The sequence below is a fragment of the Pseudomonas sp. CCC4.1 genome (assembly GCF_035019225.1).
Classification (GTDB): domain Bacteria; phylum Pseudomonadota; class Gammaproteobacteria; order Pseudomonadales; family Pseudomonadaceae; genus Aquipseudomonas; species Aquipseudomonas bubulae.
On record NZ_JASJWL010000011.1, the window covers coordinates 1 to 102,998 of the forward strand.

The 102,998-nt window shown below is 58.8% G+C and carries 111 protein-coding genes and 1 pseudogene; 54 read left to right on the forward strand and 58 right to left on the reverse strand.

Annotated features, from left to right (window positions below):
• Positions 1 to 118 precede the first annotated feature (118 nt).
• The 8 genes from pdxJ to lptF all read right to left on the reverse strand — a co-directional run bounded on the left by pdxJ (position 119) and on the right by lptF (position 8,561).
• Positions 119 to 862, reverse strand: a complete 744-nt coding sequence (gene pdxJ / locus QN377_RS06835) for a pyridoxine 5'-phosphate synthase (protein ID WP_095001238.1) — start codon at positions 860 to 862, stop codon at positions 119 to 121.
• Between the two features lie 51 nt (positions 863 to 913).
• Positions 914 to 1,603 carry a DNA repair protein RecO gene (gene recO, locus QN377_RS06840; RefSeq protein ID WP_095001237.1) on the reverse strand — a complete coding sequence of 230 codons (690 nt, stop codon included), beginning with the start codon at positions 1,601 to 1,603 and terminating at the stop codon, positions 914 to 916.
• Positions 1,604 to 1,764: 161 nt separating this feature from the next.
• Entirely contained in the window at positions 1,765 to 2,667 is a 903-nt protein-coding gene (gene era, locus QN377_RS06845) for a GTPase Era (protein WP_095001236.1), read from the reverse strand.
• Positions 2,660 to 3,349: a ribonuclease III gene (rnc, locus tag QN377_RS06850; RefSeq protein WP_095001235.1), complete on the reverse strand. Its 690-nt coding sequence runs from the start codon at positions 3,347 to 3,349 to the stop codon at positions 2,660 to 2,662. The genes era and rnc overlap by 8 nt, the downstream gene beginning before the upstream one ends.
• Before the next feature lie 218 nt (positions 3,350 to 3,567).
• Entirely contained in the window at positions 3,568 to 4,422 is an 855-nt protein-coding gene (lepB, locus tag QN377_RS06855) for a signal peptidase I (protein WP_095001234.1), read from the reverse strand.
• Between the two features lie 5 nt (positions 4,423 to 4,427).
• A complete protein-coding gene (lepA, locus tag QN377_RS06860; protein ID WP_095001233.1) occupies positions 4,428 to 6,227 on the reverse strand; it encodes a translation elongation factor 4 in 1,800 nt (599 codons plus the stop codon).
• A gap of 161 nt (positions 6,228 to 6,388) precedes the next feature.
• Positions 6,389 to 7,450, reverse strand: coding sequence for an LPS export ABC transporter permease LptG (lptG, locus tag QN377_RS06865; RefSeq protein ID WP_095001232.1), 1,062 nt, complete (start codon positions 7,448 to 7,450; stop codon positions 6,389 to 6,391).
• Complete coding sequence (gene lptF, locus QN377_RS06870; RefSeq protein WP_095001231.1) at positions 7,443 to 8,561, reverse strand: LPS export ABC transporter permease LptF; 1,119 nt, start codon at positions 8,559 to 8,561, stop codon at positions 7,443 to 7,445. Before lptF ends, lptG begins: the two co-directional genes overlap by 8 nt.
• Before the next feature lie 310 nt (positions 8,562 to 8,871).
• Between lptF and QN377_RS06875 the strand changes: the two genes are divergently transcribed.
• The 5 genes from QN377_RS06875 (at position 8,872) to rlmF (ending at position 15,402) form a co-directional block, all read left to right on the forward strand.
• Entirely contained in the window at positions 8,872 to 10,362 is a 1,491-nt protein-coding gene (locus QN377_RS06875) for a leucyl aminopeptidase (protein ID WP_095001230.1), read from the forward strand.
• 59 nt (positions 10,363 to 10,421) lie between these two features.
• Positions 10,422 to 10,874 (forward strand): DNA polymerase III subunit chi, encoded by a 453-nt coding sequence (locus QN377_RS06880; RefSeq protein WP_095001229.1) that lies wholly within the window; start codon positions 10,422 to 10,424, stop codon positions 10,872 to 10,874.
• A 7-nt stretch (positions 10,875 to 10,881) separates the two neighbouring features.
• Positions 10,882 to 11,277 carry a DNA polymerase III subunit chi gene (locus tag QN377_RS06885; protein ID WP_095001228.1) on the forward strand — a complete coding sequence of 132 codons (396 nt, stop codon included), beginning with the start codon at positions 10,882 to 10,884 and terminating at the stop codon, positions 11,275 to 11,277.
• A 172-nt stretch (positions 11,278 to 11,449) separates the two neighbouring features.
• Positions 11,450 to 14,296: a valine--tRNA ligase gene (locus tag QN377_RS06890; RefSeq protein ID WP_095001227.1), complete on the forward strand. Its 2,847-nt coding sequence runs from the start codon at positions 11,450 to 11,452 to the stop codon at positions 14,294 to 14,296.
• A gap of 89 nt (positions 14,297 to 14,385) precedes the next feature.
• Positions 14,386 to 15,402, forward strand: a complete 1,017-nt coding sequence (gene rlmF / locus QN377_RS06895) for a 23S rRNA (adenine(1618)-N(6))-methyltransferase RlmF (protein WP_095018207.1) — start codon at positions 14,386 to 14,388, stop codon at positions 15,400 to 15,402.
• Positions 15,403 to 15,535: 133 nt separating this feature from the next.
• Here the strand turns inward: rlmF and QN377_RS06900 are convergent, their stop codons facing one another.
• Positions 15,536 to 15,817, reverse strand: coding sequence for an HU family DNA-binding protein (locus QN377_RS06900; RefSeq protein ID WP_003440137.1), 282 nt, complete (start codon positions 15,815 to 15,817; stop codon positions 15,536 to 15,538).
• A 386-nt stretch (positions 15,818 to 16,203) separates the two neighbouring features.
• On the opposite strand from QN377_RS06900, the gene yejK reads away from it, so the two are divergent.
• On the forward strand, positions 16,204 to 17,208 hold the full coding sequence (yejK, locus tag QN377_RS06905) for a nucleoid-associated protein YejK (protein ID WP_095001225.1): 1,005 nt from the start codon (positions 16,204 to 16,206) through the stop codon (positions 17,206 to 17,208).
• Positions 17,208 to 17,558, forward strand: a complete 351-nt coding sequence (locus QN377_RS06910; RefSeq protein WP_016781886.1) for a glutaredoxin family protein — start codon at positions 17,208 to 17,210, stop codon at positions 17,556 to 17,558. The genes yejK and QN377_RS06910 overlap by 1 nt, the downstream gene beginning before the upstream one ends.
• Positions 17,559 to 17,674: 116 nt before the next feature.
• Here the strand turns inward: QN377_RS06910 and QN377_RS06915 are convergent, their stop codons facing one another.
• The 4 genes from QN377_RS06915 to QN377_RS06930 form a co-directional block, all read right to left on the reverse strand.
• Complete coding sequence (locus tag QN377_RS06915) at positions 17,675 to 17,944, reverse strand: GIY-YIG nuclease family protein (protein WP_095001393.1); 270 nt, start codon at positions 17,942 to 17,944, stop codon at positions 17,675 to 17,677.
• Complete coding sequence (locus tag QN377_RS06920; protein ID WP_095018208.1) at positions 17,941 to 18,411, reverse strand: nuclear transport factor 2 family protein; 471 nt, start codon at positions 18,409 to 18,411, stop codon at positions 17,941 to 17,943. The genes QN377_RS06915 and QN377_RS06920 overlap by 4 nt, the downstream gene beginning before the upstream one ends.
• Positions 18,412 to 18,477: 66 nt before the next feature.
• Complete coding sequence (locus tag QN377_RS06925) at positions 18,478 to 19,797, reverse strand: CynX/NimT family MFS transporter (RefSeq protein WP_095018209.1); 1,320 nt, start codon at positions 19,795 to 19,797, stop codon at positions 18,478 to 18,480.
• A complete protein-coding gene (locus QN377_RS06930; protein ID WP_095001222.1) occupies positions 19,787 to 20,446 on the reverse strand; it encodes a FadR/GntR family transcriptional regulator in 660 nt (219 codons plus the stop codon). Before QN377_RS06930 ends, QN377_RS06925 begins: the two co-directional genes overlap by 11 nt.
• 165 nt (positions 20,447 to 20,611) lie before the next feature.
• On the opposite strand from QN377_RS06930, the gene QN377_RS06935 reads away from it, so the two are divergent.
• Positions 20,612 to 20,923, forward strand: a complete 312-nt coding sequence (locus QN377_RS06935; protein ID WP_095001221.1) for a type II toxin-antitoxin system MqsR family toxin — start codon at positions 20,612 to 20,614, stop codon at positions 20,921 to 20,923.
• Positions 20,920 to 21,390 (forward strand): type II toxin-antitoxin system MqsA family antitoxin, encoded by a 471-nt coding sequence (locus tag QN377_RS06940; RefSeq protein ID WP_095001220.1) that lies wholly within the window; start codon positions 20,920 to 20,922, stop codon positions 21,388 to 21,390. The genes QN377_RS06935 and QN377_RS06940 overlap by 4 nt, the downstream gene beginning before the upstream one ends.
• A gap of 67 nt (positions 21,391 to 21,457) precedes the next feature.
• Here QN377_RS06940 and QN377_RS06945 read toward each other — a convergent pair whose 3' ends face one another.
• From QN377_RS06945 to QN377_RS06960, 4 genes are all read right to left on the reverse strand, one after another.
• Entirely contained in the window at positions 21,458 to 22,222 is a 765-nt protein-coding gene (locus QN377_RS06945; RefSeq protein ID WP_095018210.1) for an amino acid ABC transporter ATP-binding protein, read from the reverse strand.
• Positions 22,223 to 22,234: 12 nt separating this feature from the next.
• Positions 22,235 to 23,332 carry an amino acid ABC transporter permease gene (locus QN377_RS06950; protein ID WP_095018211.1) on the reverse strand — a complete coding sequence of 366 codons (1,098 nt, stop codon included), beginning with the start codon at positions 23,330 to 23,332 and terminating at the stop codon, positions 22,235 to 22,237.
• A 10-nt stretch (positions 23,333 to 23,342) separates the two neighbouring features.
• A complete protein-coding gene (locus QN377_RS06955; protein ID WP_095001217.1) occupies positions 23,343 to 24,524 on the reverse strand; it encodes an amino acid ABC transporter permease in 1,182 nt (393 codons plus the stop codon).
• A 65-nt stretch (positions 24,525 to 24,589) separates the two neighbouring features.
• Positions 24,590 to 25,621, reverse strand: a complete 1,032-nt coding sequence (locus tag QN377_RS06960; protein WP_095001216.1) for an amino acid ABC transporter substrate-binding protein — start codon at positions 25,619 to 25,621, stop codon at positions 24,590 to 24,592.
• 406 nt (positions 25,622 to 26,027) lie between these two features.
• On the opposite strand from QN377_RS06960, the gene QN377_RS06965 reads away from it, so the two are divergent.
• Both QN377_RS06965 and rhlB read left to right on the forward strand, forming a co-directional pair.
• Positions 26,028 to 26,684, forward strand: a complete 657-nt coding sequence (locus QN377_RS06965; protein WP_095001215.1) for an alpha/beta hydrolase — start codon at positions 26,028 to 26,030, stop codon at positions 26,682 to 26,684.
• Positions 26,685 to 26,770: 86 nt separating this feature from the next.
• Positions 26,771 to 28,267 (forward strand): ATP-dependent RNA helicase RhlB, encoded by a 1,497-nt coding sequence (rhlB, locus tag QN377_RS06970; protein WP_095018212.1) that lies wholly within the window; start codon positions 26,771 to 26,773, stop codon positions 28,265 to 28,267.
• Positions 28,268 to 28,394: 127 nt separating this feature from the next.
• Here the strand turns inward: rhlB and moaE are convergent, their stop codons facing one another.
• From moaE to moaC, 3 genes are read right to left on the reverse strand one after another with little or no spacing between them, the layout of a single operon-like run.
• Complete coding sequence (moaE, locus tag QN377_RS06975; protein ID WP_095001213.1) at positions 28,395 to 28,844, reverse strand: molybdopterin synthase catalytic subunit MoaE; 450 nt, start codon at positions 28,842 to 28,844, stop codon at positions 28,395 to 28,397.
• A gap of 2 nt (positions 28,845 to 28,846) precedes the next feature.
• Positions 28,847 to 29,092, reverse strand: coding sequence for a MoaD/ThiS family protein (locus QN377_RS06980; RefSeq protein WP_095001212.1), 246 nt, complete (start codon positions 29,090 to 29,092; stop codon positions 28,847 to 28,849).
• Positions 29,089 to 29,562: a cyclic pyranopterin monophosphate synthase MoaC gene (moaC, locus tag QN377_RS06985; RefSeq protein WP_095001211.1), complete on the reverse strand. Its 474-nt coding sequence runs from the start codon at positions 29,560 to 29,562 to the stop codon at positions 29,089 to 29,091. Before moaC ends, QN377_RS06980 begins: the two co-directional genes overlap by 4 nt.
• A 145-nt stretch (positions 29,563 to 29,707) precedes the next feature.
• Here moaC and QN377_RS06990 point away from each other — a divergent pair, with 145 nt between their 5' ends.
• Positions 29,708 to 30,154 (forward strand): DMT family transporter, encoded by a 447-nt coding sequence (locus tag QN377_RS06990; RefSeq protein ID WP_095001210.1) that lies wholly within the window; start codon positions 29,708 to 29,710, stop codon positions 30,152 to 30,154.
• On the opposite strand, the gene QN377_RS06995 is transcribed toward QN377_RS06990, so the two are convergent.
• Positions 30,143 to 31,054, reverse strand: a complete 912-nt coding sequence (locus tag QN377_RS06995) for a LysR substrate-binding domain-containing protein (RefSeq protein WP_095001209.1) — start codon at positions 31,052 to 31,054, stop codon at positions 30,143 to 30,145. The genes QN377_RS06990 and QN377_RS06995 overlap by 12 nt on opposite strands.
• A 183-nt stretch (positions 31,055 to 31,237) precedes the next feature.
• A complete protein-coding gene (locus QN377_RS07000) occupies positions 31,238 to 32,632 on the reverse strand; it encodes a PhoH family protein (protein ID WP_095001208.1) in 1,395 nt (464 codons plus the stop codon).
• A gap of 565 nt (positions 32,633 to 33,197) precedes the next feature.
• On the opposite strand from QN377_RS07000, the gene QN377_RS07005 reads away from it, so the two are divergent.
• Positions 33,198 to 33,518, forward strand: a complete 321-nt coding sequence (locus QN377_RS07005) for a hypothetical protein (protein WP_095018213.1) — start codon at positions 33,198 to 33,200, stop codon at positions 33,516 to 33,518.
• 47 nt (positions 33,519 to 33,565) lie between these two features.
• On the opposite strand, the gene QN377_RS07010 is transcribed toward QN377_RS07005, so the two are convergent.
• Positions 33,566 to 34,693, reverse strand: coding sequence for a polysaccharide deacetylase family protein (locus tag QN377_RS07010; protein WP_095018214.1), 1,128 nt, complete (start codon positions 34,691 to 34,693; stop codon positions 33,566 to 33,568).
• A gap of 143 nt (positions 34,694 to 34,836) precedes the next feature.
• Between QN377_RS07010 and yaaA the strand changes: the two genes are divergently transcribed.
• Genes yaaA through QN377_RS07025 form a run of 3 tightly spaced genes read left to right on the forward strand, consistent with a single transcriptional unit; the run spans position 34,837 to position 36,972 of the window.
• Entirely contained in the window at positions 34,837 to 35,616 is a 780-nt protein-coding gene (gene yaaA, locus QN377_RS07015; RefSeq protein WP_095001205.1) for a peroxide stress protein YaaA, read from the forward strand.
• Between the two features lie 56 nt (positions 35,617 to 35,672).
• Positions 35,673 to 36,137 carry a multidrug transporter gene (locus QN377_RS07020; protein WP_095001204.1) on the forward strand — a complete coding sequence of 155 codons (465 nt, stop codon included), beginning with the start codon at positions 35,673 to 35,675 and terminating at the stop codon, positions 36,135 to 36,137.
• Positions 36,138 to 36,147: 10 nt separating this feature from the next.
• Complete coding sequence (locus tag QN377_RS07025; RefSeq protein WP_095031475.1) at positions 36,148 to 36,972, forward strand: SDR family oxidoreductase; 825 nt, start codon at positions 36,148 to 36,150, stop codon at positions 36,970 to 36,972.
• Between the two features lie 40 nt (positions 36,973 to 37,012).
• On the opposite strand, the gene QN377_RS07030 is transcribed toward QN377_RS07025, so the two are convergent.
• A complete protein-coding gene (locus QN377_RS07030) occupies positions 37,013 to 37,897 on the reverse strand; it encodes a LysR family transcriptional regulator (RefSeq protein ID WP_315265019.1) in 885 nt (294 codons plus the stop codon).
• A gap of 109 nt (positions 37,898 to 38,006) precedes the next feature.
• On the opposite strand from QN377_RS07030, the gene QN377_RS07035 reads away from it, so the two are divergent.
• Positions 38,007 to 39,230, forward strand: a complete 1,224-nt coding sequence (locus QN377_RS07035) for an MFS transporter (protein ID WP_323567615.1) — start codon at positions 38,007 to 38,009, stop codon at positions 39,228 to 39,230.
• Positions 39,231 to 39,243: 13 nt separating this feature from the next.
• On the forward strand, positions 39,244 to 39,639 hold the full coding sequence (locus QN377_RS07040; RefSeq protein ID WP_095018217.1) for a DUF4440 domain-containing protein: 396 nt from the start codon (positions 39,244 to 39,246) through the stop codon (positions 39,637 to 39,639).
• Between the two features lie 109 nt (positions 39,640 to 39,748).
• Here the strand turns inward: QN377_RS07040 and QN377_RS07045 are convergent, their stop codons facing one another.
• From QN377_RS07045 to QN377_RS07060, 4 genes are read right to left on the reverse strand one after another with little or no spacing between them, the layout of a single operon-like run.
• Complete coding sequence (locus QN377_RS07045) at positions 39,749 to 40,612, reverse strand: HlyD family secretion protein (RefSeq protein WP_016781860.1); 864 nt, start codon at positions 40,610 to 40,612, stop codon at positions 39,749 to 39,751.
• A 10-nt stretch (positions 40,613 to 40,622) separates the two neighbouring features.
• A complete protein-coding gene (locus tag QN377_RS07050) occupies positions 40,623 to 40,823 on the reverse strand; it encodes a DUF1656 domain-containing protein (RefSeq protein WP_016781859.1) in 201 nt (66 codons plus the stop codon).
• Positions 40,813 to 42,999 carry an FUSC family protein gene (locus QN377_RS07055; RefSeq protein WP_095001199.1) on the reverse strand — a complete coding sequence of 729 codons (2,187 nt, stop codon included), beginning with the start codon at positions 42,997 to 42,999 and terminating at the stop codon, positions 40,813 to 40,815. Before QN377_RS07055 ends, QN377_RS07050 begins: the two co-directional genes overlap by 11 nt.
• A 46-nt stretch (positions 43,000 to 43,045) precedes the next feature.
• Complete coding sequence (locus QN377_RS07060; protein WP_095018218.1) at positions 43,046 to 44,557, reverse strand: efflux transporter outer membrane subunit; 1,512 nt, start codon at positions 44,555 to 44,557, stop codon at positions 43,046 to 43,048.
• 223 nt (positions 44,558 to 44,780) lie between these two features.
• Between QN377_RS07060 and QN377_RS07065 the strand changes: the two genes are divergently transcribed.
• Positions 44,781 to 45,713: a LysR family transcriptional regulator gene (locus QN377_RS07065; protein ID WP_095001197.1), complete on the forward strand. Its 933-nt coding sequence runs from the start codon at positions 44,781 to 44,783 to the stop codon at positions 45,711 to 45,713.
• 170 nt (positions 45,714 to 45,883) lie between these two features.
• Positions 45,884 to 46,873, forward strand: coding sequence for a 2-hydroxyacid dehydrogenase (locus QN377_RS07070; RefSeq protein ID WP_138738585.1), 990 nt, complete (start codon positions 45,884 to 45,886; stop codon positions 46,871 to 46,873).
• Between the two features lie 112 nt (positions 46,874 to 46,985).
• On the opposite strand, the gene QN377_RS07075 is transcribed toward QN377_RS07070, so the two are convergent.
• Complete coding sequence (locus tag QN377_RS07075) at positions 46,986 to 47,882, reverse strand: DMT family transporter (RefSeq protein WP_095018257.1); 897 nt, start codon at positions 47,880 to 47,882, stop codon at positions 46,986 to 46,988.
• 118 nt (positions 47,883 to 48,000) lie between these two features.
• On the opposite strand from QN377_RS07075, the gene QN377_RS07080 reads away from it, so the two are divergent.
• On the forward strand, positions 48,001 to 48,873 hold the full coding sequence (locus QN377_RS07080; RefSeq protein WP_095018219.1) for a helix-turn-helix domain-containing protein: 873 nt from the start codon (positions 48,001 to 48,003) through the stop codon (positions 48,871 to 48,873).
• Between the two features lie 11 nt (positions 48,874 to 48,884).
• Here QN377_RS07080 and QN377_RS07085 read toward each other — a convergent pair whose 3' ends face one another.
• From QN377_RS07085 to QN377_RS07095, 3 genes are all read right to left on the reverse strand, one after another.
• A complete protein-coding gene (locus QN377_RS07085) occupies positions 48,885 to 51,302 on the reverse strand; it encodes a TonB-dependent siderophore receptor (RefSeq protein ID WP_095001189.1) in 2,418 nt (805 codons plus the stop codon).
• Between the two features lie 182 nt (positions 51,303 to 51,484).
• On the reverse strand, positions 51,485 to 52,471 hold the full coding sequence (locus QN377_RS07090; protein WP_370688608.1) for a FecR family protein: 987 nt from the start codon (positions 52,469 to 52,471) through the stop codon (positions 51,485 to 51,487).
• Complete coding sequence (locus QN377_RS07095) at positions 52,468 to 53,022, reverse strand: RNA polymerase sigma factor (protein WP_133144304.1); 555 nt, start codon at positions 53,020 to 53,022, stop codon at positions 52,468 to 52,470. The genes QN377_RS07090 and QN377_RS07095 overlap by 4 nt, the downstream gene beginning before the upstream one ends.
• Positions 53,023 to 53,204: 182 nt before the next feature.
• On the opposite strand from QN377_RS07095, the gene QN377_RS07100 reads away from it, so the two are divergent.
• The 4 genes from QN377_RS07100 to QN377_RS07115 all read left to right on the forward strand — a co-directional run bounded on the left by QN377_RS07100 (position 53,205) and on the right by QN377_RS07115 (position 57,849).
• Entirely contained in the window at positions 53,205 to 53,693 is a 489-nt protein-coding gene (locus QN377_RS07100) for a sigma-70 family RNA polymerase sigma factor (protein WP_095023060.1), read from the forward strand.
• Positions 53,690 to 54,655 carry a FecR family protein gene (locus QN377_RS07105; RefSeq protein WP_322214088.1) on the forward strand — a complete coding sequence of 322 codons (966 nt, stop codon included), beginning with the start codon at positions 53,690 to 53,692 and terminating at the stop codon, positions 54,653 to 54,655. Before QN377_RS07100 ends, QN377_RS07105 begins: the two co-directional genes overlap by 4 nt.
• A gap of 226 nt (positions 54,656 to 54,881) precedes the next feature.
• On the forward strand, positions 54,882 to 57,218 hold the full coding sequence (gene fecA, locus QN377_RS07110; protein WP_322212419.1) for a TonB-dependent Fe(3+) dicitrate receptor FecA: 2,337 nt from the start codon (positions 54,882 to 54,884) through the stop codon (positions 57,216 to 57,218).
• Between the two features lie 202 nt (positions 57,219 to 57,420).
• Positions 57,421 to 57,849: an HPF/RaiA family ribosome-associated protein gene (locus QN377_RS07115; protein WP_095001183.1), complete on the forward strand. Its 429-nt coding sequence runs from the start codon at positions 57,421 to 57,423 to the stop codon at positions 57,847 to 57,849.
• Between the two features lie 74 nt (positions 57,850 to 57,923).
• On the opposite strand, the gene QN377_RS07120 is transcribed toward QN377_RS07115, so the two are convergent.
• Positions 57,924 to 58,424: a phosphate-starvation-inducible protein PsiE gene (locus tag QN377_RS07120; protein ID WP_016781843.1), complete on the reverse strand. Its 501-nt coding sequence runs from the start codon at positions 58,422 to 58,424 to the stop codon at positions 57,924 to 57,926.
• Between the two features lie 269 nt (positions 58,425 to 58,693).
• Between QN377_RS07120 and QN377_RS07125 the strand changes: the two genes are divergently transcribed.
• The 3 genes from QN377_RS07125 to QN377_RS07135 all read left to right on the forward strand — a co-directional run bounded on the left by QN377_RS07125 (position 58,694) and on the right by QN377_RS07135 (position 60,028).
• Complete coding sequence (locus QN377_RS07125) at positions 58,694 to 58,951, forward strand: YebG family protein (RefSeq protein ID WP_016781842.1); 258 nt, start codon at positions 58,694 to 58,696, stop codon at positions 58,949 to 58,951.
• 78 nt (positions 58,952 to 59,029) lie between these two features.
• Positions 59,030 to 59,605: an NAD(P)H-dependent oxidoreductase gene (locus QN377_RS07130; protein ID WP_322214086.1), complete on the forward strand. Its 576-nt coding sequence runs from the start codon at positions 59,030 to 59,032 to the stop codon at positions 59,603 to 59,605.
• 30 nt (positions 59,606 to 59,635) lie between these two features.
• Positions 59,636 to 60,028 (forward strand): MerR family transcriptional regulator, encoded by a 393-nt coding sequence (locus tag QN377_RS07135; protein WP_095026605.1) that lies wholly within the window; start codon positions 59,636 to 59,638, stop codon positions 60,026 to 60,028.
• On the opposite strand, the gene QN377_RS07140 is transcribed toward QN377_RS07135, so the two are convergent.
• The 4 genes from QN377_RS07140 to hmgA form a co-directional block, all read right to left on the reverse strand.
• Positions 60,004 to 61,029 (reverse strand): Leu/Phe/Val dehydrogenase, encoded by a 1,026-nt coding sequence (locus tag QN377_RS07140; RefSeq protein ID WP_095018259.1) that lies wholly within the window; start codon positions 61,027 to 61,029, stop codon positions 60,004 to 60,006. The genes QN377_RS07135 and QN377_RS07140 overlap by 25 nt on opposite strands.
• Before the next feature lie 225 nt (positions 61,030 to 61,254).
• Positions 61,255 to 61,893 (reverse strand): maleylacetoacetate isomerase, encoded by a 639-nt coding sequence (gene maiA / locus QN377_RS07145; protein ID WP_095001181.1) that lies wholly within the window; start codon positions 61,891 to 61,893, stop codon positions 61,255 to 61,257.
• Positions 61,894 to 61,905: 12 nt separating this feature from the next.
• On the reverse strand, positions 61,906 to 63,210 hold the full coding sequence (gene fahA / locus QN377_RS07150; RefSeq protein ID WP_130871992.1) for a fumarylacetoacetase: 1,305 nt from the start codon (positions 63,208 to 63,210) through the stop codon (positions 61,906 to 61,908).
• A gap of 3 nt (positions 63,211 to 63,213) precedes the next feature.
• On the reverse strand, positions 63,214 to 64,518 hold the full coding sequence (gene hmgA / locus QN377_RS07155) for a homogentisate 1,2-dioxygenase (protein WP_095031465.1): 1,305 nt from the start codon (positions 64,516 to 64,518) through the stop codon (positions 63,214 to 63,216).
• 164 nt (positions 64,519 to 64,682) lie between these two features.
• Here hmgA and QN377_RS07160 point away from each other — a divergent pair, with 164 nt between their 5' ends.
• A complete protein-coding gene (locus QN377_RS07160; RefSeq protein ID WP_095001178.1) occupies positions 64,683 to 65,477 on the forward strand; it encodes an IclR family transcriptional regulator in 795 nt (264 codons plus the stop codon).
• A gap of 12 nt (positions 65,478 to 65,489) precedes the next feature.
• Here QN377_RS07160 and QN377_RS07165 read toward each other — a convergent pair whose 3' ends face one another.
• From QN377_RS07165 to QN377_RS07175, 3 genes are all read right to left on the reverse strand, one after another.
• Positions 65,490 to 65,864: a hypothetical protein gene (locus QN377_RS07165; RefSeq protein ID WP_095018228.1), complete on the reverse strand. Its 375-nt coding sequence runs from the start codon at positions 65,862 to 65,864 to the stop codon at positions 65,490 to 65,492.
• Positions 65,865 to 66,321: 457 nt separating this feature from the next.
• Complete coding sequence (locus QN377_RS07170; RefSeq protein ID WP_095023067.1) at positions 66,322 to 67,008, reverse strand: LrgB family protein; 687 nt, start codon at positions 67,006 to 67,008, stop codon at positions 66,322 to 66,324.
• Positions 66,998 to 67,384 (reverse strand): CidA/LrgA family protein, encoded by a 387-nt coding sequence (locus QN377_RS07175; RefSeq protein WP_095001174.1) that lies wholly within the window; start codon positions 67,382 to 67,384, stop codon positions 66,998 to 67,000. The genes QN377_RS07170 and QN377_RS07175 overlap by 11 nt, the downstream gene beginning before the upstream one ends.
• Positions 67,385 to 67,483: 99 nt before the next feature.
• On the opposite strand from QN377_RS07175, the gene QN377_RS07180 reads away from it, so the two are divergent.
• Positions 67,484 to 68,380: a LysR family transcriptional regulator gene (locus tag QN377_RS07180; RefSeq protein WP_095001173.1), complete on the forward strand. Its 897-nt coding sequence runs from the start codon at positions 67,484 to 67,486 to the stop codon at positions 68,378 to 68,380.
• Here the strand turns inward: QN377_RS07180 and QN377_RS07185 are convergent.
• Positions 68,361 to 68,816, reverse strand: coding sequence for a flavodoxin (locus QN377_RS07185; RefSeq protein WP_095001172.1), 456 nt, complete (start codon positions 68,814 to 68,816; stop codon positions 68,361 to 68,363). The two genes, QN377_RS07180 and QN377_RS07185, sit on opposite strands and share 20 nt — an antisense overlap.
• Positions 68,817 to 68,917: 101 nt before the next feature.
• Here QN377_RS07185 and QN377_RS07190 point away from each other — a divergent pair, with 101 nt between their 5' ends.
• On the forward strand, positions 68,918 to 69,385 hold the full coding sequence (locus tag QN377_RS07190; protein WP_095001171.1) for a PAS domain-containing protein: 468 nt from the start codon (positions 68,918 to 68,920) through the stop codon (positions 69,383 to 69,385).
• A gap of 58 nt (positions 69,386 to 69,443) precedes the next feature.
• Positions 69,444 to 70,049 carry a hypothetical protein gene (locus QN377_RS07195; RefSeq protein ID WP_095018230.1) on the forward strand — a complete coding sequence of 202 codons (606 nt, stop codon included), beginning with the start codon at positions 69,444 to 69,446 and terminating at the stop codon, positions 70,047 to 70,049.
• On the opposite strand, the gene QN377_RS07200 is transcribed toward QN377_RS07195, so the two are convergent.
• Entirely contained in the window at positions 70,050 to 70,982 is a 933-nt protein-coding gene (locus tag QN377_RS07200) for a MerR family transcriptional regulator (RefSeq protein WP_095020531.1), read from the reverse strand.
• 247 nt (positions 70,983 to 71,229) lie between these two features.
• Between QN377_RS07200 and QN377_RS07205 the strand changes: the two genes are divergently transcribed.
• The 6 genes from QN377_RS07205 (at position 71,230) to QN377_RS07230 (ending at position 74,215) form a co-directional block, all read left to right on the forward strand.
• Entirely contained in the window at positions 71,230 to 71,799 is a 570-nt protein-coding gene (locus QN377_RS07205; protein ID WP_095001168.1) for an antibiotic biosynthesis monooxygenase, read from the forward strand.
• Positions 71,800 to 71,887: 88 nt separating this feature from the next.
• Positions 71,888 to 72,598: a dihydromonapterin reductase gene (gene folM / locus QN377_RS07210; protein ID WP_095023068.1), complete on the forward strand. Its 711-nt coding sequence runs from the start codon at positions 71,888 to 71,890 to the stop codon at positions 72,596 to 72,598.
• A 25-nt stretch (positions 72,599 to 72,623) separates the two neighbouring features.
• Positions 72,624 to 73,184, forward strand: coding sequence for a GTP cyclohydrolase I FolE (folE, locus tag QN377_RS07215; RefSeq protein ID WP_095001166.1), 561 nt, complete (start codon positions 72,624 to 72,626; stop codon positions 73,182 to 73,184).
• On the forward strand, positions 73,184 to 73,570 hold the full coding sequence (gene folX, locus QN377_RS07220; protein ID WP_095001165.1) for a dihydroneopterin triphosphate 2'-epimerase: 387 nt from the start codon (positions 73,184 to 73,186) through the stop codon (positions 73,568 to 73,570). Before folE ends, folX begins: the two co-directional genes overlap by 1 nt.
• Positions 73,571 to 73,584: 14 nt before the next feature.
• Positions 73,585 to 73,881, forward strand: a complete 297-nt coding sequence (locus QN377_RS07225; RefSeq protein ID WP_095023069.1) for a DUF1244 domain-containing protein — start codon at positions 73,585 to 73,587, stop codon at positions 73,879 to 73,881.
• Positions 73,874 to 74,215, forward strand: a complete 342-nt coding sequence (locus QN377_RS07230; RefSeq protein ID WP_095023070.1) for a HopJ type III effector protein — start codon at positions 73,874 to 73,876, stop codon at positions 74,213 to 74,215. The genes QN377_RS07225 and QN377_RS07230 overlap by 8 nt, the downstream gene beginning before the upstream one ends.
• A gap of 152 nt (positions 74,216 to 74,367) precedes the next feature.
• On the opposite strand, the gene trxB is transcribed toward QN377_RS07230, so the two are convergent.
• A complete protein-coding gene (trxB, locus tag QN377_RS07235) occupies positions 74,368 to 75,330 on the reverse strand; it encodes a thioredoxin-disulfide reductase (RefSeq protein ID WP_016781820.1) in 963 nt (320 codons plus the stop codon).
• A 311-nt stretch (positions 75,331 to 75,641) separates the two neighbouring features.
• On the opposite strand from trxB, the gene cysZ reads away from it, so the two are divergent.
• Together cysZ and QN377_RS07245 are read left to right on the forward strand one after the other, a co-directional pair.
• The gene (gene cysZ / locus QN377_RS07240; protein WP_095001162.1) at positions 75,642 to 76,403 is read left to right on the forward strand and encodes a sulfate transporter CysZ; all 762 of its coding nucleotides are present in this window, start codon (positions 75,642 to 75,644) and stop codon (positions 76,401 to 76,403) included.
• Positions 76,404 to 76,464: 61 nt separating this feature from the next.
• Positions 76,465 to 77,655, forward strand: a complete 1,191-nt coding sequence (locus tag QN377_RS07245; RefSeq protein ID WP_322212413.1) for a glycosyltransferase family 1 protein — start codon at positions 76,465 to 76,467, stop codon at positions 77,653 to 77,655.
• On the opposite strand, the gene QN377_RS07250 is transcribed toward QN377_RS07245, so the two are convergent.
• On the reverse strand, positions 77,652 to 78,134 hold the full coding sequence (locus QN377_RS07250) for a glutathione peroxidase (RefSeq protein WP_095001160.1): 483 nt from the start codon (positions 78,132 to 78,134) through the stop codon (positions 77,652 to 77,654). The genes QN377_RS07245 and QN377_RS07250 overlap by 4 nt on opposite strands.
• A 135-nt stretch (positions 78,135 to 78,269) precedes the next feature.
• Positions 78,270 to 78,755, reverse strand: coding sequence for an FKBP-type peptidyl-prolyl cis-trans isomerase (locus QN377_RS07255; RefSeq protein WP_095001159.1), 486 nt, complete (start codon positions 78,753 to 78,755; stop codon positions 78,270 to 78,272).
• Here QN377_RS07255 and QN377_RS07260 point away from each other — a divergent pair.
• From QN377_RS07260 to QN377_RS07270, 3 genes and pseudogenes are all read left to right on the forward strand, one after another.
• Positions 78,754 to 79,061 (forward strand): annotated as a pseudogene (locus tag QN377_RS07260) (DUF3565 domain-containing protein). The gene QN377_RS07255 and the pseudogene QN377_RS07260 overlap by 2 nt on opposite strands.
• Positions 79,062 to 79,121: 60 nt before the next feature.
• Positions 79,122 to 81,221 (forward strand): phosphate acetyltransferase, encoded by a 2,100-nt coding sequence (pta, locus tag QN377_RS07265; RefSeq protein WP_133144311.1) that lies wholly within the window; start codon positions 79,122 to 79,124, stop codon positions 81,219 to 81,221.
• On the forward strand, positions 81,222 to 82,127 hold the full coding sequence (locus tag QN377_RS07270) for an acyltransferase (RefSeq protein ID WP_095018235.1): 906 nt from the start codon (positions 81,222 to 81,224) through the stop codon (positions 82,125 to 82,127).
• A 180-nt stretch (positions 82,128 to 82,307) separates the two neighbouring features.
• Here QN377_RS07270 and cysN read toward each other — a convergent pair whose 3' ends face one another.
• From cysN to QN377_RS07285, 3 genes are all read right to left on the reverse strand, one after another.
• Complete coding sequence (cysN, locus tag QN377_RS07275; protein WP_095018236.1) at positions 82,308 to 84,206, reverse strand: sulfate adenylyltransferase subunit CysN; 1,899 nt, start codon at positions 84,204 to 84,206, stop codon at positions 82,308 to 82,310.
• A gap of 9 nt (positions 84,207 to 84,215) precedes the next feature.
• Entirely contained in the window at positions 84,216 to 85,133 is a 918-nt protein-coding gene (cysD, locus tag QN377_RS07280) for a sulfate adenylyltransferase subunit CysD (protein ID WP_095001155.1), read from the reverse strand.
• Between the two features lie 247 nt (positions 85,134 to 85,380).
• The gene (locus tag QN377_RS07285) at positions 85,381 to 86,139 is read right to left on the reverse strand and encodes a Nif3-like dinuclear metal center hexameric protein (RefSeq protein WP_095001154.1); all 759 of its coding nucleotides are present in this window, start codon (positions 86,137 to 86,139) and stop codon (positions 85,381 to 85,383) included.
• A gap of 100 nt (positions 86,140 to 86,239) precedes the next feature.
• Between QN377_RS07285 and algW the strand changes: the two genes are divergently transcribed.
• Entirely contained in the window at positions 86,240 to 87,394 is a 1,155-nt protein-coding gene (algW, locus tag QN377_RS07290) for a Do family serine endopeptidase AlgW (protein WP_095001153.1), read from the forward strand.
• Between the two features lie 106 nt (positions 87,395 to 87,500).
• Here the strand turns inward: algW and hisC are convergent, their stop codons facing one another.
• The 10 genes from hisC to QN377_RS07340 form a co-directional block, all read right to left on the reverse strand.
• Positions 87,501 to 88,553, reverse strand: coding sequence for a histidinol-phosphate transaminase (gene hisC, locus QN377_RS07295; RefSeq protein ID WP_095024927.1), 1,053 nt, complete (start codon positions 88,551 to 88,553; stop codon positions 87,501 to 87,503).
• A gap of 5 nt (positions 88,554 to 88,558) precedes the next feature.
• Positions 88,559 to 89,881, reverse strand: a complete 1,323-nt coding sequence (gene hisD / locus QN377_RS07300) for a histidinol dehydrogenase (RefSeq protein WP_095001151.1) — start codon at positions 89,879 to 89,881, stop codon at positions 88,559 to 88,561.
• A gap of 148 nt (positions 89,882 to 90,029) precedes the next feature.
• Positions 90,030 to 90,665, reverse strand: a complete 636-nt coding sequence (gene hisG, locus QN377_RS07305; protein ID WP_016781809.1) for an ATP phosphoribosyltransferase — start codon at positions 90,663 to 90,665, stop codon at positions 90,030 to 90,032.
• Between the two features lie 181 nt (positions 90,666 to 90,846).
• Complete coding sequence (gene murA, locus QN377_RS07310; RefSeq protein WP_095001150.1) at positions 90,847 to 92,112, reverse strand: UDP-N-acetylglucosamine 1-carboxyvinyltransferase; 1,266 nt, start codon at positions 92,110 to 92,112, stop codon at positions 90,847 to 90,849.
• A gap of 31 nt (positions 92,113 to 92,143) precedes the next feature.
• A complete protein-coding gene (locus QN377_RS07315) occupies positions 92,144 to 92,383 on the reverse strand; it encodes a BolA family protein (protein WP_003439919.1) in 240 nt (79 codons plus the stop codon).
• A gap of 115 nt (positions 92,384 to 92,498) precedes the next feature.
• Positions 92,499 to 92,804 carry an STAS domain-containing protein gene (locus QN377_RS07320; RefSeq protein WP_095001149.1) on the reverse strand — a complete coding sequence of 102 codons (306 nt, stop codon included), beginning with the start codon at positions 92,802 to 92,804 and terminating at the stop codon, positions 92,499 to 92,501.
• Positions 92,801 to 93,460 carry an MlaC/ttg2D family ABC transporter substrate-binding protein gene (locus QN377_RS07325; protein WP_095001148.1) on the reverse strand — a complete coding sequence of 220 codons (660 nt, stop codon included), beginning with the start codon at positions 93,458 to 93,460 and terminating at the stop codon, positions 92,801 to 92,803. Before QN377_RS07325 ends, QN377_RS07320 begins: the two co-directional genes overlap by 4 nt.
• Positions 93,461 to 93,471: 11 nt before the next feature.
• Positions 93,472 to 93,939 (reverse strand): outer membrane lipid asymmetry maintenance protein MlaD, encoded by a 468-nt coding sequence (gene mlaD, locus QN377_RS07330; protein ID WP_095018238.1) that lies wholly within the window; start codon positions 93,937 to 93,939, stop codon positions 93,472 to 93,474.
• Positions 93,939 to 94,736, reverse strand: a complete 798-nt coding sequence (gene mlaE / locus QN377_RS07335; protein WP_095001146.1) for a lipid asymmetry maintenance ABC transporter permease subunit MlaE — start codon at positions 94,734 to 94,736, stop codon at positions 93,939 to 93,941. Before mlaE ends, mlaD begins: the two co-directional genes overlap by 1 nt.
• Positions 94,736 to 95,545 (reverse strand): ATP-binding cassette domain-containing protein, encoded by an 810-nt coding sequence (locus QN377_RS07340; RefSeq protein WP_095001145.1) that lies wholly within the window; start codon positions 95,543 to 95,545, stop codon positions 94,736 to 94,738. Before QN377_RS07340 ends, mlaE begins: the two co-directional genes overlap by 1 nt.
• 292 nt (positions 95,546 to 95,837) lie before the next feature.
• Here QN377_RS07340 and QN377_RS07345 point away from each other — a divergent pair, with 292 nt between their 5' ends.
• The 10 genes from QN377_RS07345 (at position 95,838) to QN377_RS07390 (ending at position 102,912) form a co-directional block, all read left to right on the forward strand.
• Positions 95,838 to 96,812: a KpsF/GutQ family sugar-phosphate isomerase gene (locus QN377_RS07345; protein WP_095001144.1), complete on the forward strand. Its 975-nt coding sequence runs from the start codon at positions 95,838 to 95,840 to the stop codon at positions 96,810 to 96,812.
• Entirely contained in the window at positions 96,812 to 97,336 is a 525-nt protein-coding gene (locus QN377_RS07350) for a KdsC family phosphatase (RefSeq protein ID WP_095001143.1), read from the forward strand. Before QN377_RS07345 ends, QN377_RS07350 begins: the two co-directional genes overlap by 1 nt.
• 8 nt (positions 97,337 to 97,344) lie before the next feature.
• Positions 97,345 to 97,917, forward strand: coding sequence for an LPS export ABC transporter periplasmic protein LptC (gene lptC, locus QN377_RS07355; RefSeq protein ID WP_095001142.1), 573 nt, complete (start codon positions 97,345 to 97,347; stop codon positions 97,915 to 97,917).
• Positions 97,904 to 98,449, forward strand: a complete 546-nt coding sequence (gene lptA / locus QN377_RS07360; protein WP_095001141.1) for a lipopolysaccharide transport periplasmic protein LptA — start codon at positions 97,904 to 97,906, stop codon at positions 98,447 to 98,449. The genes lptC and lptA overlap by 14 nt, the downstream gene beginning before the upstream one ends.
• A complete protein-coding gene (lptB, locus tag QN377_RS07365; RefSeq protein ID WP_095001140.1) occupies positions 98,449 to 99,174 on the forward strand; it encodes an LPS export ABC transporter ATP-binding protein in 726 nt (241 codons plus the stop codon). Before lptA ends, lptB begins: the two co-directional genes overlap by 1 nt.
• A gap of 235 nt (positions 99,175 to 99,409) precedes the next feature.
• A complete protein-coding gene (locus tag QN377_RS07370) occupies positions 99,410 to 100,903 on the forward strand; it encodes an RNA polymerase factor sigma-54 (RefSeq protein WP_095001139.1) in 1,494 nt (497 codons plus the stop codon).
• Between the two features lie 75 nt (positions 100,904 to 100,978).
• Positions 100,979 to 101,287 (forward strand): ribosome hibernation-promoting factor, HPF/YfiA family, encoded by a 309-nt coding sequence (gene hpf / locus QN377_RS07375; protein WP_016781796.1) that lies wholly within the window; start codon positions 100,979 to 100,981, stop codon positions 101,285 to 101,287.
• Positions 101,288 to 101,299: 12 nt separating this feature from the next.
• The gene (gene ptsN, locus QN377_RS07380) at positions 101,300 to 101,764 is read left to right on the forward strand and encodes a PTS IIA-like nitrogen regulatory protein PtsN (RefSeq protein ID WP_095001138.1); all 465 of its coding nucleotides are present in this window, start codon (positions 101,300 to 101,302) and stop codon (positions 101,762 to 101,764) included.
• Positions 101,765 to 101,766: 2 nt separating this feature from the next.
• Positions 101,767 to 102,624, forward strand: a complete 858-nt coding sequence (gene rapZ / locus QN377_RS07385; RefSeq protein ID WP_019825031.1) for an RNase adapter RapZ — start codon at positions 101,767 to 101,769, stop codon at positions 102,622 to 102,624.
• A 15-nt stretch (positions 102,625 to 102,639) separates the two neighbouring features.
• Positions 102,640 to 102,912: an HPr family phosphocarrier protein gene (locus QN377_RS07390; RefSeq protein ID WP_095001137.1), complete on the forward strand. Its 273-nt coding sequence runs from the start codon at positions 102,640 to 102,642 to the stop codon at positions 102,910 to 102,912.
• Positions 102,913 to 102,998 lie beyond the last annotated feature (86 nt).

Sequence of the window (102,998 nt, forward strand, 5' to 3'; positions counted from 1 at the left end):
CCCCCCCCCCCCCCCCCCCCCCCCCCCCTATTTTTTTTTACATCCACAAGCGGCAATCCGCCGATGTGTATAAGAGACAGGGCTCGCTCCCACAATTGAATGATCCCCGTAGCCGTTTTTAAACCTTGGCCGCAGCCACAATCAGCGCTTTCATTTCAGCCACTGCCGACTTGAAGCCCACGAACAATGCATGCGCCACCAGCGCATGGCCAATGTTCAATTCATTGATGCCCTTGATCGCGGCTACCGCTTCCACGTTGTGGTAATGCAGACCGTGGCCAGCATTGACGATCAGCCCTTGAGCCAGGCCAAACGCAACGCCATCGGCGACACGCTGCAACTCTTCGGCGACTTCGGTCGGGGTCTGGGCATCGGCATAGCGTCCGGTGTGCAGTTCGATTGCCGGTGCGCCTACGCGCCTGGACGCTTCGATCTGACGCTCATCGGCGTCAATAAACAGCGACACTTCACAGCCAATCTTGCTCAGCCGCTCGACAGCTGCCTTGATCCGCGCTTCCTGCCCGGCAACATCCAGACCGCCTTCGGTGGTCAGTTCCTGACGGGTTTCAGGCACCAGGCAGATATGCGCCGGGCGAATGCGCTCGGCAAACAGCATCATCTCTTCGGTAACGCCCATTTCGAAGTTCATGCGCGTTTGCAGGACATCCTTGAGCAGCAACACATCGCGTTCCTGGATATGTCGACGATCTTCGCGCAAGTGCACGGTAATGCCGTCGGCGCCCGCCTCTTCTGCATCCAGCGCTGCCTTGACCGGATCAGGGTAACGGGTGCCGCGAGCCTGACGCAGCGTGGCTACGTGGTCGATGTTCACGCCGAGAAGAATGCGATTGCTTTGGGTCACGGGGGGCTCTCCTGAAGAGTTGACGATTCGGCGCACAGCATACCGGTCTATTCAGGGCTTGCGAAACAACTCACGACTGGCCAGCGGTTTACCAGCCAAATGCACGGCCAATGCCTGACGCATCAGGCGCTTGGCGGCGGACAAGGCTCCGGGCACGGTCCAGTCAGCCTCGGCCATTGCGTGCAGTTCAGTGCCATGAAACAGACCGGGCTGCACCAGATAAATCCGTTCAAGCCCGGCATCTACCTGCAAACGGTACATGCCATCGCTGGCCACCGGTTCGCCTTGAATGTCCCGGGTCAACGAAAAGCCATAGCCCAGATCGTCCAGCAGGCGCCATTCGAACGCTCGCAGCAGAGGTTCGAGCGCGCGTCCTTGCGCAAGCGCCACCAGCGTCGCGGCATAGTGGTCGAAGACCGCGGGATGCGGGTCTTCGGCTGGCAACAGCCTGATCAGCAGCTCATTGAGATAGAGGCCGCTGAACAGCGCTTCGCCATTGAGCCAGGTGGCAATCCCGGCACTCTCCATGCGTCCGACGTTTTTCAGCTCGCCACGGCCGCGAAATTCGATTTCCAGCGGCACAAAAGGCCGGGCCAGCGTCCCCGCCTTGCCCCGCGCACTGCGCAGCACGGCCCGCAGGCGCCCTTGAGGCGTGATGAAATCCACCAGGGCACTGGTTTCACGATAGGGGCGACTGTGCAGGACGTAGGCGAGTTGGGGGGCCGGGGGTTTACTGGACATGGAAGTCAGCTATCTCAAAAGGCAAACACTGCCAGGAAGAACAGCATAAAACTAATGTGGGAGCGGGCTTGCTCGCGATAGCAGCAACTCGGCCTGTCTGAAGTTCCGAGTTGATGCTATCGCGAGCAAGCCCGCTCCCACAGGGGGGGGTAATGCTGTGCTTACAGGTCGCCGTAGCCCAGCGAACGCAGGGCGCGCTCGTCGTCGGACCAGCCACCTTTCACTTTAACCCAAAGGTTAAGCATGATCTTGGAGTCGAACAGCAGCTCCATATCCTTGCGCGCTTCGGTACCGATACGCTTGATACGCTCGCCCTTGTCGCCAATGATGATTTTTTTCTGACCATCACGCTCAACCAGAATCAAGGCATGGATATGCAGGGTTTTGCCCTGCTGCTTGAACTCTTCGATCTCGACGGTGATCTGGTACGGCAGCTCGGCACCCATCTGGCGCATGATCTTTTCACGTACCAGTTCGGCGGCCAGGAAGCGGCTGCTGCGATCGGTGATCTGGTCTTCCGGGAAGAAGTGCTCGTTTTCCGGCAGGTGATCGGCAATCACGCGCTCAAGGGCTTCAAGGTTGTGCCCGTGCTGAGCCGAGATCGGGATGATCTGGGCGTTCGGCAGTTGCTCCTGAAGCCAGCTCAGGTGCGGCATCAGCTCGGCTTTGTCTTCGATACGATCGGTCTTGTTCAACGCCACGATCAGCGGGCCGGTTACGTACTGCACGCGCTCCAGCACCATCTGGTCTTCGTCGGTCCACTTGGTGCGGTCAACAACGAAGATCACCACATCGACGTCTTTCAACGCAGCCGAAGCGGTTTTGTTCATGTAGCGGTTCAGGGCCTTTTCGCCGCCCTTGTGCATGCCCGGGGTATCCACGTAGACCGCTTGCACGTTGCCTTCGGTCTTGATGCCCAGCATGTTGTGGCGGGTGGTCTGAGGCTTGCGCGAGGTGATCGCCAGCTTTTGACCCAGGATATGGTTCAGCAGTGTGGATTTACCCACGTTTGGACGACCAACAATGGCAACGTAGCCACAGCGAGTTGCGGTTGAATCAGTCATGACCATTCTCCACGCCAAGGGCAATCAGTGCTGCGGCGGCCGCTACCTGTTCGGCAATACGACGGCTCACGCCCTGTCCCCGGCTTTTTTCATTCAATAAGGCAATCTCGCACTCGACAAAGAAGGTGCGGCAATGCGGTTCGCCCTGGATATCCACCACTTCGTAACGTGGCAGGTCGCAGGCACGCGACTGCAAGAACTCTTGCAGGCGGGTCTTTGGATCTTTGTTGGTGTCGACCAGGGTCAGCGTCTCGAACTCGCTGGCCAGCCAGGCCAGTACGCGATCGCGAGCGACATCCATGCCGGCGTCCAGGTAAATGGCGCCGATCAGCGCCTCAAGGGCATCGGCCAGGATCGATTCACGGCGAAATCCGCCGCTTTTCAGTTCACCGGAACCCAGGCGCAGGTACTCGCCCAGCTCAAAGCCGCGGGCCAGTACTGCCAGGGTCTCACCCTTTACCAGCCGCGCACGCAAGCGTGATAACTGGCCTTCACGCGCCAGCGGGAAACGGTCAAACAAGGCTTCGCCGGCAACAAAATTGAGAATGGCATCCCCCAGGAACTCAAGGCGCTCGTTATTGCGCCCCGCGAAACTGCGGTGTGTCAGGGCCAGAACCATCAGTTCCTGGTCTTTGAAGGTGTAGCCGAGCTGACGCTCTAAACGTTCTAAAGAAAAACTCACGATTTACCCACGCTGAGTTCGTGGCCGAATGTCACCACCGGACCGATATTAGGGATCAGTGATGCTCGTTTATCGCATAGCAAATGGACAGGGAACAGGCTGTTCGCCGCCGTCACACTTAACGCTTTGTTCAAATCCACATCCTGAATACTCAGGCGCGCGACTTGTTTCGCACACCTGAAAAGCAATCGGCGCTGTTATAAACAGCGCCGTTCTGGCTACTTGATCAGACCAACCCGCGAGAAGTTCGGCAGGTTGCTCGCCTTGGGTTCCGGCCAGCTCATCCAAACAGCGAAGGCCTTGCCGACAATATTCTTGTCGGGAACCATGCCCAGCTCGTCTTTGGGAATGTTCGGATCATCCCAGTAACGGCTGTCGTTCGAATTATCACGGTTGTCACCCATCATGAAGTAATGCCCGGCCGGAACCGTCCACTCCTTGTCAGGCGGCGCACGATAGCGGCTCATTTCCTTGCGGATCATGTGCTCGACTTCGCCCAGCTTCTCTTTGTACAACTCGGCACTGCCCAGGGTTCCAGGCTCGGCCTTGACCAGTTGCTCGGCAACCAGTTGGTCGTTGACATAAAGATGCTTGTCGCTGGTATAGCGGATCTTGTCGCCCGGCAGGCCAACTACACGCTTGATGTAGTTGACTGTCGGATCGCTTGGGTAGCGAAACACCATCACATCGCCCCGCTTCGGATCACCCACTTCGATGATTTTCGTGTCGAGTACCGGCAAGCGGATCCCGTACGAAAACTTGTTCACCAAAATGAAATCGCCCACATCCAGGGTCGGTTTCATCGAGCCGGACGGAATCTGGAACGGCTCAACCAGAAACGAACGCAACACCAGCACGATAAACAACACGGGAAAGAACGACTTGCCGTATTCAACCAGCAGCGGCTCCTTGTTGAGCTTTTCGACTACCTGCATATCAACCGGCGTAACGCTGGCTTGATAGTTGGCAATGGCCTTGCGCCGGCGCGGAGCCAGGAAGACCAAATCGAGCAGCGCCAGCAAACCGCACACGGCAACAGCAATGACCAGCAACAGCGGGAAATTTAGTGACATAGGACCTAGCTATCCAAACGGAGCACTGCAAGGAAGGCTTCTTGTGGAATTTCCACGTTGCCCACTTGCTTCATGCGTTTTTTACCGGCCTTTTGCTTTTCCAACAGCTTGCGCTTGCGGCTAACGTCACCACCGTAGCATTTGGCCAGTACGTTCTTTCTGAGTGCCTTGACGGAGGTCCGTGCAATGATCTGCCCGCCAATGGCGGCCTGGATCGCGACGTCGAACATCTGGCGCGGAATCAGTTCTTTCATCTTCTCGGTCAACTGGCGACCTTTGTAGTGCGCGTTTTCCTTGTGCACGATCAGGGCCAGCGCATCTACCTTGTCACCGTTGATCAGCACATCGAGCTTGACCAGATTAGCTGACTGGTAACGATCGAAGTGGTAATCAAGCGAAGCATAGCCGCGACTGGTGGATTTGAGACGGTCGAAGAAGTCCAGAACCACTTCGTTCATCGGCAAATCGTAGGTCACTTGTACCTGGGTACCCAGGAACAACATGTCGTGCTGCACGCCACGTTTTTCAATGCACAGGGTAATGACGTTACCCAGGTGCTCCTGAGGCACAAGAATGTTGGCACGCACGATTGGCTCGCGCATGTCTTCAATCATTGAAAGATCTGGCAGCTTGGACGGGTTATCGACGTAAATCGTTTCACCGGTCTTGAGCAGCAGTTCGAAAATTACGGTTGGCGCAGTGGTGATCAGGTCCAGGTTGTACTCGCGCTCCAGGCGCTCCTGAATGATCTCCATGTGCAGCATGCCCAGGAAGCCGCAACGGAAGCCGAAGCCCAGTGCGTCAGAGCTTTCTGGCGTGTATTGCAGCGAAGAGTCGTTCAGCGTCAGTTTTTGCAACGCATCACGGAAGTCTTCGAAGTCATCGGAGCTAACCGGGAACAGGCCCGCGTATACCTGAGGCTGAATACGCTTGAAACCGGGCAGTACATCAACATCCGGAGTCGTGCTCAAGGTCAGGGTATCGCCCACTGGCGCACCGTGAATGTCCTTGATACCGGCGATGATGAAACCTACTTCACCGGCTTTCAGGTCTGCAGTGGCGGTGTGTTTCGGGTTGAATACACCAACGCTGTCCACCAGGTGGATCTTGCCGGTGGATTTGACCAGAATCTTGTCGCCCTTTTTCACGCGGCCGTGGCGCACGCGAACCAGGGACACAACGCCCAGGTAGTTATCGAACCAGGAGTCGATGATCAACGCTTGCAGCGGATCTTCGATATTGCCGGTCGGCGCAGGAATGGTGTGTACCAGGCGCTCAAGCACCTCGTCCACGCCCAGGCCGGTCTTGGCACTGCAGGTCACGGCATCAGTGGCGTCGATGCCAATGATTTTTTCGATTTCTTCCTTAACGCGATCAGGATCAGCCTGTGGCAGGTCGATCTTGTTCAGCACCGGCATGACTTCCAGGCCCTGCTCAATCGCGGTGTAGCAGTTGGCTACGGACTGGGCTTCTACACCCTGCCCCGCATCGACCACCAGCAACGCACCTTCACAGGCCGCCAGGGAACGGCTAACTTCGTAGGTGAAGTCAACGTGGCCCGGGGTATCAATGAAGTTCAACTGGTAGGTATTACCGTCTTTGGCCGTGTAATACAAGGTGACGCTGTGGGCCTTGATGGTGATCCCGCGCTCACGCTCGAGGTCCATGGAGTCCAGTACCTGGGCCTCCATTTCGCGGGCAGTCAGGCCACCGCACATCTGGATGAAACGATCGGCCAGCGTCGACTTGCCATGGTCAATGTGGGCGATGATGGAGAAATTGCGGATATGACTCAGATCACTCACGGGTCAACACTCAAAAAAGTCGCAGGCAGACTGCCCGCCGAAAAATAGCCGGGAATTGTACCTGAACATCGCGCCAAGCGTCACGTTCACAGGCCAATGGGCACCTACAAAAAAGCCCCTATCGCGAGATAGAGGCTCTTGATTGGCTCAATGAGCGCTACTCAACCCGCCCGACGTAACAGCCAGATACCGGCCACGGCACAAATGGAAGCCGGCAGCAGCACCGCAAACAGCGGCGAGAAGCCGAACACCAGGCTCAAAGGCCCCAGCAGGTCCTGGGCGATCTTGAAGGTAAACCCTACCAGCACCCCGGTAAAAACCCGCTGCCCCAGCGTAACAGAGCGCAACGGGCCGAAGATGAAAGATATGGCCATCAATACCAGCGCGGCAGTCACCAGCGGCTGCAACACCTTGACCCAAAAAGCCAGCCAGTAACGGCCGTTGTTCAGGCCCTGATCCTTGAGGTAGTGGATATAGTTCCACAACCCGGAAATCGACAGCGATTCGGGCGCCATGACCACGGTATTGAGCAGTTGCGGGCTCAACGACACGTCCCATTTTTCTTCAGGCGCCTTGACTACCTCAGTGCTGTCGCCATGAAAAAGAGTGGTGCTCACATCACTCAACTGCCAGTCGCCCTGGTGGTACTGGGCCTTTTTGGCAAAGCTTGCCGACTGCATCTGATGGTCTTTGTCGAAGCGATAACGGGTCACACCGTAAAGCAGGCCATCGGGCTGAACGGCGTTGATATGGATAAACTCATCACCCTGGCGGTGCCACAAGCCATGCTTGGAGCTTTGCGAGTCGCCACCGCCCTGGGCCAGCGCGCGGTTGGCCTGGGCAATGTTTTCCGTGGCAGGCACCACATATTCGCCAATCAGCACCCCTGCAACCATCAGCACCAGCATCGGCTTCATCACGGCCCAGACGATGCGCCCAAGGGACACACCTGCGGCACGCATGATGGTCAGCTCACTGTTGCTGGCCAGGCCGCCCAAACCGATCAGGCAGCCAATCAACGCTGCCATCGGCAACATTTCATACAGGCGTCGGGGCGCAGTCAGCATGACAAAACTGAACACATCCAGAACGGTGTAGGTGCTGCTGAGACTGCGCATCTCGTCGATCACGGCAAACAGCAGGGCCAGCCCGAGGATGATCCCCAACACGGCCAGAATCGCCAACAACACACTGCTACCAATGTAGCGGTCGAGCTTAACCACGGGCCATCTCCTCGGCACTACGGCGACTTGCCAGTTTCAAGCGCAGCGGCTCCCAGTACATCAACCCCAGGCCAATGATCAGGAACAGCCCATGCACCCACCACAGGCCCAGCGCCATCGGGGTCTTGCCATCCTGAAGAAGCCCCTTGCCCCAGGTCAGCATGCTCAGGTAGCTCATATAAAGAAGAATCGCCGGCAACAACTTGAGGAAGCGCCCCTGACGCGGATTGACCCGCGATAACGGCACTGCGATCAAGGTCACGATAAAGACCAGCACGGGGAAGGCAATCCGCCAATGCAGCTCGGCAACCACGCGAGGATCCGTGCTGCCGAGAAGGCTTGCGGTAGGGATCGCATCGCGGTCTGTCACTTCATTGCTGACTTCCGGCTTGGGCAGCAGCACACCATAGGTGTCGTACTTGATTGCCCGATAATCGGCCTGTCCAGGATTGCCGTCATAGCGATAGCCATTGTTCAGCACCAGCCAGCGACTGCCGTCAGGACGCACTTCCTGATGCCCCTTCTCGGCCAGCAGCACGGAAATACTGCGATCCTTGGCCTCTTCTCCGAGTTTCTTCTGCGAAATGAATACGCCGGACAAGAGGCTGCGGTCATTGCTCAATTCTTCGGTGTAGGTCACCCGCGTACCGTCACTCAGCGACTGGAAGCGCCCGGCCTCCAGGGTGTCGAATTCGGTCAGGGCATCCTGCTTGTTGAGCAGCAGCTGAAATTCATTGTTGCCCTGCGGGGCCAGGCTCAGACTGAGCCAGGCCACGATCAGCGCGACCAGCGCAGCCGGTGCCATGGTCATGGCCAGCAACCGCTGACGACTCATGCCGGTAGCCGACAGCACGGTCATTTCGCTCTCAAGGTACAAGCGACCATAAGAGAGAAGAATGCCCAGGAACAGCCCCAGAGGCAGGATCAGCTGCATGAAGCCCGGCAGGCGAAAGCCCATGATCAGGAACAACGAACCCGGGTCCAGGGCGCCCGAGGCGGCCTGGGCCAGATATTTGATGAAGCGACCGCTCATGATGATGACCAGCAGCACAGCACTGACAGCGCTCAATGTAAGCAGGACTTCGCGGGACAGATAACGGAAGACGATCAAACCAGACACTCCAGGGTCGTCAGGCTAAGGCGGCCAAACAAACAGCATAACGAGTCGGCACATACCTCATCATAGATGAGATGGGCCGTCTAAAAAGATGGCGCATTATCCTGTGAATGCCCTCCCCTGTCACTGCACAGTCTTGAAAGTGGCAACTTGGCCCTAAACCGGGGTTGTCAGGCTCCTCCGACGGGGTTCAAACTGCCCGCCTTGACGCCAGCCTTGATCACAGGTGAAGCGCTTCTTCTATATAAGCAAACAAACAGAACTGTTTGTGCGCATGTTGACCATTTGACTCAGGGACCCGGACATGGAACTGGTTGTAAAAAGCGTTAGCCCAGAAACGTTGAAAACGGCCACTCTGGTGGTCGCCATCGGCGAAGGCCGCAAGCTCGGCCCAACCGCCAAAGCCCTCGACGAACTCACCGGTGGCGCCATCAGCGCAGTCCTCAAGCGCGGCGACCTGGCCGGCAAAACCGGTCAAAGCCTGCTGTTGCACAGCTTGCCCAACCTCAAAGCCGAGCGCGTGCTGCTGCTGGGTACCGGCAAGGATGAAGAACTGGGCGATCGCCCGTTCCGCAAAATCATCAGCGGCGCACTGGGTGTACTCAAAGGCCTGGGCGGTAGCGATGCGGTGTTCGCACTGGACGAATTGGTGGTCAAGGGCCGCGACAGCTACAGCAAGACCCGCTTGCTGGCCGAAACCCTCGTAGACGGCGAATACACCTTCGACCGTTTCAAAAGCCAGAAGGCCGAACCCCGCGCCCTGAAAAAAATCACCCTGCTGACCATCAAGGCCGCGCAGGCTGAAGTGCAGCGCGCCGTGACCCACGCCCAGGCAATTGCCGCCGGCATGGCGTTCACCCGCGACCTGGGCAACCTGCCGCCGAACATCTGTCACCCGAGCTTCCTTGCCGAGCAGGCCAAGGATCTGGGCAAAGAGTTCAAAGGCCTGAAAGTCGAAATCCTTGACGAGAAAAAGATCAAGGATCTGGGCATGGGCGCGTTCTACGCTGTAGGCCAGGGCAGCGACCAGCCGCCTCGTCTGATCGTGATGAACTACGCCGGTGGCAAAAAATCCGAAAAACCGTACGTACTGGTAGGTAAAGGCATCACCTTCGACACCGGCGGCATCAGCCTCAAGCCGGGCGCCGGCATGGATGAAATGAAGTACGACATGGGTGGTGCTGCCAGCGTGTTCGGCACCCTGCGCGCCGTACTCGAGCTGAAACTGCCGATCAACCTGGTGTGCATTCTGGCCTGTGCTGAAAACATGCCTAGCGGCGGCGCGGCACGCCCGGGCGACATCGTGACGACCATGAGCGGGCAGACGGTCGAAATCCTCAACACCGACGCCGAAGGCCGTCTGGTGCTGTGTGACGCCCTGACCTACGCCGAGCGCTTCAAGCCACAGGCCGTGATCGACATCGCCACCCTGACCGGCGCCTGCATGGTTGCATTGGGCGCTCACACCTCGGGCCTGATGGGCAACAACGACGACCTGATCAACCAGTTGCTGGAAGCCGGCAAGCAAGCCGACGACCGTGCATGGCAACTGCCGCTGTTCGACGAGTACCAGGAACAACTGGACAGCCCGTTCGCCGACATGGCCAACATTGGCGGGCCTAAAGGCGGCGCCATCACTGCTGGCTGCTTCCTGTCGCGTTTTGCCAAGGCCTATAACTGGGCGCACCTGGACATCGCCGGCACGGCATGGGTCAGCGGCGGCAAGGACAAGGGCGCAAGTGGCCGCCCAGTGCCCCTGCTGACCCAGTACCTGCTGGATCGCGCCAACGCTTGAAGCTGACAATCGAAGACTGCGCCGCTTGAGGGCGGCGCAGTCCCGATTCAGGAATCGCAATGACCCCCGAAGCAAACCAAGAACTCACCAAGATCGACTTTTATATCCTGCCCAGCGCCGAACCCTCTGCGCGGCTGGATTTTGCCTGCAAACTCACCGAGAAGGCCTGGCGCCTGGGCCATCGCGTGTATCTGCATTGCTCTGACAGTGCCCAGCGCCAGGACCTGGATGAACGCCTGTGGCGCTTCAAGGGCGAAAGCTTCGTGCCCCACAGCAACACTGAAGACCAACCCGATGGCGTCGTGGTCATGGGCTGTACGGATGCACCCGCAAGCCACCAAGACTTACTGATCAACCTGGACCTCAAAGTCCCCGACTTTTTCAAGCGCTTCGCCCGCGTGGCCGAAGTGGTAGTCGAAGACCCCGCCGTGCGACAGGCTGCACGGGAGAGTTTCCGTTTCTACCGAGAACAGGGCTATCCTCTGCAGGACCACAAGTTACAACGACTCTGAGTACACGATGGACACCTCCAATTCGCCGCAAAAAGCTGCACACCTGCTTGATGATCTTGAGTCCATTCGCAAGCTGCTCGGCGATGAGGGGCTGCAACCGCCGCTGCTGACAGAGATGGTAGGTCGGCCCGACGAACAGATCCCGTTGCTCGACGAAGTTATCAGCGATGAACCAGAGCCGGAGCCGGTGCCCACGCAAATACCGCTGGTCGGCATCACCCCGGCGCCCGCGACGGAGAAAGCCCCTGACGCACTGCTTGCGCACCTGGACCGAGAACTGCGCACTGCTGCCCAGGCCATCATGCAGGACGTGATCAACGACTTCGCCCCGCACATCGAAACCGAGATCAAGCGCCGCCTTGATGCCCACATGGAGCGTCTGCTCGCCCAACATCAAAGCTGACCCTGTGGGAGCGGGCTTGCTCGCGATTGCAGCACCTTAATGAAGCCGATGCACCGGGTTGCCCGTATCGCGAGCAAGCCCGCTCCCACAACAGCAATAGGTTCCCCGCGCAGTCCCACCCCGCTATACTTGCCGGCTTTCCTGAATTAATGCCAATAGGGTCCCGCCGCGCATGGATAAGACCTACCAGCCGCACGCCATTGAAACTTCCTGGTACAAAACCTGGGAAGAAGAGAATTATTTTGCCCCGCAAGGCGCGGGCGACCCGTACACCATCATGATTCCGCCGCCGAACGTCACCGGCAGCCTGCACATGGGGCACGGCTTCAACAACGCGATCATGGATGCCCTGATCCGTTTCCGTCGCATGCAGGGCCGCAACACCCTGTGGCAGCCGGGTACCGACCACGCCGGTATCGCCACCCAGATGCTGGTCGAGCGTCAGATCGAAGCACAAGGCCTGAACCGCCACGATTTGGGTCGTGAAAAATTCCTCGACAAGATCTGGGAATGGAAAGATCAGTCCGGCGGCAACATCAGCCGTCAGATCCGCCGCCTGGGTTCGTCCGTAGACTGGAGCCGCGAGCGCTTCACCATGGATGACGGCCTGTCTGAAGCCGTGAAGGAAGCCTTCGTGCGCCTCCACGAAGACGGCCTGATCTATCGTGGCAAGCGCCTGGTCAACTGGGACACCAAGCTGCACACGGCCATCTCCGACCTTGAAGTGGAAAACCACGACGAGAAAGGTTTCCTGTGGAACCTGCGCTACCCGCTGGCTGACGGCGCCAAGACCGCCGAAGGCCTGGACTACCTGGTGGTTGCTACCACCCGTCCGGAAACCATGCTGGGCGACGCAGCTGTTGCGGTAAACCCGGAAGACGAGCGCTACAAGGCCCTGATCGGCAAGTTTGTCGAACTGCCGCTGGTTGGCCGCCGCATTCCGATCATCGCGGACGATTATTGCGATCCTGAATTCGGTACCGGTTGTGTGAAAATCACCCCGGCCCACGATTTCAACGACTACGAAGTCGGCAAGCGTCACAACCTGCCGCTGCTCAACATCTTCGATAAAAACGCCGCCGTGCTGCCTGCTGCCCAGGTGTTCAACCTCGATGGCACGCTGAACGAGTCCATCGACGGTACCCTGCCGGCCAAGTATGCAGGCCTGGACCGCTTCGAAGCGCGGAAGCAAATTGTCGCTGATTTCGACGAAGCCGGCCTGTTGGTCAGCGTCGATGATCACGCCCTGAAAGTGCCGAAAGGCGACCGTTCGGGCACCGTGATCGAACCGTGGCTGACTGACCAGTGGTACGTGTCGACCAAGCCTCTGGCAGAGCCTGCCATTGCTGCCGTGGAAGACGGGCGCATCGCGTTCGTGCCTAAACAGTACGAAAACATGTACTTCTCGTGGATGCGCGACATCCAGGACTGGTGCATCAGCCGTCAGCTGTGGTGGGGCCACCGCATTCCGGCCTGGTACGACGAGTCGGGCAAAGTCTATGTAGGCCGCGACGAGGCCGAAGTACGCGCCAAGAACAACCTGGGCCCGGACGTTGCCTTGCAACAGGACAACGACGTGCTCGACACCTGGTTCAGTTCGGGTCTGTGGACGTTCTCCACCCTCGGCTGGCCGGAAAAAACCGAAGCACTGAAAACCTTCCACTCCACTGACGTGCTGGTTACCGGTTTCGACATCATTTTCTTCTGGGTTGCCCGGATGATCATGCTCACCATGCATTTGGTGAAAAACGAAGACGGCACCCCGCAAGTTCCGTTCAAGACCGTGTATGTCCACGGCCTGGTCCGTGACGGTCAAGGCCAGAAGATGTCTAAGTCCAAGGGCAACGTCCTGGACCCGCTGGACATCATCGACGGCATCGAGCTCGAAGACCTGGTGGCCAAACGCACCACCGGCCTGATGCAGCCAAAACTGCTGAAGAAAATCGAGAAGCAGACCCGCGACGAATTCGCCGACGGCATCGCCAGCTACGGTACCGACGCCCTGCGCTTCACGTTCTGCTCGCTGGCGTCCACCGGCCGTGACATCAAGTTCGACATGGGCCGCGTCGAAGGCTATCGCAACTTCTGCAACAAGATCTGGAACGCCGCACGCTACGTGCTGGACAAGGGCGAAGACTGCGGCCAGAACGGCGAAGCCTACGAACTGTCGCTGGCTGACCGCTGGATCATCTCGCAGCTGCAGCGCACCGAAGCAGAAGTGACCCGTCACCTCGACCAGTTCCGTTTCGACCTCGCGGCGCAAGCGCTGTACGAGTTCATCTGGAACCAGTACTGCGACTGGTACCTGGAACTGTCCAAGCCTGTGCTGTGGGACGAAAACGCCCCGGTAGAACGTCAGCGCGGCACTCGCCGTACGCTGGTTCGGGTGCTGGAAGTGGCGTTGCGCCTGGCGCATCCGTTCATGCCATTCATCACCGAAGAAATCTGGCAGCGCATCGCGCCGCTGGCCGGTGCTGAAGGCAAGACCATCATGCTGCAACCGTGGCCGGTACCGAACGAAGCGCGCATCGACCAGGCCGCCGAAGACGATATCGAATGGCTCAAGGGCCTGATGCTGGGTATTCGCAACATCCGTGGCGAAATGAACATCGGCCCGGGCAAGCCTTTGCAGATCTACCTGAAAAACGTCAGCAGCGAAGATCAACGCCGTCTGGCCGAGAACGATGCCTTGCTCAAAAAGCTGGCTAAACTCGAAGCGATCACCGTGCTGCAAGAGGGCGCCGAAGCACCGCTGTCGGCTACCGCACTGGTAGGCGAGATGGAAGTGCTGGTGCCCATGGCCGGCCTGATCGACAAAGATGCAGAGTTGGCGCGTCTGGACAAGGAAATCCAGCGTCTGAACGGCGAAGTGGCCCGCGTAGGTGGAAAACTCTCTAACGCCGCGTTCGTTGACAAAGCTCCGGCCGAAGTCATCGAAAAAGAACGAACCAAGTTAGCCGAAGCCGAACAAGCCTTGAGCAAATTGGCCGAACAGCACGCGCGGATTTCCAGCCTGTAATAAAGCTGCGCACCTGATCGCGGGCAAGCCCTTAGCTCTGAAAGGAACTAAGGGCTTGCCCGCGATTGCTTTTGTGGAATGAATTGAACATGACAACCCCACGCACTTCCAAAGCCACACGCCACAAGCCCAAGGCTGTCAGCGACGCCAAGCCGGCTGAGCCACGGGTCAAGCCAAGCCTGCACCCACGTAACCGCCATCAGGGCCGCTACGACTTCCCGCAGCTGATTTCGGTCTGCCCTGAGCTGGCAGAGTTCGTGATCATCAACCCGTACGGCAAAGAAAGCATCGACTTCGCCAACCCGGATGCCGTGCGCGTATTCAACCGTGCGCTGCTCAAGGCGTTCTACGGTATCGCCCACTGGGACATCCCGACTGACTACCTGTGCCCGCCTGTGCCCGGTCGCGCTGACTACGTGCACTTTCTGGCCGACCTGCTGGCCACCATGAACGATGGCGTCATCCCGCGTGGCCCGAGCGTGCGCGTGCTGGACATCGGTATGGGCGCAAACTGCGTTTACCCGCTGATTGGTCACAGCGAATACCGCTGGCAGTTCCTGGGCACCGAAGTTGACCCTACAGCCGTTAAAGCGGCCAAGGCGATCGTGCAGTCCAACGGCCTGAACAAAGCCATCAGCCTGCGCCTGCAACCCGATCAGAAGAAGATCTTGCTGGACGTCCTGGACAGCGCCGAGCGTTTTGACCTGAGCATGTGCAACCCGCCCTTTCATGCGTCGATCGATGAAGCAACGCGCGGCAGCGAGCGTAAATGGCGGGCACTGGGCAAGGCTGATCCCAAGCGCAAACTGCCTGTTCTGAACTTTGGCGGTCAAGCGGCCGAATTGTGGTGTGAAGGGGGCGAGCAGCGCTTTGTGACCCAGCTGATTCGCGAAAGCGTGCAAGTGGGCCGTCAGGTGCTGTGGTTCAGCGTACTGGTGTCCAAGGCGTCCAACTTGCCGGCGATCCAGACCGCACTGAAAAAAGCCGGTGTGCGTGAAAGCCAGGTGGTCGACATGTCACAGGGCAACAAGCAAAGCCGCTTTGTCGCCTGGACATTCCATGACAAAGAACAGCAACAGCTGTGGCGCGAGAAGAACTGGAAGTAATCTTGTAAATATGCAAAACCTCGTAGCAGCTGCCGAGCTGCGCGAGGCTGCGTTCGGCAGCTGCTACAAGATTTGCAGGCATAAAAAAGCCGCGCTTCGGAGTAATCCGAAGCGCGGCTTTTTTACAGCAGTCTTACTTGTTAACAGCGTCAGTCAGGCCTTTGGCCACAACGAGCTTGATAACTTTTTTGGCTGCGATTTCGATGGCTGCGCCAGTCGAAGGGTTACGGCCAGTACGGGCAGGACGCTCGGTCACTTTCAGTTTGCCAATACCTGGCAGAGTGATTTCGCCGCCATTTTCCAATTGATCAGCAACGATCTGGGCCAGTTGGTCCAGAGCGTTACGCGCGGTAGTTTTCGGCGCGTCGATAGCTTCAGCGATATCAGCGATCAGTTGGTCTTTAGTAATAGCCATTGAGATGTTCCTTCCCTATCAAATTCATTTGGTTTGCAGAGTGCAATGTCAGCCATCGAGCCAGATCTCAAGGGTCTGGCACACCCGCCAGCTTTCACGACGAATCGCGGATGTAGATAGCTAAAACGGGGTTTGGTTCGACCTGACACATGCTGAATGCACGCTTTACGCCGTTTCCGAGCGCAAGACCGGGCAAAACTAGCACAGAGACAGTTAAATATCCGCCTCTACCTGGGCTTTTGGTCAGCTTTATGGCCTTAAAACGGTAAAAAAACCGTCCAGGGCGCCCTCAAGCCCCCCAAACCCCGACCCGAGGCTCAGGTGCGGTACACTTGGCGCCTTTGCGGGGTGTGCACCCTGCCCTCTCATTACACACCGAGAAGCCCATGCCGATCCGTCATTGCATCGTCCACTTGATTGACAAAAAACCCGACGGTACGCCCGCAGTTCTCCACGCCCGTGACTCTGAACTGGCCGGGTCTCAAGCCATCGAGAACATGCTCGCTGACCTCAACGAAAGCTATAACGCCAAGCAAGGTAAAGCCTGGGGGTTTTTCCATGCCGAGTCCGGCGCGCATCCGTTCAGCGGCTGGCTCAAGGAATACCTCGATGGCGGTAAAGACTTCACGGCGTTCAGCCGCGTCGCCGTCGAGCATCTGCAAAAACTGATGGAAGAGTCCAACCTTTCCGTTGGCGGCCACGTGCTGTTCGCCCATTACCAGCAAGGCATGACCGACTACCTGGCCATCGCCCTGCTGCACCACAGCGACGGCGTTGCCGTGACCTCGGAGCTGGACGTGACGCCTTCGCGCCATCTGGACCTTGGCCAGCTGCACCTGGCCGCACGGATCAACATTTCCGAGTGGCAGAACAACAAGCAGTCCAAGCAATACATTTCGTTTATCAAAGGTAAAAACGGCAAGAAGGTTTCGGAGTACTTCCGCGACTTTATCGGCTGCCAGGAAGGTGTCGATGGCCCGGGCGAAACCCGTACCCTGCTCAAGGCCTTCAGTGACTTCGTAGAAAGCGAAGACTTGCCGGAAGAGTCCGCCCGGGAAAAAACCAAGACCCTGGTCGATTACGCCAGCAGTCAGGCAAAAATCGGCGAACCAATGGGCCTGGAAGAGTTGTCCGAGTTGATCGACGAAGAACGCCCCAAGGCTTTCTACGATCATATCCGTAACAAGGATTACGGCCTGTCCCCCGAAATTCCTGCTGACAAGCGCACCCTGAACCAGTTCCGTCGCTTCACCGGGCGCGCTGAGGGGCTCTCTATCAGCTTTGAGGCACACCTGCTGGGTTCCAAGGTCGAGTTCGACGAAGAAGCCGGTACGCTGGTGATCAAGGGCTTGCCGACCCAACTGCTCGATCAGCTCAAGCGCAGCAAGTAATGCTCAACGGTATCTTGAAGAAAGTCCTGTTTGTTCTGGTGGTAGTGGTCATCTTTCAGAACTGGGGCAAGATCGAGCGCGTGCTCAACCCTTCGGGTGTCGTCAGTGAGCAAACCCGGGCCAGCGCCCGGGTGGTGTTGTACTCCACCGAGTGGTGCGGCTACTGCAAGGCCACTCGGCGGTTCCTGGATGAGAAAGGCATACCGTTCAAGGAATTCGATATCGACAAGGATGCCAGTGCCCGCCAGGCTTACGAGGCGCTGGGCGGGCGCGGCATTCCGATACTGGATGTAAACGGCACGCTGATTCGCGACTTCAAGCCCGATGCGATATTGGCGGCACTGAAATAAGCCGGGAACAACTGTTCAATTTCTGTGGGAGCGGGCTTGCTCGCGATGCAGGCGCTGCGGTCAGCCAGACAAACCGCAGAGATACCATCGCGGGCAAGCCCGCTCCCACAGGAAAATCACTCCAGCTTCTGACTTTGCACCAGACACTCCTTGGCACTCTTCCTGAGCTTCTTGATCAATCGCTCCTGGCGCAATGCCTCACCCTTGTCCGGCCAGGATTCGACATACACCAGCGCCACTGCCGGGCTTGAAGCGAAAAAACGCGCGCCCTTGCCCGTTTGATGCTTGGCAAAACGGCGCACCGGGTCATCGCTGATACCGCAATACAAAGAGCCATTAGCGGCCCGCACAAGGTACACAAACCAGGGTTTCTCGACCACTTTCAGCGGCTGCCCTGAAAGGCCTTGAGCCCTTTTTGCGCCTGCGCCCGAATGGCGTTTTGTACCAGCGGTGTCCACCCCAGCAACAGGCCCTTGGTGCCCAGTGCCTGACGCGACCAGCGCCACAGATCGAAATGGTCGTGATGCTCGCAAATCTTGCCATCACGAAACACAAACCGTGCCTGGATATCATTGACCACCGTGGCGCCGGTCTGGCCAAACACATAGGTCGCCACCCAGTGCGCGCTGCCATGCTGGCCGTCAGCCTGAACCTGATCGAAGGTGAGGCTGAAATCCTTGGCCCGCAAGGTCAGCATGCGCCACATGTCAGCGGCGTTGTGGCCACGCAGCTCGCCAAACACAGGGTCGCTGAACACCACGTCAGTGGTGTAACAGTCAGCCATTGCCTCGGCATCAAGCCGCTGGAAGGCCTGGTAAAAACGAGTGATCAATGCTTGGTGGTCTTGGCTCATGGCAGGGTCCGTACAGGTCTGGAATCAGAGCACGATAATCTGCCATGAACAGAAACACTATGGGCCTCAGACTTTCTCGCTTTGTACATTCACATACAGTGAACGGCCGGCGCCAAGCCCGGCGACGATGGCCCCCAGACCGATGACTGCAAATATCCAGCCCACGGCACTCCAGCCACCCGTCACTTCATGCACCACGCCCACCGCCAGCGGCCCCATCGATGCCACGGTGTAACCAATGCCCTGGGCCATGCCCGACAGATTGGCGGCGACATGGGCATCGCGCGAGCGCAGCACGATCATGGTCAAGGCCAGGCTGAATGTGCCGCCCTGCCCCAGGCCCAGCACAATCGCCCAGCCCCACAAGCCCTCGATAGGCGCATAAAGGCAACCAAACAGCCCGGCCAGGGTCATGCCCATAACCAGCACGATTGCCAGCCGCTGGTCTTTACCCCGCGTGGCCAGCCACGGTGCCGTCAGCGCCGTGATCAATTGCACGATAACCGAGCCGGACATCACCAGCCCCGCCTGGGTAGGCGTCAGGCCGCGACCAATCAGGATTGACGGCAACCAGCCAAAAACAATGTAGGACAACGAGGATTGCAGCCCCATATAGAGCGTCACTTGCCAGGCCAACGGGTCACGCAACAAGCCACGCACGCGGTAAGCAACGTTGTGCGTGCCCTGACGCTTGCCCACCTGTGGCAGCCAGAAAACAACCGCAAGCAATGCGGGCAAGGCCCAGAAGCCAAGCCCCATTGCCCAGCTCTGCCCCAGTGACTCGCTAAGGGGCACCGTGGCCCCCGCCGCCAGTGCCGCACCCAGGCACAGGGCCATGGTGTAAACACCGGTCATGGTTCCGGCATGCCCGGCGAAATCACGCTTGATGATGCCCGGCAACAACACACCGATGACGCCGATACTGGCCCCCGCCAGAATGCTCCCGGCAAACAGCCCCACTTCGCCCAGGCAACTGCGCAGAACGATCCCGCCACCCAGCGTCAGCAAAATCCCCAGCACTACCCGCTCGGTACCAAAACGCCGCGCCAGGATTGGCGCCAGGGGCGCGAACAGCCCCAGGCACAGCACGGGCAACGTGGTCAACAGGCCAGCCTGCGCCGCAGACAAGCCCAGTCTGTCAGACACCTCACCCAGTAACGGCGCCATGCTCGACAGCGCGGGGCGCAGGTTCAAGGCCACCAGCACCAGCCCCAGAAGCAATAACCACGGACGCAAGACAACAGGCGCAGTGTGCTGAACCTGCTCGTCGTCAATTTCAGCGTCGATCAGCAATTCTTCCAGTTCATCGAGATGACGAACGGGCTCGACGCTGGCATTGGAAATTGACGAAGGGTGGCTCATGGCGTGCTCCGGCTCAAGGTTCATTGATCAACGTCCGGCACAGCGCCATGGCCCGTTGCGGGTTTTGTTGTTCTACGGCTTCCAGTAAATCAACGTGCAGGTCGAACACCACTTGACGACGCGGATGGACGTCCATGGTCTTGCGCAAATGATTGGTCAAGACGCTTGAGGTAAAGCGGTAGAGCTCGCTCAGGGCCGGGTTGTGGGCGGCATCAATCAGTCGTTGGTGAAACACCAGGTCACAGCAAATATAGGTATCGAGTTCACCGTGATAGTGCTGGCCACTGGCGTCCAGCGCCTGATGCAGCAGGCGCAAGTCCTCGTCCGTGCGGCGCAGGGCGGCCAGGCCAGCGGCTTCAACCTCAATGATGTGACGCATCTCCCGGCCCTGCTCCAGAGAGCAGGATGACAGCGCGCGCAGCGTGTCCATCGGGTCGACACGGCTGCGCAAGTAGCTGCCATCGCCCTGGCGAATCTCTATCAGCCCGGCAAATGCCAGCACGCGCATGGCTTCACGCACAGTGTTACGACTGATGTTCAATTGCGTAGCCAGCTCGGGCTCGGTTGGCAAACGCTGACCCACCTCCCAGGTACCGTTGTTTATTCGCGCACGCAGTTGCTCCAGAGCCTGGTCGACCAGCGAGCGTTTGATGATGGGAGAAGCGTCTGTCATTTAATTCGCCTTTTCATCCAATCATAGGATGAATTTTCCGACATGTTACTCAGACACCTCCATACGAGCAATCAACTACAGATTAAAAGCCCCCTAAAAAACCTTGTTCACCCTTGAACAAAAAACCCTTTAAGGGTAATTTTGATTGCATCGAGGCTGCCTCTTATGGAAAAGAAAACACCTCACTACAACCTCCAGTGCATTCAAGCCGATGTACAACGGCTTGGCGCTGTCGCCTTTACCAAAAGCGCATTGGATGGTGGACGAAGCATGGGCCTGGTCCTCGCACAAATGCAGAGGGTCATTACCTCGTTGGAGCGCAGTGCGCTGTACAAATCGATGTCGACCCACGCCGACCACAAGGTCTGGCAGGACGTATATCACGCACAGGCCTACGGTTTGGCCATCTCTATCAAGGTGACGTATCGCCCCTGCGGAGGGCCGCCGGTCATCGCTTTCAAGGAGAAAACATCATGAGCAAAAATGACTGCTGCACCTGCGGCGCCGCCAATGCCATGCAAGCGTTCAAGGGCCGCAGCTTCAATGTGAACTTCAAGCAATTGAACCGGGTGGTGCACGGCCTGGACGGGCACGAATGCACCGAGTGCGCCGAGATCGAATTTGATGCACCCAGCGCAGAGCTATATGCCCAGGCTGGCGACGAACTGGTAGAAGATGCCAAACGGGTTATGGCGGAAGAAATGAAGCGTATCCGCCGCAAGCTTCACTTCACCCAAAAAAATGCCGTGCAGTTGCTGTCGGGGGGTGGCCACAATGCGTTCAGTCGTTATGAACGGGCCGAGGTGGAGCCACCAAAACCCTTGTTTGTGTTGATGCGATTGCTCGATCGCCACCCCGAACTGGTCCGCGAATTACAAGCCATCAACGAGTGTGCAGACATCAATGCGCTGCTGGTGCAAAAACAGCAGCAGCGCGAAAACTGACACCTTTGGTTTTGTAGCCGCTGACGAGCGCAGCGAGGCTGCGATCATCAGCGGCTACAAGTCCCGATCAATGCAAAATCTGATTCAGGAACAGTTTGGTCCGGTCATTTTGCGGGTTGTCGAAGAAGTCATTCGGGGCGGCCTCCTCCACGATTTCGCCCTTGTCCATAAAGATCACCCGGTTGGCCACGGTGCGCGCAAAGCCCATTTCATGGGTTACGCAGAGCATCGTCATGCCGTCTTCCGCCAGGCCGATCATGGTGTCCAGCACCTCTTTAACCATCTCCGGGTCAAGTGCTGAAGTCGGTTCGTCAAACAGCATGATCTTGGGCTTCATGCACAGCGCCCGGGCAATTGCCACACGTTGCTGCTGACCACCCGACAACTGCCCCGGGAACTTGTGCGCCTGCTCCGGAATACGCACCCTTTCCAGATAATGCATGGCAATTTCTTCGGCCTGACGCCGGGGCATCTTGCGCACCCACATCGGCGCCAGCGTGCAGTTCTGCAGAATGGTCAGGTGCGGGAACAGGTTGAAGTGCTGGAACACCATGCCCACTTCACGCCGCACCGTCTCGATTTGCTTGATGTCGTTGGTCAGCTCTACACCGTCGACCACGATGCGTCCCTGCTGGTGCTCTTCGAGGCGATTGAGGCAACGGATGGTGGTTGACTTGCCGGAGCCCGAAGGCCCGCACAAGACGATACGCTCGCCCGGCTGGACGTTGAGGTTGATGTCCTTTAGCACATGGAACTGGCCGTACCACTTGTTGACGCCCAGCATCTGAATAATGCCTTCAGAGCTTGCTGGCTTTTTGATTGCTTCACTCATGTCGCACTACTCCTAACGCTTGTGGCCAGTGTCCAGCTTGTGCTCCAGATGCATGGAGTAGCGGGACATACCAAAACAGAAAATCCAGAACACCAGGGCAGCAAACACATAGCCTTCAGTGGCCATACCCAGCCATTTCGGGTCGGCGGCGGCTTGTTTGACGCTATTGAGCAGGTCGAACAGACCGATGATGATCACCAGGCTGGTGTCCTTGAACAGGGCAATAAAGGTGTTGACGATGCCGGGGATCACCAGCTTCAAGGCTTGCGGCAAAATCACCAGGCCCATGCTGCGCCAGTAGCCCAGGCCCATGGCCGCAGCCGCCTCGTACTGACCCTTGGGGATGGCTTGCAGACCGCCACGCACCACTTCCGCCACATAAGCCGACTGAAACAGGATTACGCCGATCAAGGCCCGCAGTAATTTGTCGAAGTTCATGCCCTCGGGCAGAAACAGCGGCAGCATCACCGAAGACATAAACAGCACGGTAATCAGCGGAACGCCGCGCCAAAACTCGATAAAAGTCACGCACACCACGCGAATGGCCGGCATGTCCGAGCGGCGGCCCAGGGCCAGCAAAATCCCCAGTGGCAAGGCGCCCGCAATACCTACCGTGGCAATCACCAGCGTGAGCATCAGGCCGCCCCACTGGCTGGTAGCCACGTTAGTCAGGCCCAGATAGCCGCCGTGGAGCAAGGTAAACGCTAGGATGGGGTACACCACCAAAAAGCCCAGCCCGTAGATAGCCTTGTGCTTGAAGCGCGAGATAAACAACGGCGCCGCACCCACCACGGCCAGCCATACCGTCAGGTCAACCCGCCAACGCAGCCCGGTCGGGTAATAGCCATACATAAACTGGCCAAAACGCTGCTGGATAAACACCCAGCAGGCGCCCTCTTTGGTGCAATCAGCTTGCGTGCTGCCTACCCAATTGGCATCGAAAACCGTCCAGTTCAGCAGCGGCGGCACGATCAGCCAGACCAGATAAAAGGCAAACAGGGTCAGCAAGGTGTTGAGCCAGCTGGAAAACAGATTGGCCCGCGCCCAGGCGACAATACCGATGCGGTTGCCCGGCGGCGGCATGTCGGGTTTGAAAACATGAGTCGTCATAGTCCAGTCCTCATCGCTCGATCAGCGCAATGCGCGTGTTGTACCAATTCATCAGCAGCGAAATGCTGATGCTGATGGCCAGGTACACGCTCATGGTGATGGCAATGACTTCAATCGCTTGCCCGGTCTGGTTGAGGACCGTGCCGGCAAACAGTGAAACCATTTCCGGATAACCGATGCCCGCCGCCAGCGACGAGTTTTTCACCAGGTTCAGATATTGGCTGGTCAAAGGCGGGATGATCACCCGCAGCGCTTGCGGGATGATTACCTTGCGCAGCGTCGGCCCCGGGCGCAGCCCCAGCGAGCGGGCGGCTTCGGTCTGACCGTGGCTGACGGACTTGATCCCCGACCGTACGATTTCGGCAATAAAGGCCGCGGTGTACACCGTCAACGCAATGGTCAGCGCCAACAGTTCCGGGATCAGCACCCAGCCACCGACAAAGTTGAAGCCCTTGAGCTGTGGCATCTCCCAGTGCACCGGGGTACCGAACAGCAACACGCACAGGCCAGGAATCGCCAGCAGCAAGAACAGCCCGACCCAGAACTTGTGAAATGGCTCGCCGGTGTCTTCAAAGCGCTTGTTGGCCCGACGGACCATCAGCACCACGGCCACGATAGCCAGCACCACACTGGCCACAAACGGCCAGAAGGCATCCGTACCCACTGCGGCCGGCATGTTCAGGCCACGGCTGCTCATATAGAAGGTGTTGGCAAAGTTATGGCTGTTGCGTGGCCCTGGCATGGTCAGGAAGACCGCGAAGTACCAGAACAGGATTTGCAGCAATGGCGGGATATTGCGAAAGATCTCCACATACACCGTTGCCAGCTTGCTGATCATCCAGTTCGACGACAGGCGTGCCACGCCGATGATAAACCCCAGGATCGTCGCCAGGACGATACCGATCACGGACACCAGCAAGGTGTTGAGCAACCCGATCAGAAAGACCCGCGCATAACTGTCGGACTCGGTGTAATCAATCAAATGCTGCGCAATGCCAAACCCGGCACTGCGCTCCAGAAAGTCAAAACCCGAAGTAATGCCGCGATGTTGCAGGTTGGTCTGGGTATTGTTGAACAGATACCAGCCCATAAAGACCACCAGCGCGACGGTGACGATCTGAAATAACCACGCACGCACACGTGGATCGCCGAGGCTGAGCCTGGGCTTGGGTGCGCCGACTTTAATTTGCATGAAGTGCCCCTAACAATGGATCAGACAACATCACCCGGCAGTTGGCCTGCCGGATGAAAGGGCTATCAGCGCACAGGGGGTGCGTATTGAATGCCGCCGTTATTCCACAGAGCGTTCAGCCCGCGGTCGATGGCCAGAGGCGTGTTTTTACCGAGGTTTTTCTCGAAGACTTCACCGTAGTTACCCACCTGGCTGACAATCTGCACCACCCAGTCTTTTGGCAGTTTCAGGTCTTTGCCGTATTCGCCGTCAGCACCCAGCAAGCGGGCGACATCCGGGTTTTTGGTGGATTTGGCTTCAGCCACAACGTTTTTCGAGGTGATGCCGGCTTCTTCAGCATTGAGCATGGCGAACAGGGTCCACTTCACAATGCTGAACCAGTCTTCGTCGCCCTTGCGCACGACAGGCCCCAGAGGCTCCTTGGAGATGGTTTCAGGCAATACGACATAGTCGCTCGGGTTGGCCAGCTTGCTACGCTGTGCGTACAACTGGGACTTGTCGGAGGTCAACACGTCGCAACGGCCGCTTTCCAGAGACTTGGCGCTTTCATCAGAGGTGTCGAAGGTGATCGGGGTGTACTTGAGGTTATTGGCGCGGAAGTAATCCGACACATTCAGCTCGGTAGTCGTGCCGGCCTGGATACAGATGGTTGCACCGTCCAGTTCCTTGGCACTTTTTACCCCCAGCTTGTTGTTGACCAAAAAGCCGACGCCGTCGTAATAGGTCACGCCCGCGAACACCATGCCCATGCCCGCATCACGGGAACTGGTCCAGGTGGTATTGCGCGACAACACATCGACTTCGCCCGATTGCAGCGCGGTGAAACGCTCCTTGGCGTTCAACTGGCTGAACTTGACCTTGGTAGCATCGCCAAACACTGCGGCGGCCACTGCACGACAGACATCCGCATCGATCCCCATGATCTTGCCGTCTTTATCCGGTACCGAAAAGCCCGGTAAACCGTCACTCACGCCACATTGCACAAAACCTTTCTTCTTGACACTGTCCAGGGTCGCGCCTGCGTGGGCAAAACCGCTGGCACTGAGTAACACGATGGCTGCTGTGGCCAAAGCCAGGGTGGATTTCAATTGCTTCATTCAAACCTCCAGTGCTGCTTTTTTGTGTTTGAACAAGGCCCGCCGCCCCCTTGTGAGGCACTGTTGACCCATGTTGGCTTTTTATTGGGTCAAGCGGCATAAGCCTTGAGCGATGGGTGCATCGCACGAACCGTCAAACTGAAGCGCTCACTTGAGCTGTTGAATTCCTTGTCTAACTCCAACCTCGGGATTTTTGCAGCCCCCCCTGTTAGTGTTACCGTCCAAAGGGGGCGCATTCACGCCACTGTCCACATAGCAAGGCGCGTACCACTCTTGGCCCCTAAGTAAGTTCAGTAGGTAATGCAGGAAAAAACGTTCAAGCACGCGACATATTCTGTAATCCTTAGTCGATCAAGCACACTTGTAGCGCACCCGATTTGCGCACATGCACAACGATGGAGCAGCCATGACCCAACCCCTGATCATCCAGCCTCAAAAAACCGCAGACGCCTGTGTTATCTGGCTCCACGGTCTGGGTGCCGACCGTTATGACTTCATGCCGGTGGCTGAGATCCTGCAACAGTCGTTGCTGACCACGCGCTTTGTATTGCCGCAGGCTCCAACCCGCGCCGTGACCATCAATGGCGGCTATGCCATGCCTAGCTGGTACGACATCAAGGCCATGAGTCCTGCCCGCTCGATCAGTGAAGAAGAGCTCGAAGAGTCGGCCGACATGGTCATTGCCTTGATCGAAGCCCAGCGCCAGAGCGGTATCGACGCCAGCCGGATTTTTCTGGCCGGGTTTTCACAAGGTGGCGCCGTGGTTTTCCATACCGCTTATTTGAAATGGCAGGGCCCACTGGGTGGCGTTATTGCCCTTTCAACCTATGCGCCAACCTTCAACGAAGGCCTGCCATTGTCGGCCAGCCAGCAGCGAATCCCGGCTTTGTGCCTGCACGGGCAGTACGATGATGTAGTCCAAAACGCTATGGGTCGTACGGCTTATGAGCATTTGAAAGCCGCAGGTGTGTCCGTTACATGGCAGGAGTACCCAATGGGCCATGAAGTGTTACCAGAGGAAATAAGCGATATCGGTACCTGGCTGACGAAACATCTGAGCTAAAACCGAAACATCCCGTCGTTCACTACACGCCGAGCGCCCGACTTGCATTACACTGCCCGGCGTATACTCCTTAACCAACTGATGAGATGACCGTGCTCAAAGCACTTAAAAAAATATTCGGTAAAAGCGAGGCTGAGCCGCTCGCGCCAGCTTCCGTTACACCTCCAGGCAACGCCAGAGCGCGAACCGACGCGCAACAACCTGGCCGCTCTGCTCCTGTTCCAGCCCCTGAGCCGGTGAACATTCCCGACGCACAATCCGCTGCTGAACAACCGCGTATCGAAAAACCCAAAATTGCCAAGCCACGGCGTGAGGCGGCCCCCAAGCCACCGGTCATTCCCTGGAAACTCGAAGACTTCGCCGTCGAGCCACAAGAAGGCAAAGTCCGCTTTCACGATTTCAAGCTCGCCCCCGAGCTGATGCACGCCATCCAGGACCTTGGTTTCCCCTACTGCACGCCGATCCAGGCAGGCGTACTGGGCTATACCCTGAGCGGGCGTGACGCCATTGGCCGTGCCCAGACCGGTACGGGCAAGACGGCTGCGTTCCTGATCTCGATCATTAGCCAGTTGACCCAGACGCCGCCGCCAAAAGAGCGTTACATGGGCGAACCACGCGCTCTGATCATCGCGCCGACCCGTGAGCTGGTGGTGCAGATCGCCAAGGACGCGGCCGACCTGACCAAGTACACCGACCTCAATGTCATGACATTCGTGGGCGGCATGGACTTCGACAAGCAACTCAAGCAGCTTGAAGCCCGCCATTGCGACATTCTGGTGGCCACACCGGGCCGTCTGCTGGACTTCAACCAGCGCGGCGAAGTGCATCTGGACATGGTCGAAGTGATGGTGCTCGACGAAGCCGATCGCATGCTGGACATGGGCTTCATCCCGCAAGTACGCCAGATCATTCGTCAAACGCCACCAAAAGCCGAACGTCAGACGCTGCTGTTCTCCGCGACCTTTACCGAGGACGTGATGAACCTGGCCAAGCAATGGACCACAGACCCTGCCATCGTCGAGATCGAAGCGGTCAACGTCGCCAGTGACATGGTTGAGCAGCACGTCTATGCCGTCGCCGGTGCCGACAAGTACAAGCTGTTGTTCAACCTGGTCAACGACAATGGCTGGGAACGGGTGATCGTATTTGCCAACCGCAAGGACGAAGTGCGCCGCATCGAAGAGCGCCTGGTACGTGACGGTATCAACGCGGCGCAACTGTCGGGGGATGTACCGCAGCACAAACGTATCAAGACTCTGGAAGGCTTCCGCGAAGGCAAGATCCGCGTGCTGGTAGCTACCGACGTTGCAGGTCGTGGCATCCACATTGATGGCATCAGCCACGTGATCAACTTCACCCTGCCTGAAGTGCCGGACGACTATGTACACCGTATTGGCCGTACCGGCCGTGCTGGCGCCAGCGGTGTATCGATCAGTTTTGCCGGTGAAGACGACTCGTACCAGTTGCCGTCGATCGAAGCCCTGCTAGGTCGTAAAATCAGCTGCGAAACGCCGCCAGCCGAGCTGCTGCGCCCTGTCGTACGCGCTGTGCGCAAGCCGCAGGACCCGACTGCAACGGCCTGATACGCAAATCTGTAGCCGCTGCCGAGGCACGAGGCTGCGATGGGCTGCGATGGGCTGCGAAGCGGCCCCGCTTTTTGAAGGGCCTGCGGCCCTTATCGCAGCCTGCGGCAGCGGCTACAGGGCTTGATTACTTCCAGCGCTGCGCCGCCACTTCATCGCTCACGCGCCCCTCCACCCATCGCGGGCCTGAGGGGGTCTGTTCTTTTTTCCAGAACGGGGCGCGGGTTTTCAGATAATCCATCACAAAACTGCAGGCATCGAAAGCGGCCTGACGGTGAGCACTGGCTACGCCAACAAACACAATCGGCTCTCCCGGCTCCAGCAGGCCAATACGGTGCAGCACTTCAAGCTTGAGCAGCGGCCAGCGCTGCGCAGCTTCATCAATAATTTTGCCCAGGGCTTTCTCGGTCATGCCCGGATAATGCTCCAGGAACATCCCCGCCACGTCACGGCCGTCATTGAAGTCGCGCACATAACCGACAAAACTCACCACTGCGCCCACGCCCAGATTCGCGGCATGCAGTGCATTGACTTCAGCGCCAGGATCAAAGGCCGCCGCTTGCACCCGAATCGCCATGTTCAGCCTCCGGTCACGGGCGGAAAAAATGCCACTTCGTCGCCGTCCGCCAGGGGTTCGGCGAGCTTGCACAGCTCTTCATTGCGCGCACACATCAGGTTGGGCTCGGCCAGCACCTGCCAGGCACCACCGCGTTGCGTCAGGTGCGCGCGCAACTGCTCAATGGAGACGAACCCGCCCTCCACTGCCTCACTATCCAGCCCCAGAACCTCGCGATAGCGGGCAAAGAAAACCACTTTGAGCTTCATGACGCATCCGCCTGAAAGTGCCCGCTCTTGCCGCCGAGCTTTTCCAGTACGCGCACACCTTCGATGGTCATGCCGCGATCGACCGCCTTGCACATGTCGTAAATAGTCAGGGCTGCAACGCTGGCGGCGGTCAGGGCTTCCATTTCGACGCCGGTCTGCCCGGACAGCTTGCAGCGCGCCACGATCAATACCGCGTCGCTGCCTTGGGCACTGAGCTCAACCTTGACGCTGGTGAGCATCAACGGATGGCACAAAGGGATCAGGTCCGAGGTTTTCTTCGCTGCCTGGATCCCGGCAATCCGCGCCACGGCAAACACATCACCCTTGGGGTGACCGCCACTGATGATCATGTCCAGGGTTTCAGGGCGCATGCGCACCACCGCTTGTGCCACAGCCTCACGGGAGGTCACCGCTTTGTCGGTGACATCGACCATGTTGGCGCGGCCTTGGGAATCTAAGTGAGTCAGCACAGGGGGTACTCCAGAGAGGAGTATCGATTGTAAACCCGAGGGTCAGCTTAAGGCCATCGACCCCGCGAATACCGCGCATCAGAACATGGAATTGGCCGCCGGCAGGCAATCGCCGTACAAAGGTCGAAACTTTGGAGTCATACCTATGCCACTTTTTATTGCCATTGCCCTGAGCCTGCTGGCGGGTGCTGCGGTGCCCCTGCAAGCGGGCAGTAACGCTCGATTGGGCGTGGTGCTGGGCCATCCCTTTTGGGCCACCGTGATCTCATTACTGATCAGCGGCCTGGCGATTGCGCTGGTAATGCTGATTGTCAAAGTGCCCCGCCCCAATCTCGCGGCCCTGCTCACCGGCCCCTGGTGGATCTGGCTCGGCGGGCTGGCCGGGGTGTTTTACATCACCGTGGCGCTGATCAGCGTGCCGCGCTTGGGGGCGCTGAACTTCATCATGGCGGTGGTGGTGGGCCAGTTGATCAGTTCACTGCTGATCGATTACTTCGGCTTGCTGGGTTTGCCAAGAAACACCCCCAGCCTGCAAAAACTGCTCGGGGTCAGCGTGGTGCTGGCAGGTTTTGTCATCGCTTCACGCGGCTGAAGGCGCACTCACTTGCCTGACCAGATCCCGCAGCCAGCGATGAGCCGGGTCTTCGTTGAAACGCTGATGCCAGACCTGCACATAGTTGAACGGCGCTATCGTCATGGGAGGCGGCAGTGCCACCAGGTTGTCGCCGAATGACAGATTGTCCAGGGTACGGGTGGCCACAGTAAGAATCAGGTCGGTGTCGGTAATCATCCCCGGTGCCGTGCCCCAGTGCGGCACATTGACCGCAACCCGGCGCTGCAACCCCCGGGCGTGCAACACGTTATCGACCTCACCCTGGGTATTGCCATCCGTCGACACCAGCAGGTGCGGGCGCGCCAGATAGCTGTCCAGATCGAGCACGCCATTGTCCGGGAGCGAACGACGATTGAGCAGGCAGGTAAAGGTTTCTTCAAACAATACATCGCTGCAGATATCTGCTGGCATCGTGGGGAAAACCCCAACGGCCAGATCGATCTTGCCCTGCTCGATCTGCTCCAGCATGCCCAGGCGGCTGTCCTGGATGATCACCAGCGAAGTGTCCGGTGCTTGCTCGCGCAGCAACACCAGCAGTTTTGGCAACACGATGGTCGCGCCGTAATCGGACATGGCCAGGCGAAAGGTGCGCTGTGATTCTGCCGGCACAAAGTCGATGGACTGACCGAGCAGCGTTTCGACCTGTCCCAGGATGGCCTTGAGCGGCGCCTGGAGATTTTGCGCCATCACGCTCAGCACCACCTCGTTGCCCTGACGGATCAGCAACGGGTCATCAAGCAGCACCCTGAGTTTGTTCAGTGAGTGGCTGATGGCGGGCTGGCTCAAATGCAAACGAACACCGGTGCGGGTTACGTGTTTTTCCGTGAGCAGCGCATCGAGCACCACCAGCAGATTCAAATCGATATTACGCAGTAACACCTGACGCTCCTGTCTTGGCCAACTCCAGGGCAACGCTGCATGATCCATGCGCGCAACCGCCGTCAGCTTACATGAAGCCAAAACGCCAGTGGGAGCGGGCTTGCTCGCGATGAAAGTGGCGCGGTGTATCTGGGATACCGCGTCATCTTCATCGCGAGCAAGCCCGCTCCCACCTTCAGGCAGTTACAAATGTGACTCGGCGTATTCCGCCAGAATCGAGCGAGGCACCCCTTGCAGGGCTATATGCACACCGTTGGGGAAGTCTTTGAAACGCTCCGTCAGGTAGGTCAGCCCCGAACTGGTGGCCGACAGGTAGGGGGTATCGATCTGTGCCAGGTTACCCAGGCATACCACTTTGGAACCGGCACCGGCACGGGTAATGATGGTTTTCATCTGGTGCGGTGTCAGGTTCTGGCACTCATCGATCAGGATCAGGCTCTGCTGGAAACTGCGACCGCGGATGTAGTTCAGGGATTTGAACTGCAACGGCACCTTGCTCAGAATGTAGTCGACGCTGCCGTGGGTATTTTCATCATCCATGTGCAGAGCTTCGAGGTTGTCAGTAATTGCACCCAGCCAAGGCTCCATTTTTTCGGCTTCGGTGCCCGGCAAGAAGCCGATTTCCTGGTCCAGGCCCTGCACGCTGCGGGTACAGATAATCCGCCGGTAGCGTTTGCTGACCATGGTTTGTTCAATCGCTGCCGCCAGCGCAAGGATGGTCTTGCCCGATCCCGCCGCACCCGACAGGTTGACCAGGTGAATGTCCGGGTCGAGCAAAGCAAACAGCGCCAGCCCCTGGTAAATATCCCGCGGTTTGAGGCCCCAGGCTTCCTGGTGCAGCAGCGGTTCCTGATGCATGTCGAGGATCAGCAACTGATCCTTGCGCACCTCCTTGATCCAGCCGACAAAGCCCTGCTCATCAATGATGAATTCATTGATATGCACCGCCGGCAGGTTTTCGTTCATTTGCACCTGATGCCAGGTACGGCCATGCCCCTGGCGGGTTTCGACCTTGTTGACGCGGTCCCAGAACGAACCGGTCATGGTGTGATAGCCGCGCGAGAGCATCGACACGTCGTCAACCAGCTGGTCGGTACTGTAATCCTCGGACTCGATCCCGCAAGCCCGGGCCTTCAGGCGCATGTTGATGTCTTTGGTGACCAGCACCACGCGCAATTGCGGCTCACGGGCGTGCAAGTCGATCAACTGGTTGATGATGATGTTGTCGTTGAGGTTTTCGGGCAGCAACGCGTTGGGCTCGCGGCGCTTGCTCATCATGATCGACAGGAAGCCCTTAGGTGCGCCTTTGCCGCGCTGGATCGGCACACCTTTTTCGACGTCATCGGGGGTGGCAACCCCCAGCAACTGGTCAATGAGGCGAATGGCCTGACGGCACTCGGCTGCCACCAGTAATTTGCCGGTTTTGAGCTTGTCGAGCTCTTCGAGCACCGTCATCGGGATCGCGACGTGGTGTTCCTCGAAGTTAAGCATTGCGTTTGGATCGTGAATCAGAACATTGGTATCGAGTACATAAAGGATTGGCTGGTTGGAAGAAGGAGTGCGTCCGTGATCATCCATACTCGGTCACCTTTGTGGGAGCCATTCGACGCAATACCGCAACAGTGCTGCGCCTCGAAGTGACTGCCGTATACCCTGCCCGATGGCGTCCTGGAAGACGCCACCTGTTTCGCAGGTTTCGGCCGTCTGTCTTCGTAATACTCCTAAATGTGTGACAAAAAAAATGTTTTTTCACATTCCAGCACTTTATTTTTTGAATGACGAACAACCCTTGGCGCATTCCGGGACCGCAACTAAGCTAATAGATCTACCGATATTAAAAAACGCTGCAATCAACCTATTCTTCCTCTGTCGCGGCAGTGAGCAGCGCTCAAACCTGAATTCGACACCCCTTCATTAAAGCCAGTTAATTCCTACATAGATCCAGGACAAACCCTGCGCCAGCATCTTTTCGCCCGCATTAAGCTGCAGCTGGTACTGAGTCCGCTAACCGTCACTTCCGTGGTGATTTTCTGATTCAACTCCGCGCAACACCTTCATTAATGCACGAGGTCACGGTACTGACGCACCCCTCTTCAGGTGACGAATAAATACCGCGACCGCGTTACTGCGAAAGGATGACTGTATGACTCCCATCTCCAAAACACTGGAACAATTGCTGCTCGATATTTACAAGGACGGCAGCGTTTCGTTTACCGAGTACGAACAGCTGCGCGACAATGCTGATGAAAGAATGGAAAGGATCATTGAGCACTTTGGCCATCACAACAATACGACCGCTTTTCAAAAGGCCATGGATGTCGCCATGCAATTGCTGCAACTGGCAGTAATCGATGCCAAGAACGCCAAGCTGACCGATACCGGTGAAGCCATCGTCAAGGATGCAATCACCGCCCAGGTTGAATACCTGCGCGCTGGCAGCCATCTGGCACTGCGCCTGCTGTAACGCCGTGACTCCTGGCCCATCGAAGCCGGCGGGCCAGGAAGAATGGTCTAGCGCTCACCGAGCGCTTCACAACTTTCCCAGCCCAATCCACTTTGTGAGGTAGCGTTCATCAGCCAGGGTAATGCCGTACGCACCTTGTCCTGGGTGTCATGAAACGCAATCACCCCATGCCGCCAAAGCAGCATCAGGGTCAATACTCGATGGGCTGACTGCTCGCCGTTCAAGCTCGTCGCCAAGTCCTGGGCATCGATGCCCCACAAGGCCACCCGCATGCCCTGAGCCTCAAAAAAACCGCCGCTGTCGGCCCGGCGCTGCCCGTAGGGCGGGCGAAACAGAGGCACGTAGCGCTGCGGCACAACCTGATTGACCAGGGCGGCGCTACGCGCAATAGAGTCCTGCCAGTCTTTCCAGTGACTGTGGGAACGGTACTCCCAGCCCTGCACACCCACACACTGTCCCTTGTAGAGTGCCTGCAAGGCCAGCGCGCCCTCCTTGTCGAGACGCACCTGCAAGCTGTTACCCAGCACGAAAAAAATCCCGCTGATGGATTGCTTGCGCAGGTACCCGGTCAGCCAGTCAGTAGTGCCCGGCAATTGCGTGGGGCCGCTGTCGAAGGTCAACAAAAACAGCCGGTCGTGCATCGTCTCGCCGTTGACTTCCTGGTCGCCCAACAGAGCGATTTCACTGCTGATTTGCGGGAGCAGCGCCGCCATGCGTAATTGCTCATCCAGGTAGCGCTGGTGAAACTCACGGCCGGGCTCGGCCCAGGCCACATAAAACGAGTCATCGGCGATTGCGAACTTGCCCGCCTGCTCACGCAGACTGTCCATGTCATCGACGTAATAGCAGAACGAAGCATCCTGATCGCAACTTTGCTGCGCCAGGTTGTAGTTGGTCAGTAACCGCTGCCACATCCGCTGGCGCAGAGCATCTATTGCCTCAACATTGATTATTTTCAGACCCAACCGCTGTTTCAGGGCGCTTTCATCCAGCGCTTCGCTGACCATCAAGGCATGGGCAAAAGCGAGTATTTCGGCACGCGAGGCAACATCGAACAAGGCCGGGCTGGTCAATTGTTCGGGCCATGTGCTGCGATCCAGCGTCGCGGGCTCGACAGGTGCCGCCACCGCCCCGGCACACACCAGCCAGACCCACAAGAAAAGAGCAATGCGCACTGATCAACCCCCTGTAAAAACTGACTGCACTATAACCCGACCAGTGCCCGACCCCGCAGGCGTTGGGGGATCTATCGCGTTCATAGGTGGAGTCAAACTGCGCCAACGCCTAGAATCCCCCGACGCTAAAAGGAGACAACCCCATGCTGATGGTGATTTCACCCGCTAAAACCCTCGATTATGAAACGCCGCCCGCCACAGCACGTTTCACCCAGCCCCAGTACCTGGACCATTCCCAGGAATTGATCGAACAATTGCGCGAACTGAGCCCGCAACAGATTGGCGAGCTGATGCATTTATCCGACAAGCTGTCGGGCCTCAACGCGGCGCGCTTTGGCAGCTGGACGCCCGCCTTTACCCCCGCCAATGCCAAGCAGGCACTGCTGGCGTTCAAGGGCGATGTCTACACCGGCCTCAATGCCGTGGACTTCAGCGAGGCCGACTTCGACTATGCGCAAAGCCACCTGCGCATGCTCTCGGGGCTCTACGGCCTGCTGCGTCCGCTGGACCTGATGATGCCGTATCGCCTGGAAATGGGCACCAAACTGGCCAACGCACGGGGCAAGGACCTGTACGCGTTCTGGGGCACGCACATCAGCGAATGGCTCAACCAGGCCCTGGCCGAACAAGGCGATGACGTACTGCTCAATCTGGCATCCAACGAATACTTCTCGGCGGTAAAAAAGTCGGCATTGAACGCCCGCATCATCAATACCGAGTTCAAGGACCTGAAAAACGGCCAGCATAAAATCATCAGTTTCTATGCGAAAAAAGCCCGAGGCATGATGAGCCGGTTTGTGATCAAGGAGCGCATCGACAACCCTGAGCACCTCAAGCAGTTTGATGAGCAGGGTTATCGCTTCAGCGCCGAGCAGTCCAAGCCGGATTTGCTGGTGTTTTTGCGCGACCACGCCCCGCAGTGACCCGCTGCATGCCTCATGCTGGTAAGTTATAGGTATTCCCTGCAAGAGGCCCAGCCATGTTTATCGGCGTTTTACTGATCATCACCTGGCTTGTCCTGTTGTTGCGCTACCCGGCCAAGGCCTTGCCGGTCTCACTGGCTGCCGTACTGGGGCTGGCGATAGTTGCAGCCTCGGTGGCGTGGCTGGACAGCCGTGAGGCGGCACAACTGGCACGTCTGGAACTGCGCATCGTCTATGACCCTGCCCAATGCCCGGCAGACCGACCGCTGCAACTGACCCTGAAAAACAGCAATGACGTACCACTGGTCGAACTTGGCTGGCGCATTGCCGCCTATGCACCGGGCGACACCGTCAATCTTGCCGACAACCTTTACACCGCCCCGCGCTACCGCGGCCCCGGCGAATTGCAAGCAGGGGCAAGCTGGCAGGACTGCTTGCCGATGCCGCCGCTGCGCACGGGTTATCGCCCGCAAACCCTCGAGTTTCGGGCAGAACGCCTGCAAGGCAGTTTTTCCAATTAAGGATGTTCCCATGCTGCGTGTTTTGATCACCGGTTGTTCAAGCGGTATTGGCCGCGCCCTGGCCGATGCTTTCAAGGTGGCGGGGCATGATGTCTGGGCCTGCGCCCGCAAGCCTGGGGATGTAGCACTATTGGCTGCGGCGGGGTTTGCCGCTGTGCAACTGGACGTCAATGATCCGCAGGGGTTGGAGCAATTGGCCGAGCGCCTGGAGCAGGCAGGCGGCGGGCTGGACGTGCTGATAAACAATGCAGGTTTCGGCGCTATGGGCCCCCTGCTCGATGGCGGCGTCGAGGGCTTGCAGCAGCAATTTGAAACCAATGTATTTTCCATTGTGGGCGTTACCCGCGCGCTGTTCCCGGCGCTGCGCCGCAACAAGGGCCTGGTGGTCAATATCGGCAGTGTTTCCGGGGTACTGGTCACCCCGTTTGCCGGCGCCTACTGTGCCTCTAAAGCTGCAGTACATGCCTTGAGTGATGCCCTGCGCATGGAGCTGGCGCCTTTTGCCATTGGCGTGCTGGAAGTGCAGCCCGGGGCCATTGATACCAGCTTCGCGAAAAATGCCAGCGCCCAGGCCGAGCAGTTGATTGCCGAGAGCTCCGCCTGGTGGCCCATGCGCGACGGTATTCGCGCCAGGGCCAGGGCCTCACAAGACAATCCCACCCCGGCCACAGCCTTTGCCGACGCAGTATTCAAGGCCGTCATGAAACCCAAGCCAGCGATGTTGCTGCGTTACGGTAATGGCAGCCGCGCCTTGCCGCTGCTGGCTGCGCTGGTGCCCGCTGCCCTACTGGAAAAAATCCTGATGAAGCGGTTCGGCCTCAATACCCGTGCCTGACACTCATTATGTAGCAGCTGCTACGGGTGATAGCACTGGCCTATGCATACGCCTTCATAAAATCGATAAACACCCGCACCTTCAGCGGCAAATGCCGTGTATCGGGGTAGAGCGCGTACACCCCCTGGCGGCTCAGTTGCCATTCGGGCAGCAGATGTACCAGCCGCCCCGTGCGCAAATCCTCCTCGATCAGCCAGTCGGGCAGGATCGCCACGCCTTGCCCGGTCAGGGCAAACGCCTGCAACACCGATGAATTGTCCGCCCTGATGCGCGCCTTGCAGGGGTTGGGCTGGTAAGGACGGACCACACCGCTGCTCACCTCGGTAATAGTCAACTCCCCAACCCGGCCATGCTCCAGCCACGGCGTTTGCTCAAGCGCGTGCACGCTGTCTATCGGCACCACGCTGGCAACGAACGCCGGCGAGGCCACCGGCAGAATGCCGAAGGTGCACAACTGCACGGCACGATGGCTGGAGTCGAGCACGCGACCCAGTCGCAAGGCCACGTCAAAACGCTCGGAGATCAGATCCGCGTGGGTCGATGAGGTCGACAGCTGGACGTTGAGGTCAGGGTGCAAGGCACTGAAGAGCTCCAGCGCCGGCACCACCTTGGCCAGGGCATATTCAACGGTGGTGGTGATGCGCAGCGTGCCCTTGAGTTCGGTGTGTTCGCTGCGCGCTTCGTCAATCGCCAGCCGGGCCTCTTCCAGCATGCTCAGGCAGCGCTGGTAAAAACGCTCACCCGCCTCAGTCAGGGCCAACCGTCGGGTATTGCGCGTTAGCAGGGTCACGCCCAGCTCAGCCTCTAGACGCTTGATATTGAAGCTGACCACCGCACGGGTTTGCCCCAGTAAATCAGCCGCGGCGGTAAGGGAGCCAGCTTCGACCACGGCCTTGAAGGTGTCGAACCGGTCGAGGCTGACCATAGAGAAACCTGCCAATTGTCAAAATAATTTTGACAATCTAGCAGCAGACGGACGGTTCCTCCATAAGCCAAAGCTGCTTACTGTGCGCTCTACTGAAAAGGAGCCAGCCATGGCTTACCGCAATAAAGTCGCGCTGGTGTATCTGCTGGGATTTGCCCTGGATCTGGTGAATATGTTCGCAGCCTCGATCGCCTACCCGGATATCAGCCAGCAGCTGCATGCCTCGGTCACACAACTGGCGTGGATTGGCAATGCCTACATGCTTGGCCTGATCCTGGTCATTGTGCCCAGCGTATGGCTAACCCAACTGTTTGGTGAGAAACGCCTGATTGTGCTTTCACTGACATTATTCAGCGTGGCGTCGTTGTGTGTGGCCCAAGCGACCTCAATTGAAGCTCTGATCGGCTACCGCCTGCTGCAGGGGCTGGGGGGCGGGCTGTTGATTCCGGTCGGTCAGGCTATGGCCTATCGGCACTTCCCGATCCGCGACCGGGCCCGACTGACCTCAGTGATTTTGCTGGTGGCGCTGCTAGTGCCCGCACTGTCGCCAGCACTGGGCGGCTGGATGGTCGAAGCGCTCACTTGGCGCTGGGTGTTTTATGCCAATCTACCACTGACCTTGCTTACCCTGCTGCTGGCAGTCAGCTGGCTGCAACCCGACCCGCCTGCGCAGCCCGTATTGCCCATGACTTACAGGCGCATTCGAGCTGGCGCAGCCAATATGGTCCGCCTGTTCAAAAGCCCGTTGCTGCAAGTGGCAATGCTGACCTACCTGTTTATCCCCGGCATTTTCATCGGCACGCAACTGGTGAGTATCTTGTACCTGCACCAACTGGGTTTTAGCGCCACGCAAACCGGCATGCTGATGCTGCCCTGGGCTCTGGCTTCAGCACTGGGCATCACCCTGAGCCGCTACCAGTTCAACCGCCTTGGCCCCAAACCCTTGCTACTGCTGGGCATGAGCGTACAAGCCGCGGGTATTGCGTTACTGCCCCAAATCGATAGCTCCAGCATCGGCTTGCCCATGGCGCTGTACGCCGTGATGGGCTTTGGTGGCAGCCTGTGCAGCAGCAGCGCACAAAACACAGCCTTTATCGATATCGCACCCGAACACATGGGCCACGCCAGTGCACTGTGGAACCTCAACCGCCAATTGAGCTTCCTGCTCGGCCCGGCCTTGATGATGGCCCTGTTCGGTACATTGACCGCAATCACCTCGACGTCCCACGCCTTTGCCCTATGCTTTGCCATCGGGGGTGCATTGACGCTGGTGCCGCTGGTTCCCGTTCTACGCCTTGATACATCCCGCGTGCTGGCCTTGCTCGCACCCTGACCTGGAGATTTTGATGAGTGACTATAAGCGCTACTTCGACCTGGTAAGCGAAACCCACGTCGAAATTGAAGGCTGGTTTTCCGGTCTGGAACCCGGCGTGCTGCCGGTATTGCTGGCGCGGTTTTCGCCGCAGTTTTCGATGATTGCCCCCAGCGGCAACGTGCTGGACGCCAACGGCGTAGAAACACTGTTTGAACAACTGCGCGGTGCGCGCCCGGGCCTGAACATCACCCTCAGCGAGTTCAAGGGCATTGCCCTGCATCCAGGTGGTGCAGTAGTCAGCTACCGCGAGCTGCAGGAGGAACACAACGGCAACCGCACCGACCGCCGCGCCACCGTGGTATTCGAGAAAGACGCCGACGGCAAGATACTGTGGCGGCATTTGCACGAGACGTTTTGCGCGGCTTGAACCCCGGCCTCGCGCTTGTGGGAGCGGGCTTGCTCGCGATGCCGTCACTGCGGTGTTTCAGTTAAACCGCGTCGAGGCCATCGCGAGCAAGCCCGCTCCCGCATTAACTTTACTCGGCCTTGCCCTGATCCACGATCACCGTACAGGTCGTACCCGCGGCCAGCAGGAAGCCATCGGGGATCTCGTCAATATGGATCCGCACCGGTACCCGCTGGGCCAGACGCACCCAGTTGAACGTCGGGTTAACGTCAGCCACCAGCTCACGGCTTTCGGGGTTATCGCGGTCGTAGATACCGCGCGAGATGCTTTCAACGTGGCCCTTCAACACTTCACCGCTCATCATTTGCAGGTCGGCTTTGTCGCCCACGCGGATATGCGGCAGTTTGGTTTCTTCAAAGAAGCCATAGACCCAGAACGAATCCTGGTCGATCACGGCCATTTTCGGATCACCCACCCGCGCATAGTCGCCGCGATGCACATTGAGGTTGGTCACGTAACCATCGACCGTGGCCAGGACCTTGGTGCGCTTGAGGTTGAGCTGCGCCGCGTCCAGCTGCGCCAGGGCGTGCTGATAGTCGGCCAGGGCCGAGTCGGCGATGTTGCTGGCGTCGTCACGGTTCTCGCGGGAAATCACCAGGCTGTCCATGTCAGCCCGACGATGGGCGTTGACCTTGCGCATTTCCCAGGTTGCCTTGCGGGAGGCCACCAGCGACTGGGCTTGCTTGACCATGATTTCGTAGTGCTCAGGGTCGATTTCCAGCAGCACGTCGCCCTTTTTCACCAACTGGTTGTCCTTGACCGGCACGCCGACCACATAGCCGTTGACGTCGGCCGCGACGTTGATGATATCGGCCCGCACCCGTCCATCACGGGTCCACGGGGTGTTCATGTAATGTTCCCACAGGGTTCGGCCGATCCATATCGCAAGGGCCAAAACCAGCAAGGTGGCAAGCAGGCTGAAGAACTTTTTCATCGGATCGGTCTCAACGGTAAACAGTGAGCGCCATGGCGCCAAAAAGACAAGCAAACAGGCTCAGGCGCAGCAGCGCCGGGTGCCAGAAGAAGCGGTACAGGTCGTAGCCGGAAAACAGTCGGTCAAAGCCCCATGCCAACCCCGCCGCGATAAAAAACATCAGGGTCATGGTGGGCATGTAGACGCCGTGGAAGGCGATTTCACGAGGCATGTTCAAGTCCTTGCGGCTGGGCATAAGCGGCCAGCGGCGATTGCGGGTCAAGCAGTGATGTACGAATAAAATGCAGGTAGCTTTGCACCCGCACCAACGCCGAGGTATCGAAGTTGCGGGCAAAGGGTTCGTCGGTAGACTGCACGCGGCTGATGGCGTGATCGACGGCAATCAGCGCGCGCTCCAGGTTGCTTTCGCTGGGGGCGATAAACAGCCGCACCAGCGCCCGGCCCATGACCCGGATGGCCTGGCGCCACGGCTGGGCCTCGGCATACGCCGGGTGAACCGGCAGGATCGCCTGCTCCTTGCGCAGCTCGATAATTGCGTGGCCGACTTCCAGCACCACAAACATCCAGCGCAGCAATTGGCGTTGCACCTGCGGCTTGCCGGCGGCCAGGCCGTAAGCCTGATGCATCAGGTCACGGGTACGGCTTTCCAGGCTGGAACTCAGGCCACGTAACTTGCCACTGATGGCATACACCACCTGTTCACGCAGATCCTGCTCCAGACGGCTCCACAACCAGCGGCTGTTGGGCGGCAGGATAATCGCGCCGGCAGCCGCACAGACCAGCATGCCCATGACCATCGCGATGTAGTCGTTGATGAACTGGTACGGGTTGTAGATCGTCAGGTTGTCGGGGACCGAGCCGGTGCTGAAAAAAATCAGCAAGCCCAGGCCGACACCCGCGTAATTGGCCCGCGACGTGAGGAACGAACCGAGCACGATCACCGGCGTCAGCACCAGACACAACAGCGGGAAACCGTCGATATGAGGCAGCACGAAAAACATTTCGACAAAGCCGATCAACGCCCCCAGGAAGGTCCCGCAGGCCATCTGAAAAGCCATGCGTTTGGGGTTGGGCGTGGCTGCCGACAAGCCCACTGTAGCGGCGGCGATCAGGGTCATCATGGCGCCGCTGGGCCAGGCGGTCATCACCCAGTAGGTGCCGAGCACGGCCAGAATAAACGCTGCCCGAATCCCGGAAGCGGCCGCCGACCACCAGTTGGTCTGCGAAATAAACGGTTGGTCCCAACGCTCCCGTTCGTGGGTGTGATCGGCCAGCGAGGCGTGGGTCAGCGCGTAGTTGTGCAGGTCGTCGACAAAGCGGAACAGCAGCTCGTAGGCGGTGTTGAAGTCGAGGAAGTCAGACGGGCTGGGTTCGCTTTGCAGAAACCTGACCCGCAACGCACGGACATGCCCTGGCAGGCTCGCCTTGAAGGCATCCAGTTGCTCGGCGAGCAAAGCCGCGTCTTTATCCGTCAACGAGCGACCGGCATAGGTGTCGAGCAACTGCGCCAGGATCTCCAGCTCCGGCTCGATGGCCGACACTACGTCCACCACACCACGGCTGCGCAAACGTGCAAGCAACTGGTGCAAGGCATTGAAGCGCGTAGTAATGGCCATGAACTCGCTGTTCAAACGACTCAGGCGGCCACTGCGACGACGCATATGCGGGTCTTCAAATACGGTCACGCTGCGCATGCCTTCCAGGCCCACGCTTTCACCGATAAAACGCACGTTGCTGGCTTCGTAGGCCTCCTGGGAGGACTGGCCACGCAGGCCTTCGGCAACAAAACCGGCAAATACGCCAAAGCGTTTGTACAGCGCGTCATGCATTGCTGCGCCAGCCGTTTTGGGCAGGATCGCAGCGCTGACCACGGTGGAGCAGAGAATGCCCAGCGAGATCTCCAGCACCCGCCACACCGCGGCCATAAAGGCGCCATCGGGGTGGGCCAGGGCAGGCAGGCCGACCATTGCAGCGGTGTAACCGGCCAGCACAAAACCATAAGCACGGAAGTTGCGGCAGCGAGCAGCACCGGCGGAGCAGATGCCCACCCAGATCGCCATCGCACCGAGAAACAGCACGGTGTTCTGCGCGAACAGGGCGATCAGCGCCACCATTACCGCCGAGCCGGTCAGGGTGCCCAAAAACCGGTAAAAACTTTTGGCGAACACCTGGCCGCTTTGCGGCTGCATCACGATAAAGACAGTGATCATGGCGGTGCGCGGTTGCGGCAGCTCAAGGCGCATGGCCAGCCACAGGGTCAGAAAGGCGGCGACCAGCACTTTGAAAATATGCACCCAGGTCACGCCATCGCTGCGTGCCCAGTCAAAAAAGCCACGGCGCCATTCCAGGGAATACAGCCAGCGTACCGGGGCGGGCAAGTGGTTCATCTACAGGCTCTCAAAATTAGCCATCGAGGGGGATTGGTGGTCAGGTTCAGTGGTTGAACAGCGCCATGACGGCCGGCGGTTTATCGGGCACATAGCGATCGTCCCTGGGCACATCGTTGCCAGCACCAAGGCCGCCACCCAGCGCCGTCACCAGCTCGGCGTGGGCGCTCAGGCGGGCGGCCTGGACCTGCTGCTGGATCTGCTGCTGCTTGAACAGCAGGGTTTGTGCATTGAGCACGTTGAGGTAGTCGGTCAGACCACGCTGGAACGCGACCACGGCGATGTCGTAGGTTTTTTGCGCGGCCTGCACCGACTCGGCGGCAAAGACCTGCTGTTTTTCCATCGACTCGCGCTTGATCAACTGATCGGAAATGCCCTTGAGCGCAGTCACCAGGGTCTGGTTGTACTTGGCCACGGCCATGTCATAGCCTCCAGAGGCCACGCCCAGTTCCGAGCGCAAGCGACCGCCATCGAAGATCGGCAGGGAAATAGCCGGGCCAACGTTGTAGTTGAGCTTCTTGCCGGTCAGAAAACCCAGCGCGCTACCACCGGTGGCCATAAAGCCGATGCTGCCCACCAGGTCTACGTTGGGGTAGAAACCGGCGTGCGCCACATCGATGCCGCGGGCCTGGGCTGCCACTTCCCAGCGGCTGGCAACCACATCAGGACGCTGTCCCAGCAGTTCAGCAGGAAGGCTCGACGGCAATTTCAGTGCAGTGGCCAGGGCGAGGGTTGGTCGCTTGAGGCGTGCACCCTCCCCTGGGCCCTTACCGGCCAGCGCCGACAACTGGTTGCGGGTCAAGGCGATTTCTTCTTCCTGGGCGTCAATCTGGCGATGAATCTCGGGCAGCGGCGCCTGCGCCTGGCTGACTTCAAAATGGGTGCCGATACCGCCGTCCAGACGCTTTTGCGCCAGATCGAGAATCTGTTCTTGCTGGTGCAGGGTCGATTCGACGATATCGAGCTGGGCGTAGTGCAGCGACAGCTGGATATAGGCGCGAATCACGTTGTTCTGCAGTTCGAGCTGGGCCTGACGACCTTCTGCCACACTCATGTGCGCCATGTCCACGGCCTGCTCTGTGGCATTGCTTTCGCGGCCCCACAAGTCCAGGGCAAAGCTGAAGCCCAGCGCGGCGTTGTTGTCCCAGGTTGTGGAGTTGTCCAATGCACCCGGGCCATAGAATTGGTCCGAGGGCCAGTTGTGCCGTTTGAGCGTCGAATCTGCGTTGATTTGCAGCGACTCGGCCGACTCGGCAACCCCGGCCATGGCCCGGGCCTGACGCACACGGGCTGCAGCCATTGCCATCGTTGGGCTACCCTGTACGGCAAGGCTGATCCACTCATCCAGTTGCGGGTCGCCATAAGCGTGCCACCATTGGGCTTTGGGCCAGTTCGCGTCTTTCGCGGCGCTTTGAATCGCCTCGTCGGTGGCCAGCGTATTGGCGGGAAGCATGCTGCCCTTGGGCGCGATGCCACCAAAACCAATGCAGCCGTTTAATGCTAACGATAAAGCCAGAACACTGAGGGCTTTAAGCTCTCTGCTGATGCGACGCTGCACTGCTGCAAATTCCTGAAAAGGAGGGAGGATGAGGCTTGAGATAGAGAAGTCTATGACTTGGCAGGCACAACGATAAGCGGGCATAAATGTGAATCTTTATTACCGTTCTTGGGATAATCCGTTGGTCGAATGAAAAGCGGCCTGTAAAGCCTGAAACTTCATGTCACAATTTGTTGCTGTGTAATTGGTTGCTGTCCCCTATATCGCCCCTTGAGAGCACTTCATGGACACTTTGCAAAACATGCGCGCCTTCAGTTGTGTGGCCGAAGCCGGAAGTTTCACGGCCGCTGCCGCCATGCTGGACACCACCACTGCCAACGTCTCGCGCGCGGTCTCCAACCTTGAGGCCCACCTGCAAACACGCCTGCTTAACCGCACCACCCGCCGCATCGCCCTGACCGAAGCCGGCAAACGCTATTTACTGCGCTGCGAGCAAATCCTGGCCTACGTTGAGGAAGCCGAAGCCGAGGCCAGCGACGCCCACTCGCGCCCTGCCGGGCAATTGAAAGTGCACACCATGACCGGCATCGGCCAGCACTTCGTGATCGACGCCATTGCCCGCTACCGCAAGACCCACCCCGACGTGACCTTCGACCTGACCCTGGCCAACCGCGTGCCGGACCTGCTCAACGAGGGCTACGACGTGTCCATCGTGCTGGCCAGCGAGCTGCCGGACTCGGGTTTTGTGTCCCAGCGCCTGGGCATTACCTACAGCATCGTCTGTGCATCGCCCGGCTATGTGAAAGCCAATGGCACGGCAACCAAGCCCAGCGACCTGCTCAACCATTCCTGCCTGCGCCTGGTCAGCCCGGTGATTGCATTGGACAAATGGGTGTTTGAAGGCCCGGAAGGCCAGGAAATGGTGCTGATCAACTCTTCGCCGTTTCTGGTCAACTCGGCCGACGCGATGAAAACCGCGATCACCAGCGGCATGGGTGTCGGCGTGCTGCCGGTGTACGCCGCCATCGAAGGCCTGCGCAACGGCACGCTGGTGCGCATGCTGCCCAAGTACCGCTCCCAGGAACTGAACCTGTACGCCATCTACCCGTCGCGCCAGTACCTGGATGCCAAGATCAAGACCTGGGTCGAATACTTGAAAAGCTCGCTGCCGGAAATTCTGGCGGCGCATCAGACTGAACTGGCCACCTATAGCTGATTGCGATTTTGTGGGAGCGGGCTTGCTCGCGATTGCTACAACGCGGTGTATCTGCCACACCCCGACGATCCAATCGCGAGCAAGCCCGCTCCCACAGGTCAAGGATTGGCAGCGGGCGGGCGAGAATGTTAGCGTGCTTACATTCCCGACAGCCGATGAGTCTTGTTCAGATGAGCCTTTCCAGCACCAAGAAAACCGTACTTGCCTTCAGCCGCGTCACCCCCGCGATGATCGAGCGCCTGCAACAGGATTTCAACGTCATCGCGCCCAACCCCAAGCTGGGCGATATCAACGCCCAATTCGAAGAGGCACTGCCCCACGCCCACGGTCTGATCGGCGTCGGCCGCAAACTGGGGCGCAAGCAACTGGAACATGCCCGGCAGCTGGAGGTCGTCTCCAGTGTCTCGGTGGGATACGACAACTACGATGTCGACTACTTCAACGAACGCGGCATCATGCTCACCAATACCCCGGACGTGCTGACCGAAAGCACCGCCGACCTGGGTTTTACCCTGATCATGAGCAGCGCCCGTCGGGTCGCCGAGCTTGACGCCTGGACCAAGGCCGGCCAATGGCAAGCCAGCGTGCCACCCGCCCTGTTCGGCAGCGATGTCTACGGCAAGACCCTGGGTATCGTCGGCATGGGCAATATCGGCGCAGCCGTTGCCCGTCGTGGCCGGCTGGGTTTCAACATGCCAATCCTGTACAGCGGCAACAGCCGCAAGACCGCTCTTGAGCAAGAGCTGGGCGCGCAATTTCGCAGCCTCGACCAGTTGCTGACCGAAGCGGACTTCGTCTGCCTGGTGGTGCCATTGAGCGAAAAAACCCGGCATCTGATCAGCCAGCGCGAACTCAAGCTGATGAAGCCGAGCGCTATTCTGGTGAATATCTCCCGTGGCCCGGTGGTCGACGAACCGGCACTGATCGAAGCCCTGCAAAACGGCACCATTCGCGGCGCTGGCCTGGATGTTTACGAGAAAGAACCGCTGAGCGAATCACCTTTGTTCGCGTTGAAAAACGCCGTGACCCTGCCCCATATCGGCTCGGCCACCCACGAAACCCGTGAGGCGATGGCCAACCGCGCCCTGGCCAACCTGCGCAGCGCCCTGCTGGGCGAACGCCCGCAAGACCTGGTCAACCCGCAGGTGTTCAAGGGCTGAGGCAAGGTCTGTTGTGGGAGCGAGCTTGCTCGCGATTGGATCGCCGAGGTGTGACTGATACACCGCGTCGCTGCCATCGCGAGCAAGCCCGCTCCCACAGGAGGTTACAGACTCACGCCAGCTTGGCGTTCAATGCCACCGGCTTGGGTTTGCGAAACACCAGCACGTTACCCAGCATCACCAGCACCAACCCGGCCAACGCCGGGGGGGTCCACTGGTAGCCTTCGGCAAAGGCCGACACATTCAGCGCCACCAGCGGGAACAACACCGTGCAATAGGCCGCGCGCTCCGGCCCCATGCGCCCGACCAGGGTCAGGTACGCGGTAAAGCCGATCACCGAGCCCGGTATCACCAGGTACAACAGCGAACCGATATAGCGCGTGTTCCATTCCATTTCGAACGGGATACCCCTTAGCGCGCAGTACACCGCCAGCATGCTGGCACCATACAGCATGCCCCAGGCATTGGTGGTCAGCGGCTTGAGCCCGGCTTTCTGTTGCAGGCTGGACAGCATGTTGCCCGCCGAAAAACACAGGGTGCCGATCAACGCCAGCCCCAGTCCGAGAGCAATATGCGGTGTGGCGGCATGCCCGCTCAATTCCGGCCAGAACAACAGGCCCAGCCCGAGCATGCCCAGGGCACCGCCAGCGATCACGTTGCGGGCGATTTTCTGCTTGAAGAAAATCCGCGCATTCAGCGCATTCCACAATGTGGCGGTAGAAAACACCACCGCGATCAGGCCTGTGGTCACCCACTGGCTGGCGGTCAAGAAACACATGAAGTTGACACAGAACAGGCACAACCCCTGGGCCAGGCAAATCAGATGCCCGCGCCTGTTCATCACCTGCAACTTGCGGCTGAGCAACAGCACGGCAAACAGCACCAACGCCGCCAGACCAAAGCGGTAAACGATGGACACCGGTATCGCCACCACCCCCAATTGCAATTTCAGGGCGATCCAGGTGGTGCCCCAGATCAAGACAGTCATTACATATAAAAACAGGTTCATGGCGCACTCCAGACAATGGCCTTCAGTCTGGGCCCGCTGCCTGGGCCGCACTTGCAGATTCTTGCGCTTTTGTTGGCCCGGGGCTGGCAGCCGCAGTGCGACGGAGTAGGATGCGAGCATGCCCGCATTCGATACCCTGCAAGTCTTCCAGTCCATGAACAGCTCGCCCAATGCCCGTCTGGTGCACAGTGCCGAGCTGGGTGAAGGCATGGCCGCTGCTGTGTGGACCAACCACCACGATGCCCGTGAGTATGAAGCACCGACGCACCACACCTTGTCGTGCTATATCTCCGGCGGCACCGGTACTTTCAGACGCGAGCAACCGGGCGCCAAGGGCTCACCGGGCAAGCTCTGCGTGCTGCCCGCCGATCATCAATCGGCGTGGGTGATCAATGGCGAAATACGCCTGGCCCATGTGTATGTCAGCCAGGAGCAATTAGCCCTGGGCTGCATCGCCCTGCTCGACCGCGAACCCCGGGAGATGCAATTGCGGGAACTGACCTTTCAGGATGACGAACAGCAAACCCGCCGCTTTCATCAACTGATCCAGACCAACTGGGACGAGCCCGCCGAACGCCTGCTCACCAGCAGCCTGGCCAGCGCCCTGCTCGACCATGCCGTACTGACCCAGGTGGGGCTGCGTGACGGGCTGCAACTCAAGGGCGGGCTGGCGGCCTATCAGCGCCGCCAACTGGTGGAATACATCGAGCACCGGCTGGCCGAACCGCTGAACATCGGCCAGTTGGCAGCGCAGTGCGCGCTATCGCCTTACCACTTTGCCCGCATGTTCCGCGAAAGCTTTGGCGTACCGCCCCATCAATACCTGCTGGCCCGCCGCCTGGCCCGCGCCCGCGACCTGCTGCGCAACAGCACACTGGCGTTGGGCCATGTTGCACTGGCCTGTGGCTTCGCCAGCGCCAGCCACTTCGCCAACCGCTTCAAGCAAAGCCTGGGCGGCACGCCGGGGGAGTTTCGGGCGGTGTTCAGGTAACCCTGGCGGCCTTAGAACTCCAGAGTGCTGGAAAATGTGAGTTGCCGCGCATCGCCAATCGAGACGAAGGTGCGGCTGGCCGCCGAGGTGTAGTAAGTGCGGTCGAAAAGGTTTTTGACGTTGACCTGGAATTTGACCTTTTGCCCCTCAACCTTGGTGTCGTAGGTGGCAAAGGCATCGGCCACGGTGTAACCCGGCAGATCGAAGTCGTTCAGGGCATCCCCCGCCCGTTCGCCCACATAGCGCGCGCCTGCGCCAACGCGTAGCTTGTCACCGCCCACGATGCTGCCAAAGTCATAGACCGCCGACAGCGAACCGCTGTTCTTGGCCACGTTCTGCAGACGCATGCCCTGGTAGGTGGTGTCTTTGGTCACCTCGGCATCGGTATAGGCATAGCTGCCGATCAGGCTCCACTGGTCCGTCAACTGGCCGCTGACGTCCAGTTCCAGGCCCCGGGAACGAACTTCACCCGCGGCCGAATAGGCGGTGACATCGTCCACCGTGGAGGACACCAGCACATTGCGCTTTTTGATGTCGTACAAGGCCAGGGTGCCAGTGATACGGCCCGGGATATCCAGCTTGGCCCCCAGTTCCCAGGATTTTGACTGCTCCGGTGCGATGGAGGAGTCCAGTACCACGCCGCCCGTCAGCGGAGCGATCGAGGAGTTGGGCTTGAACGATTCGGTGTAGCTGCCATAGAACGACAGTTCATCGGTGTAGCGGTATACCAGCCCGGCCCGCGGGATCCATTTCACCCCGTTGGTATCGGTACTGGCCTTGAACGGAATGCTTTTGCCCGCCAGTTGGTCGTACTTCTGAAAGCGTGCGCCCGCCACCAGAATCCATTGGTCGGTGAGGTGGATCGAGTCCTGGGCAAACAACGAGTCGCTGCGCAGCAAGTCGGTCTGGTTGCTGTCACTGGCGCTCACGGTGGTACCGGCGACTTCATTGCCGTACACCGGGTTTTCGTAATTGAACGTGGACTGGCTGTCCTGGCGGATCAGCTCGGCGCGATAGATTTTGCGGTATTCGTCGTCCACGCCAAACACCAGGTCATGCTGCATGCCAGCGGCCTGAACCTTGCCCTGCAAGCTGAAGGTGCTGAAACGGTCGGTGGTGATGGCACCTTTGGTGCCGTCCATTTTGCGCGTCAGGGTGCCGTCGGAGTTGACCTTGGTAACCCGAACCTGGCTGGCGTCGTAGGTTTCGCGGTTCCAGCTGTAGCCGAAATGGGCTTTCCAGTCGTCGTTGAGGTCGTGATCGACTTCAAGGCGGTACAGGTCCGAGCGCCCTTCCATATTGTTGAACGGCTCGTCCAGGCGGCGCGTGGCCGGAATGTCCAGCGGATGGTTGGTCGCCGGATTGATGGCCGTGCCACGGTCGAAGGGGGTCAGGAACTCGCGGTGTTCGTACGCCAGCAGTACTTGGGTGTTGTCGCCATACCAGGCCAGCGACGGCGCGATCAGGGTTTCGCGATGCACCCCAAAATTGCGCCAGTAATCTTCATCTTCATGGTCGATGATCATCCGGTAGGCCAGCCCCGAGTCACCCAGCGGGCCGGTGCTGTCGAGGCTGCCACCGCCGCCGTTTTTACCCGAACCGTAGGTTGACCCACGCACCGTCACCGCGTTGTACTGCTCCAGCTGCGGCTTTTTGCTGACCACGTTGACGACACCACCCGGATCTTGAATCCCGTAGAGCAACGAGGCCGGCCCCTTGAGCACTTCGACCCGTTCGGTGGTAGCGTTCATCGCCCGGCCCTGCACCAGCGGCATACCGTCGCGCATGATCGAACCGTCACGGTTGTCACCAAAGCCGCGCTTCATCACCGAGTCCTGGGTACTGCCCAGCGTGTTGCCCTGGGTGATGCCGCTGACATTGTTCAGGGCATCATCCAGATTGCGCGGCGCCTGATCGCGAATCACCTGGGCGGCAACCACATTGATGGTTTGCGGCACTTCCATGGATGAGCCCGTGCCGCGCATCACCGAAGTGGTGGCTGGCGGCTGGTAGCTGGTGTCGGTTGTGGCCAGCGAGGTAATGCTGGTGGCCCCCAGGTTCAGGGCGCCTGCGGTGGGCTGGGGTTCGAGGGCAAAGGTGTTGGCGTCGGTACGCCGCCCATTGAAGCCAGACTGTGCGAGCAACTGCTGCAAAGCCTGCCCGGCGCTCATGCGCCCCTTGATCGCCGGAGCCTGAAGGCCAAAGGGGGCTTCATCGGTGTAGACCACGCTCAGACCAGTCAGCCGGGAAAAGTCGTTGAGCGCCTGGGGCAGAGGTTTCGCCGGCTGGTTGAAATCGAACAAGGCTTCGGCCTGCTGTTGCGGCGCCTCGGCAGCCATGGCCGCATAAAGCGGGTTTAGCGCCAACCCGGCCATCACGAATGCAGAAGCTCCCAACCACTGTTTCACCGAACTTGCCCTGGACTTCATGCTCATGACCTGTGTGTTGACCTGATACGGAATACGAATTTTTCGCATTTTCAAGCACTACACGGATGGGGCCGGGGTTTACCTCACCACGCAATGAAAAAAAATCCGCGATGCCGCCACAGACCGCCTGTGGGAAAACGGTGGGAGCAAGCCCGCTCCCACAGGGATATGTGGAGGGCGCGTCAACGCAACACAATCAGTCCTAACACACTGTGCTGCTCAAATCCGAGCACGCCCTGCAACGAATTGAGCACGGCTTGCGGGTCCTGGCTGGGGAAACTGCCGCTGATCTTCCTGGCACCCAACTGGCTGTTGAGCAACACAATCTGCCCCGGGTAATAACGCCTGAGATCGGCCACGACATCAGCCAGCGGGGTTTTGTAATAGCTCAACCAGCCCGAGCGCCAGCCCAGACGGCTCTGGCTGTCAACGTGATGCACTGCATCGGTAACCCCAGCGTCGTAGGCAATTTGCTGATCGGCAGTAAGAATCTGCTGAGCCGAATCCTTGCCAGCCTTGACCCCTACCCGCCCGGACAACACCGTGACTTGCGCCCCGCCCGGTTGCAGGCGCACCTCAAATTCGGTGCCCAGGACCCGCGCTTCACCGCCGTCGGCATCTACCACAAAGGGCGCGCCGGTATGGGTGACGTGAAAGAAGGCCACGCCTCGGCGCAATTGCACATGGCGTTCACCACCACTGAAGTTCACCGCAATGGCGCTGTCGGCATCCAGCGTGACCTGCGTTTGATCGGCCAGCAGCACAGTGCGCACTTGCCCAGGCGCGCTCACATAGTCAGCGCCCAGATCGTCCACCCAGCGCGCCGGTTGCCAACCGGCAAATACACCGACCATCAGCAGCAGGCATGCAGCAATGGCCAACCCACCGGCCCAATGCCGCAGGCGACCGCGCCGGGATGTATCCATAGCCGACAGATAACGCTGAAGGGCCAGCGACTCTTCGTCAGCCAGGGTACTGGCCGCCACTTCACTCAGCTCCCACACCACCTGCGCCTGGGCATAGGCCTCGGCATGGGCAGGGTCAGCCTGCAGCCAGCGACTGAAGGTGGCCTGATCGCCACTGTCGGGCCGGTCGTGCAGCACACTGAGCCAGTCCAACGCGGCACGCTCTTGCTCGGCTGTCACGGCAACTCTCGAATGGCGGTTCACAATGCTGTCCCTGATGGCGGCTCACGCAGACTGGCCTTGCAGGCCTCCAGGGCACGCATCATGTGTTTTTCGACAGCACTTTGCGACACGCCCATGACCTTGGCGATCTCGGCATAGGTGCGACCGTGAATACGGTTGAGCAAAAAGATATGCCGCGTGCGCTCGGGCAGGCTGCGCAATGCCGCCTCGACCTGGCGCAAGTCATTTCCGGCTTCCAGAGCGGCCTGGGGCTCGCAGCTTCTGGCGTCCGGTTCAGGCTGCCAGTGATGGCTGACCCGCTCGCGCGTACCTTCGCTGCGCAAATGGTCGATGGCGATATTGCCCGCACAGCGCAGCAGATAGGTGCTCAGCTCTTCAACCTGCACCAACGGCCGCCGCCAAAACCGCAAAAACAAATCCTGCACCAGATCAGCGGCCGTAGCCCGGCAGCCCACGCGGCGGCTCACCAGCGCTTCCATCTGCGGACGTTGGCTAAGAAACACCTGCAGGAAATGCGCTCGTCCCTGGCGCGGTTCGCTGGTAGGGCCATCCTTGAATTCGGGTGGGGTCATGGAGATCGATGCGCAGGCAAAAGGAAAGCGATACTAATGATAAATATTCTCATATGCAAAAGCAGATGACGGGCTGCGCGACCGCCCTTGATAAGTGGTGATTGCTCAATGCATAAAGCCACCCCTACAATGCGAACAATTCTTGTTCTCTAAAGCGTTATTCAGCGCAGCCGGAGTGGTCGTTGTCGCAGTCAAACACCGTCGAGGTTCTGTATCAGGACCACCACAGCTGGCTCACGGGATGGTTACGGCGCAAGCTCGGCTGCCCGCAGAATGCCGCCGACCTGGCCCAGGACACTTTCATGCGGCTGCTGACCGCCCGCGAAACCCCGGCCCCTGGCGAACCCCGGGCGTTTTTGACCGTGGTCGCCAAGCGCGTGCTGTTCAATCACTATCGCCGCCAGGATCTGGAGCGCGCCTACCTGCAGGCCCTGGCTGACCTGCCCGAACAGGTTGCCCCCAGTGAAGAAGAACGCGCAATCATTCTGCAAACCCTGATGGAGCTCGATCAATTGCTCGACGGCCTGCCTTCCCCGGTCAAACGCGCCTTTTTACTGGCTCAGGTCGATGGCCTGGGCTACGCCGAAATTGGCGCTCAACTGGGTATCTCGATTGCCACGGTCAAACGTCATTTGAGCAAGGCAGCCCTGCGTTGCTACTTCGCCCTGTGAACGGTGCCTTCAATGCACCGCCCGACATCGGCACGGCGGTGGCCGAGCAAGCAGTCAGCTGGCTGGTCGAAATGCAGGGCGGTGCGCTCAGTCCCAGGCGCCAGCAGGCCTGGGAGCAATGGTTACACGCCCATCCTGAACACCAGCGGGCGTGGGAGCATATCCAGCGCATCAACCAGCGCTTGCGCGGTTTGTCGTCGCCACTGGCCCATGCCGCCCTGAACGCGCCCAAAAGCAGCAGCCGCCGTCAGGCATTGAAGCTGTTGCTGCTTTTAGGCGCAGGCTCGGCATTGACCTGGGGCCTGCGCGAGCAGTTGCCCGTCAACCCGCTGCTGGCAGATTTCAGCACACCGGTAGGCCAGCGGCGCAACCTGCAGTTGCATGATGGCAGCCAGCTCCAGCTCAACACCGCCAGCGCGGTGGATGTGAAATTCGATGCCCAGCAACGAGTCATCCGCCTGCTCGAAGGCGAAATGCTGCTGACTGCCGCCCGGGATTCTCGCCCACTGCTGGTGCGTACCGCCCAAGGCACCGTGCAACCCCAGGCGGCGCGCCTGAATGTGCGCCAATTTGGCGACCGCACTGAAATCGCCGTGTTCGAGGGCCGGGTTGCGTTGATGCCAACGACGCATACGGGTAGTGCATTGTGGGTTGAGCCGCACCAGCAACTGAGCTTCACCCGCCTGGCCTGGAACACCCCGCGCCCTCTGGATGCGGGGAGCGGTGCGTGGACCGACGGCATGCTGGTTGCTGCGCATATGCGCCTGGCGGATTTTCTCGTCGAACTGGGCCGCTATCGCCGGGGCCAGCTCAACTGCGACCCAAAAGTCGCCGACCTGCTGATCTCCGGCACCTACCCGGTGGACGACAGCGAACGCGTGCTGGACCTGCTTGCCGTCAGCTTGCCAGTGCGAATCAAGCGCTTTACCCGCTATTGGGTAACGGTTGAAGCGCGGGTGTAACGGCTCTGTGCAAACGGACGTGTTGTAGCAGCGAGCTTGTTGTGGGAGCGGGCTTGCTCGCGATGGCAACAACGCGGTCTGCCAGTCACACCACGGCGATCCAATCGCGAGCAAGCCCGCTCCCACAAAGGGTGTGCATTTTATTTTCAAAAAATGTGAGCCGATTTCGGATCTGGCGTGACAGAGAAGGTAAGCCACTTCGATTCTCATCCCCACAGGATCCCTCATGCCCGCTCAGCCCTTCCGCCTCACGTCCCTGGCCCGTTTGCTATTAGGTGCCAGTTTGAGTTTCAGCGTCCTGCCGATGGCGCTTGCCGACACCAAGGCTTACCACATCGCACCGTCATCGCTGGAAAACGCTCTCAACCAATTCGGACGCGAAGCCGGGGTGCTGATTTCGTTCAGCTCCGCCGCCGCCAGCGGTATTCAGAGCAAGGGTCTGGAAGGCACCTACGATCCAGAACAAGGCTTGCAGGCCCTGCTTGAAGGCACAGGCCTGCAAGCCCGCGCTGAAGGCCAGGGGGCATTCAGCCTGCAACCGGCAACCACCTCGACAGCACCGGCAAGCATTGAGCTGGGCACTTCCAGCGTGGTCGGTGACTGGCTCGGCGACGCTGCGCAGACCGATGTGTTCGAACACCCCGGCGCCCGTGACGTGATCCGCCGCGAAGAGTTCGAACGCCAGGGCGCCACCAGTGCCCGCGAAGTGCTCAACCGCATCCCTGGCGTCAACGCTCCGGAAAACAACGGCACCGGCAGCCATGACATGGCCCTGAACTTCGGTATCCGCGGGCTCAACCCGCGCCTGGCGACCCGTTCCACCGTGTTGATGGACGGCATTCCCGTGCCCTTCGCCCCCTACGGTCAGCCGCAGCTGTCGTTTGCCCCCATCAGCATGGGCAATATGGATGCGGTAGACGTAGTGCGTGGCGGCGGTGCCGTGCGGTATGGCCCGCAGAACGTCGGCGGTATCGTCAACTTCGTGACCCGCGCCATTCCTGACGAACCGACTGTAAAAGTTGGCCTGCAAACCGAAACCAGCCCATCGTCCACCCAGGATGGCTTCAAGAAAACCGCCAACCTGCTGGCCGGCGGCACCGCCGACAACGGCCTCGGCGGCGCCCTGCTGTATTCCGGCGTACGCGGCGGCGACTGGCGCCAGCATAGCGACACACGCATCGACGACCTGATCCTCAAGGGCAACTATCAGATCGACGAAGCCAACAGCCTGCACGCCATGGCCCAATACTACGATGGCGAGGCCGATATGCCCGGCGGCCTGAGCACCGCGGCCTACAAGGCTGACCCGTATCAGTCGACCCGCCCCAACGACAAGTTCTGGGGCCGTCGCACCCTGGTCAACTTTGGCTATCGCTACCAGGAAGATCGCCGTGAATTCACCGTCAACAGCTTCTTCACCAAGACCCTGCGCAGCGGCTATCTGGACCAGGGCAGCTTCCTCTCGCTGTCACCGCGGGAATATTGGGTGCGCGGGATCGAAACCCGCATAGCCCAGGGCTTTGATCTGGGCAACAGCAGCCACGAAGTGGGCGCAGGTTATCGTTATATCAACGAAGCCGGCCATGAGTTGCGCTACCGCACGCCGATTGCCGCCAATGAACTGCCCACCACCAACAGCCGCAATGACCGCGACACCCGTGGTGCCACCGAAGCCCATGCATTCTTTATCGACGACAAGATCGACATCGGCAAATGGACCTTCACTCCCGGCATTCGCTACGAAATGATTGAACAACAGCAAACCAACTTGCTGACCAACGTCAAATACAAGGGCGACTACAACACTCCGCTTCCAGCCCTGAACGTGATGTACCACGTGACCGACAGCTGGAATCTGTATGCCAATACCGAAGGCTCCTTCGGCAGCGTGCAGTACAGCCAGATGCCCAATCGCGTTACCGGCGGCGAAGTAAAACCGGAAAAAGCGCGCACCTGGGAAATTGGCACTCGCTACGACAATGGCAACCTGCGCGCGGAGATCGGCGCATTTCTGATCAACTTCAACAACCAGTACGACAGCAACCAAACCACCGACACGGTGATCGCACGGGGCAAGACCCGTCATCAGGGCATCGAGGCCAGCGTCAACTACGCGCTGGATGGCCTGAGCCCGGTACTGGCGGGGTTCGACGTATACGCCACCTATGCCTACGTTGACGCGACCATCCGCGAAGATGGGCCGAACAAAGGCAATCGTGTGCCGTTCTCCTCGAAAAACAAAGGCAGCATCGGCGTCGGCTATACCGAGGGGCCGTGGAAAGCCAACCTGGACAGCACCTTCCAGAGCAACCAGTTCGCCGACAACGCCAATACCCGCGCCGAAAGCGCTGACGGCAGCACCGGTTTGATCCCAGGCTATATGGTCTTCAACAGCCGTGTGGGCTATGACTTTGGCCACCAGCTGTCCGACCTTAACGTGGCTGTGGGGGTCAAAAATATCCTCAACCACGAGTACTACACCCGCTCGTTTGACGACAACAACAAGGGCAAATACGTGGGCGAGCCACGCACGCTCTATGTACAAACCTCTGTCGCATTTTGATTTAAATTGGCTAAAGCCCGCACACGCGGGCTTTTCCTACAGGCAAAGACTGACACCGGTCACGACTTGAAAGACTTCCTGAAAATAGTGCTTGAAATATTTGCTCATCGGCCCAAACACTGTAACTGAGCGATGACGATGAACCTTTGTACACCCAAGGCCGTCAGACCTCACACGAGCACGCTTATATAAGGGAAGAACTATGCTTACTCACGTCTTTTCCGATAAACACATCGACAGTGACAAACGCACCCAGGACTGGGTCACCGCTACTGTTGAAGTCACGCTCGAACGCCATTTGGAAGATCTGACCCGGGTCGAGGTCCATCTCAGTGATGAAAATGGCGGCAAGTCCGGTCCCAAGGACAAACGCTGCAAAATGGAGGCTCGACCTAAAGGACACCAGCCAATTCTCGTATCCCACGACGCTGATTCACTGACCCAGGCTGTGGAGGGTGCTGCTCAAAAACTGGAGCACGCTCTGGAGCACCTGTTCGGCAAGCTGCGTGGCAAACGTACAGTGACCCTCGCCCCGGAAGGGTTTGAGGCAAAAGAGCCAAAGCAGACCGCTGATGACTTGCTTGAAGAAGAGTTCCTGGAGAAAGAAAAGGAACTCGACAAGATCAGCTGATTGAACGTCAATGAGGCACAAAAAAGGGCGGGCTTACCTTGGTAAGCCCGCCCTTTTTCATATGTAAAATCGACTTACAATTCCCCCTTCTCCACTTCCGGATGCTCGCCGGAACCGGCACCGGTCTTGCGATGAGGGTTCTCGATCTTCACCGACGGGAACTGCGAAGACGCATAGCGCACCACCAGAATGGCGAAGGCCAGCAACAGGATCGCCCCGGTCAGGTACACCACTCCCATGTCTGGCGGGTTGTGATGGGACACATTGGAAATCAGCAAGCGGGTCAGCGCCGTGATCGCCACATAAATCAGGAAGCGCACGGGCATGTGGTTGGTCTTGAAATAAATCCCGACCATTGCCCCCAGCTCGAGGTAGATAAACAGCAGCAGGATGTCATCAATCGTGATGTTGCCCTTCTCCACCATTCCCAGGAATTCCATCACCGCCGCCCAGGCAGTGACCGCGCCAATGGCAAACAATGCCAGGTAATGGAAGGTTTCGACGAACAGGTTGCCCATCGACTCGGCCAGTTCATGAACCTGGCGACGTAGCTTCTCAGCTTTGTTAACTCTCACGATGCAGCTCCTTGAATCGACTCGAACGGATCATCCGCGATGCACATGACGCTTTTAACATGCAGAAAAAAGGCCATGTGGCAGCCTGATGCTGCTCACTTAAGATGATGGCGGGCGGCAATTAGACACGTCGGGCGCCCGCTGCGCCTATCAATTACAGCTAGAGTGAAAAAGCCGCTATTCAAATCCCGATGATTGGCTTATCCTTTTAGCTGTATATAAATACAGTAATCGCTAGATAATTTACGTGAAGGCATATGAGGTGGTAAATGGCCGTCGAAGTGGTATACCGCAGCAGCCGAGATCTGGAGCGTTTGTTCATGGATAAAGCCGAAGCTGACCGTCATGACAAAATGCTGGAACTGGCAGAGTTGCTGGCCGAAGTGTTGCAAAAAGCTGTGCCGTCCCTGAACGAGCAGCAAGTCGAAGAAGCCGGTATCTACATGGCGAAAAATCGCGATGTGTTTGCCAAGGCATTCAAGAGCCAGCCGGACGCCCTGTCCGAGTTGCTGGTCGACAGCGAGTAATCGCCCCCGGTTCTCGCTTGACTCTCCCCTACGGGGCAGCCTCTACCCTCAAAGGCCCCCTTTGAGGTTGGCGTCATGATGAGCAAGCGAGTACTGGTGATTCTCGGTCACCCCGGCACGAACAGTTTCTGTAGCGCACTGGCAGACAGCTACATAACTGCCGCCAAGGATGCCAGTCATGAAGTACGCATCATGCGCCTGGGCGCCCTGCGCTTCGACCCGGTGCTACGCGAAGGCTATCAGGAAGTCCAGGCACTGGAGCCTGACCTGCTCCACGCCCAGACCAACATCCTCTGGGCCGAACACCTGGTGCTGGTCTACCCGATCTGGTGGGGCGGAATCCCCGCATTGCTCAAAGGCTTTTTCGATCGCATCCTGCTGCCCGGTTTTGCCTTTCAATACCGCAAGGGCAAGGCTTTCCCCGACAAGCTACTGAAAGGCCGCAGCGCGCACCTGCTGGTGACGATGGACACCCCGCCGTGGTACTACAGATGGGTGTACCGCATGCCGGGGTTGCATCAGATACGCAAAACCACACTGGCGTTTTGTGGCATAAAACCCACCGCCACCCTGACGTTTGGCCCCATCCTGAACGCCACGCCCCATCAAAGAGACGCCTGGCTTCTAGAGGCACGCAAGCTCGCCACTCGATAATTCGGCGGGCGGCGATTAAAAGGACTTTTCATGTACATCGGCAAAGCCGCCCAATTGTCGGGCACCACCGTCAAAAGCATTCGCCACTACGAAGAAATCGGCCTGTTACCTGCACCGCAACGCCGTGGCGCTTATCGCATCTACAGCGAGCAAAGCGTTGAACTGCTGACATTTATCAAATGCGCGCAACAGCTGGGCTTCAAGCTCAAGGAAATGCAGGCCATCCTTGATCAACACCGCGGCCAGACGCTGCCATGGGCGGTCGTGAGCAACGCCATCGCCCGCAAAAAACACGCCGTAATGAATCAGATCGAAGCATTGCAACAGGTGCATGCGGGGTTGGAAGAGTTTGAAACACGCTTTGCCATGGAAGGCCCGGAACTGGACCTGGCCTGTGTTCAGTCCTTGGGGTACAACAATTGATGAGCCAGCTCGTCCGAAACCCGTGCCGGTGAACGCTTTTCGGCCTGGGCGTGAGCATAGATGCCGGTCAGGCGCTGACTGATCTGCAGCAACTGCTGGTTGATGGCCTCGGGGGCGGCACCTTCATGGGTCAAGGCCATATAGATCAGCCCGCCGGAATTGATGACGTAATCCGGGGCATACAAAATCCCCCGCCGCTCGAGCTGATCGGCCACTTGTAGATTGGTCAGCTGGTTATTGGCACACCCGGCCACAGCCGAGCAGCGCAGTTGCGCGACGCTGTGCCAGTTCAATACGCCGCCCAGACCACACGGCGCAAGAATGTCGCAGGGTGTGCTGAGCAAGGCTTCGCAGGCAATCGGGTGCGCCCCCAGTTGCTCCATGGCCAGGCGCACTTTGCCGGGGTCGGTATCGCAGACCAGCAATTCGGCGCCCGCAGCATGCAGCTGTTCGGCCAGCGCGTAACCCACTTTGCCCAGGCCCTGCACCGCCACCCGCAAACCTTCGAGGTTGTCGCTACCCAATCGCGACGATGCGGTGCTGCGAATGCCGGCAAAAACCCCCATGGCCGTATGCGGCGAAGGATCCCCCGCAGCAGTGGTGCTGGTGACATGCCGGGTGTGCTGGGCAATGCAGTCCATATCGGCAGTGGAGGTGCCGCTGTCAATTGCCGTGATATAGCGCCCGTCCAGTTGGTCCACACAGCGACCAAAAGCCTCAAACAGCGCCGCGCGACTATCAACGTGGGCCGCACGCACCACCACCGCCTGCCCCCCTCCAACAGCCAGCCCTGCCAGCGCGGCTTTGTAGCTCATGTCTTGGGCCAGGCGGATGGCATCACCGACTGCACTTTCGTCATTGGGGTAAGCAAGATAACGACAGCCCCCCAGCGCCGGCCCCAGGCGAGTGTTGTGGATGGCTATCACGGCTTTAAGGCCTGTAACGGGGTCTACACTAAGGTGCAGCGACTCGAGCTGAGCGCTTTGCATAAGAGCAAACATCATCAGGCCCTCGAACGATTATGGGTAAACGCCAGTATAGGTGGCGCCAGAAAATTCGTTGAAGAGCTCAGGAATAAGCCTGCGCGGTTTTCAGGGTTTCGGACATATCCCGGCGGGATAGGGTTCTGTGGGAGCAGGCTTGCTCGCGATGCAGGCAATGCGGTTATTACGCAAGACCACGTTGATTCGATCGCGAGCAAGCCCGCTCCCACACACAGAGTGAAGTCAGGCAGGCGTGTCAGGCTGATTGGCCGGATGCGCCAGGATAAAGGCCGGGTGTTGCTCAGCCAGCGCTGCCACTCGGGCAATGCGCGGGTACGCCGCCATTGGCACGCCAAAACGCTGCGCCGCGTACAGCTGAGGGATCAAATACACATCCGCCAACCCGGGCTGCGCGCCAAAGCAGTAACCTTCGTCACCGATCAACTGCTCGATGGCTGCCAGCCCTTGGCCGATCCAGTGACCGATCCACTCCACCACCTGCTCCTCATCCTGCCCCAACTGGCGCAGGCGATTGAGCACGCTGACGTTGTGCAACGGGTGGATATCACAAGCAACCAGAGCCGCTACCCCCCGTTCATGAGCGCGGGTGGCGAGGTCAGCGGACAGCAACGCCACCTGGGGATAGCGCTCTTCAAGGTACTCGATGATTGCTGGCGACTGGGTCAAGACGCAGCCTTCATCGGTACGCAAGGCCGGCACGCGGCCCTGCGGGTTGATGGCCAGATACGCCGGCTGACGGTGTTCACCGCCAGCCGGTACGAGCAGATTGACCGGCACCGCCTGATAATCCAGCCCTTTCAGGGCCAGCGCGATACGCACCCGGTAAGACGAGGTTGAGCGGTAATAGGTGAAGAGTTCCATGACCCGCTCCTTTTAGCGCGCGGCAACAACCTTGCCCCGGCACTCGCCAAAACCGATGGAAGCATGGCCTTCACGGGCGCAGCGGGCACGCAGGATGATTTCGTCACCATCCTCCAGAAATTTACGCACTTCGCCTGAAGCCAGTTCTATCGGGTGTTTACCGCCCTCGGTGATTTCCAGCAGGCTGCCCAGTTGCGAACGGGCCGGGCCCGACAAGGTGCCCGAACCGAACAGGTCACCGGACTGCAACTGGCAGCCGTTGACGCTGTGGTGAGCCACCAGTTGGGCCGCGGTCCAGTACATGTTCAGGCTGTTGCTCAAGCCCAGACGATGGGCTGGCAGGTTCTGCTCACGCATCGCCTCGGTCAGCAGCAGCACTTCAAGTTCGATATCCAGCGCGCCATTGGCCTGATCCCTGGTATCGAGCAGGTAAGCCAGTGGCTGTGGATCACCCTCAGGACGGGCCGGTTGCGCGCGACGGAATGGTTCCAGCGCCTCGGCACTCACCACCCACGGCGAGATACTGGTGATAAAGCTTTTGGACAGAAACGGGCCCAGCGGCTGGTATTCCCAGGCCTGGATGTCCCGTGCCGACCAGTCATTGAGCAGGCAGAAGCCGGCAATGTGCTCTGCAGCTTCGCTGACCGGGATGGCATCGCCCATGTCATTGCCTTTGCCAACCCAGATGCCCAGTTCCAGTTCGTAGTCCAGGCGGGCGCACGGGCCAAAAGTTGGCTCGGTCTGCCCGGCAGGCAAGGTCTGGCCTTTAGGGCGCCGAACTTCGGCACCGGACGGGCGAATGGTCGAGGCGCGCCCGTGATAGCCAATCGGCACATACTTGTAGTTGGGCAGCAGCGGGTTGTCCGGGCGGAACAGCTTGCCGACGTTTTTGGCGTGCTCAATGCCCACATAAAAGTCGGTGTAGTCGCCGATTTTGGCCGGCAGGTGCATCTGGCAATCAGCTGCCAGTGGCAGCAGGCGGGAACCCTGGGCTTCGATTTTGCCGCGCAGGGAACTGCCCTCCCCCAGCAGTTCCTGCAAACGCTCGCGCAGGGCAACCCGGGCGCCCCGATCCAGGGCAAAGTAGCTATTCAACGCCCCGCCCAACGAAGCCTCTACGGCTATCTTGGCCTGACCTTCAAACAGCCCCGCTGCCAGCCCGGCTTCCAGGTCGAAAATGGCATCGCCAATAGCCACCCCGCTACGTGGCGCCGAGCCATCAATGCTGAAAATGCCCATGGGCAGGTTTTGCAGGGGGAAGTCGCTGTGGCCGTTGGCGGAGGCGATCCAGCTGCGGGTCAAAGTGGACTGGGTCATGGGTTATCTCCGGTTCGGGGTGAAGGTCACGGGCAGCGTGGCCCAGCAAGCGTCGTAGTTCGATTGCAGCTGCGGGCACTCCAGAGCGAACCGGCTGGGGCGCAACACCTGGCTGGTTTCGAACATAAAGGCCATGGTGTTTTCGATTTTGCTGGGTTGCAGCTGGGCCGCAATGGCTTTGGTACAGGTTTCGCCGTCCGGCCCGTGGGCGCTCATGCAGCTGTGCAGCGATGCACCGCCGGGCAGGAAGCCTTCGGCCTTGGCATCGTAACTGCCCTGGATCAGGCCCATGAATTCGTTCATCAGGTTGCGGTGGAACCAGGGTGGCCGGAAGGTGTTTTCAGCCACCATCCAACGCGGCGGGAAAATCACGAAATCGAGGTTGGCCAGGCCCGGTACGCTGGTAGGCGAAGTCAAAACAGTAAAAATCGATGGATCGGGATGATCGAAGCTGACAGTGCCGATGGTGTTGAAGCGGCGCAGATCGTATTTGTACGGCACGTTGTTGCCATGCCAGGCCACTACGTTGAGCGGCGAATGATCCAGCTCGCAGCCCCACAACTCACCAAGAAATTTTTGCACCAGTTGCGTAGGGCGCGCACCGTCTTCGTAGTGGGCGAGCGGAGTCAGAAAGTCGCGAGGGTTGGCCAGGCCATTACTGCCAATCGGCCCCAGATCAGGCAGGCGCAGCGGTGCACCATGGTTCTCGGCAACATAGCCACGGGCCTGCGGGTCGAGCAACTCGACACGAAACTTGAGACCGCGAGGGATGACCGCGATCTCCAGAGGCTGCAGATCCAGACGCCCCAGTTCGGTACAAATGCGCAAACGCCCCGACTCGGGAACCAGCAACATTTCGCCGTCGGCATTGAAAAACACCCGCTGCATCGAAGTATTGGCGCAGTAATGGTAAATGCTGATGCCCGAGGGTTTATCCGACCCGCCATTGGCCACCATGCCCACCAGACCGTCGATAAAGTCCGTAGCCTCGGCAGGAATCGGCAGCGGGTTCCAGCGCAAGCGATTCGGCGTCACCGGGCCCAACGGGCCACCAGCCAGTTGCCGCTCCAGTTTGACGAACGCCGGATGGTTGGCTGACGGCTGGATGCGGTACATCCACGTACGCCGCGCCTCGCTGCGCACCATGGTGAACGCAGTTCCGGAAAACAATTCGGCGTACAGACCGTAGGGGGCTTTTTGCGGGGAGTTCTGACCCACCGGCAGGGCGCCGGGCAATGCTTCGCTGCTGAATTCGTTGCCAAACCCGGACAGATAGCCAAGACCTGACAAAGGCGAATCGACGTTCATGGAGCCTCCAGCATGGAGAAGGCAGATGACTGCGCCCTGCGCTGAAGGCATTTGCGCGTCGCTGCGTTATTTTTATCGTAATTCAATTACGCATAACGTAATTTGATTGGTAACAAGCGTCAAGCTATAAAGACGCCCATTCGTCCCGAGATATAAACACTTCCATGGAAAAGCCCCGCAGCAGCAACGACAGCACCGGCAAGCAAAAAGTGCGTTCGGCCGAGGTCGGCACTGACATCCTCAAGGCGCTGGCCGAGCTCTCACCCTCCACGTCGCTGTCGCGCCTGGCCGAACACGTGCAAATGCCCGCGAGCAAGGTGCATCGCTATTTACAGGCACTGATTGCCAGCGGGTTTGCCGAGCAAAATGTCGCCACTAATCATTACGGTTTGGGGCGCGAGGCGTTGCGTGTGGGACTGGCTGCGCTCAACAGCATGGATGTGCTCAAGGTCGCCAGCCTGCCCCTGGCCGAACTGCGCGACGACTTGAACGAAACCTGCTTTTTGGCGGTGTGGGGTAACCAGGGCGCGACCGTGGTGCATATTGAGCCGGCGGTGCGGGCGGTCACGGTGGTGACCCAGCTGGGCTCGGTATTGCCATTGCTGAGCTCATCCACGGGGCTGGTGTTCAACGCTTTTTTACCGGATCGCGAAACCGCCGACTTGCGCGAACTGGAGTTCAAGACTGATCAGGTGCATCCGCTGCAAACACCTGCAGCCTACGTCGCACTTTGCAGTCAAATCCGCCAGCGCGGCCTGCACTTCGTCCATGGTTTGCTGATGCCTGGCGTCGATGCCTTGTCGGCCCCGGTGTTCAATGCGACCGGTCAGGTGGCGGCCGTACTGACAGTGGTTGGTCCCACCTCCCTGTTCCACGCCGATGAAAACGGGCCCGCAGCCAAACGCTTGTTGGCCGCGAGCCAGGCCATCAGTTGGCGGATGGGTTATCAGCCAGCCTGACAGCTCATTGTTTTAGACCATCCACTCGTATTTGGCCTCATCGAGCAGGTCTTTCATCATCTGCTCGATGTCGGCCATGGACGGTTGATCCACTCGCAGGCTATCATCGAATGTCCAGGACCGGGAAAACACCCCCGACTCCCAGTCATCATGGGCCTGCACAGCGCCCCACTCCAGCGTATCCACACCCAGGCCGAGCAGGCTCTGACTGTACGTCAGGGTCTGGTCAACGATGTTATTCACCGTATTGAGATAGATGCTTCTGCAATCCAGGCCCTGGGGCTGGAGTCGCTCGTCAAGAAACGAGCGCACACGCTCGATCACTTCTGCGCTGGGTTTGAGGCTGAAGTTGTTGATCGGCGATGCGGGTTTTTCATTACGGGTCATGGTGAACCTCCTGTCAGTGCTCCAGGCCCATCCGGCGTCGTGCACGGTTCAAGTCGACCTGGAGAGTCCGTGTGAAGGCTCATTCAACACCGGGACGACAGCAGGTGTGCGGCACATAGTTACCGCACAAGGACTGTTGCCGTAGCTGTAATACAGATTGTCCCAAACCGGGCTTACTCCGCTGCGGGCCAGCCCTTAAGCTTGCCGGACTTCGCAACACGGACACGCATCGAGTCGCATCGACTCTGCTCTCCCCGATTTACCCTGACGTTGATTTGTAGCTCCTTGATGAACGTCTTCCTTGGCCGCTGTTTTACAGCGGCCTTTTTTATGGTGCCCGAAAAAATCTGTGGGAGCGGGCTTGCTCGCGATGGCATCGACACGGTTTTCCAGTAAGACCGAGTTGAGTCAATCGCGAGCAAGCCCGCTCCCACGGGGTATGTGGCGGGTTTAAGAACTAGAACACCATCGCCAGCAACGGCGCGGCAAACAGGTTAAGGATGCCGGTCAGCACCATCACCAAGCCTGCTACCGAGCCTTCCTCACTGCCCACTTCGCGGGCACGGCTGACCCCTGCGCCATGAGCGCCGATACCAAACAGGGCGCCCCGGGCCAGACTGCTGCGCAGCGGCAACCACTTGAGCAAAATACCGCCCAGCAACGCGCCAAACACACCGGTGAACATTACAAACACCGCCGTGAGCTCAGGTACGCCACCCAGATCCTGTGCCAGCGGCATGGCAAACGGTGTGGTGATGGAGCGCGGCACCAGCGACATGGTCAATGAGGTGTCCAGCGCCAGCGCCCGGGCCAGCCAGAACGAACTGCCAATGGACGCCGCGCTGCCCGCCAGCATCCCCAGCAGCAACGCCACCCAGTGACGGGCCAGTAAATTGCGTTGCTGCCAGATCGGTACGGCAAAGGCCACCGTTACCGGCCCCAGAACCAGCATCAGCCAATGGGTATTGCTTGAGTATTCAGCATAGGCAGTGTGCAACGGCACGGCCACGGCTAGCAGCAAGGCCGGGACCAGGATCAGCGGAGACAACAGGTATCGCCCGGTACGCCGGTACAGCCAGCGGCTGAAGGCGTAGGTCAACAGCGTGAACAGCAGCCAGAACATGGGCATCAGTTCAAACTTCATGACGCATCCTCCAGCGGCACACCGCTTCCACAGTAAACGCCGTCACCACCATCACCAGCAAGGTACTCACGCCAATGACCAACAGGATGCGCCAACCTTCATCACGCACGATTACACCGTAATCAAGCAGGCTCATGAGTGCAGGGATGAAAAACAACAGCATTTCGGCCATCAACACACCGGCCCCCAATTGCAGGGTCGCCGGTCTGACCCAGCCCAGGGCAAACGCCAGCAACAGCAGCGCCATGCCCACCACCCCGCCCGGGATCGGCAAGTGCCCCCAGGTTGCCAGCTGGCAGCCCAGAAAATACAGCGCCAACAAAACGGCCAGTTCACTGACCAACCGACCCAGGCGTTTTACATCGAAGCGTTTCATGTTGTTTCCATTTCAGACAGGTTTCCAGTTTAAAGAGCCTGCTAACATCCCGGAAACGAATTGTCAGACTTGTAGCCATTCCAAAATGGAATCACGCCAATGGAATTCAAACACCTGCGCACCTTTGTCGAAGTCGCCCGCCAGGGCGGTTTTACCCCCGCCTCCCACAGCTTGCATATCAGCCAGTCAGCGGTGAGCAAACAAGTGGCGCAGCTCGAGCACAGCCTCGGTACACCGCTGTTCGACCGCCTGGGTTCTCAGGTGCGGCTGACGGCAGCGGGCAATGTGGTGTTGCAGCGGGCCGAAGGCATGCTGCGCTTGCATCGGGAGTTGTTGAGCGAGCTGGACGACTTGAGCCAGATGACCCGGGGGGAACTGCGGGTGGGCCTGCCGCTGCTGGGCAGCAACACCCTGTTTGCCGGGCTGTTTGCCGAATACCGTCGACGCTACCCGAATATCCGGGTGCAGTTGCTCGAAGAAGGCAGCTTGAATATCGAACAGGCCGTTTTGAGCGGCGAACTGGAGCTGGGCGGCAGCCTGACCCCGAATAATCCCGCGTTTGCTTATCAGCCGTTTTGTGACGAGCCGCTGGATGTTCTGCTCCCGGCCGATCATCCACTGGCCGAGGGGCCCGGCGTAAGACTTGAGCAATTGGCTGATACGCCCTTTTTGCTCTACCAGCGCAGCTTTGTGCTCAACGATCGGGTGCTCAAAGCCTGCCAGCAGTCAGGCTTTACCCCCAACGAAGGCGGGCGCAGTGGCCAGGCGGATTTTCTGGTGGCATTGGTGGCTGCAGGCCAGGGCGTAGTGTTGCTGCCCAGTGTGGTCGCCCGCGGGCTGGTGCGCCCCGGGGTGGTGCGGCTCAAACTGCTCGCACCGGATGACTTGCGCTGGGATATCGCGTTTATCTGGCGTGATGGCGCGTATCTGTCACGGGCAGCCCAGGCCTGGCTTGAGCTGCTGCGTGAACGCCCGGTTACGGCTTCAGTGTTTTGATCAGTTCTGCAATCCACGGCTCGGAGTCTTCCTCCGGAGTCACCGTGACGCTGGAGTCCAAACGCAGCATCGGCAGCACTTCACGCACGCCAAGCTCGGCAAACAGTTCGCGCATTTGCTCACCACCGCCACAAAACGTGTCACCGTAACTTTCATCACCCAGGGCAATCACTGCCCCAGGCAGCCCGCGCCAGGCGCCTGGCAACTGGTCACGGATGGCGCTGTACAGTGGCACGAGATTGTCCGGCAGCTCGCCCATGCCCGTGGTCGAGGTCACCGCCAGCAGCGCTTCGGGAGCAAACGCCTGGAGATCGGCCAAAGTGGCGCGGGTATTGAGCAAAACCTCAAAACCGGCATCGGTCAGCAGTTGTTTCGCATTGCGGGCGACTTCTTCAGCGGTGCCGTACACCGAGCCGGAAAGGATGGCGACTTTCATCAATCTGATCCTGTAGCTGACTAAAAGCCTGGGATATTAACAGGTCTGGCAGCGATGCCTTACCATGCGCCCATCTGTATGCCTCTCTGGAGAACCACTCAATGATCAACGCCCGTTTATTACAACGCATGGTGGACGCGTCCCAGGACGGCATTGTCGTTGCCGAACAAGAAGGTGAAGACAACATCCTGATTTATGCAAACAACGCCTTTGAAACCCTCACCGGCTACAGCCGCGACGACATCCTCTATCAGGACTGCCGCTTCTTGCAGGCCGGCGACCGTGACCAGCAGGGCCTGCAATTGATCCGCGAGGCGATTGCCAGCGGTCAGCCCACCCGCCAGATCCTGCGCAACTATCGCAAGGACGGCACGCACTTCTGGAATGAACTGTCGATCACGCCGGTGTTTAACGAAAACGACAAGCTGACATACTTTATTGGCGTGCAAAAAGACGTCACCTTGCAGGTAAAGGCCCAGCAGCGGGTCGCCCAGCTCGAAGCCCGACTGGCCTCGGTTCAGGCTGAACTGCAGGCGCTCAAGGCGACGAGCGGATTAAACAAAACGTAGAAATTACGGTCTGATAGTCGCTGTGACGATTTTTCAGACACCTTTTCGAGCTTTATCCATGTCGCACGATGCCCTTTTGACTCAGGACGAACTGGATTTCATCCAAACGATGCACCAAAACCCGCTGTTGAATAAACGGGATGCGTCGTCGAGCCTGATGGTCAACGGGATGTCGCAAATCCGCGATTTGCTGACACGCCTTGCCGCCCATGAACAGGTCACCATCCAGGCACAAATTGCCAATCAGCAAATGAGTTTTCCGCTGCGCCTGGTTGAAGACGAATTCCATGCCCAGCATCTGCAACTCGGCGCCCCGAGCATCTTCGAAGACGGGCCAAAGGCGCGCCCCTGGCGCCTGTCACTGGCCGAGCCGGTGCCGCTGGAAAATATCCGCGGCAAGGCAGGTCATCTGTGGGTAACCGAACTGTCGTTCAAAGGCGTGCTGATTGAAATGCGTCACGACAGCCAGCCGCCACGCCAGTTTGCACAGTGGTTCAGCCCCGATGGATATGAGCGGATCAACCTGCGCGGCACCCTGGAGCGTAAAACGGAAACGGGCCTTTATGCCTACCGCCTAAGCCAGAGCGACAAGGGCGAAACCGAGCATCTGCGCCAGTACATCCTGCAACAACACCGCCTGGCGCACCCGGGCCTGCACGTCTGATCAACCGCCCGGCGTTGCCTTGAGTTCAGCATCCAGACGTTGATTGATCAGGCGTGACACACTCCCCAGGCAAGCGATGGATGAGTTCGCCAAGGCCTCCTGAACCACATCCGAGGCCTCACCTGCCAACGACACCGAGCAATTCAAGGTCTGTGCCAGGCGTGTCAGCCTGCGCTGGTGGGCCGTGTTCAATGCATGGTTGGCAAACAGCACAACGGCCCGGGGCTCCAGCTTCTGGCAAACCAGTGACAACTCTTCCAATGGCTGACCTATGGCCACAACCCTGACCACGCGGTCATTACGGGTCAGCAGCAAGCCCGCCACCAGCAACTCCAGCTCGCGGCACAACTCAGGCATCGCCACCACCAGCACGCACGGGCGGGCAACAGCGGCCTGCAATTGAAGGCGATGCTGTACCCGACCGCGCAAGAAGCCGTCCAGCAGCAGCCATTCACTGGTACGGCCAAAAGTATCCCGGGTCCCAAGCAGTTGCTGCCACAGCGGCAGGAAAATCCCCTGAAACACAACGTCAATCGGGTAGCTGGAGAAAATCTGCCCGTAAAGACGCTCCAATTCGGGTTCGTTAAAGTCCGTGAGGGCGCTGCCAATACGGGTTTGCCAGTCGCGGTACTCACTGCTGGCGGGTGCCGGGACATCGACGGAACTGTTGCTTGCTAGCAATTGCGCGACTTTGCTGACAGAAACCCCACGCTCAAGCCAGCCCATGACCTGACGAATCGTTCCAATATCGCTCACGGAATACAGACGATGCCCACTTTCGGTGCGTTTTGGTTCGATCAACCCATAGCGACGCTCCCAGGCACGCAGGGTTACCGGGTTGATTCCCGTCAGCCTGGCCACTTCCCGGATCGGATACAGACCCTGGCAATCATCAGCCTGGGCAATGGGCTCGAGTTCAGTAATCACAGGCATCGGCAGGACAACAATCAGAAAGGGTGACTGGATTCTACCCGTCAATCCAGACCCTGTGGGAGCGGGCTTGCTCGCGGTGCAGGCCACGCGGTCTGTCAGGTGAGCCGCGGTGATGCCCGCTCCCACAAACGGCGCTGTGTGTATTCAGGAACAATCCTTGCTTGTTTTTACGGACATGGCCCACCACCCCGGCGCCGTGTTTTGTGATTGCCCTACCCGGGCAGCATCAGCCTCATGGAGATACACAATGTCTACCTCCCCTGTCACATTGATGGTTGCGCGCCGTGTCGCCAAAGGCCGCTACCAGGAACTGATCGCCTGGCTGCACGAAGGCGAACAGCTGGCCACGGACTTTGCCGGCTACCTGGGCTCGGGCGTTCTGGCGCCGCCACCGGGCGACGACGAATTTCAAATCATCTTCCGCTTTGCCGACGAATCCACCTTGCATGCCTGGGAGCACTCCGTCTCGCGCAAGGCCTGGTTGCTGCGTGGCAGCGACCTCTTCGCCAACCCTTCCGAGCACCGGGTCAGCGGCATCGACGGCTGGTTTGGTAATACCGGGCAAAGACCGCCCCGCTGGAAGCAGGCAGTCGCCATCTGGCTGGCGTTCTTCCCGGTCTCACTCCTGTTCAACTTTGTATGCGCCCCCTTGCTCGGCGAGTTAGCCCTGTTGCCACGGGTACTGGTCAGTACCCTGGCCCTGACGCCGCTGATGGTTTACCTGTTTATTCCACTCTCTACCCACTTGCTGGCAGGTTGGCTGCACAGCACCCCAGGCAAACCCCTGCGCAGTGCTATCGCGACACCGCGCCACTAATCTCGGGCTTGGCCGTCAGGTCGCGGACACTGGTATAGTTTTGCCATTGCGCCGCGACTGTTTCCGGCTTTTGTGCACCGAGTACGTCATGCCCACTTCTACCGCACCGATTCTGATCACTGGCGCAGGCCAGCGCGTTGGCCTGCATTGTGCGCAGCAGCTGCTGGCCGACGGCTATCCGGTGATGTTCACTTATCGCAGTGAAAAACCCGGCGTGCAAATTCTCCGCGACCTGGGTGCCATTGCGCTGTTTGCCGACTTTTCGACCGAGGCCGGCATTCTCGATTTTATCGAACGGCTGAAAATACACACCGACAGCTTGCGGGCGATTGTCCACAACGCCTCGGCCTGGCTGGAAGAAACCCCACAGACAGAAACCAGCGCCTTTTTGCACATGTTCAGCGTGCATATGCTCGCGCCATATCTGATCAACCTGCATTGCAGCGAGCTGCTCAAACGCTCGAACCCTGCAGATATTGTGCATATCAGCGATGATGTAACACGCAAGGGCAGCAGCAAGCATATGGCCTATTGCGCAACCAAAGCCGGGCTCGACAGCCTGACCCTGTCATTCGCGGCTAAACTGGCGCCACAGATCAAAGTCAACGGTATCGCCCCGGCCTTGCTGATGTTCAACCCCGACGACGATGCGGCGTACCGCACCCAAGCGCTGGCCAAATCCGTGCTGGGCATCGAGCCCGGCGCCGAGGTGATTTACCGCAGCCTGCGCTATCTGCTGGACAACCCGTATGTGACCGGCACCACCCTGACCGTCAACGGCGGCCGGCATTTAAAATAATGCCGCCCCGCGAGGAAGTACTTAGATGAGCGCATCACTGCCTGAGCATTACCGCGAGATTCTTATTGGTTTAGGCGAAGACCCTGAGCGCGAAGGCCTGCTCGACACCCCCAAACGCGCCGCCAAAGCCATGCAATACCTGTGTCATGGCTACGAGCAGAGCGTGGAGAAAATCGTCAACGGCGCCCTCTTCGCCTCTGACAGTGACGAAATGGTGATCGTGGCCAATATCGAGCTGTACTCATTGTGCGAGCATCACCTGCTGCCCTTTATCGGCAAGGCCCATGTGGCCTATATACCGACGGGCAAGGTACTGGGGCTGTCGAAAATCGCCCGCATTGTCGACATGTTTGCCCGGCGCCTGCAGATCCAGGAAAACCTCACCCGGGAAATCGCGGACGCCATCGAAAGCGTCACCCAGGCTGCCGGTGTGGCCGTGGTGATCGAAGCCCAGCATATGTGCATGATGATGCGCGGCGTAGAAAAACAGAATTCGACCATGAACACCTCGGTCATGCTCGGCGCCTTCCGCGAACCGAGCACCCGCATGGAGTTCTTGCAACTGATTGGACGGAGCAAGTCGTAATGCCACAACTTCAGCCAGGAATGGCCCGTATTCGCGTCAAGGACTTGTGCCTGCGTACCTATATCGGCATCAATGAGGAAGAAATCCTCAACAAGCAGGATGTGTTGATCAACCTCACCATCCTCTACGCGGCGCAGGAGGCGGTGCGCGATAACGATATCGACCACGCGCTCAATTATCGCACCATCACCAAGGCCGTGATCCAGCATGTCGAAGAGAACCGCTTCGCCCTGCTTGAGCGCCTGACCCAGGAGTTGCTGGATCTGGTGATGGCCAACGACGCGGTACTGTATGCCGAAGTCGAAGTCGACAAACCGCACGCGCTGCGTTTTGCCGAATCGGTGTCGATTACACTGGCGGCGAGCCGTCAGACTGCAACCTCATAACCCCGGTGAACCCCATGACACCTCAAGAACAGCTTGAACTGGAGGCAGCCGCCTTTCGCCGCCTTGTCGCGCACCTGGACAGCCGCAAGGACGTGCAAAACATAGACCTGATGAACCTCTCGGGTTTTTGCCGCAATTGCCTGTCCAAGTGGTACAAGGCCGCAGCAGACGAGCGCCAGATCGCCATCAGCCTCGATGATGCACGCCAAGTGGTCTACGGCATGCCGTATGCCGAGTGGAAAGCCCAGTACCAGAAAGAAGCCAGCGCCGAACAGACGGCGGCGTTCACCCAAGGAAAAAAGCATGACTGATTTGAACACCCTGCGCGCCAGCCTCAACAGCGGCGAGCACGTTTTTGCCGATACCCTGGCGTTTATTGGCGCGCACTACGATTACCAGCCTCAGAGCTTCATCAACGGCGGTGTGGAAAACGCTGCAGGGCAAAATGAAGGTTCGTGCAAGACCCTGGGCCTGGCCCTGCTGGAAGGTTTGAGCGACCAGGAAACCCTGCTGGCTTTCGGCGAACACTACCGCTCGGTACTGGCCACGCCTGAAGGCACAGACCACAGCAACATTCGCGCACTGATTGCCCACGGCCTGGCCGGGGTCAAGTTCGAAGCCCAGCCGCTTACGCGCAAGGTGTAATACTGCAACTCATCGTGGGAGCGGGCTTGCTCGCGATGCAGGCGCCGATTTTTTTCAGTTACACCGCTGCGATCCCATCGCGAGCAAGCCCGCTCCCACAGGGCAGACACAAAAAAACCGGCCAAGGCCGGTTTTTTTGTTGAAGCAGGCTATCAGAACTGGGCGTTCTGCAGGCCGTCCAGGTAGCGCTCGGTGTCCAGCGCTGCCATGCAACCGGCGCCAGCCGAGGTGATGGCCTGACGATAAACGTGGTCCGCCACGTCGCCCGCAGCAAACACGCCTTCAACGCTGGTCGCAGTAGCGTTGCCTTCACGGCCGCCCTGCACAACCATGTAGCCGTCTTTAAGCTCAAGCTGGCCTTCGAACAACGAAGTGTTCGGTGTGTGGCCGATGGCGATAAATACGCCATCGACTTTCAGCTCGTCAAAGCTGCCGTCGTTGTTCTTCAGGCGCGCACCGGTCACACCCATGTTGTCGCCCAGCACTTCGTCCAGGGTCGCATTCAGCTTGAGTTCGATCTTGCCTTCAGCAACACGGGCGTGCAGCTTGTCGATCAGGATCTTCTCGGCGCGGAAGGTTTCGCGACGGTGAACCAGGGTTACTTTGCTGGCGATATTGGCCAGGTACAGGGCCTCTTCAACCGCGGTGTTACCACCACCCACTACGGCAACAGGTTTGTTGCGGTAGAAGAAACCGTCACAGGTCGCACAGGCAGAAACGCCTTTGCCCATGAATGCTTCTTCCGACGGCAAGCCCAGATAACGGGCGCTGGCGCCGGTAGCGATGATCAGTGCGTCGCAGGTGAATGTACCGCTGTCACCCTTGAGGGTGAACGGACGATTTTTCAGGTCCACTTCATTGATGTGGTCGAAAATGATTTCCGTCTCGAAACGCTCCGCATGCTCACGCATGCGTTCCATCAAGGCCGGGCCGGTCAGGCCGTGAACATCACCGGGCCAGTTGTCGACTTCGGTGGTGGTGGTCAGTTGACCGCCAGCCTGCATGCCCGTGATCAGCAGTGGTTTGAGGTTGGCGCGGGCCGCATAGACAGCGGCGCTGTAACCGGCAGGGCCGGAACCCAGAATAATCACACGCGAATGACGTACTTCAGACATGACTCACTCCTATGACCGCCCGCATTGAAACCGGGTCGGAACGCCGCTTTACCGGCTGGAATAAAAAGAAACCGTAAACCTGCCCAGGCTATGCCTGCAACGCGCAGATCCTGAAAAATATGGGTGAAGCATATAGAGGCCGCAGAGAGTAAGGAAATACGCATTAACAATCCAGCTCATAGCAGGTCTCTATGTAGTCGAAGTCGATTTTAGACGGCTTTGTTACAGTTATTGTCGATACTGCGACAAGGCTTTCGTCCTGCGGACAAAGCCGCTAAGGTCGCCCGGTTTTCCACTGTTCGGAGCACGCTATGCCCGCCCCTGTTCTCTCTGGCCCGCAGTACCTGCGTGAAGGCCTTAAGTTGATCCTCAGCCCTGGCTTGCGCCTGTTCGTGCTGCTGCCGTTACTGATCAATCTGGTGCTGTTCGTCGGATTGATTTATTTCGCCGGGCATCAGTTCAGCCTCTGGGTCGATACCTTGATGCCGACCCTGCCCAACTGGCTCGGTTTCCTCAACTACGTGTTGTGGCCACTGTTCGTGGTGCTGGTGGCGTTGATGGTGTTTTTCACCTTCACCATGCTGGCCAACATCATCGCCGCGCCATTTAACGGTTTTCTCTCGGAGAAGGTCGAAGCCGTGGTGCGCGGGGTCGATAATTCGCCACCGTTCAGCTGGGGCGAACTGGCCGCCATGGTGCCGCGCACCCTGGCCCGTGAAATGCGCAAGCTGGGCTACTTTCTGCCGCGGGCCATTGCCCTGCTGATCCTCTCGTTTATTCCGGTGCTCAACCTGATCGCGGCACCGCTGTGGCTGCTGTTCGGGATCTGGATGATGGCCATCCAGTACATCGACTACCCGGCCGACAACCACAAGCTGGGCTGGAACGAGATGCTCGCCTGGCTGCGCGAAAAACGCTGGCAGAGCATGAGTTTTGGCGGCATCGTCTATCTGGTGTTGCTGATCCCGGTGGTCAATATCCTGATGATGCCCGCAGCCGTTGCCGGTGCAACCCTGTTCTGGGTACGCGAGCGTGGCGATGAAGCGCTGGCAGCCGCCAACCGCAGCCGCTGACTTCATCATTCCATCATCACCGTGACACATTGACGTCATGACCCCAACGCACACTGGGGTCATGACCACAGCCCTTCATATCGCACTTGTTACCGAAACCTTCGCCCCTGAAATCAATGGCGTGGCCAATACCCTTGGCCACCTGTGTGATGGCTTGCGCGCCCGCAACCACCGCGTGCAACTGATACGCCCACGCCAGAGCGCCGATGGCAATCAGCGCAGCAGCGACGACCTGATGCTCTGCCGCGGTTGGCCGCTGCCCGGTTATCCCGGCCTGCAATGGGGCCTGACCTCCACCCATCGCCTGACCAGGCGCTGGTGCCAGCACCCCCCTGACGTGGTTTATATCGCCACAGAGGGGCCCCTTGGGCTGTGCGCACTCAGGGTTGCCCGACGCCTCGGCATTACCGCGGTCACCGGCTTTCATACCAATTTTCAGCAGTACTTGCGCCAGCATGGCCTGACCCTGTTTACCCGGGCGCTGACTCACTACCTGCGCGGGTTTCACAACCGCTCGGCAATGACCCTGGTGCCCAGTGCCAGCCAACGCGTAGAACTTGAGCGCAGGCATTTTGAACGCCTGGAGCTGCTGCCCCGTGGCGTCGATAGCCAGCTGTTCAGCCCGGCAAAACGTCAGAATGCCTTGCGCCAGAGTTGGGGGCTCAGAGAAAACGATATTGCCCTGTTGTATGTAGGACGCTTGGCACCGGAAAAAAATCTGGACGCACTCAAGCGCTGTTTCGATGAACTACAAGCCCGTTATCCCGCACGCCGCTTCAAATTGATCGTGGTGGGCAACGGCTCAAAACGTGCCTCACTGGAAGCCTCGTTGCCTGAGGCCATTTTTTGCGGGCAGCAGTCTGGCGAAGCGCTAGCGTGCCATTACGCATCCGGTGACGTGTTTTTGTTTCCCAGCCTGAGCGAAACCTTCGGCAACGTGGTGCTCGAAGCCCAGGCTTCAGGCCTGGGAGTGGTGGCCTATGACGAGGCTGCTGCCGGCTTGCATATTCGTCATGGCTACAACGGCGTACTGGCCATGCCGGGGGATGAATACGCCTGGATCGAAGCCGCCTGCTGGCTGCTTGATGACCCGGAAACCTTGCGCACCCTGCGCCTCAATGCCCGTCGCCATGCCAGTCGGCAAAGCTGGACGGGGATTGTCGAGCAGTTCGAAAACCAGTTGCAGCAGGCTAGCCAGGGCCGCGAATACGCAGCCCCGGTGCCGGTTCCGATGACCGTAAAAAAGCCTTAGGCCAGGGACTTCTCAATGGCCTGAATGACCGTGGCATCGTCTGGGGCGGTACGCGGTGAGAAACGCGCCAATACCCGGCCATCCTTGCCAACCAGAAACTTCTCGAAGTTCCAGGTAATTTCCCCTTCAAATTCGGCGCCCTCGCCTGCCAGCAACCGATAAAGCTGATGGCGGTCAGGCCCGTTGACCTCAAGCTTGCTGCTCAGAGGGAAAGTGACGCCGTAGTTGAGGCTGCAAAACGCCTGGATATCCTGCTCGCTCCCCGGTTCCTGCCCGGCGAACTGATTGCATGGCACGCCTAGAACGCTGAAGCCCTTGCCCTTGAATTGCTGGTAGAGGTTTTCCAGGGCTGCGTACTGAGGGGTCAAACCGCACTTGGAGGCGACATTCACTACCAGCACCACTTTGCCTTTAAAAGTCTCCAGCGGCAGCGGCTTGCCATCCAGCGCGTCCAGGGTAAGTTCGTGAAATGCACTCATGACGGACTCCAAAAATTCCCGTATCCACATTCAAACAATCGTTCAGCCTGCCGATTGCCCTCATAATCCAGGATGCAAAAAGGCGCCCGTAGGCGCCTTTCCTGGCTAGCTCTCATGTGAGCGTAGCAGCACTTGTCAGTGCTGATGACCGCCTTCACCGTGTACGTGGCCGTGAGCGATTTCTTCTTCGCTCGCGTCACGGATGGCCACAACCTTGACCTTGAAGTTCAGACGCTGACCAGCCAGTGGGTGGTTACCGTCTACAGTCACGTCGTCGCCGTCCAGGTCACGGATGGTCACGATCTGCATTTGGCCGTCCGGCGCCGAAGCGTGGAACTGCATGCCAACTTCCAGTTGGTCAACGCCTTCGAACATGCTGCTGCTCAAGGTGCTGACCAGTTCGGCGGAGTACTCGCCGTACGCGTCTTCCGGCTCAACGGTAACGTCCAGCTCGTCACCGACGGCCTTGCCAACCAGAGCCTTTTCCAGACCCGGGATGATGTTGCCAGCGCCTTGCAGGTAAACCAGCGGCGCGCCGCCGGCGGAGCTGTCGATGACCTCACCAGCGTCGTTGGTCAGGGTATAGTCGATGGAGACAGCCTTGTTAGCGGCGATCGTCATGGGGCGAGACCTTTTGCAAAAAATAATGAGTTCGCAAGTTTAACCAAGCAATCGCCCGAAAGCGAACACAACCAAGACCAACGGATAATTTTGAAAACTTCAACGATCATTGGCTGGCGTCAGGATGAGGAGCAGCACTGGGTTGCCGTGCTCTCCTGTGGCCACACACAGCACCAGCGCCATCAACCGCCCTGGCAATCCCGGCCGTGGGTGCTTGATCCCGGGCAACGCCAGGCCAAAATAGGCCAGCCCTTTGCCTGTGGCTGGTGTGTTCAAGAGGCGGATAGCGCTAATCTTGGCAATTGATTCAGGCACAAGCCCCGTTTAAAGGGTGTTGCCCTTGCACTGCCACGTCAGGAAGCTCGCATGCAAACTTTCTTTATCGCGCCCACCGATTTTGGTGTGGGTCTGACATCCATTAGCCTGGGCCTGGTTCGCACTCTTGAGCGCGCCGGGCTTAAAGTCGGTTTTTTCAAGCCCATTGCCCAGCCGCACCCGGGGGATTTGGGGCCGGAGCGCTCCACTGAACTGGTGGCCCGCACCCACGGCCTCAAGCCGCCTACCCCGCTGGGCCTGGCCCATGTCGAGCGCATGCTGGGTGACGGCCAGCTCGATGAGTTGCTCGAAGAAATCATCAACCTCTATCAACAAGCGGCCATCGGCAAGGACGTGCTGATTGTCGAAGGCATGGTGCCCACCCGCACGGCCAGCTACGCGGCACGGGTCAACCTGCACCTGGCCAAGAGCCTGGATGCTGAAGTGATCCTGGTCTCGGCGCCGGAAAACGAAGTGCTGACCGAGCTGTCGGGCCGGGTGGAGTTGCAGGCCCAGCTGTTTGGCGGGCCAAAAGACCCGAAAGTGCTGGGCGTGATCCTCAACAAGGTGCGCACCGACGAAAGCATGGACGCTTTTGCGGCACGCCTCAAAGAGCATTCGCCGCTGCTGCGCAGTGGTGATTTCAAGTTGCTGGGCTGCATTCCCTTTCAGCCCGAGCTGAATGCTCCACGCACCCGCGATGTGGCCGAATTGCTGGGAGCCCAGGTGCTCAATGCCGGGGACTATGAAACCCGTCGCATGTCGAAAATCATCCTCTGCGCACGCACGGTGCTCAACACCCTGCAACTGCTCAAACCGGGCGTGCTGGTGGTCACCCCGGGAGATCGCGACGACATTATCCTGGCCGTGAGCCTCGCCGCCATGAACGGCGTCCCGCTGGCCGGCCTGCTGCTGACCAGTGACACCCAGCCCGACCCACGCCTGATGGAACTCTGCCGTGGCGCCTTGCAGGCCGGGCTGCCGGTGCTGTCGGTGAGTACCGGCTCGTACGACACCGCCAACCGTCTCAACGGCCTGAACAAGGAAATTCCCATCGATGACCGCGAGCGCGCGGAAATCATCACTGATTTCGTCGCCAGCCACCTCGATGCCCACTGGCTGCACCAGCGTTGCGGTACACCCCGCGAAATGCGCCTCACCCCTGCAGTTTTTCGCTATCAGTTGATCCAGCGCGCCCAGCAGGCCAACAAGCGCATTGTCCTGCCCGAAGGCAGCGAACCCCTGACCGTACAGGCTGCGGCCATTTGCCAGGCACGCGGTATCGCCCGTTGTGTATTGCTGGCCAAGCCCGAAGAAGTCCAGGCAGTGGCCAAGGCCCACGGTTTTGAACTGCCCGAAGGACTGGAGATTCTTGACCCGGACCTGATCCGCGGCCGGTACGTCGAACCGATGGTAGCCCTGCGCAAAACCAAAAGCCTCAACGCGCCGATGGCCGAGCAACAACTGGAAGACCCGGTGGTGATTGGTACCATGATGCTGGCGCTGGATGAGGTCGACGGCCTGGTTTCAGGGGTGATCCACTCCACCGCCAACACCATCCGCCCTGCCCTGCAACTGATCAAAACCGCGCCGGGCTGTACGCTGGTGTCATCCGTGTTCTTCATGTTGTTCCCCGAGCAGGTGCTGGTGTATGGCGACTGCGTCATGAACCCGCACCCCAGCGCCACTGAACTGGCTGAGATCGCCCTGCAAAGTGCCGACTCTGCCGCTGCGTTCGGCATTACCCCACGGGTAGCCATGATCAGCTATTCCAGCGGCGAATCGGCCAGTGGTGAAGAAGTCGAAAAAGTTCGCGAAGCCACCCTTCTGGCGCACGAAGCGCAACATGCGCTGCTGATCGACGGCCCGTTGCAATACGACGCAGCAGCCAACGAAGTGGTGGCCAGGCAACTGGCGCCCAACAGCCAGGTGGCGGGCCGGGCCACGGTATTTGTGTTCCCCGACCTCAATACCGGCAACACCACGCACAAAGCCGTACAGCGCAGCGCTGACTGCGTCAGCCTGGGGCCTATGCTGCAAGGCCTGCGCAAACCGGTAAACGATCTGCCTCGCGGCGCACAAGTGGACGATATCGTCTACACCATCGCCCTTACGGCGATTCAAGCCGCCAACCGACCTATGGATGTGTAAATGCTGGACTTTCTGCCTGCGCCGATACGCGGCGTCATCGCTTCACTGCTGCTGGCGATCAACACCATCCTGTGTTGCACGCCGTTGTTTATCGTCGCGATTTTCAAGCTGTGCCTGCCGTTCCCGGCGGCGCAACGGCTGACCGACGAATTGATGCGCCGGATCCACGAAGCCTGGGTCGGCAACAACAACCGCTGGATGGACCTGATACGCAAGACCCGCTGGCATATCAAGGGCCTTGAAGGGCTGGACTATGAGCACTCGTATCTGGTGACCAGCAACCACCAGAGCTGGGTTGACATCATGGTGCTTCAATATGTGCTTAACAAACGCATCCGTCCGCTGAAGTTCTTCCTTAAACAGGAACTGATCTGGGTTCCGGTGATTGGCCTGGCGTGGTGGGCACTGGGCTTTCCGTTTATGAAACGCTATTCGAAGGCGTACCTGGCCAGGCACCCGGAAAAGAAAGGCGCTGACCTGGCAACTACGCGCAAGACCTGCGCCAAATTCAAGAACCAGTCGGTGGGCATCTTCAACTTCGTCGAAGGCACGCGCTTCACCGAAGCCAAGCATGCGCAACAGAACTCGCCGTTTCGCTACCTGCTCAAGCCCAAGGCCGGCGGTATCGCCTTCGTCCTGGACGCGATGGGCGAACAGCTGAAATCAATCGTCAACGTGACCATCCACTACCCGGGCGGGCGTCCGGGGTACTGGGACTTGTTGTGCGGCAATGTGAAGGACGTAGTCGTGGTGTTTGAAGAGCTGCAAATACCCGATGAATTCCTGGGCAAGAACTACGACCAGGACCCGGAGTACCGCCTGGCGTTCCAGGGCTGGATCAACCAGCTCTGGGAAGAGAAGGACCGCTTGCTGGAGCAGTTGCATCGGGACTATCCGGCACAGTGAAGAAGATCAAAAGCCCCTCACCCTAACCCTCTCCCAAAGGGAGAGGGGACTAAAGGCAAAAGCAGACCTGTACAACACCACAAATCAGCTCCCTCTCCCTCGGGAGAGGGCTGGGGGAAAATACAGCGCCCAACAAAAAGCCCGCCACCGATCACTCGGTGGCGGGCTTTTTAGTGCGGCTTAAATTGCGCCGCGTTGACGCAACAGGTCCAGCACCTGCTTGACGCTTTCTTCCAGTGACAGCGTTTGCGTGTCGACCACCAGGTCGGCATTCAACGGCACGTCATACGGGAAGGACTCACCCGGAATATTGTCGCCACCCGCCGCATACAAACCTTGCGGGTCTCGCTCGGCGCATACGGCCGGGGATGCCTGCACATACACGGTAAGCAGACGGTCGCTGCCGATCAGCGCCTTCGCCTGTTCACGGCCTTCGGCATCCGGTGCCACGAACGCGGCCAATGTCAGCAAGCCCGCTTCGTTAAACTGACGCGCCACGTGAGCGGCACGACGCCAGTTTTCCGTACGACCGGCACGATCCTGTGGCAGCCCCTTGTTCAGGTCATGGCGCAGGTTCTGACCATCGAGTACAAACACCGCACGGCCCATGTCGAACAGCTTGCGCTCAACAGCATAGGCCAGAGTGCTCTTGCCGGCGCCGGACAGGCCGCTGAACAGCACTGTGGCGGGTTGCTGGCCAAAGCGCTGGGCACGCTCTTCAACCGCCACATGCGCCAGTTTGCCATGATGGGTCGCGCTGCCATGACTCAACGGCTGCGCAACGATCATCCCGGCACCGACAGTGCCATTGGTCAAACGGTCGATGATGATAAACGAACCGGTGGTGCGGTTGCTGGCGTAGCCGTCCAGGGCGATCGGTGCATCGAGGCTGATCTTGACCTTGCCGATCTCGTTCAGTTGCAAGGCGCTGGCCGGGCCCTCTTCCAGGGTGTTCACATCGACCTTGTTGACGATGCTGGCAATCGAACCTGGCACATAGCTGGTGGCGCGCTTGATGTCGTACTTCTTGCCCGGCAGCATCGGCTCTTCAGCCATCCACACCAGCATGGCTTCGAAGTTGTCAGTCACCAGCGGCACATTGTCGGCATGCACCAACAGGTCGCCACGGGAGATGTCGATCTCGTCTTCCATGGTCAGCGTAACTGCCTGGCCCGGGCCTGCGTGTTCCAGCTCACCTTCAAAGGTGACGATGGATTTGACCCGGCTGCTCTTGCCCGACGGCAATACGACGATTTCATCGCCCTTGTGCACGATGCCGCTGGCCAGGGTACCGGCAAAACCACGGAAGTTCAGGTTCGGACGGTTCACGTACTGCACCGGGAAGCGCAGGTCGGTGAGGTTGCGGTCGGCCGCCACTTCCACGGTTTCGAGGATTTCCATCAGCGACTGGCCGGTGTACCACGGCGAGCGCTCGGACTTGTTCACCACGTTGTCGCCTTTAAGGGCGGACATCGGCACAAAGTGCAGGCTGGTAGGCTTCATCTTCAAGCCTTCGGCGAACTTCAGGTAGTCGGCCTTGATCGACTCGAACACACCCTCGTCGAAACCCTTGAGGTCCATCTTGTTGATGGCCACGACGATATGCTTGATGCCCAGCAACGAGGCAATAAAGCTGTGGCGACGGGTCTGGGTCTGCACGCCGTAACGGGCATCCACCAGAATGATCGCCAGGTCACAGGTCGATGCACCGGTGGCCATGTTGCGGGTGTACTGCTCATGGCCAGGGGTGTCGGCAATGATGAATTTGCGCTTGGCGGTGGAGAAATAACGATAAGCCACGTCGATGGTAATACCCTGCTCGCGCTCAGCTTGCAGGCCGTCTACCAGCAGCGCCAGGTCGATATCGTCGCCCGTGGTACCGCTTTTTTTCGAGTCGCGGGTAATGGCTTCCAGATGGTCTTCGTAGATCATCTTGGAGTCGTGCAGCAAGCGCCCGATCAGGGTGCTCTTGCCGTCGTCGACGTTGCCACAGGTCAGGAAACGCAGCATTTCTTTGCGTTCGTGCTGGCCCAGGTAGGCGAGGATGTCCTCGCTGATCAAATCAGATACGTGCGACATGACAACCCCTTAGAAATAACCTTGACGTTTTTTATCTTCCATCGAGCCTGCGCCATCGTGGTCGATGACTCGGCCCTGGCGCTCGGAAGTTCGCGTCAGGAGCATTTCCTGGATGATGTCGGTCAGGGTTTCAGCCTCGGACTCCACCGCGCCGGTCAGCGGGTAGCAGCCAAGCGTACGGAAACGGACCTTTTTCTTGACGATACGCGCCTTGTCTTCATCAGACAGGTGCTCAAGGATGCGCTCGTCGTCGATCATGATCAGCGTGCCGTTCTTCTCGATCACCTCGCGTTCTGCGGCGAAGTACAGCGGCACAATCGGGATGCCTTCGAGGTAGATGTACTGCCAGATATCCAGCTCGGTCCAGTTCGACAACGGGAACACGCGAATCGATTCGCCCTTGTTGACGTTGCCGTTGTAGACGTTCCACAACTCGGGCCGCTGATTTTTCGGGTCCCAGCGGTGCTTGCTGTCACGGAAGGAATACACGCGCTCTTTGGCACGGGATTTTTCTTCATCGCGACGCGCACCACCAAAGGCGGCATCAAAACCGTATTTGTCCAGAGCCTGCTTAAGGCCCTCGGTCTTCATGATATCGGTATGCTTGGCGCTGCCGTGGGTGAAAGGGTTAATCCCTTGTGCCACGCCGTCCGGGTTGACGTGAGTGATCAGGTCCAGGCCCAGCTCGGCGACCATCTTGTCGCGAAAGCTGTACATCTCCTGGAATTTCCACTGGGTGTCGACATGCATCACCGGAAACGGCAGCTTGCCAGGGAAAAACGCCTTGCGAGCAAGGTGCAGCATCACGGCGGAATCTTTACCGATCGAGTACAGCATCACCGGGTTATCGAACTCGGCGGCCACCTCGCGGATGATGTGGATGCTTTCCGCCTCCAGCTGTTTCAGGTGCGTCAGTTTGTCGACCATGGCTACTCACGAAAGCTATCTTATGAACGGCCTGCGGGCCGTGTTCGAGGGGCGAATGCTAGCACAGCACCCTCTTCTATAGATGGCGCCAACTAGATCGAAACGGTCTAAGAATAGACCTCGGAGTTTGGGCGATTACTCCATGTGGGAGCGGGCTTGCTCGCGATGCAGGCAATGCGGTTATACAGCAAGAACGCGTTGATTCGATCGCGAGCAAGCCCGCTCCCACAGGGTTCAACTCCAATGCTCAGATCGGATTCGGGCAATCGATAAACAGGTGTTCCAGGGCGAAGCGCCGCGCCAGGTAATCCCCCAGGGCTTGCACGCCATAACGTTCGGTGGCGTGATGGCCTGCGGCAATAAAGCTGATGTCGTTTTCCCTGGCACTATGGAAAGTCTGCTCTGACGCTTCGCCACTCAGGTACAGATCAACCCCCGCCTGTACCGCCTGATCGATAAAGCCCTGCCCGCCACCGGTACACCAGCCCACGCGACGGATCATTTCGCTGCCTTCAATCAGCAACGGCTCACGGCCCAGCGCTTCTTGCACGCGGCGGGCAAAATCGCGGGCCGTTACAGGCTCGGCCAAGGAACCCACCAGCCCCACCACTTTCGAATTGCCCGGTTCCAGCGGACCTTCGACGGTGATATCCAGCTGCCGGGCCAATTGCACGTTGTTGCCCACTTCAGGATGCAGATCCAGCGGCAAGTGGTAGGCCAGCAGGCTGATATCGTGCTTGAGCAGGGTTTTCAGGCGGCGCTGCTTCATACCGGTAACGCACGGGTCTTCGCCTTTCCAGAAGTAGCCGTGATGCACCAGCACCAGATCAGCCTGGGCCTCGACTGCGGCATCCAGCAATGCCTGGCTGGCGGTCACGCCACTGACTATACGCATCACCTGCGGGCGGCCTTCGACTTGCAAGCCATTGGGGCAGTAATCGCCGATGGCGGCACAGTTGAGGTAACGATTTGCCTCTTCTACCAGCGTGCTCAGGGAGACAGCCATAAAAGACTCCTAAATATAGCGTTCAGAGCCGGGCGGCCCTCGTATAATGGCGTCATTATGGGCCGTCAGAATGGCTCTGCAACCTTCAGGACTGAGTTCAATGTTTAAGGCTTTGCGTTTCTTTGGCTGGCCGTTGCTGGCTGGCGTGCTTATCGCTTTGCTGATTATTCAGCGTTACCCGCAATGGGTTGGGCTGCCGAGCCTGGACGTTAATCTGCAACAAGCCCCGCAAACCAGTTACATGCAGCAGGGTCCCGTGACCTACGCCGATGCAGTGGTGCGCGCCGCGCCTGCCGTGGCCAACTTGTACACCACCAAGGTGGTGAACAAAAACGCCCGCCCATTGTTTGAAGACCCGCAGTTCCGTCACTTTTTCGGCAACAACGAGCCTAAACAGCGTCGTATGGAGTCCAGCCTGGGTTCGGCAGTGCTGATGAGCCCCGAGGGCTATTTACTGACCAATAACCATGTAGTCGCAGGTGCCGACCAGATTGTGGTGGCACTCAAGGACGGCCGCGAAACACATGCACGGGTTATTGGTAGCGACCCGGAAACGGACCTGGCAGTACTGAAGATCGACCTGAAAAACCTGCCTGCAATTACCATCGGCCGCTCGGACACCCTGCGCATCGGTGATATCGCCCTGGCGATCGGCAACCCGTTTGGCGTTGGCCAGACCACCACCATGGGCATTATCAGTGCCACCGGGCGCAACCAGTTGGGCCTGAACAACTACGAAGACTTTATCCAGACGGATGCCGCGATCAACCCGGGTAACTCGGGCGGCGCGCTGGTGGATGCCAACGGTAACCTGACCGGCATCAACACCGCGATTTTCTCCAAGTCCGGCGGCTCACAGGGCATCGGTTTTGCGATCCCGATCAATCTGGCCATGGAAGTCATGAAGTCGATCATCGAGCACGGCCAGGTGATTCGCGGCTGGCTGGGCATTGAAGTGCAGCCGTTGACCCAGGAGCTGGCCGAGTCGTTTGGCCTCAGTGGTCGTCCGGGAATTGTTGTGGCGGGGATTTTCCGTGATGGCCCGGCGCAAAAAGCCGGTTTGCAACTGGGAGACGTGATTCTGAGCATTGATGGCGAACCCGCCAGCGATGGCCGTCGTTCGATGAATCAGGTGGCGCGGATCAAACCTTCGGACAAAATCACCATACAGGTCATGCGCAACGGCAAAGAGCTCAAGCTCACCGCCGCAGTGGGCCTGCGACCGCCGCAAGAGCAGCCGCCGCAGAACGACTGAAAACCCTCACCCCAGCCCTCTCCTAAAGGGAGAGGGGGCCGATTTGTGGTGCTGCGCGAATACTGCTCTTGCTTTAGTCCCCTCTCCCTCCGGGAGAGGGCAGCGGTTACAAGTCTGACAACCCTTCAATCAACGCCGCATTCTGCTCCGGCGTGCCGATGCTGATGCGCAGGAACTGGGCAATGCGCAGTTGCTTGAAGTGACGCACGATCACCCCCTGATCACGCAACTTGGCCGCCAACGCCGCCGCATCGTGTTCCGGGTGACGGGCGAAGATAAAGTTCGCGGCCGATGGCAGCACTTCAAAGCCCAGCGCCTGCAACTGCGCGACCACTTGCTCGCGACTGTCGATCACCCACTGGCAGGTCTGTTCGAAATATTCGCGGTCGGCAAACGCTGCCGCTGCGCCAACAATGGCGATACGATCAAGCGGATAGGAGTTGAAGCTGTTCTTGATTCGCTCCAGCGCTTCGATCAGATCCGGATGGCCCACCGCCAGGCCGACACGCAAACCGGCCAGGGAGCGCGACTTGGACAGGGTCTGGGTGACCAGCAGGTTCGGATAACGGTCCACCAGGCTGATGGCCGTTTCGCCGCCAAAGTCGATATACGCTTCATCCACCACGACCACCGAATCAGGGTTGGCCTTGAGGATCTGTTCGATGGCCTCCAGCGCCAGCAGGCAACCGGTCGGTGCATTGGGGTTGGGGAAGATGATCCCGCCATTGGCCCGGGTGTAGTCCGCAGGCTGGATCTGGAACTGCTCATCCAGTGCTATGGCGTCAAATTCGATGCCATACAGCCCGCAGTAAACCGGATAAAAACTGTAACTTATATCCGGAAACAGCAGCGGTTTGTCGTGCTGGAACAGGCCATTGAAAACATGGGCCAGCACTTCGTCCGAGCCGTTGCCCAAAAACACCTGATTGGTCTGCACACCGTAATACTCGGCCACCGCCTGCTTAAGCAGGTCGCTGTTCGGGTCGGGGTATAAACGCAGGTTGTCATTGATTTCGGCCTGCATCGCTGCCAGCGCTTTAGGCGAAGGCCCATAGGGGTTTTCGTTGGTGTTGAGCTTGACCAGTTTGGTCAGCTTCGGTTGCTCACCCGGCACATAAGGCACCAGGGCTTTAACGAATGGGCTCCAGAACTTGCTCATACTTGTTACCCCTGTTTGTCGGCGAGGATGCGGTATTCGGCACTGCGGGCGTGACCGGTCAGCGATTCGCCGCGAGCGAGAATCGAAGCGGTTTTGCCCAAGTCGGAAGCACCCTGCTCGGAGCAGAAGATAATCGAGGAGCGCTTCTGGAAATCATAAACGCCAAGCGGTGACGAAAAACGCGCCGTACCGGAAGTCGGCAGTACGTGATTAGGCCCTGCGCAGTAGTCGCCCAGCGCCTCTGAGGTGTGACGACCCATAAAGATCGCACCGGCGTGGCGGATCTGCGGCAACCAGGCTTGCGGGTCTGCCACCGATAGCTCCAGGTGTTCCGGAGCAATGCGGTTGGCCACGTCGATAGCCTGCTGCATGTCGTTCACCAGAATCAGCGCACCACGACCATTGATCGAGGTTTCGATGATTTCGGCCCGCTCCATGGTCGGCAGCAGTTTGGCGATGCTGGCCGCCACCTTGTCGAGGAACTCGGCATCGGGGCTAACCAGAATCGCTTGCGCGTCTTCATCGTGCTCGGCCTGGGAGAACAAATCCATGGCAATCCAGTCCGGGTCGGTCTGGCCGTCGCACACGACGAGGATCTCCGAAGGGCCGGCAATCATGTCGATGCCTACCTGGCCAAATACATGGCGCTTGGCGGTCGCGACGTAGATATTGCCCGGGCCTACCACCTTGTCGACTTTGGGTACGCTTTCGGTGCCATAAGCCAATGCCGCAACCGCTTGTGCGCCACCAATGGTGAACACCCGGTCAACGCCCGCAATGCAGGCGGCAGCCAGCACCAGCTCATTGATTTCGCCACGCGGGGTCGGCACGACCATCACCACTTCGGTCACGCCGGCAACCTTGGCCGGAATCGCGTTCATCAGCACCGACGAAGGGTACGACGCCTTGCCACCCGGTACGTACAGACCGGCGCGATCCAGCGGCGTGACTTTCTGGCCCAGCACCGTACCATCGGCTTCGGTGTAGCTCCAGGAGTCCTGTTTCTGTTTCTCGTGGTAGCTGCGCACGCGCTGTGCGGCCGTTTCCAGTGCTTCACGTTGTGGCGCAGTGATGCGGGTCAGGGCCAGTTCCAGGCGCTCGCGCGGCAGGATCAGGTCAGCCATCGAGGCCACTTCAAGCCCGTCAAAGCGCTGGGTGAACTCAACCAGGGCAGCGTCGCCCCGCTCACGCACAGCCTTGATGATGTCGAGCACACGCTGGTTGACCGAGTCGTCAGACACACTTTCCCAGCTCAGCAGATGATCCAGATGCTGCGCGAAGTCCGGGTCAGCAGCGTTGAGTCGGCGAATTGCAGTGGGAGCGGTCATAGCGAGGGCCTCGGTAATGGGCGAATGCTTGGAATAAGGGTTTTGCGCAGCTCAGGCACCACAAGACTACCAAGCCATCCGCGTGGGTACCTGAGATTTCTGGCTATTACGCGGATAGATGGGCGCGACCTGAAGCCGCGCAGGTGAGTCAGCCGCGGTGTCGAGATTCCACTGCTTTGCGCAGGGTATCGATCAGGGCTTGAATACGGGCGTGCTGCATTTTCATCGAAGCCTTGTTAACCACCAGGCGGGAGCTGATGGCGGCAATGAATTCCTGGGGTTCCAGGCCATTGGCACGCAAGGTGTTACCGGTATCGACCACGTCAATGATCTTGTCGGCCAGGCCAATCAGGGGGGCCAGCTCCATCGAGCCATACAGCTTGATGATGTCGACCTGACGGCCCTGTTCGGCGTAGTAACGCTTGGCGACGTTGACGAACTTGGTCGCAACGCGCAGGCGGCCCTTGGGTTCAGCGACACCAATGGCACCGGCGGTCATCAGCTTGCACTGGGCAATCTGCAGGTCCAGCGGCTCGTACAGGCCCTGGCCACCATACTCCATCAGCACGTCTTTACCGGCCACACCGAGGTCGGCGGCACCATGCTCAACGTAAGTCGGCACGTCGGTGGCACGGACGATCAGCAGGCGGACGTCAGGCTGTGAGGTCGGGATGATCAGCTTGCGGCTTTTGTCCGGATTCTCGGTCGGCACAATGCCTGCTTCGGCCAGAAGCGGCAGGGTGTCGTCAAGGATACGGCCCTTGGACAGTGCAATGGTCAACATGGGAAACGTAAGTCCTTATCAGGGTACTTTTGCCCGTGCGCAATCGGCGCCGGACAAGCATCGAGCCTGATATCAGGCTCGACTTGAACGATTCGAGGCCAGGTAAGGTAACGCTTGCAGGCCGTTACGTCACCTGGCAGCTGGACACTATCCCTGTGCCCATGATGCCAAACAGCAAAAACTAGCCCGGAACGCGGCGGATTTTGGCGCCCAGCATTTGCAGTTTTTCTTCGATGCACTCGTAACCACGGTCTATGTGGTAGATGCGATCGATCAGGGTATCGCCTTCCGCCACCAGCGCCGAAATCACCAGGCTGGCAGAAGCACGCAGGTCGGTGGCCATTACTGGCGCGCCCTTGAGGGTTTCAGTGCCGGTCACGATGGCAGTGTTGCCTTCAACCTGGATCTTGGCGCCCATGCGGTGCAGTTCATACACGTGCATGAAGCGGTTTTCGAAGATCGTCTCGATCACTGCACCCGTGCCTTCGGCAATGGCGTTGAGCGAGATGAACTGCGCCTGCATGTCGGTCGGAAACGCCGGGTACGGAGCAGTACGCACGTTCACCGCTTTAGGGCGTTTGCCGTGCATGTTCAGCTCGATCCAGTCTTCACCGGTGGTGACCTCGGCGCCTGCTTCCTTGAGCTTCTCAAGGACGGCTTCAAGGATGGTCGGATCAGTGTCCTTGACCTTCACGCGGCCACCGGTGACGGCAGCGGCTACCAGGTAAGTACCGGTTTCAATACGGTCCGGCATGACGCGGTAAGTCGCCGAATGCAGCTCTTTGACGCCATCAATGGTGATGGTGTCAGTACCAGCACCGCTTACCTTGGCGCCCATGGCGTTCAGGAAGTTGGCCAGGTCGACAACTTCAGGCTCGCGTGCAGAGTTCTGCAATACGCTGCGGCCGTTGGCCAGTGCTGCGGCCATCATGATGTTCTCGGTACCGGTCACGCTGACGGTATCAAAGAAGAAGCTGGCACCGCGCAAGCCGCCTTCAGGCGCCTTGGCCTTGATGTAGCCACCTTCAACGTCGATCACTGCGCCCATGGCTTCAAGGCCGCGGATGTGCAGGTCAACCGGACGCGAGCCAATGGCGCAGCCGCCCGGCAAGGCAACTTCAGCGTAACCGAAACGTGCAACCATCGGCCCCAGTACCAGGATCGATGCGCGCATGGTTTTCACCAGCTCATACGGCGCGACCAGGGTTTTGATGGTGTTCGGGTTGATTTCGACACTGAGCTTTTCATCGATCACCGGCTCAATGCCCATGCGACCGAACAGCTCGATCATGGTGGTGATGTCATGCAAATGCGGCAGGTTGGCTACAGTGACCGGGCCATTGCACAGCAGGGTCGCTGCCAGGATCGGCAGGGCAGAGTTCTTCGCCCCGGAAATGCGGATCTCGCCATCAAGGCGGGCACCGCCGGTAATAATCAATTTATCCATAACAATCTCGACGCCAATGGGCTCAGGGGGCTCAGGTGCGCTCGGCCCAGGCCGCGCTGCTGAAGAATTTCATAGTGACCGCATGGATGCTGCCATCAGCGATCCACGGGTTCAAATGGGCATAGATGCTTTGTTGACGTTTGACCGGGCTCAGGGCCACCAGTTCGTCACTGATCACGTTCAACTGAAAGTTGCAGCCTTCGCCCTCAACTTCTACCTGGGTTCCTGGCAGCTTTCCTTCAAGAAAGCTCTTCACTTCTACGGCCTGCATGCTCAACCTCAATCGGCGCCTAACGCGCACGGGTCGGCCATCATACAAAAAAGCCCCGCGCCTGCGAACCCCGCATAACAGGACTCTGACAGGGGGGCTTATTTATATGTGGCGATTAATGATGTGCCAGCAGCTCGGTCACACCCGAAACCTGGGCGATTTCGCGCATGTCTTCGGGCATGGCACGAATGCTCAATGGCTTGTTCAGGGCCTGGGCATCACGGATATAACACAGCAGCAGCGACAAACCGACGCTGCTCGATTTGGTAACGCCCGAGCAGTCAACCACCAGCTCTTTGGCCAGGGCTTTTTTGATCAGGGCCTGACCTTCTGTGCGCAAACGGGGGCCAGTCTGATAATCGAGCACGCCACTAAGGCGAAGCTCGCTCTCGCCGGCCAGGGTTATGGCCGCTTCACTCATTGCCCGGCTGCCTTGGGCGATGCCGCATCAGTGGTCTGCTTGGCCTTGGCCACTTCACCCGCCCAGTTGTCGATGGTTTTATCCAGGTTGTTGCCGTTGCGCTGCATGGCATCGGCGAACTGATCGCGGAACAGCTTGCCGATATTGATGCCATTGATGATCACGTTACGCACTTTCCACTCGCCGTTGACCTTGTTAAGGGTATAGGACAATGGATAAATGGCGCCGTTGTCACCCTTGACGGTCATGTCGACACTGGTGCGATCGCCGCTTTCGTCCTTGGCCGGGCCAACGGTGATGCCCTGATTCTTGAACTCAAGCAAGGCATTGCCGTAGAACTGCATCAGGCTGCGCTTGAAGTTCTCTTGAAAGCGCTGCATCTGGGCAGGCGTTGCATTGCGCGAGTACTTGACCGTCATGATGCTTTTGGAGATGCCATCAACATCTACTGCAGGGCCGACGATTTCGTTCAGGGCATCATAGAACTTGCTTGGGCTTTGTTTGTATTGCTCCTTGTTGGCAGCCAGGTCGGCCAGCAACCTTGTCGTGGTATCTGAAACGATGTCATGGGCCGACTGCCCCGGCGCGGCGTTCGCCACCAGAGGAAGGGCTGCGGCCAGTATTACCAGCAGGCCACGGCGCAAGAGAGAAATCATCTGGAAGCTCCTTATTTGGCGTCTTTGCTAACGGTATTGAGCAGGAATTTACCGATCAGGTCTTCAAGAACCAGCGACGACTGCGTGTCGTGAATGGTGCCGCCGTCCTTGAGGGTCGCGTCTTCGCCACCCACGCTGATGCCGATGTATTTCTCGCCCAGCAGGCCTGCTGTGAGGATAGACGCTGTCGAATCCACAGGCAGGTTATCCACCGCTTTTTCGAGCTGCAATGTGACGCGGGCCATGTAGTTGTCACGGTCCAGGTCGATTGCTGTCACCTTGCCGATGGTCACGCCAGCCATGGTGACTTTGGCGCGCACGGTCAGCCCGGCAATATTGTCGAAATTGGCATAGAGCTTGTAGGTGTCAGTGCTCGCCGTCGGGGACAGCCCGCTGACCCGCAAGGCAAGCAACAGCAAAGCCAGGATGCCAGCCAGCAGGAACAGGCCGACACCGATTTCCATGGTGCGGTTTTGCATCAGAAATCTCCAAACATCAAGGCGGTCAATATAAAGTCCAGCCCGAGGACTGCCAGTGAGGCATACACCACGGTCTTGGTAGTGGCACGGCTGATCCCCTCTGAGGTGGGCTCACAGTCATAACCTTGAAACACGGCAATCCAGGTCACCACAAAGGCAAACACGATGCTTTTGATGATCCCGTTAATTACGTCACCACTGAAGGTTACGCTGTTTTGCATGTTGGCCCAGTAGGAGCCGTCGTAGACACCGAGCCAGTCCACGGCAACCCACGAACCACCCCAGATCCCGACCACGCTGAAAATCATCGCCAGCACAGGCAGGGAAATAAACCCGGCCCACAACCGCGGCGCAATGATGTACTTGAGCGGATCAACACCGATCATTTCCAGGCTGGACAACTGCTCGGTCGATTTCATGTTGCCGATTTCAGCCGTCAGCGCCGACCCTGCGCGCCCGGCGAACAGCAAGGCGGTAACCACGGGACCCAGTTCGCGCAACAGGGTCAGGGCCACCATCTGCCCCACTGCCTGCTCCGAACCATAGCTGGACAGGATACTGAAGCCTTGCAGTGCCAGTACCATGCCGATAAATATGCCGGACACCACGATAATGACCAGCGACATGACGCCAACCGAATGCAGCTGCCTGACCAGCAAACCAAACCCGCCCCCGATACCGCCACGCCCCAGCAGTGCATGAAACAGGAACACTGCCGAACGCCCCAGTACCGCAACGGTGTCGATCCCGGCCCGGCCGAACAGACCGATACGGCTCATTAATGACATCTTGCGCATCAGCGCTTCCCCAGTAGATCGGTTCGGTAGTCCGACGCCGGAAAGTGGAACGGAACCGGGCCATCCGGGTCGCCGGTCATGAACTGGCGAATGCGCGGGTTATCGGCGTTCATCAATTCTTCGGGCGTGCCCTGCCCCAGCACCTGGCCATCGCCGACTACATACAGATAGTCGGCAATGCTCGCAGTTTCAGCCAGATCGTGAGAAACCACGATACTGGTAATGCCCAGCGCATCATTGAGCAAACGAATCAGGCGTACCAGCACGCCCATTGCAATGGGATCCTGCCCCACGAAGGGTTCGTCATACATCAGGATCTGCGGATCCAGGGCAATCGCCCGCGCCAGCGCCACCCGGCGTTTCATGCCGCCGGACAACTCGTCGGGCATCAGGTCGATAGCTCCGCGCAAGCCCACCGCCTGCAATTTAAGCAGCACGATGTCACGGATCATTTCTTCCGGCAGCTCGGTATGCACCCGCAACGGGAAAGCAACGTTCTCGAACACGTCCAGATCGGTAAACAGCGCACCGCTCTGAAACAACACGCCCATATGCTTGCGGGCATCAAACAAATCACTGCGCGACAGGGCCGGCAGGTTTTGATTGTTGACCCACACTTCGCCGCTGTTGGGACGCAGTTGCATGCCCATCAGGCGCAACAGTGTGGTCTTGCCGCAGCCAGACGGCCCCATGATCCCCGTGACCTTGCCACGCGGGATGCGAATATCGACATTATTGAAGATGCTGCGCGTACCGCGCTTGAAGGACACTCCCTTCAGCTCGACCGCGTAGGCGTTATCGGCGCTCATCTAAACTCCTTGCGATGCAGCCTCTGCCTCTCACCCGGACACCAAACTTCTTGTGAAGAAGCACGCGTTCCCTGGCGGGCCGAACTGGCGGCGAACTATACCACTGCTCATAGTGACCGCCCAAGACCGAAGGAGTGCCGGTTAAGTCTCAGTACAGTGAAATAAAGATGTTTTTTCTGCAAACACACGCGCACTTTGTAAGCACATGCAATAAAGCACAGCGATCAAGCGTGAGGGAACGCCACATAACCGCTATAATCGTTGCCTTTTCTCAGGCTACCCGACTTCAACCATGAGCCAATCCAGCGACCTGATCCAATCCGCCCAACGCACCATCCGCCTCGAACTGGAAGCCGTAGAGGGCTTGCTGACACATATCGACGCAGATTTCGTACGCGCTTGCGAGATGATTTTGGCCAGTAAAGGCCGGGTGGTCGTGGTCGGCATGGGCAAGTCAGGACACATCGGCAATAAAATTGCCGCAACCCTGGCCAGCACCGGCACCACGGCTTTTTTTGTCCACCCGGCAGAAGCCAGCCACGGCGACATGGGCATGATTACCCGCGATGACATTATCCTCGCACTGTCCAACTCCGGCTCGACCGCCGAAATCGTCACCCTGCTGCCACTGATCAAGCGCCTGGGCATCAAGCTGATCAGCATGACCGGCAACCCCGAATCGCCGCTGGCCAAGGCCGCCGATGTCAGCCTGGATGCCCGCGTGGCCCAGGAAGCCTGCCCGTTGAATCTGGCACCGACCTCGTCCACCACGGCAACCTTGGTGCTGGGCGATGCACTGGCTATTGCCCTGCTTGAAGCTCGCGGTTTTACTGCAGAAGATTTCGCCTTTTCCCACCCCGGCGGAGCACTGGGCCGACGCCTATTGCTGAAAGTGGAAAACGTCATGCACTCTGGCGATGAACTGCCGCAAGTCGTGCGCGGTACATTGCTCAAGGAGGCGTTGATGGAAATGACCCACAAGGGCCTGGGCATGACCGTCGTCATAGAAGAGGACGGTCGACTGGCCGGAATCTTTACTGACGGCGACTTGCGCCGCACCCTGGACCGCGAAATCGACATCCGCAACGCCACCATCGACGCGGTCATGACCCCGCACGGCAAAACCGCCCGCGCCGACATGCTGGCAGCCGAAGCCCTTAAAATCATGGAAGACCACAAAATCAGCGCGCTGGTGGTGGTCGACAAGCAAGATCGTCCGGTTGGCGCCTTGAACATGCACGATCTGCTACGCGCAGGAGTAATGTAATGACCCAGGAACTTCTCAAGCGCGGCAAGGGCATCAAGCTGGCCATTTTTGACGTTGACGGCGTATTGACCGACGGCCGCCTGTATTTCCTCGAAGATGGCAGCGAATTCAAGACCTTCAATACCCTCGACGGCCAGGGCATCAAGATGCTTATGGCCGCCGGTGTGCAAACGGCAATTATCAGCGGCCGCAAAACCCCGGTGGTCGAGCGTCGCGCACAAAACCTGGGCATCCCGTATCTGTACCAGGGCCGCGAAGACAAATTGGTCGTACTGGACGAGCTTCTTGGCCAACTCAACCTAAGCTATGAACAGGTTGCCTACCTGGGAGATGACTTGCCCGACCTGCCGGTTATCCGCCGGGTAGGTCTGGGCATGGCCGTGGCCAACGCTGCGGACTTTGTCCGCGAGCACGCCCACGGGGTAACCCGGGCGCGGGGTGGCGAAGGTGCCGCCCGTGAATTCTGCGAGCTGATTCTGCGTGCCCAGGGCAGCCTGGACGCAGCCCACGCCGCCTACCTATAGAGCTTTCTATGCTGAGCAAAAAGATTCGCCAAATAGTGCTGTTTACAGTGATTGCCTCGCTGTTTGCAGCTGCTGGCTACTGGAATATCAGGCCGGAACGTTTTCTCAATGCCCCTACCCTGGCGGTGGATGAAAACGCTATCGACTACTACGCCACCAATGCACACAGCCGTCAGTTTTTACCTGACGGCAAGCTGCAGTACGACATGACGTCCGAGAAGCTTGAACATTTGAAGGCTTCCGAGGTCACTCAGATGACCCAACCGAAAATGCAGCTCTACCGCGGCACGGCCTACCCGTGGAACGTGCAGAGCGAGCGCGGTGAAGTCAACCCGGATGGCACCGAGGTCGAGCTTATCGATTCGGTGCGCATCGCGCGCACTGACGAAAAAAACCGCACCACCATTATTACCAGTACCCGTATGACTGTATTCCCCCAGAAGGAATATGCGCAGACCGAGCGAGACGTTAGAATCGACGGCGCTGGCGGCGTAACCACTGGCAAGGGCATGAAAGCATATTTGAAAGACGGCAGGATGGACCTGCTGTCCAACGTAAGAGGACAGTATGAGTCTCGTTAAAACCCTCCCTTTATTGCTCAGCCTGAGCGCAGCACTGGGAAGCGTGAGCGCCTGGGCTCTGCCGAACGACACCGAACAACCTATTCGCATCCAGGCCAACGAGGCACAACTGGATGACAAGCAAGGTATTGCCACCTACAAGGGCGATGTCATCATCACCCAGGGCTCGATGAAAATCACCGGCAACACCGTCACCATCACCCGTAATGCTGCGGGCGAAATCGACGTGGTGACATCCGTCGGCAACCTGGCCTACTTCGAGCAACTGCAAAAAGCCACTGACCCCAAACCGGTACAGGCTTATGCCGTCACCATTCAATACCATGCACCACAAAACCGCATCGTACTGATTGACAAGGCCAAAGTGATTAACGACGGCAATACCACCGAGGGCGAGAAAATCGTCTACGACACGGTAAAACAAATTGCCAGTGCCGGTCGCGCCAATGGCGCCAATGTCACCGCACCTCGCCCGCGCATCGACATGGTGATCCAGCCCAAGAAGAAAACCGACCAGCAGAAGGCCCAGTAATGGCAACTCTGAAAGCCCAGCATCTGGCCAAAAGCTACAAGAGCCGTCAGGTAGTACGTGATGTCAGCCTGTCGATCGACAGCGGGCAAATCGTGGGCCTGCTCGGCCCCAACGGCGCGGGCAAAACCACCTGTTTCTACATGATTGTCGGCCTGGTGCACGCCGATCAGGGTCGCGTACTGATCGATGACCTGGACGTCAGCCACGAGCCCATGCATGGTCGCGCACGCGCCGGTATCGGTTACTTGCCACAGGAAGCCTCGATCTTTCGCAAGCTGTCGGTGGCCGACAACATCATGGCAATCCTCGAAACCCGCAAGGAGCTCGACAAGACCGGTCGTCGCAAGGAGCTGGAAAGCCTGCTGCAGGAATTCCATATCAACCATATTCGCGACAACCTGGGCATGAGCCTGTCGGGCGGTGAGCGCCGTCGGGTAGAAATTGCCCGCGCACTGGCCACGGCACCCAAGTTCATCCTGCTCGACGAACCCTTTGCCGGTGTCGATCCGATCTCGGTGGGCGACATCAAACAAATCATCTACCACCTCAAAGCCAAGGGCATTGGCGTGCTGATCACCGACCACAATGTCCGTGAAACCCTCGATATCTGCGAAACGGCCTATATCGTCAATGACGGGCAATTGATCGCTGAAGGCGATGCTGAAACGATTCTGGCCAACAAGTTGGTGCGGGAAGTTTACCTGGGTCACGAGTTCCGCCTATAAGCCCGGACACATCATGGGCAGCCAGGGCATCCGGGCAGTAAAAATGCGCCAGCATTTTATTGCCCGAATATTCAACGGGGTGCTCTCGATCAGTTCACCACCCGCAAACTAATTTAGACCGCCCCCTAGGCAAACGCACCGGTTTCAGGCATATAATTTGCTTATGTTTGGCGCTCACGCGCCCTGTAGTGGATGGCGCCATGTGCGCCGGCGAATAAGGTGTTAAGCCCCTGCCATGAAACCATCGCTAGTCCTGAGAATGGGCCAGCAGCTGACAATGACACCTCAGCTGCAACAGGCCATCCGCCTGCTCCAATTGTCGACCCTCGATCTGCAACAGGAAATCCAGGAAGCCCTGGAGTCCAACCCCATGCTCGAGCGCCAGGAAGAAGGCGACGACTTCGACAATGCAGACCCCCTTGCCGACAACATTGAGCAAAAGCCCAATCCCGACGTTCAAGAGCCCACCTACCAGGAAACTGCCCAGACCGTAGATAATCTGGAAGACGGTGACTGGGGTGAGCGCATTCCCAACGAACTGCCCGTGGACACTGCCTGGGAAGACATCTACCAGACCAGCGCCAGCAGCCTGCCAAGCAACGATGATGACGAGTGGGACTTCACCACCCGCACCTCGACCGGTGAAAGCCTGCAAAGCCACCTGCTGTGGCAATTGAACCTGGCTCCGATGTCCGACACCGACCGTCTGATCGGCGTAACCCTGATCGACTGCATCAACAACCAGGGCTACCTGGACGAAACCCTCGAAGAAATCCTCGAAGCCTTTGATCCGGAACTGGACATTGAACTCGATGAAATCGAAGCCGTCCTGCACCGCATCCAGCAATTCGAACCGGCTGGCATTGGCGCGCGCAACCTGGGTGAATGCCTGCTTCTGCAATTGCGCCAACTGCCTGCCAAGACCCCCTGGCTGAGCGAGGCCAAGCGCTTGGTCACCGACTACATCGACCTGCTGGGCGCACGCGACTACAGCCAGCTGATGCGCCGCATGAAGCTCAAAGAGGACGAACTGCGCCAGGTCATTGAACTGGTACAGAGCCTCAACCCGCGCCCGGGTTCGCAAATCGAATCCAGCGAAGCCGAATACGTCGTACCTGACGTGATCGTGCGCAAGGACAACGAGCGCTGGCTGGTCGAGCTTAACCAGGAGTCCGTACCGCGCCTGCGGGTGAACGCGCAATACGCCGGTTTCGTACGCAGAGCCGATACCAGCGCCGACAACACCTTTATGCGCAACCAGCTGCAGGAAGCACGCTGGTTTATCAAAAGCCTGCAAAGCCGCAACGAAACCCTGATGAAAGTGGCGACCCAGATCGTCGAGCACCAACGCGGCTTTCTCGAGCATGGCGATGAAGCCATGAAACCCCTGGTACTGCACGATATCGCCGAAGCGGTGGGCATGCACGAATCCACCATTTCCCGGGTTACCACACAAAAATTCATGCATACCCCACGGGGCATTTATGAACTTAAATACTTTTTCTCCAGCCACGTCAGCACCTCTGAAGGCGGCGAATGCTCCTCCACCGCGATCCGTGCCATCATCAAAAAACTGGTTGCAGCGGAAAATCAGAAAAAGCCGTTGAGTGACAGCAAGATCGCTGGTTTACTGGAGGCACAAGGTATTCAGGTAGCCCGTCGCACCGTCGCCAAGTACCGCGAATCCCTCGGGATAGCGCCTTCGAGCGAACGCAAGCGTTTGATGTAAGCCACGGACCCCGGCGTTTCAGTGGCAGGCTGCTCGGCCTGCCGCTTTATGCAATGGCATCAAAGGAGAAACTGTATGCAAGTCAACATCAGTGGACACCAACTGGAAGTCACCGAACCGCTACGCGCATACATCGGCGAAAAACTCGACCGACTGGAGCGTCACTTCGACAAGATTACCAACGTACAGGTAACGATGGCGGTCGAAAAACTGAAACAGAAAATCGAGGCCACCTTGCACATCCATGGAGGAGAAGTCGTTGCCAACGCCGAGCATGACGATATGTATGCCGCCATCGATCTGCTCACTGACAAGCTTGATCGCCAACTGAAAAAGCATAAGGAAAAGACCCAAAGCCTGCTCCAGGGCGCGACCGGTCGTTAATACTCCCTACCCATGATCCGACTTGAAAGTATCCTGACCCCCGGCCGTTCCCTGGTGAACGCGCCGGGCGGCAGTAAAAAGCGTGCACTCGAACATATTGCCAACCTGATCAGCCGCGAAGTGCCTGGTCTCGAAATGCAGGATGTTTTCGAGAGCCTTATTGCCCGTGAAAAACTGGGTTCCACCGGTTTTGGCAACGGCATCGCCATACCCCATTGCCGCCTCAAGGGCTGCGAGTCGCCTGTAAGCGCCTTGCTGCACCTCGACGCCCCCATAGATTTCGACGCCATCGATGGCGCGCCGGTCGACCTGCTTTTCGTTTTGCTGGTGCCAGAAGCGGCAACCGATGCACACCTGGAACTGCTCCGGCAGATTGCCAGCATGCTCGATCGCAAAGACGTGCGCGAAAGACTGCGCAACGCACCTAGCAACGAAGCGTTGTATCAGGTTGTTCTGGACGTACAGAACGGTCATTAATCATGCGCTTAGTTATAGTCAGCGGACGCTCCGGCTCCGGTAAAAGCACTGCCCTCGCCGTCCTTGAAGACAACGGTTTCTATTGCATCGACAACCTGCCAGCCGGCTTGCTGCCGGAACTGGCCGAACGCGCGTTGATTCACACTGAACTGGCTCAGCCACTGGTGGCCGTTTCGATCGATGCGCGCAACCTGCCGAGTCATTTGTCACGTTTTCCGCAGTTGCTTGAAGAGGTGCGTAACCGGCATATCCAGTGCGACGTGCTGTACCTGGATGCCGACGAAGAAACCTTGCTCAAGCGCTTCTCGGAAACCCGCAGACGCCACCCGCTCAGCAGCGCGAGCCGCTCCCTTGCCGAAGCCATTCGCGATGAAACCCAGCTTTTGGGCCCCATTGCCGACCTCGCTGACCTGACCATCAACACCACCAATCTGAATCTGTATCAGTTACGTGACACCATCAAGCTGCGTCTGCTGAACAAGCCAGAGCCAGGCACCGCCTTTTTGGTGGAGTCGTTCGGTTTCAAGCGCGGTATGCCGGTGGATGCCGACCTGGTGTTTGACGTGCGTTGCCTGCCCAACCCGTACTGGAAACCCGAGCTGCGCGAGCAGTCAGGGCTGGACCAGCCGGTAGCCGATTATCTGGCGGCGCAACCTGATGTCGAAGAGATGTTCCAGGACATCTCCAGCTACCTGCTTAAATGGCTACCGCGCTTTGCAGCCAGCAACCGCGCCTATGTGACAATCGGAATCGGCTGCACGGGCGGGCATCACCGCTCCGTGTACCTGACCGAACGCCTGGGCAAATGCCTGCAAGAAACTCTGAAGAACGTCCAGGTTCGCCACCGCGACCTTACTTGAAGGATCTACCCCGCGATGCCTGCAGTGGAAATTGAAATCATCAACAAACTGGGCTTGCACGCCCGTGCATCGGCAAAGTTTGTCGGCATCGCAGGGCAGTTTCCATGTCAGATCCAGGCGGGTCGCACCCCTGAGTCGATGGTCGACGGCAAAAGCATCATGGCCATGATGATGCTGGCCGCCGGCAAGGGCACAACCATCCACATCAAGACCGAAGGTGAGAAGGATCAGGAGGCGCTGGACGCACTGGTTGCCCTGATCAACAACTACTTTGATGAAGGTGAATAAGCCTGAAGCTTTTTCGACGCAGCGGCAGGAAAACTGCCACCGTGGGAGCGAGCCTGCTCGCGAAGGTCTGTCTCTTATACACATCT

Coding starts and splice junctions, on each gene's coding strand:
- recO (WP_095001237.1), bottom strand. CDS start 1,603: ATGTCCAGTAAACCCCCGGCCCCCCAACTCGCCTACGTCCTGCACAGT.
- era (WP_095001236.1), bottom strand. CDS start 2,667: ATGACTGATTCAACCGCAACTCGCTGTGGCTACGTTGCCATTGTTGGT.
- lepB (WP_095001234.1), bottom strand. CDS start 4,422: ATGTCACTAAATTTCCCGCTGTTGCTGGTCATTGCTGTTGCCGTGTGC.
- QN377_RS06875 (WP_095001230.1), top strand. CDS start 8,872: ATGGAACTGGTTGTAAAAAGCGTTAGCCCAGAAACGTTGAAAACGGCC.
- QN377_RS06880 (WP_095001229.1), top strand. CDS start 10,422: ATGACCCCCGAAGCAAACCAAGAACTCACCAAGATCGACTTTTATATC.
- QN377_RS06885 (WP_095001228.1), top strand. CDS start 10,882: ATGGACACCTCCAATTCGCCGCAAAAAGCTGCACACCTGCTTGATGAT.
- QN377_RS06890 (WP_095001227.1), top strand. CDS start 11,450: ATGGATAAGACCTACCAGCCGCACGCCATTGAAACTTCCTGGTACAAA.
- rlmF (WP_095018207.1), top strand. CDS start 14,386: ATGACAACCCCACGCACTTCCAAAGCCACACGCCACAAGCCCAAGGCT.
- QN377_RS06900 (WP_003440137.1), bottom strand. CDS start 15,817: ATGGCTATTACTAAAGACCAACTGATCGCTGATATCGCTGAAGCTATC.
- yejK (WP_095001225.1), top strand. CDS start 16,204: ATGCCGATCCGTCATTGCATCGTCCACTTGATTGACAAAAAACCCGAC.
- QN377_RS06910 (WP_016781886.1), top strand. CDS start 17,208: ATGCTCAACGGTATCTTGAAGAAAGTCCTGTTTGTTCTGGTGGTAGTG.
- QN377_RS06920 (WP_095018208.1), bottom strand. CDS start 18,411: ATGAGCCAAGACCACCAAGCATTGATCACTCGTTTTTACCAGGCCTTC.
- QN377_RS06925 (WP_095018209.1), bottom strand. CDS start 19,797: ATGAACCTTGAGCCGGAGCACGCCATGAGCCACCCTTCGTCAATTTCC.
- QN377_RS06930 (WP_095001222.1), bottom strand. CDS start 20,446: ATGACAGACGCTTCTCCCATCATCAAACGCTCGCTGGTCGACCAGGCT.
- QN377_RS06935 (WP_095001221.1), top strand. CDS start 20,612: ATGGAAAAGAAAACACCTCACTACAACCTCCAGTGCATTCAAGCCGAT.
- QN377_RS06940 (WP_095001220.1), top strand. CDS start 20,920: ATGAGCAAAAATGACTGCTGCACCTGCGGCGCCGCCAATGCCATGCAA.
- QN377_RS06945 (WP_095018210.1), bottom strand. CDS start 22,222: ATGAGTGAAGCAATCAAAAAGCCAGCAAGCTCTGAAGGCATTATTCAG.
- QN377_RS06950 (WP_095018211.1), bottom strand. CDS start 23,332: ATGACGACTCATGTTTTCAAACCCGACATGCCGCCGCCGGGCAACCGC.
- QN377_RS06955 (WP_095001217.1), bottom strand. CDS start 24,524: ATGCAAATTAAAGTCGGCGCACCCAAGCCCAGGCTCAGCCTCGGCGAT.
- QN377_RS06960 (WP_095001216.1), bottom strand. CDS start 25,621: ATGAAGCAATTGAAATCCACCCTGGCTTTGGCCACAGCAGCCATCGTG.
- QN377_RS06965 (WP_095001215.1), top strand. CDS start 26,028: ATGACCCAACCCCTGATCATCCAGCCTCAAAAAACCGCAGACGCCTGT.
- rhlB (WP_095018212.1), top strand. CDS start 26,771: ATGACCGTGCTCAAAGCACTTAAAAAAATATTCGGTAAAAGCGAGGCT.
- moaE (WP_095001213.1), bottom strand. CDS start 28,844: ATGGCGATTCGGGTGCAAGCGGCGGCCTTTGATCCTGGCGCTGAAGTC.
- QN377_RS06980 (WP_095001212.1), bottom strand. CDS start 29,092: ATGAAGCTCAAAGTGGTTTTCTTTGCCCGCTATCGCGAGGTTCTGGGG.
- QN377_RS06990 (WP_095001210.1), top strand. CDS start 29,708: ATGCCACTTTTTATTGCCATTGCCCTGAGCCTGCTGGCGGGTGCTGCG.
- QN377_RS07000 (WP_095001208.1), bottom strand. CDS start 32,632: ATGGATGATCACGGACGCACTCCTTCTTCCAACCAGCCAATCCTTTAT.
- QN377_RS07005 (WP_095018213.1), top strand. CDS start 33,198: ATGACTCCCATCTCCAAAACACTGGAACAATTGCTGCTCGATATTTAC.
- yaaA (WP_095001205.1), top strand. CDS start 34,837: ATGCTGATGGTGATTTCACCCGCTAAAACCCTCGATTATGAAACGCCG.
- QN377_RS07020 (WP_095001204.1), top strand. CDS start 35,673: ATGTTTATCGGCGTTTTACTGATCATCACCTGGCTTGTCCTGTTGTTG.
- QN377_RS07025 (WP_095031475.1), top strand. CDS start 36,148: ATGCTGCGTGTTTTGATCACCGGTTGTTCAAGCGGTATTGGCCGCGCC.
- QN377_RS07030 (WP_315265019.1), bottom strand. CDS start 37,897: ATGGTCAGCCTCGACCGGTTCGACACCTTCAAGGCCGTGGTCGAAGCT.
- QN377_RS07035 (WP_323567615.1), top strand. CDS start 38,007: ATGGCTTACCGCAATAAAGTCGCGCTGGTGTATCTGCTGGGATTTGCC.
- QN377_RS07040 (WP_095018217.1), top strand. CDS start 39,244: ATGAGTGACTATAAGCGCTACTTCGACCTGGTAAGCGAAACCCACGTC.
- QN377_RS07045 (WP_016781860.1), bottom strand. CDS start 40,612: ATGAAAAAGTTCTTCAGCCTGCTTGCCACCTTGCTGGTTTTGGCCCTT.
- QN377_RS07050 (WP_016781859.1), bottom strand. CDS start 40,823: ATGCCTCGTGAAATCGCCTTCCACGGCGTCTACATGCCCACCATGACC.
- QN377_RS07055 (WP_095001199.1), bottom strand. CDS start 42,999: ATGAACCACTTGCCCGCCCCGGTACGCTGGCTGTATTCCCTGGAATGG.
- QN377_RS07065 (WP_095001197.1), top strand. CDS start 44,781: ATGGACACTTTGCAAAACATGCGCGCCTTCAGTTGTGTGGCCGAAGCC.
- QN377_RS07070 (WP_138738585.1), top strand. CDS start 45,884: ATGAGCCTTTCCAGCACCAAGAAAACCGTACTTGCCTTCAGCCGCGTC.
- QN377_RS07075 (WP_095018257.1), bottom strand. CDS start 47,882: ATGAACCTGTTTTTATATGTAATGACTGTCTTGATCTGGGGCACCACC.
- QN377_RS07080 (WP_095018219.1), top strand. CDS start 48,001: ATGCCCGCATTCGATACCCTGCAAGTCTTCCAGTCCATGAACAGCTCG.
- QN377_RS07085 (WP_095001189.1), bottom strand. CDS start 51,302: ATGAAGTCCAGGGCAAGTTCGGTGAAACAGTGGTTGGGAGCTTCTGCA.
- QN377_RS07095 (WP_133144304.1), bottom strand. CDS start 53,022: ATGACCCCACCCGAATTCAAGGATGGCCCTACCAGCGAACCGCGCCAG.
- fecA (WP_322212419.1), top strand. CDS start 54,882: ATGCCCGCTCAGCCCTTCCGCCTCACGTCCCTGGCCCGTTTGCTATTA.
- QN377_RS07115 (WP_095001183.1), top strand. CDS start 57,421: ATGCTTACTCACGTCTTTTCCGATAAACACATCGACAGTGACAAACGC.
- QN377_RS07125 (WP_016781842.1), top strand. CDS start 58,694: ATGGCCGTCGAAGTGGTATACCGCAGCAGCCGAGATCTGGAGCGTTTG.
- QN377_RS07130 (WP_322214086.1), top strand. CDS start 59,030: ATGAGCAAGCGAGTACTGGTGATTCTCGGTCACCCCGGCACGAACAGT.
- QN377_RS07135 (WP_095026605.1), top strand. CDS start 59,636: ATGTACATCGGCAAAGCCGCCCAATTGTCGGGCACCACCGTCAAAAGC.
- QN377_RS07140 (WP_095018259.1), bottom strand. CDS start 61,029: ATGTTTGCTCTTATGCAAAGCGCTCAGCTCGAGTCGCTGCACCTTAGT.
- maiA (WP_095001181.1), bottom strand. CDS start 61,893: ATGGAACTCTTCACCTATTACCGCTCAACCTCGTCTTACCGGGTGCGT.
- fahA (WP_130871992.1), bottom strand. CDS start 63,210: ATGACCCAGTCCACTTTGACCCGCAGCTGGATCGCCTCCGCCAACGGC.
- hmgA (WP_095031465.1), bottom strand. CDS start 64,518: ATGAACGTCGATTCGCCTTTGTCAGGTCTTGGCTATCTGTCCGGGTTT.
- QN377_RS07160 (WP_095001178.1), top strand. CDS start 64,683: ATGGAAAAGCCCCGCAGCAGCAACGACAGCACCGGCAAGCAAAAAGTG.
- QN377_RS07165 (WP_095018228.1), bottom strand. CDS start 65,864: ATGACCCGTAATGAAAAACCCGCATCGCCGATCAACAACTTCAGCCTC.
- QN377_RS07170 (WP_095023067.1), bottom strand. CDS start 67,008: ATGAAGTTTGAACTGATGCCCATGTTCTGGCTGCTGTTCACGCTGTTG.
- QN377_RS07175 (WP_095001174.1), bottom strand. CDS start 67,384: ATGAAACGCTTCGATGTAAAACGCCTGGGTCGGTTGGTCAGTGAACTG.
- QN377_RS07180 (WP_095001173.1), top strand. CDS start 67,484: ATGGAATTCAAACACCTGCGCACCTTTGTCGAAGTCGCCCGCCAGGGC.
- QN377_RS07185 (WP_095001172.1), bottom strand. CDS start 68,816: ATGAAAGTCGCCATCCTTTCCGGCTCGGTGTACGGCACCGCTGAAGAA.
- QN377_RS07190 (WP_095001171.1), top strand. CDS start 68,918: ATGATCAACGCCCGTTTATTACAACGCATGGTGGACGCGTCCCAGGAC.
- QN377_RS07195 (WP_095018230.1), top strand. CDS start 69,444: ATGTCGCACGATGCCCTTTTGACTCAGGACGAACTGGATTTCATCCAA.
- QN377_RS07200 (WP_095020531.1), bottom strand. CDS start 70,982: ATGCCTGTGATTACTGAACTCGAGCCCATTGCCCAGGCTGATGATTGC.
- QN377_RS07205 (WP_095001168.1), top strand. CDS start 71,230: ATGTCTACCTCCCCTGTCACATTGATGGTTGCGCGCCGTGTCGCCAAA.
- folM (WP_095023068.1), top strand. CDS start 71,888: ATGCCCACTTCTACCGCACCGATTCTGATCACTGGCGCAGGCCAGCGC.
- folE (WP_095001166.1), top strand. CDS start 72,624: ATGAGCGCATCACTGCCTGAGCATTACCGCGAGATTCTTATTGGTTTA.
- folX (WP_095001165.1), top strand. CDS start 73,184: ATGCCACAACTTCAGCCAGGAATGGCCCGTATTCGCGTCAAGGACTTG.
- QN377_RS07225 (WP_095023069.1), top strand. CDS start 73,585: ATGACACCTCAAGAACAGCTTGAACTGGAGGCAGCCGCCTTTCGCCGC.
- QN377_RS07230 (WP_095023070.1), top strand. CDS start 73,874: ATGACTGATTTGAACACCCTGCGCGCCAGCCTCAACAGCGGCGAGCAC.
- trxB (WP_016781820.1), bottom strand. CDS start 75,330: ATGTCTGAAGTACGTCATTCGCGTGTGATTATTCTGGGTTCCGGCCCT.
- cysZ (WP_095001162.1), top strand. CDS start 75,642: ATGCCCGCCCCTGTTCTCTCTGGCCCGCAGTACCTGCGTGAAGGCCTT.
- QN377_RS07245 (WP_322212413.1), top strand. CDS start 76,465: ATGACCACAGCCCTTCATATCGCACTTGTTACCGAAACCTTCGCCCCT.
- QN377_RS07250 (WP_095001160.1), bottom strand. CDS start 78,134: ATGAGTGCATTTCACGAACTTACCCTGGACGCGCTGGATGGCAAGCCG.
- QN377_RS07255 (WP_095001159.1), bottom strand. CDS start 78,755: ATGACGATCGCCGCTAACAAGGCTGTCTCCATCGACTATACCCTGACC.
- pta (WP_133144311.1), top strand. CDS start 79,122: ATGCAAACTTTCTTTATCGCGCCCACCGATTTTGGTGTGGGTCTGACA.
- QN377_RS07270 (WP_095018235.1), top strand. CDS start 81,222: ATGCTGGACTTTCTGCCTGCGCCGATACGCGGCGTCATCGCTTCACTG.
- cysN (WP_095018236.1), bottom strand. CDS start 84,206: ATGTCGCACGTATCTGATTTGATCAGCGAGGACATCCTCGCCTACCTG.
- cysD (WP_095001155.1), bottom strand. CDS start 85,133: ATGGTCGACAAACTGACGCACCTGAAACAGCTGGAGGCGGAAAGCATC.
- QN377_RS07285 (WP_095001154.1), bottom strand. CDS start 86,139: ATGGCTGTCTCCCTGAGCACGCTGGTAGAAGAGGCAAATCGTTACCTC.
- algW (WP_095001153.1), top strand. CDS start 86,240: ATGTTTAAGGCTTTGCGTTTCTTTGGCTGGCCGTTGCTGGCTGGCGTG.
- hisC (WP_095024927.1), bottom strand. CDS start 88,553: ATGAGCAAGTTCTGGAGCCCATTCGTTAAAGCCCTGGTGCCTTATGTG.
- hisD (WP_095001151.1), bottom strand. CDS start 89,881: ATGACCGCTCCCACTGCAATTCGCCGACTCAACGCTGCTGACCCGGAC.
- hisG (WP_016781809.1), bottom strand. CDS start 90,665: ATGTTGACCATTGCACTGTCCAAGGGCCGTATCCTTGACGACACCCTG.
- murA (WP_095001150.1), bottom strand. CDS start 92,112: ATGGATAAATTGATTATTACCGGCGGTGCCCGCCTTGATGGCGAGATC.
- QN377_RS07315 (WP_003439919.1), bottom strand. CDS start 92,383: ATGCAGGCCGTAGAAGTGAAGAGCTTTCTTGAAGGAAAGCTGCCAGGA.
- QN377_RS07320 (WP_095001149.1), bottom strand. CDS start 92,804: ATGAGTGAAGCGGCCATAACCCTGGCCGGCGAGAGCGAGCTTCGCCTT.
- QN377_RS07325 (WP_095001148.1), bottom strand. CDS start 93,460: ATGATTTCTCTCTTGCGCCGTGGCCTGCTGGTAATACTGGCCGCAGCC.
- mlaD (WP_095018238.1), bottom strand. CDS start 93,939: ATGCAAAACCGCACCATGGAAATCGGTGTCGGCCTGTTCCTGCTGGCT.
- mlaE (WP_095001146.1), bottom strand. CDS start 94,736: ATGCGCAAGATGTCATTAATGAGCCGTATCGGTCTGTTCGGCCGGGCC.
- QN377_RS07340 (WP_095001145.1), bottom strand. CDS start 95,545: ATGAGCGCCGATAACGCCTACGCGGTCGAGCTGAAGGGAGTGTCCTTC.
- QN377_RS07345 (WP_095001144.1), top strand. CDS start 95,838: ATGAGCCAATCCAGCGACCTGATCCAATCCGCCCAACGCACCATCCGC.
- QN377_RS07350 (WP_095001143.1), top strand. CDS start 96,812: ATGACCCAGGAACTTCTCAAGCGCGGCAAGGGCATCAAGCTGGCCATT.
- lptC (WP_095001142.1), top strand. CDS start 97,345: ATGCTGAGCAAAAAGATTCGCCAAATAGTGCTGTTTACAGTGATTGCC.
- lptA (WP_095001141.1), top strand. CDS start 97,904: ATGAGTCTCGTTAAAACCCTCCCTTTATTGCTCAGCCTGAGCGCAGCA.
- lptB (WP_095001140.1), top strand. CDS start 98,449: ATGGCAACTCTGAAAGCCCAGCATCTGGCCAAAAGCTACAAGAGCCGT.
- QN377_RS07370 (WP_095001139.1), top strand. CDS start 99,410: ATGAAACCATCGCTAGTCCTGAGAATGGGCCAGCAGCTGACAATGACA.
- hpf (WP_016781796.1), top strand. CDS start 100,979: ATGCAAGTCAACATCAGTGGACACCAACTGGAAGTCACCGAACCGCTA.
- ptsN (WP_095001138.1), top strand. CDS start 101,300: ATGATCCGACTTGAAAGTATCCTGACCCCCGGCCGTTCCCTGGTGAAC.
- rapZ (WP_019825031.1), top strand. CDS start 101,767: ATGCGCTTAGTTATAGTCAGCGGACGCTCCGGCTCCGGTAAAAGCACT.
- QN377_RS07390 (WP_095001137.1), top strand. CDS start 102,640: ATGCCTGCAGTGGAAATTGAAATCATCAACAAACTGGGCTTGCACGCC.